Origin of the sequence: Cellulomonas sp. CW35 (assembly GCF_052378485.1) — a bacterium.
Lineage (GTDB): Bacteria > Actinomycetota > Actinomycetes > Actinomycetales > Cellulomonadaceae > Cellulomonas > Cellulomonas uda.
The window spans coordinates 3,485,077-3,600,419 of sequence record NZ_CP199000.1; the positions used below are offsets into that span (position 1 = coordinate 3,485,077).

At 73.1% G+C, this 115,343-nt stretch carries 102 protein-coding genes and 1 pseudogene (2 of these 103 only partly in view); 42 read left to right on the forward strand and 61 right to left on the reverse strand.

What is annotated here, in order from left to right:
• The 5 genes from ACT17Q_RS15915 to ACT17Q_RS15935 form a co-directional block, all read right to left on the reverse strand.
• Positions 1-57: the start of an ATP-binding cassette domain-containing protein gene (locus ACT17Q_RS15915; protein ID WP_444663671.1), read on the reverse strand. It extends 744 nt beyond the left edge of the window; 57 of the gene's 801 nt are visible here — the first part of the coding sequence; it begins with the start codon at positions 55-57; its stop codon lies off the left edge, out of view.
• Between the two features lie 28 nt (positions 58-85).
• Positions 86-1,189, reverse strand: coding sequence for a hypothetical protein (locus tag ACT17Q_RS15920; RefSeq protein ID WP_444663673.1), 1,104 nt, complete (start codon positions 1,187-1,189; stop codon positions 86-88).
• Positions 1,186-1,899 carry a DUF5819 family protein gene (locus tag ACT17Q_RS15925; RefSeq protein WP_268531781.1) on the reverse strand — a complete coding sequence of 238 codons (714 nt, stop codon included), beginning with the start codon at positions 1,897-1,899 and terminating at the stop codon, positions 1,186-1,188. Before ACT17Q_RS15925 ends, ACT17Q_RS15920 begins: the two co-directional genes overlap by 4 nt.
• A gap of 74 nt (positions 1,900-1,973) precedes the next feature.
• Positions 1,974-2,291 carry a hypothetical protein gene (locus ACT17Q_RS15930; RefSeq protein WP_141321358.1) on the reverse strand — a complete coding sequence of 106 codons (318 nt, stop codon included), beginning with the start codon at positions 2,289-2,291 and terminating at the stop codon, positions 1,974-1,976.
• A 59-nt stretch (positions 2,292-2,350) separates the two neighbouring features.
• A complete protein-coding gene (locus tag ACT17Q_RS15935) occupies positions 2,351-2,725 on the reverse strand; it encodes a thiol-disulfide oxidoreductase DCC family protein (protein WP_157732651.1) in 375 nt (124 codons plus the stop codon).
• 223 nt (positions 2,726-2,948) lie between these two features.
• On the opposite strand from ACT17Q_RS15935, the gene ACT17Q_RS15940 reads away from it, so the two are divergent.
• Positions 2,949-4,481, forward strand: a complete 1,533-nt coding sequence (locus ACT17Q_RS15940; protein ID WP_444663676.1) for an alpha-N-arabinofuranosidase — start codon at positions 2,949-2,951, stop codon at positions 4,479-4,481.
• A gap of 111 nt (positions 4,482-4,592) precedes the next feature.
• Here ACT17Q_RS15940 and ACT17Q_RS15945 read toward each other — a convergent pair whose 3' ends face one another.
• Complete coding sequence (locus ACT17Q_RS15945) at positions 4,593-4,934, reverse strand: cupin (RefSeq protein ID WP_268531787.1); 342 nt, start codon at positions 4,932-4,934, stop codon at positions 4,593-4,595.
• 82 nt (positions 4,935-5,016) lie between these two features.
• On the opposite strand from ACT17Q_RS15945, the gene ACT17Q_RS15950 reads away from it, so the two are divergent.
• Together ACT17Q_RS15950 and ACT17Q_RS15955 are read left to right on the forward strand one after the other, a co-directional pair.
• Entirely contained in the window at positions 5,017-6,237 is a 1,221-nt protein-coding gene (locus tag ACT17Q_RS15950) for a cytochrome P450 (protein WP_444663678.1), read from the forward strand.
• A 334-nt stretch (positions 6,238-6,571) separates the two neighbouring features.
• Positions 6,572-7,117 (forward strand): hypothetical protein, encoded by a 546-nt coding sequence (locus tag ACT17Q_RS15955; protein WP_444663680.1) that lies wholly within the window; start codon positions 6,572-6,574, stop codon positions 7,115-7,117.
• Between the two features lie 123 nt (positions 7,118-7,240).
• Here the strand turns inward: ACT17Q_RS15955 and ACT17Q_RS15960 are convergent, their stop codons facing one another.
• Positions 7,241-7,756, reverse strand: coding sequence for a GNAT family N-acetyltransferase (locus tag ACT17Q_RS15960; protein WP_444663682.1), 516 nt, complete (start codon positions 7,754-7,756; stop codon positions 7,241-7,243).
• A gap of 73 nt (positions 7,757-7,829) precedes the next feature.
• The gene (locus ACT17Q_RS15965; protein WP_444663684.1) at positions 7,830-8,585 is read right to left on the reverse strand and encodes a hypothetical protein; all 756 of its coding nucleotides are present in this window, start codon (positions 8,583-8,585) and stop codon (positions 7,830-7,832) included.
• Between the two features lie 202 nt (positions 8,586-8,787).
• Here ACT17Q_RS15965 and ACT17Q_RS15970 point away from each other — a divergent pair, with 202 nt between their 5' ends.
• From ACT17Q_RS15970 to ACT17Q_RS15985, 4 genes are read left to right on the forward strand one after another with little or no spacing between them, the layout of a single operon-like run.
• Positions 8,788-9,471: a hypothetical protein gene (locus ACT17Q_RS15970; RefSeq protein ID WP_444663686.1), complete on the forward strand. Its 684-nt coding sequence runs from the start codon at positions 8,788-8,790 to the stop codon at positions 9,469-9,471.
• Positions 9,468-9,833 (forward strand): hypothetical protein, encoded by a 366-nt coding sequence (locus ACT17Q_RS15975; protein ID WP_444663688.1) that lies wholly within the window; start codon positions 9,468-9,470, stop codon positions 9,831-9,833. Before ACT17Q_RS15970 ends, ACT17Q_RS15975 begins: the two co-directional genes overlap by 4 nt.
• Before the next feature lie 41 nt (positions 9,834-9,874).
• Entirely contained in the window at positions 9,875-10,645 is a 771-nt protein-coding gene (locus ACT17Q_RS15980) for a hypothetical protein (protein WP_141321348.1), read from the forward strand.
• A complete protein-coding gene (locus ACT17Q_RS15985; protein WP_444663690.1) occupies positions 10,632-11,579 on the forward strand; it encodes a leucine-rich repeat domain-containing protein in 948 nt (315 codons plus the stop codon). Before ACT17Q_RS15980 ends, ACT17Q_RS15985 begins: the two co-directional genes overlap by 14 nt.
• Before the next feature lie 4 nt (positions 11,580-11,583).
• On the opposite strand, the gene ACT17Q_RS15990 is transcribed toward ACT17Q_RS15985, so the two are convergent.
• Together ACT17Q_RS15990 and ACT17Q_RS15995 are read right to left on the reverse strand one after the other, a co-directional pair.
• Complete coding sequence (locus ACT17Q_RS15990; protein WP_094181523.1) at positions 11,584-11,772, reverse strand: CstA-like transporter-associated (seleno)protein; 189 nt, start codon at positions 11,770-11,772, stop codon at positions 11,584-11,586.
• On the reverse strand, positions 11,772-14,138 hold the full coding sequence (locus ACT17Q_RS15995; RefSeq protein WP_444663693.1) for a carbon starvation CstA family protein: 2,367 nt from the start codon (positions 14,136-14,138) through the stop codon (positions 11,772-11,774). Before ACT17Q_RS15995 ends, ACT17Q_RS15990 begins: the two co-directional genes overlap by 1 nt.
• Positions 14,139-14,476: 338 nt before the next feature.
• Between ACT17Q_RS15995 and ACT17Q_RS16000 the strand changes: the two genes are divergently transcribed.
• From ACT17Q_RS16000 to ACT17Q_RS16010, 3 genes and pseudogenes are all read left to right on the forward strand, one after another.
• Complete coding sequence (locus ACT17Q_RS16000; RefSeq protein WP_444663694.1) at positions 14,477-14,917, forward strand: hypothetical protein; 441 nt, start codon at positions 14,477-14,479, stop codon at positions 14,915-14,917.
• On the forward strand, positions 14,914-15,606 hold the full coding sequence (locus tag ACT17Q_RS16005; RefSeq protein ID WP_444663695.1) for a nucleoside/nucleotide kinase family protein: 693 nt from the start codon (positions 14,914-14,916) through the stop codon (positions 15,604-15,606). Before ACT17Q_RS16000 ends, ACT17Q_RS16005 begins: the two co-directional genes overlap by 4 nt.
• A gap of 59 nt (positions 15,607-15,665) precedes the next feature.
• Positions 15,666-15,761, forward strand: a pseudogene (locus ACT17Q_RS16010) (RidA family protein); the annotation flags it as partial.
• Between the two features lie 320 nt (positions 15,762-16,081).
• Here the strand turns inward: ACT17Q_RS16010 and ACT17Q_RS16015 are convergent.
• The 4 genes from ACT17Q_RS16015 to ACT17Q_RS16030 all read right to left on the reverse strand — a co-directional run bounded on the left by ACT17Q_RS16015 (position 16,082) and on the right by ACT17Q_RS16030 (position 20,308).
• Positions 16,082-17,518, reverse strand: a complete 1,437-nt coding sequence (locus ACT17Q_RS16015; RefSeq protein WP_141321336.1) for an endo-1,4-beta-xylanase — start codon at positions 17,516-17,518, stop codon at positions 16,082-16,084.
• A gap of 267 nt (positions 17,519-17,785) precedes the next feature.
• Entirely contained in the window at positions 17,786-18,247 is a 462-nt protein-coding gene (locus ACT17Q_RS16020) for a DUF3237 family protein (RefSeq protein ID WP_444663697.1), read from the reverse strand.
• Positions 18,244-19,167: an alpha/beta hydrolase gene (locus ACT17Q_RS16025; RefSeq protein ID WP_268531810.1), complete on the reverse strand. Its 924-nt coding sequence runs from the start codon at positions 19,165-19,167 to the stop codon at positions 18,244-18,246. The genes ACT17Q_RS16020 and ACT17Q_RS16025 overlap by 4 nt, the downstream gene beginning before the upstream one ends.
• Positions 19,168-19,288: 121 nt before the next feature.
• A complete protein-coding gene (locus tag ACT17Q_RS16030; RefSeq protein WP_444665412.1) occupies positions 19,289-20,308 on the reverse strand; it encodes a LacI family DNA-binding transcriptional regulator in 1,020 nt (339 codons plus the stop codon).
• 140 nt (positions 20,309-20,448) lie between these two features.
• Between ACT17Q_RS16030 and ACT17Q_RS16035 the strand changes: the two genes are divergently transcribed.
• Positions 20,449-20,757: a hypothetical protein gene (locus ACT17Q_RS16035; RefSeq protein ID WP_094181516.1), complete on the forward strand. Its 309-nt coding sequence runs from the start codon at positions 20,449-20,451 to the stop codon at positions 20,755-20,757.
• Positions 20,758-20,791: 34 nt separating this feature from the next.
• Here the strand turns inward: ACT17Q_RS16035 and ACT17Q_RS16040 are convergent, their stop codons facing one another.
• The 19 genes from ACT17Q_RS16040 to ACT17Q_RS16130 all read right to left on the reverse strand — a co-directional run bounded on the left by ACT17Q_RS16040 (position 20,792) and on the right by ACT17Q_RS16130 (position 42,190).
• A complete protein-coding gene (locus ACT17Q_RS16040; RefSeq protein WP_268531814.1) occupies positions 20,792-21,133 on the reverse strand; it encodes a hypothetical protein in 342 nt (113 codons plus the stop codon).
• On the reverse strand, positions 21,133-21,849 hold the full coding sequence (locus ACT17Q_RS16045) for a WXG100 family type VII secretion target (RefSeq protein WP_094181514.1): 717 nt from the start codon (positions 21,847-21,849) through the stop codon (positions 21,133-21,135). Before ACT17Q_RS16045 ends, ACT17Q_RS16040 begins: the two co-directional genes overlap by 1 nt.
• Positions 21,846-22,175 carry a hypothetical protein gene (locus tag ACT17Q_RS16050; RefSeq protein WP_094181513.1) on the reverse strand — a complete coding sequence of 110 codons (330 nt, stop codon included), beginning with the start codon at positions 22,173-22,175 and terminating at the stop codon, positions 21,846-21,848. Before ACT17Q_RS16050 ends, ACT17Q_RS16045 begins: the two co-directional genes overlap by 4 nt.
• A gap of 113 nt (positions 22,176-22,288) precedes the next feature.
• A complete protein-coding gene (locus ACT17Q_RS16055; RefSeq protein ID WP_444663701.1) occupies positions 22,289-23,257 on the reverse strand; it encodes a DMT family transporter in 969 nt (322 codons plus the stop codon).
• Positions 23,247-24,512 (reverse strand): diaminobutyrate--2-oxoglutarate transaminase, encoded by a 1,266-nt coding sequence (ectB, locus tag ACT17Q_RS16060; protein WP_444663703.1) that lies wholly within the window; start codon positions 24,510-24,512, stop codon positions 23,247-23,249. Before ectB ends, ACT17Q_RS16055 begins: the two co-directional genes overlap by 11 nt.
• Positions 24,513-24,617: 105 nt before the next feature.
• On the reverse strand, positions 24,618-25,814 hold the full coding sequence (locus ACT17Q_RS16065) for a hypothetical protein (RefSeq protein ID WP_444663705.1): 1,197 nt from the start codon (positions 25,812-25,814) through the stop codon (positions 24,618-24,620).
• Positions 25,814-27,088 carry a SidA/IucD/PvdA family monooxygenase gene (locus tag ACT17Q_RS16070; protein ID WP_268531824.1) on the reverse strand — a complete coding sequence of 425 codons (1,275 nt, stop codon included), beginning with the start codon at positions 27,086-27,088 and terminating at the stop codon, positions 25,814-25,816. The genes ACT17Q_RS16065 and ACT17Q_RS16070 overlap by 1 nt, the downstream gene beginning before the upstream one ends.
• Entirely contained in the window at positions 27,085-28,332 is a 1,248-nt protein-coding gene (locus ACT17Q_RS16075; protein ID WP_444663707.1) for an NAD(P)/FAD-dependent oxidoreductase, read from the reverse strand. The genes ACT17Q_RS16070 and ACT17Q_RS16075 overlap by 4 nt, the downstream gene beginning before the upstream one ends.
• The gene (locus ACT17Q_RS16080) at positions 28,329-30,338 is read right to left on the reverse strand and encodes a class I tRNA ligase family protein (protein ID WP_444663709.1); all 2,010 of its coding nucleotides are present in this window, start codon (positions 30,336-30,338) and stop codon (positions 28,329-28,331) included. The genes ACT17Q_RS16075 and ACT17Q_RS16080 overlap by 4 nt, the downstream gene beginning before the upstream one ends.
• Positions 30,339-30,440: 102 nt before the next feature.
• Positions 30,441-30,995, reverse strand: coding sequence for a DUF3291 domain-containing protein (locus ACT17Q_RS16085; RefSeq protein WP_444663711.1), 555 nt, complete (start codon positions 30,993-30,995; stop codon positions 30,441-30,443).
• A gap of 34 nt (positions 30,996-31,029) precedes the next feature.
• Complete coding sequence (locus ACT17Q_RS16090) at positions 31,030-32,346, reverse strand: NAD(P)/FAD-dependent oxidoreductase (RefSeq protein WP_268531830.1); 1,317 nt, start codon at positions 32,344-32,346, stop codon at positions 31,030-31,032.
• Positions 32,301-33,065 (reverse strand): rhodanese-like domain-containing protein, encoded by a 765-nt coding sequence (locus ACT17Q_RS16095; protein WP_268531832.1) that lies wholly within the window; start codon positions 33,063-33,065, stop codon positions 32,301-32,303. The genes ACT17Q_RS16090 and ACT17Q_RS16095 overlap by 46 nt, the downstream gene beginning before the upstream one ends.
• Complete coding sequence (locus ACT17Q_RS16100; RefSeq protein ID WP_094181505.1) at positions 33,062-34,006, reverse strand: alpha/beta hydrolase fold domain-containing protein; 945 nt, start codon at positions 34,004-34,006, stop codon at positions 33,062-33,064. Before ACT17Q_RS16100 ends, ACT17Q_RS16095 begins: the two co-directional genes overlap by 4 nt.
• Entirely contained in the window at positions 33,999-35,624 is a 1,626-nt protein-coding gene (locus tag ACT17Q_RS16105; RefSeq protein WP_444663714.1) for an amino acid adenylation domain-containing protein, read from the reverse strand. The genes ACT17Q_RS16100 and ACT17Q_RS16105 overlap by 8 nt, the downstream gene beginning before the upstream one ends.
• An 8-nt stretch (positions 35,625-35,632) precedes the next feature.
• On the reverse strand, positions 35,633-36,088 hold the full coding sequence (locus tag ACT17Q_RS16110) for a GNAT family N-acetyltransferase (RefSeq protein ID WP_444663716.1): 456 nt from the start codon (positions 36,086-36,088) through the stop codon (positions 35,633-35,635).
• Positions 36,089-36,105: 17 nt separating this feature from the next.
• Positions 36,106-36,585 carry a hypothetical protein gene (locus ACT17Q_RS16115; protein WP_094181502.1) on the reverse strand — a complete coding sequence of 160 codons (480 nt, stop codon included), beginning with the start codon at positions 36,583-36,585 and terminating at the stop codon, positions 36,106-36,108.
• Positions 36,582-37,958, reverse strand: coding sequence for a condensation domain-containing protein (locus tag ACT17Q_RS16120; RefSeq protein WP_094181501.1), 1,377 nt, complete (start codon positions 37,956-37,958; stop codon positions 36,582-36,584). The genes ACT17Q_RS16115 and ACT17Q_RS16120 overlap by 4 nt, the downstream gene beginning before the upstream one ends.
• Before the next feature lie 594 nt (positions 37,959-38,552).
• Positions 38,553-40,343, reverse strand: coding sequence for an ABC transporter ATP-binding protein (locus ACT17Q_RS16125; protein WP_444663719.1), 1,791 nt, complete (start codon positions 40,341-40,343; stop codon positions 38,553-38,555).
• Complete coding sequence (locus ACT17Q_RS16130) at positions 40,340-42,190, reverse strand: ABC transporter ATP-binding protein (protein ID WP_094181499.1); 1,851 nt, start codon at positions 42,188-42,190, stop codon at positions 40,340-40,342. The genes ACT17Q_RS16125 and ACT17Q_RS16130 overlap by 4 nt, the downstream gene beginning before the upstream one ends.
• Before the next feature lie 226 nt (positions 42,191-42,416).
• On the opposite strand from ACT17Q_RS16130, the gene ACT17Q_RS16135 reads away from it, so the two are divergent.
• The 8 genes from ACT17Q_RS16135 to ACT17Q_RS16170 all read left to right on the forward strand — a co-directional run bounded on the left by ACT17Q_RS16135 (position 42,417) and on the right by ACT17Q_RS16170 (position 51,522).
• Positions 42,417-43,385 (forward strand): pseudouridine synthase, encoded by a 969-nt coding sequence (locus ACT17Q_RS16135; protein WP_444663722.1) that lies wholly within the window; start codon positions 42,417-42,419, stop codon positions 43,383-43,385.
• Positions 43,386-43,496: 111 nt separating this feature from the next.
• A complete protein-coding gene (locus tag ACT17Q_RS16140; RefSeq protein WP_444663724.1) occupies positions 43,497-45,605 on the forward strand; it encodes a family 43 glycosylhydrolase in 2,109 nt (702 codons plus the stop codon).
• A gap of 71 nt (positions 45,606-45,676) precedes the next feature.
• Positions 45,677-47,167, forward strand: a complete 1,491-nt coding sequence (locus ACT17Q_RS16145; RefSeq protein WP_444663726.1) for an endo-1,4-beta-xylanase — start codon at positions 45,677-45,679, stop codon at positions 47,165-47,167.
• 107 nt (positions 47,168-47,274) lie between these two features.
• Positions 47,275-48,141 carry a GNAT family N-acetyltransferase gene (locus tag ACT17Q_RS16150; protein WP_094181495.1) on the forward strand — a complete coding sequence of 289 codons (867 nt, stop codon included), beginning with the start codon at positions 47,275-47,277 and terminating at the stop codon, positions 48,139-48,141.
• A 27-nt stretch (positions 48,142-48,168) separates the two neighbouring features.
• Positions 48,169-48,342 (forward strand): hypothetical protein, encoded by a 174-nt coding sequence (locus ACT17Q_RS16155; protein ID WP_444663729.1) that lies wholly within the window; start codon positions 48,169-48,171, stop codon positions 48,340-48,342.
• Positions 48,336-48,857 carry an HAD-IA family hydrolase gene (locus ACT17Q_RS16160; RefSeq protein ID WP_444663731.1) on the forward strand — a complete coding sequence of 174 codons (522 nt, stop codon included), beginning with the start codon at positions 48,336-48,338 and terminating at the stop codon, positions 48,855-48,857. Before ACT17Q_RS16155 ends, ACT17Q_RS16160 begins: the two co-directional genes overlap by 7 nt.
• A 302-nt stretch (positions 48,858-49,159) precedes the next feature.
• Entirely contained in the window at positions 49,160-50,296 is a 1,137-nt protein-coding gene (locus ACT17Q_RS16165; RefSeq protein WP_444663733.1) for a HesA/MoeB/ThiF family protein, read from the forward strand.
• On the forward strand, positions 50,296-51,522 hold the full coding sequence (locus ACT17Q_RS16170) for a hypothetical protein (protein ID WP_444663735.1): 1,227 nt from the start codon (positions 50,296-50,298) through the stop codon (positions 51,520-51,522). The genes ACT17Q_RS16165 and ACT17Q_RS16170 overlap by 1 nt, the downstream gene beginning before the upstream one ends.
• 24 nt (positions 51,523-51,546) lie before the next feature.
• Here ACT17Q_RS16170 and ACT17Q_RS16175 read toward each other — a convergent pair whose 3' ends face one another.
• Positions 51,547-52,329, reverse strand: a complete 783-nt coding sequence (locus ACT17Q_RS16175; RefSeq protein WP_444663737.1) for a hypothetical protein — start codon at positions 52,327-52,329, stop codon at positions 51,547-51,549.
• 83 nt (positions 52,330-52,412) lie between these two features.
• Complete coding sequence (locus tag ACT17Q_RS16180; protein ID WP_444663739.1) at positions 52,413-53,138, reverse strand: SDR family oxidoreductase; 726 nt, start codon at positions 53,136-53,138, stop codon at positions 52,413-52,415.
• 103 nt (positions 53,139-53,241) lie between these two features.
• On the opposite strand from ACT17Q_RS16180, the gene ACT17Q_RS16185 reads away from it, so the two are divergent.
• Both ACT17Q_RS16185 and ACT17Q_RS16190 read left to right on the forward strand, forming a co-directional pair.
• Entirely contained in the window at positions 53,242-54,090 is an 849-nt protein-coding gene (locus tag ACT17Q_RS16185) for a LysR family transcriptional regulator (RefSeq protein WP_444663741.1), read from the forward strand.
• 174 nt (positions 54,091-54,264) lie between these two features.
• A complete protein-coding gene (locus ACT17Q_RS16190) occupies positions 54,265-55,266 on the forward strand; it encodes an SMP-30/gluconolactonase/LRE family protein (protein WP_444663743.1) in 1,002 nt (333 codons plus the stop codon).
• Between the two features lie 27 nt (positions 55,267-55,293).
• Here the strand turns inward: ACT17Q_RS16190 and ACT17Q_RS16195 are convergent, their stop codons facing one another.
• The 5 genes from ACT17Q_RS16195 to ACT17Q_RS16215 all read right to left on the reverse strand — a co-directional run bounded on the left by ACT17Q_RS16195 (position 55,294) and on the right by ACT17Q_RS16215 (position 64,211).
• A complete protein-coding gene (locus ACT17Q_RS16195; RefSeq protein ID WP_141321306.1) occupies positions 55,294-56,109 on the reverse strand; it encodes a DUF4190 domain-containing protein in 816 nt (271 codons plus the stop codon).
• 363 nt (positions 56,110-56,472) lie between these two features.
• The gene (locus ACT17Q_RS16200) at positions 56,473-57,258 is read right to left on the reverse strand and encodes a hypothetical protein (protein WP_444663745.1); all 786 of its coding nucleotides are present in this window, start codon (positions 57,256-57,258) and stop codon (positions 56,473-56,475) included.
• A gap of 84 nt (positions 57,259-57,342) precedes the next feature.
• Positions 57,343-58,113, reverse strand: a complete 771-nt coding sequence (locus ACT17Q_RS16205; RefSeq protein ID WP_444663747.1) for a PKD domain-containing protein — start codon at positions 58,111-58,113, stop codon at positions 57,343-57,345.
• Positions 58,114-58,172: 59 nt separating this feature from the next.
• Positions 58,173-58,826 (reverse strand): DUF6318 family protein, encoded by a 654-nt coding sequence (locus tag ACT17Q_RS16210; RefSeq protein ID WP_444663749.1) that lies wholly within the window; start codon positions 58,824-58,826, stop codon positions 58,173-58,175.
• 216 nt (positions 58,827-59,042) lie between these two features.
• Positions 59,043-64,211, reverse strand: coding sequence for an RCC1 domain-containing protein (locus ACT17Q_RS16215; RefSeq protein ID WP_444663751.1), 5,169 nt, complete (start codon positions 64,209-64,211; stop codon positions 59,043-59,045).
• Between the two features lie 193 nt (positions 64,212-64,404).
• Here ACT17Q_RS16215 and ACT17Q_RS16220 point away from each other — a divergent pair, with 193 nt between their 5' ends.
• Positions 64,405-64,899, forward strand: coding sequence for a hypothetical protein (locus ACT17Q_RS16220; RefSeq protein WP_444663753.1), 495 nt, complete (start codon positions 64,405-64,407; stop codon positions 64,897-64,899).
• 71 nt (positions 64,900-64,970) lie between these two features.
• On the opposite strand, the gene ACT17Q_RS16225 is transcribed toward ACT17Q_RS16220, so the two are convergent.
• The 4 genes from ACT17Q_RS16225 to ACT17Q_RS16240 form a co-directional block, all read right to left on the reverse strand.
• Positions 64,971-65,300: a type I restriction endonuclease subunit R, EcoR124 family gene (locus ACT17Q_RS16225; protein ID WP_444665413.1), complete on the reverse strand. Its 330-nt coding sequence runs from the start codon at positions 65,298-65,300 to the stop codon at positions 64,971-64,973.
• A gap of 277 nt (positions 65,301-65,577) precedes the next feature.
• Positions 65,578-66,255 carry a PKD domain-containing protein gene (locus ACT17Q_RS16230; protein ID WP_444663754.1) on the reverse strand — a complete coding sequence of 226 codons (678 nt, stop codon included), beginning with the start codon at positions 66,253-66,255 and terminating at the stop codon, positions 65,578-65,580.
• Positions 66,256-66,359: 104 nt separating this feature from the next.
• Positions 66,360-67,064 (reverse strand): DUF6318 family protein, encoded by a 705-nt coding sequence (locus tag ACT17Q_RS16235; protein WP_444663756.1) that lies wholly within the window; start codon positions 67,062-67,064, stop codon positions 66,360-66,362.
• A 135-nt stretch (positions 67,065-67,199) separates the two neighbouring features.
• Positions 67,200-67,463, reverse strand: coding sequence for a type II toxin-antitoxin system prevent-host-death family antitoxin (locus ACT17Q_RS16240; protein ID WP_268531861.1), 264 nt, complete (start codon positions 67,461-67,463; stop codon positions 67,200-67,202).
• A gap of 136 nt (positions 67,464-67,599) precedes the next feature.
• Here ACT17Q_RS16240 and ACT17Q_RS16245 point away from each other — a divergent pair, with 136 nt between their 5' ends.
• Together ACT17Q_RS16245 and ACT17Q_RS16250 are read left to right on the forward strand one after the other, a co-directional pair.
• Entirely contained in the window at positions 67,600-68,466 is an 867-nt protein-coding gene (locus ACT17Q_RS16245; protein WP_444663758.1) for a GNAT family N-acetyltransferase, read from the forward strand.
• 75 nt (positions 68,467-68,541) lie between these two features.
• Positions 68,542-69,543 (forward strand): phosphotransferase family protein, encoded by a 1,002-nt coding sequence (locus ACT17Q_RS16250; RefSeq protein ID WP_444663760.1) that lies wholly within the window; start codon positions 68,542-68,544, stop codon positions 69,541-69,543.
• A 114-nt stretch (positions 69,544-69,657) separates the two neighbouring features.
• On the opposite strand, the gene ACT17Q_RS16255 is transcribed toward ACT17Q_RS16250, so the two are convergent.
• Positions 69,658-70,548: an NAD-dependent epimerase/dehydratase family protein gene (locus tag ACT17Q_RS16255; RefSeq protein ID WP_444663762.1), complete on the reverse strand. Its 891-nt coding sequence runs from the start codon at positions 70,546-70,548 to the stop codon at positions 69,658-69,660.
• A 338-nt stretch (positions 70,549-70,886) separates the two neighbouring features.
• Here ACT17Q_RS16255 and ACT17Q_RS16260 point away from each other — a divergent pair, with 338 nt between their 5' ends.
• Positions 70,887-72,338: a non-reducing end alpha-L-arabinofuranosidase family hydrolase gene (locus ACT17Q_RS16260; protein ID WP_444663764.1), complete on the forward strand. Its 1,452-nt coding sequence runs from the start codon at positions 70,887-70,889 to the stop codon at positions 72,336-72,338.
• Positions 72,339-72,427: 89 nt separating this feature from the next.
• Here ACT17Q_RS16260 and ACT17Q_RS16265 read toward each other — a convergent pair whose 3' ends face one another.
• Both ACT17Q_RS16265 and ACT17Q_RS16270 read right to left on the reverse strand, forming a co-directional pair.
• Complete coding sequence (locus ACT17Q_RS16265) at positions 72,428-73,270, reverse strand: VanW family protein (protein ID WP_444663766.1); 843 nt, start codon at positions 73,268-73,270, stop codon at positions 72,428-72,430.
• A 151-nt stretch (positions 73,271-73,421) separates the two neighbouring features.
• A complete protein-coding gene (locus ACT17Q_RS16270; RefSeq protein WP_444663768.1) occupies positions 73,422-74,147 on the reverse strand; it encodes a glycosyltransferase family 2 protein in 726 nt (241 codons plus the stop codon).
• Positions 74,148-74,213: 66 nt separating this feature from the next.
• Between ACT17Q_RS16270 and ACT17Q_RS16275 the strand changes: the two genes are divergently transcribed.
• On the forward strand, positions 74,214-74,675 hold the full coding sequence (locus tag ACT17Q_RS16275) for a hypothetical protein (RefSeq protein WP_444663770.1): 462 nt from the start codon (positions 74,214-74,216) through the stop codon (positions 74,673-74,675).
• Here the strand turns inward: ACT17Q_RS16275 and ACT17Q_RS16280 are convergent.
• A complete protein-coding gene (locus ACT17Q_RS16280; protein WP_444663772.1) occupies positions 74,660-75,862 on the reverse strand; it encodes a GNAT family N-acetyltransferase in 1,203 nt (400 codons plus the stop codon). The two genes, ACT17Q_RS16275 and ACT17Q_RS16280, sit on opposite strands and share 16 nt — an antisense overlap.
• A gap of 332 nt (positions 75,863-76,194) precedes the next feature.
• Here ACT17Q_RS16280 and ACT17Q_RS16285 point away from each other — a divergent pair, with 332 nt between their 5' ends.
• The 8 genes from ACT17Q_RS16285 to ACT17Q_RS16320 are packed head-to-tail and all read left to right on the forward strand — an operon-like array spanning position 76,195 to position 86,055.
• Positions 76,195-77,448 (forward strand): ATP-grasp domain-containing protein, encoded by a 1,254-nt coding sequence (locus ACT17Q_RS16285; protein WP_444663774.1) that lies wholly within the window; start codon positions 76,195-76,197, stop codon positions 77,446-77,448.
• Complete coding sequence (locus ACT17Q_RS16290; RefSeq protein WP_444663776.1) at positions 77,441-78,514, forward strand: LLM class flavin-dependent oxidoreductase; 1,074 nt, start codon at positions 77,441-77,443, stop codon at positions 78,512-78,514. Before ACT17Q_RS16285 ends, ACT17Q_RS16290 begins: the two co-directional genes overlap by 8 nt.
• Positions 78,495-79,748 (forward strand): ATP-grasp domain-containing protein, encoded by a 1,254-nt coding sequence (locus tag ACT17Q_RS16295; protein WP_444663777.1) that lies wholly within the window; start codon positions 78,495-78,497, stop codon positions 79,746-79,748. Before ACT17Q_RS16290 ends, ACT17Q_RS16295 begins: the two co-directional genes overlap by 20 nt.
• Entirely contained in the window at positions 79,748-80,956 is a 1,209-nt protein-coding gene (locus ACT17Q_RS16300; RefSeq protein WP_444663779.1) for an ATP-grasp domain-containing protein, read from the forward strand. The genes ACT17Q_RS16295 and ACT17Q_RS16300 overlap by 1 nt, the downstream gene beginning before the upstream one ends.
• Positions 80,957-81,007: 51 nt before the next feature.
• Entirely contained in the window at positions 81,008-82,102 is a 1,095-nt protein-coding gene (locus ACT17Q_RS16305) for a glutamate-cysteine ligase family protein (protein ID WP_444663781.1), read from the forward strand.
• A gap of 2 nt (positions 82,103-82,104) precedes the next feature.
• A complete protein-coding gene (gene asnB / locus ACT17Q_RS16310) occupies positions 82,105-83,898 on the forward strand; it encodes an asparagine synthase (glutamine-hydrolyzing) (protein WP_444663783.1) in 1,794 nt (597 codons plus the stop codon).
• Positions 83,895-84,818 carry a hypothetical protein gene (locus ACT17Q_RS16315; RefSeq protein ID WP_444663785.1) on the forward strand — a complete coding sequence of 308 codons (924 nt, stop codon included), beginning with the start codon at positions 83,895-83,897 and terminating at the stop codon, positions 84,816-84,818. The genes asnB and ACT17Q_RS16315 overlap by 4 nt, the downstream gene beginning before the upstream one ends.
• A gap of 1 nt (position 84,819) precedes the next feature.
• Positions 84,820-86,055 (forward strand): MFS transporter, encoded by a 1,236-nt coding sequence (locus ACT17Q_RS16320; protein ID WP_444663787.1) that lies wholly within the window; start codon positions 84,820-84,822, stop codon positions 86,053-86,055.
• A gap of 270 nt (positions 86,056-86,325) precedes the next feature.
• On the opposite strand, the gene ACT17Q_RS16325 is transcribed toward ACT17Q_RS16320, so the two are convergent.
• From ACT17Q_RS16325 to dnaB, 5 genes are all read right to left on the reverse strand, one after another.
• Positions 86,326-86,850 (reverse strand): hypothetical protein, encoded by a 525-nt coding sequence (locus tag ACT17Q_RS16325; RefSeq protein ID WP_444663789.1) that lies wholly within the window; start codon positions 86,848-86,850, stop codon positions 86,326-86,328.
• Between the two features lie 434 nt (positions 86,851-87,284).
• Entirely contained in the window at positions 87,285-89,795 is a 2,511-nt protein-coding gene (locus ACT17Q_RS16330; RefSeq protein WP_444663791.1) for a PQQ-dependent sugar dehydrogenase, read from the reverse strand.
• Positions 89,796-89,990: 195 nt separating this feature from the next.
• Positions 89,991-93,395 carry a leucine-rich repeat protein gene (locus ACT17Q_RS16335; RefSeq protein ID WP_444665414.1) on the reverse strand — a complete coding sequence of 1,135 codons (3,405 nt, stop codon included), beginning with the start codon at positions 93,393-93,395 and terminating at the stop codon, positions 89,991-89,993.
• Between the two features lie 461 nt (positions 93,396-93,856).
• The gene (locus tag ACT17Q_RS16340) at positions 93,857-95,662 is read right to left on the reverse strand and encodes an AAA family ATPase (RefSeq protein ID WP_444663792.1); all 1,806 of its coding nucleotides are present in this window, start codon (positions 95,660-95,662) and stop codon (positions 93,857-93,859) included.
• A 52-nt stretch (positions 95,663-95,714) separates the two neighbouring features.
• Positions 95,715-98,057 carry a replicative DNA helicase gene (dnaB, locus tag ACT17Q_RS16345; protein WP_444663794.1) on the reverse strand — a complete coding sequence of 781 codons (2,343 nt, stop codon included), beginning with the start codon at positions 98,055-98,057 and terminating at the stop codon, positions 95,715-95,717.
• A 306-nt stretch (positions 98,058-98,363) separates the two neighbouring features.
• Here dnaB and ACT17Q_RS16350 point away from each other — a divergent pair, with 306 nt between their 5' ends.
• Positions 98,364-99,725 (forward strand): MATE family efflux transporter, encoded by a 1,362-nt coding sequence (locus ACT17Q_RS16350; protein ID WP_444663795.1) that lies wholly within the window; start codon positions 98,364-98,366, stop codon positions 99,723-99,725.
• 181 nt (positions 99,726-99,906) lie between these two features.
• Here the strand turns inward: ACT17Q_RS16350 and rplI are convergent, their stop codons facing one another.
• From rplI to ACT17Q_RS16375, 5 genes are all read right to left on the reverse strand, one after another.
• Complete coding sequence (gene rplI / locus ACT17Q_RS16355) at positions 99,907-100,356, reverse strand: 50S ribosomal protein L9 (RefSeq protein ID WP_094181456.1); 450 nt, start codon at positions 100,354-100,356, stop codon at positions 99,907-99,909.
• Positions 100,357-100,371: 15 nt separating this feature from the next.
• The gene (gene rpsR / locus ACT17Q_RS16360; protein ID WP_013885186.1) at positions 100,372-100,608 is read right to left on the reverse strand and encodes a 30S ribosomal protein S18; all 237 of its coding nucleotides are present in this window, start codon (positions 100,606-100,608) and stop codon (positions 100,372-100,374) included.
• 116 nt (positions 100,609-100,724) lie between these two features.
• Complete coding sequence (locus tag ACT17Q_RS16365; protein WP_141320114.1) at positions 100,725-101,228, reverse strand: single-stranded DNA-binding protein; 504 nt, start codon at positions 101,226-101,228, stop codon at positions 100,725-100,727.
• A gap of 81 nt (positions 101,229-101,309) precedes the next feature.
• A complete protein-coding gene (rpsF, locus tag ACT17Q_RS16370; protein ID WP_094181454.1) occupies positions 101,310-101,603 on the reverse strand; it encodes a 30S ribosomal protein S6 in 294 nt (97 codons plus the stop codon).
• A 205-nt stretch (positions 101,604-101,808) separates the two neighbouring features.
• Complete coding sequence (locus ACT17Q_RS16375) at positions 101,809-104,220, reverse strand: penicillin-binding protein (RefSeq protein WP_444663799.1); 2,412 nt, start codon at positions 104,218-104,220, stop codon at positions 101,809-101,811.
• A gap of 437 nt (positions 104,221-104,657) precedes the next feature.
• Between ACT17Q_RS16375 and ACT17Q_RS16380 the strand changes: the two genes are divergently transcribed.
• The 3 genes from ACT17Q_RS16380 to ACT17Q_RS16390 all read left to right on the forward strand — a co-directional run bounded on the left by ACT17Q_RS16380 (position 104,658) and on the right by ACT17Q_RS16390 (position 107,644).
• Entirely contained in the window at positions 104,658-105,308 is a 651-nt protein-coding gene (locus ACT17Q_RS16380; protein WP_094181452.1) for a PadR family transcriptional regulator, read from the forward strand.
• On the forward strand, positions 105,305-106,399 hold the full coding sequence (locus tag ACT17Q_RS16385; protein ID WP_444663801.1) for an inositol-3-phosphate synthase: 1,095 nt from the start codon (positions 105,305-105,307) through the stop codon (positions 106,397-106,399). The genes ACT17Q_RS16380 and ACT17Q_RS16385 overlap by 4 nt, the downstream gene beginning before the upstream one ends.
• A 225-nt stretch (positions 106,400-106,624) precedes the next feature.
• A complete protein-coding gene (locus ACT17Q_RS16390; RefSeq protein WP_444663803.1) occupies positions 106,625-107,644 on the forward strand; it encodes a type IV toxin-antitoxin system AbiEi family antitoxin domain-containing protein in 1,020 nt (339 codons plus the stop codon).
• Between the two features lie 81 nt (positions 107,645-107,725).
• Here ACT17Q_RS16390 and ACT17Q_RS16395 read toward each other — a convergent pair whose 3' ends face one another.
• Both ACT17Q_RS16395 and ACT17Q_RS16400 read right to left on the reverse strand, forming a co-directional pair.
• A complete protein-coding gene (locus tag ACT17Q_RS16395) occupies positions 107,726-109,069 on the reverse strand; it encodes a hypothetical protein (protein WP_444663805.1) in 1,344 nt (447 codons plus the stop codon).
• Positions 109,059-109,607 carry a sigma-70 family RNA polymerase sigma factor gene (locus tag ACT17Q_RS16400; RefSeq protein WP_268531966.1) on the reverse strand — a complete coding sequence of 183 codons (549 nt, stop codon included), beginning with the start codon at positions 109,605-109,607 and terminating at the stop codon, positions 109,059-109,061. The genes ACT17Q_RS16395 and ACT17Q_RS16400 overlap by 11 nt, the downstream gene beginning before the upstream one ends.
• Before the next feature lie 182 nt (positions 109,608-109,789).
• Here ACT17Q_RS16400 and ACT17Q_RS16405 point away from each other — a divergent pair, with 182 nt between their 5' ends.
• Positions 109,790-111,100: an MFS transporter gene (locus ACT17Q_RS16405; protein WP_444663806.1), complete on the forward strand. Its 1,311-nt coding sequence runs from the start codon at positions 109,790-109,792 to the stop codon at positions 111,098-111,100.
• A gap of 61 nt (positions 111,101-111,161) precedes the next feature.
• Positions 111,162-111,596 carry a hypothetical protein gene (locus ACT17Q_RS16410; RefSeq protein ID WP_094181449.1) on the forward strand — a complete coding sequence of 145 codons (435 nt, stop codon included), beginning with the start codon at positions 111,162-111,164 and terminating at the stop codon, positions 111,594-111,596.
• Here ACT17Q_RS16410 and ACT17Q_RS16415 read toward each other — a convergent pair.
• Complete coding sequence (locus tag ACT17Q_RS16415; protein WP_444663808.1) at positions 111,593-113,062, reverse strand: CCA tRNA nucleotidyltransferase; 1,470 nt, start codon at positions 113,060-113,062, stop codon at positions 111,593-111,595. The two genes, ACT17Q_RS16410 and ACT17Q_RS16415, sit on opposite strands and share 4 nt — an antisense overlap.
• Positions 113,063-113,143: 81 nt before the next feature.
• Between ACT17Q_RS16415 and ACT17Q_RS16420 the strand changes: the two genes are divergently transcribed.
• Positions 113,144-113,707 carry an NUDIX hydrolase gene (locus tag ACT17Q_RS16420; RefSeq protein ID WP_174773851.1) on the forward strand — a complete coding sequence of 188 codons (564 nt, stop codon included), beginning with the start codon at positions 113,144-113,146 and terminating at the stop codon, positions 113,705-113,707.
• A protein-coding gene (locus ACT17Q_RS16425) for a DUF6049 family protein (protein ID WP_444663810.1) crosses the window boundary here: on the forward strand, positions 113,704-115,343 show its 5' portion. The gene runs 715 nt beyond the window's last position; 1,640 of the gene's 2,355 nt are visible here — the first part of the coding sequence; its start codon is at positions 113,704-113,706; its stop codon lies off the right edge, out of view. Before ACT17Q_RS16420 ends, ACT17Q_RS16425 begins: the two co-directional genes overlap by 4 nt.

Sequence of the window (115,343 nt, forward strand, 5' to 3'; positions counted from 1 at the left end):
GCCCGCGTACGTCTTCGTCAGGCCGTGGCAGCGGATGCCACCGTCGGACCGGCTCATGGTCAACTCCTCTCTCGAGACCCGGCGCTCACGCCGTCTCAGTGGTCAGCGCGCCCACCGGCACGCGCGCCGGCGTCGGCTCCGGCCGCGCCGTCCCCGGGTCGCGAGCGGCGCTGCGGCGCAGGTGCGCGACCTGCACGCGGACCCGCTCCCGAAGCCCCAGCAGCTCGCGGTCGGTGAACACCAGCAGGTCGGACGCGATCATGAAGGCCGAGAACACCGGCAGGCCCATGAGGAACCCGATGCTCAAGTGCATCCCGACGAGCGCGACGAACGCGACATGCCGACCGACCGGGCGCAGCAGGAGGAACGGGAACGCGATCTGCACGACGACCGCGGCATACGTCGCGAGCGTCACGAGCAGCGGGACCGTGTACACCGCCTGGCTCAGCTCGGGCCACGGGCTGTAGTCGGCGACCCGCAGGATGTAGTAGACAGCCGTGCCCTCCTGCCACACCTCGCCCTGGGCCTTGAACAACCCCGACGCGCCGTAGAGGACGCACAGCTGCGCGACGCACGCGACGAGCGCCGCGTTGTGCAGGATCGTCGCGAGTTGGCGGCGAGTGGCACGGTGCGCGGCGAGCGCGTCGTACCGGTCGGTGCGGGCCTCGCGGCGAGCTCGACGCGCGTCGAGCGACACGTACGCGGACACGTGCGCGACGCACATGTACAGCAGCAGGATCCGCATGATGTTGTCGCCGCCGTTCGTGACGAACGGGTTGCGCTCGTGCCACGACCACAGCAGGACGAACAGCACGGGCGTCACGACGCGCGTGCGCCACCCGAGCGCGAACAGCGCGGCCGCGACCGCGAGCGCGAGGTAGATCAGGTCGGTCTGCCACGCGGTCCGGGCGAACAGGTACAGCGAGAGGATCGACCCGTCACCTCCGTCGGCCCGCAGCCGCTCGAGGCTGTACGCCGCGTCGGGACCCCAGATGCGGTGCCGCACGGGCAGGTTCACGACCAGGTCGACGAGGAGGATCACGCCGTAGGCGATCCGGACCAGGGAGAACGCGACGAGCCCGTGCCGCCGGTCCGCGACCAGCGCGACCGCACGGTCGGCCAGGTCGCGCAGCCGCGTGCGCACGTCGACGAGCGTGAGCGGTGCGGGAGCGGTGCTGGTGGGGGTCATCGCCGGTCTCCTGTCGGGTCGGTGACGCCGTGCGCGGCCGCCGACGACGTCGTCGGGGTCGGCAGGTCGCGCCACGGGAGGGTCACGTGGCTGATCTCGCCGAGGCCGTCGTCGTGTCGCTGCGACCAGCGGGGGAACTCGTGCGTGACGAGGCGGACCTGGATCCGCGTCACGTCCCCCCAGGTGCGGCGCGCGGCGTCGGCCGCGGCGTCGTGCAGGTTGCGCAGCGTGTCCTCGTAGGCCTCCCGCGTGTGCGCGGGGACGTCGGCGAGCTCGTCGTCGGGCAGGAGGATCGGCAGATCCGCGGGTGGGTCGGCCGGGTACGCGGCCTCGACCGCGGCGTCGCGTGACATGAGGAACGCGTGCATGACGCCGCTCACGGTGTAGTAGGAGCGGTCGGGCAGCGGGTTGTGGTGCCGCGCCTCGAGGTACGGCGCGTTGATCGTCAGGAAGTCGGTGTCCTCGCCGTCGCGCGTCGTGGCACGGACCAGGACACCCGAGTCGGTCCGGACGGGGTCGGGGGCGAACAGCTGCCAGTTCTGCTCGAAGAACGGCTGGATCCACGCGTTCACGGGGCGCTGCAATGCGTACTTGAGCGGGTTGGGTGGCGCGACGTACAACGCGGTCACCGCGAGGTGCGTCCCGAGCACGGCCGCCACGAGGCCGAGCGCGAGGAGCACCGTCCGGGGCCTGCGGGTGCGGGTGGACATGGGAGCCTCCGGGACGAGGGACGGGTGAGGTGGTGCGGGTGGGTGACGCGCAGCCACCCACCCGCACCGGTGCGTCAGTCGAAGACGGCCTCGGACGGCACGAGCTGGTTGGTGTCCCAGATGCCGATGACCTTCTTCGCGGCCCAGCCGGCGACGACCTTGCCGGCGCCCGCGGCGGCACCCGCGACGAACGCCGTCGCGACGACCGCCGGGACCGCGGCCGGCGACGCGTCGGCCGACTGGACGTCCTGACGCGCCGCGGCGTCGAACGCGGCGACGGCGTTGATCGACGACGTCGGCCCGGCGGCCGGGGTCGCGGCGTGCGCGGCGACCGGGGCTGCGCCGACGGACAGCGCGGCGATCGACGCGATCGCGGCGAGACGGGTCTTCATGGGCATACCTGGTGCTCCTTGTCTGTCGTGACTGCTGTCGGGACGGTTCCTGCGAGTCGTCAGCCGCGGGCCGGCAGGGAGCACGCGGAGCCGCTCAGCCGGTGGCGGTTGCGCGCGACCCACGCGTAGACGAGGGACGCGACCCACGCGCTCGGCTGCTCGAGGACCAGACGGCCCAGGAGCCGGTCGTCACGCGACGGCGCACGCAGGAGCGCGTGCCCGAACGCCTCGTGACCCACCCGCCTGGTCCCGTCCTCCTCGACGAGCACCGCCGCGGCCTCCAGCTGCTCCGGCGTGAGCCCGTACGCGTGCAGGTCCACGCCCTGCCACGCCTGCGCGCGCACCGTGCTGCCCGTCCGCTCGAGCAACCACCTGGTCGCCCGCTCGCACAGACCGCAGTCGCCGTCGTAGAGGAAGGTCGCCGTGGTGCCCATGTCTCTGCCCTCCGTGCTGGTCCTGCTGACATCGACCATGCTGGTCAGCGGGCTACGCGGCGGGCAGTGCCGGGACGTCACAAGCTCGTGGGACACAACGCGGCCCCCCGGCATGACACCTGTCACGGGTCGACGGTGACCCGTGCGCACGACGGCGGGCTGCACCCGGCCGCTCCTCGGTGCCGTGGCCGTCAGGAGCACGCGCATCCACGAGAATGCGTGCATGACACGCGCTGATCATCTGACTGCGATCGTCGACCTCGACCTTCCCGGCCCGCGCATCTCGCGTCACGTGTACGGGCACTTCGCCGAGCACCTGGGCCGGTGCATCTACGGCGGGTTCTGGGTCGGTGAGGACTCGGACGTGCCGAACGTGCGGGGCATCCGCTCCGACGTGGTGGACGCGCTGCGTGCGCTGCAGATCCCGAACCTGCGCTGGCCGGGCGGCTGCTTCGCCGACGACTACCACTGGCGTGACGGGATCGGTCCGCGCGACCAGCGGCCCCGCATGGTCAACTCCCACTGGGGTGACGTCGTCGAGGACAACTCGTTCGGCACGCACGAGTTCATGGACCTGTGCGAGCTGCTGGGCGCCGACCCGTACGTGAGCGGCAACGTCGGCTCCGGCACCGTGCGGGAGATGAGCGAGTGGATCGAGTACCTCACGCGCGCCGACGACTCCCCCATGGCCGCACTGCGCCGCGAGAACGGCCGCGACGAGCCGTGGCGCGTGCCGTTCTGGGGCATCGGCAACGAGGCGTGGGGCTGCGGCGGCAACCTGCGGGCCGAGCAGTTCGCGTCGCTCGCCCGCCAGTACGCGACGTACGTGCGCGACCACGGCGACAACACGGTCTACCGGATCGCCGCCGGCGCGGACTCGGACGACATGCACTGGACCGAGGCGCTCATGCGCTCGTTCGACCAGGCCGGGCTCGGGCAGTCGCCCGCCGCACCGTTCCAGGCGCTGTCGCTGCACTACTACACGATGACCGGCTCGTGGTCCGCGAAGGGCTCCGCGACGCAGTTCACCACCGACGAGTGGTACCTCGCGCTCGCCCGCGCCGCGCACATGGAGACGCTCCTGCAGCGCCACAGCACCGTCATGGACCGCTACGACCCCCAGCGGAACGTCGGGCTCGTCGTCGACGAGTGGGGCACGTGGTGGGACGTCGAGCCCGGCACCAACCCCGGGTTCCTGTACCAGCAGAACACGCTGCGCGACGCGCTCGTCGCCTCGACCCACCTCGACGCGTTCCACCGGCACGCCGACCGCGTGGTCATGGCGAACATCGCCCAGACCGTCAACGTGCTGCAGGCCATGCTCCTGACCGACCCGGACTCCGGGGCGCTGGTCCTCACCCCGACCTACCACGTGTACGAGATGAGCACGGGGCACCACGACGCCGACGCGCTCGCGGTGCACCTCAAGGACGTGCCCGCCGTCGAGACCGCCGGCAAGGAGCTGCCGCTGGTGTCGGCGTCCGCGTCCACGCGCGGCGACACCGCGCTCGTGTCGATCTCGCACCTCGACGCGGCCGAGTCCCGCACTCTCGTCGTCGACCTGCGCGGACGCGAGGTCACGGCGCACACCGCGCGCATCCTGACCGCCGACCGCGTCGACGCGCACAACACCCCCGACGCGCTCGACCGGGTCGCCCCGCGCCCGCACGACGACGCGGTGCGACCCCACCCGCGCGGCCTTGAGGTCACCCTCCCCCCGGCGAGCTTCGTGACGCTCTCCCTCACGCTCGCCTGACCCGCACCCGACCCCGCCGTTGCTCCGGGTATCCGCCACCAGAGACGGAGCAACCGCGGGGTCGCGGGGTGGTCGCGGGGTCGACGGTGTCCGGACCTTCGGTCGGGTCGCTCAGGCGTCGCCGCGCTGGTCCTCGTCGAGGCTCGTGACGGTCGTCAGCAGGAACACGCTGTCCTCCAGCGCGAGCACCGCGTGCCGCTGGTGCGTCAGCACGACGAGCTCGCCGCGCGCGAGGTCGGTCTGCTCGACCCCGGTGACGCGCACCCGCCCCTCGAGCACCTGCAGGCTCGCGGCGGGCGGTGAGTTGTGCTCCGCGAGCTCGACGCCCGCGACGAGCGCGATCACGGTCTGCCGCAGCACGCCGTCGTGCACGACGAGCTGCGCGTCGCGTCCGTGCGCCGAGGCGCGCGCGGCGTCCAGGTGGGTGCGTGCGGCGGTCACGAGGTCCGTCATGTGCTGCCCTCTCTCGTCGGCTGTGCCCAGCCTGCCCTACGAGCCGCGGGCGCGCCCCGGCTCACGGGTCCAGGATGGGCGGGTGACGGAGCACGAGCCTGCCGACGAGCTGAGCCCTGACCCTGACCCGCGCACCGGCCGGCGGCACGGTGCGCACGCCGACTGGAACCCGCGCGGCCCGCGCGTGCGCCGCGACCCGGTCGCCGCGTACGACGCACTGCGCGCGCAGTGCCCGGTCGCGCGCGGGCCGGACGGCGCGTGGACCGTGTTCACGCATGCCGACGTGATGCGCGTGGCGCTCGACCACGAGACCTTCTCCAACGCGGTCTCGCGCCACCTGCAGGTGCCCAACGGGGTCGACGGACCCGCGCACACCGCGTACCGCGCGGCCGTGGAGCGGTTCTTCACGCCCGAGCGGATGCGTGAGCTGGAGCCGGTGGTCGGGCGGGTCGCCCAGGCGCTCGTCGGCGGCCTCGTCGTACCCGGTGCCGTCGACGCCGTGGCGCTCGGCGCGCGGTTCGCGGTGCGGGCCCAGAGCGCCTGGCTCGGGTGGCCCGCCGACCTCGAGGAGGAGCTGCTCGCGTGGGTGCGCGACAACCGCGACGCGACGCGGTCCCGGGACCCGGAGCGCACGGCACGCGTCGCCGCGCGGTTCGACGCGATCATCCGCTCGCTCACCGACGTCCGGCGGGCCGCGGACGCGCCGCAGGACGTGACGACCGAGCTGCTGCGCACCCGCGTCGACGGCCGGGCGCTGAGCGACGACGAGGTCGTCTCGATCCTGCGGAACTGGACGGGCGGCGACCTCGGGTCGATGGCGCTGTGCACCGGCGTCGTGGTCACCTACCTCGCCGACCACCCCGAGCTGCAGGACCACCTGCGCGGCGGTGTGAGCGACCGCGAGCTCGACGCGGTGCTCGACGAGATCCTGCGCATCGACGACCCGTTCGTCAGCAACCGGCGGGTCACCACGCGCCCGGTGGAGCTCGGCGGGCGACGCGTCGGCGCGGGTGAGCGGGTCGTCCTGAGCTGGACGTCCGCGAACCGCGACGAGCGCGTGTTCGGGGACCCGGACGCGTTCGACCCGGTCGGCAACGCGCCGTACAACCTCGTCTACGGGATCGGGAAGCACGTGTGCCCGGGCCGGCCCCTCGCGACGCTGGAGCTGCGCGTGCTGGTCCGCGCGCTGCTGGCGGCCACGGGCGCGGTCCGTCCCGACCCCGACGCGGCCCGGGTCCGTGAGCAGCCGCCGGCCGGTGGCCTCGCGTCCGCGCCGGTGCTCCTGGTCCCGCGTCCCGCCTGACGACACGCGCATCACCCGTCCGGGTGAGCGGACCGCGGGTCCCCGGGCAGATACTGGGCCCGATGACGACCGGTGTGCCGCCGTCCGTGGTCGACGGCGGGGAGGGGGCGGTCGGAGCGCCGACGACGGCGTGGCCCCGTGTGCCCGAGTGCGCGGTCGTGCGCGCACGACTGCTCGACCGCCTCGACCGGATCGACCCGGTGGGCGTGATCCGTGCGGCACCGGGGCTCGGCCGTACGCTCCTGGCCGCGCAGTGGGCCGGGCGCCAGCACGAGCGTGGGCGACTGGTCGTCTGGGTCGCCGGCGCGGGCCGCCGCGGCCGGCCGCCCCTCACGTGGGCCGCGGTGCGCCCCGCGCCCTCGCGGCGCCCGACGACGTCACCGCCGTCACCCGGCTCGTCACGACAGCCCACGGCCTGCGCACCCTCCTCGTCACGGGCACGCGCCACCCGCACAGCCCACCCGCCGCGCGGCACCCCGTCGTCACCGCGCTCGACGACCGGCTCGACGTCACGACGCTCACCACGCGCGACCTCATGCTCACCGCCGACGTGCTCCGCGCGGCCGCCGCGTCGTGGGGGCACCCGGTGGACGACCGCATGCTCGCGTGCGTCGTGGAGCTCGTCGGCGGCTGGCCCGCCCTCGGCGGCACGCCGCAACGCTGGGTCATGCCCGCGGTGCTGCGCGACGAGCTGCGCGCGCACCTCGCCGAGCACGACCGCGCGTTCGTCGTCGAGGCGCACCGCACGCTCGCGCAGGACTGGACCCTCCTCGAGCTCGTGAGCCTCGAGTTCGGGACGTACCTCGCGGTCATCGGCGGTGCGACCGTCGACGACTGCTACGCCCGGGTCCCCGCCCAGGTCGCCGCGACGTCTTGGTGAGCCCGACGACCACACGACCCCGTCGTCCCTCCGGGTAAGCCGGCCCGAAGCCGGAGCAACCACGGGGTCGGCGGGTTCGGGCAGGGGTCGGCGGTGTGCGGGGCGGGGCGGGTGGTGGTTCCGTCAGGTGAGGCGGCGTTGCATGAGGACGACGAGGAAGCCCGGGCGGTCGGTCTGCGCGACCTGCTCGAACCCCCACGAGCGGTAGACGTCGTCGAGGTGCGGGTTCGACGCGCGGTGGTCGAGCCGCAGCCACCGCGCCCCCGCCGCGCGCGCCCGGGAGTCCGCCCACTCCACGAGCGCCCGCCCCAGCCCGGTGCCGGACGCGCGGCGGGCCACCATCAACCCGTGCACGTACAGCGCGGGCGTGTCGTCGTCGCCCCAGTAGTCGACGTCCGGGCTGACGAGCCGCAGGCAGCCGCGCAGCCCCTCGTCGTCGTCCTGCACCCACCACTGCCCCTGCTCGACCTGCGCCGCGACGCGCTCGGCGGGCAGCGACCCGACGGGCCACTGGTCCAGCCCGCGTGCGGCCATCCAGTCCTCGAGCGAGCGCCGCAGCGCGTGGATCGCGGCGACGTCCTCGGGGCGGGCCGGGCGCGGGTCGACGGCGGGCAGGGGCGGGGTCGACGGTCCGGTCACGCCTCCCGACGATAGGCGCGGGCAGGCCGGGGCGCGACGGGGCCCCGACGACCCCCGCGCGGTCAGCACCGCGTCAGGCGGACCCCGGGGCGGCGGCGGCCCGGCGGCGCGCACCCGCGCGGACCACCCACCAGATCACGCCCCCGATCGTCAGGCCCAGCCCCACGACGCCCAGCGCGATCGCGACGAACACACCGCCGACGGTCCCGAAGATGCCCGACACGAACTGCGTGAGGTCCGGCCCCCGCACGAGCACGACCTGCGCGTCCTGCGTCGTCGCCTCGGGGACGGTGAGCGTGTACTCCCCCGGCTCGACGACGCGGAAGCCCGCGACGAGGACCGCCCGGCTGCCACCCGTCGACGCGGTGCCGTCGAGGGGCGACGGCTCGGCCGGGAGCGTCTCGCCGTCAGGACCCGTGAGCTCGACCGTCCCCGGGAGGCCGGCTTCGTGCTCGTCGGACGGGACCACCAGGTACAGGTGGTGGTAGCCGGGCTCGAGCACGGCGGTCGTCGTCCCCGGCGCGGAGGTCGAGGCGACCGCGGCCGAGCCGGGCCCGCCGCTCGCGTCCAGCACGCCGAGCGGCACGATCGACAGGAACGTCCGCACGACGAGCACGGCGACGACCGCCGTCGCGACCAGCAGGAGGGCGCCCACCGAGGTGAGGACCACCGGCCCGACGAGCGAGGTCCGCGGGGCGGGACGCGGCGCGGGCGGGTAGGGGCCGTACGGGCCCGGGCGCTGCGGCTGCCCCGCGTACGGCTGGCCCGGGTACGGCTGACCCGGGTACGGCTGACCCGGGTACGGCGGTGGTTCCTGCGGCGCGGCCATGACCCGCGACCCTACGGCCCCCGCACCGTGCCGCACAGCCCTCGGACGGGATCCGCGCACCCGGGCGACGGGCGACACCCGATCGGTCGAACCTGCGGCGGACGTCCCGGCAAAGCGGACATCCTGCCCTGTAGGTTGTCGGCGCCGGGCAGATGTCGGGCAGACGCCGGGCAGACGACGAGCAGGGACGACAGGGGGCTTCGTGGGACCGACTCCGAGCGGGGCGCGCGACGCGACGGCGTCCGCACCGACCGGCGGCGCGCCGCGCATCGTCGCCGAGCCCGGCGAGGTGGTCCGCGGGCAGGACCCGGACGGGCTGGTCACGGTCGGCCGTGACCTGGCCGGCGCGGTCGTCGAGATCCGCCTCACCGACGGCTGGCGCACCCGGGCGACGGCCGCGACGCTCGGCGCGCACGTCCTGCGGGCGCACGAGGCGTCGGCGCTGGAGTACCTGCGGCGGCGGCTCGCGGCGTCACGGGGTGAGGGCCCGTCGGTCCCCGTCCCCCGCGAGGACGCACCCCCGGTCGAGCCCGCCGAGTTCTCGTCCGAGGAGCTGCTGGAGGCGCTGGCCGCGCAGGAGGCCGAGCAGCCCGGGCTCCGGGCGGCCCGCGCGCAGCGGCCCGCCGAGCGCACGGTGCGTGACGTCGAGGGCTGGGTCACGGCGACCGCGGTCGGCCAGAGCGTGCGGTCGCTCGAGCTCGACGCCGCGCGGCTGCGCGTAATGCCGGACGCGAGCGTCGAGCAGGCGCTGCTGCGCGTGCTCGCGCAGGTCACGGCGAGCGCCGCCGAGGCGCAGCGGGCGTTCGAGCGGGACTTCCCGGCGACCGCGCGGCTCGCCGCGATGAGCGCCGCCATCCGTCAGGCGAGGTCAGGAGGTCGGTCATGACCGACGGCACGGGGTTCCGCGTCGACACCGCGCTGCTGCGCACCGAGGCGGCCAGGTGGGACGAGATCGCCGCGACGTTCTCGGCGGGCGTCCGGACGCTGAGCGACGAGTGCGGGGTCGTCCTGTGGTACCTCGACAGCATCACGGCGGAGACGGCCTGGCAGCACGAGTGGGTGACGACCACCACGCAGATCGTGAACTTCGCCTACCGGGGCCGTGACCGCATCGCGGGCGCCCCGGGCCTGGGCATCCCGGGCGTGGCGGCCGTCCTGCGGGCGATGGCGGACGCGTACGACGCGGCCGACGACGACGCGCGCGTCACGTTCCAGCAGGGCTTCGACGCCGCGCTCGACGCCCGCTGAGCCGACACCCGCTGAGCCGACCAGACGAACGGACGACGACCATGACCGCACCCGCACCCCTGCCGCCCCGGGCCACGTACGACGCGCAGGTCGCCGCGCACGAGAGCGACCTGGTGACGCTGGGCGAGCAGCCGGCCGAGGCCACCGCGGGGGCGAACGCGAGCCTGCAGGAGCTCAGCTGGTGGGACCGGCTGTGGGAGTGGGTCACGGACGTGGTGGACGAGGTCCAGCGCAAGCTCGAGGAGCTCGTCGCGAAGGTGGACGAGTTCTTCGGGACGGTCACGGGTCTCGACCAGGGCGACCCGTACGCGCTGTACGCCGCGGGCGAGGGGTACCTCGCCGCCCAGCGGACGTTCAGCGGGCTCGCCACGTCCTTCTCCCCCTGGAACCTCCCGGCGCTGGACGGGTGGGAGGGTCAGGCGGGCTCCGCGTACGCGGCCGCGGTCCCGGTGCAGGCCGCGGCGGTGGACCGGCTCGCGTCCTGGTGCGGCTCGGCGGGCGGGATCCTCATGGACCACTCGCGCAACGTGGTGAACGAGTACCTCGCGATGCGCGCGACGGTCCGCTCCAAGGTCGTGGCGATCACCCAGGCGGTGGCGTCCCTCGCGTTCGTGGACCCGGTGAAGCTCACGGACACGATCGAGAAGGTCATCGGGCTGACGGCGGAGATCATCCAGGCGGTCGACGACCTGCGGACCGCGTTCCAGCAGTGGGCCAACGAGTCGCTGCGCTCGACCGACGCGCTCAAGGTCGCGATGGCCGACCAGACCGGGACGCAGGGCGGAGGGTGGCCCGAGCTTGTCCGCGCGTAGGTCCGGCACGCGCGCCACGCCGGACCGGCAGCGGCGTCGCCGACGCCCGCTCGTCACCGTGGCGGCGCTCGCGACGCTCGCGGTGCTGGCCACGGGCGTCGGCCTGGCCGTCGCGCACGCACGGCGCGACGACGCACCGGACCTGGTGGCGCTCGACGAGGTGTTCTCCGACGAGGGTCTGCGCGGCTGCGTGGCGCGCGCGCTCGACGCGGACGGCACCGCCCGGGTCCCGCGCGACCGGCTCGAGCGACTGGACCGGGTGAGCTGCGCGAACCCGGAGCCCGACGTCGCCTCGCTCGAGGACCTGCGGCACCTGCCCGGCCTGACGTCCCTCGACCTCGTCGGGACCGGTGTGCGGACGCTCCCCGCGGGTGCGCTCCCCCACCTGACGGACCTGTCCCTCACCGCGACCGGCGTGACGGACCTGAGCGCGCTCGCGGCGCTGCCGTCGCTCACGTCGCTGCACCTGGGCGGCCGGTGCTGGGCCCCGCAGGCCCCTGCGGACCTGGGCGTCCTCGCGCGGGTCCGCGGGCTCACGCGGCTCACGCTGGACTGCGTCGACGCGGACCTCACGCAGGTCGGCCGGCTCACGGGGCTGACGGACCTGTACCTGAGCGTGCCCGCCACCGACCTGGGCCCGCTGCGCCCGCTCGCGTCGTTGCGCGCGCTCGCGGTCGTCGAGATGGACGTCGACCTCACGCCCGTGGCGGACCTGCGGGGGCTGCGGTCCGTGGACCTGGCGCGCAGCCGGGTGCCGGACCTGAGCCCGCTCGCCGCGCTGCCCGAGCTGGCCCGGCTCGACCTGACGGGCGCGACGGTCGGGTCCCTCGCGCCGCTGGCGGACGTGCCCGCGCTCGAGGACCTGGTGCTGCGGGGCACGGTCGCGCCCGACGCCGCCTCGCTCGCGCTGGACGGCGTCGAGATCCGCCGGTAGGGCGTCAGCAGCAGCTCTCGTGCGCGGTGTGCTCGCGCGCGTCGTCGCGGGCGCGCCACCACTGCGCACGGGTGAGCGGCTGGTGGTCCGCACCGGCGTGCGCGGCGACGTACCGGTCGTACGCCGCCTCGCCCGTGAGCTCGCGGACGTACCAGCGCACGCCCGCGAGCGCCCGGCGCACGCGCGCGCCCATCAGTGGTGCCCGCCGCGCAGCAGGACCGGGTCGCCGACCACCGCGTGCTCCGCCTCGACCTTGCGCTCGAGCGGGGTGGGGACCAGGAGCCCGGACGGTGCGTAGAAGTGCGAGGGCTGCGGCGGGTCCTCGCTGCTGCCGACGTCGTACCCGCGGCCGGCACCGGCGCGCACCGCCTGCACCACGGTCACCAGGGCGGCGGCCATGAGCGCGGCGACGAGCACGACGAACGCGATGGACAGCGTCCCCTGGATCGCGGTGTTGCGGACCGTGGCCTGCGCGTCCGCGAGCGCCTGCCCGCTCAGGGTCCCGGAGTCGATCGCGTCCTGCGCCTTGCGGTGCAGCGCCCAGTACCCGAGCGCGACGTCGTCGGAGAAGATCTTCTGGAACGACGCGGTGAACGTGGTGGCGGTGTCGATCGCGAGCGGCACGAGCGGGATCCACGCCCATCTGACGTAGCCCTTCTTGACGACCATGACGGTGACGATGGTCAGCGCGCACGCGGCGATGAGCTGGTTCGCGATGCCGAACAGCGGGAACAGCGTGCGGATGCCGCCGTTGGGGTCGGTGACGCCCATGAGCAGGAGCGACCCCCAGGCGGCGACGACGACGCCCGTGGTCAGCCACGAGCCGACCCGCCAGCCGGGGTCGCGGAACTTCGGCACGAGGTTGCCGATCGCGTCGCCGAGCTGGAACCGCGCGACGCGGGTGACCGCGTCCACGGCGGACAGGATGAACAGCGCCTCGAACATGATCGCGAAGTGGTACCAGAACGCCATCATGGCCTTGCCGCCGACGACGTTGTGCATGATGTTCGCCATCCCGACCGCGAGGGTCGGCGCGCCGCCGGTGCGCGACACGACGGACGGCTCGCCCACGTCGTCGGCCACGGCCTCGAGCGCGGGGGCTCCGGTGAGCGTGACCTCGTCGCCGTCGACGACCGTCTCCCAGATGATCTCGGGCTGGTTGCCCGCGGGGTCGGAGACGCCGAGGTTGGCGATCGCCGCGGCGGCGTTCTCCTCGGGGGTCGCCTGCGCGGAGTACGACGAGCCCGCGGTCGCCTGGATGGACGCCGCCGACATGTTCATCGAGAAGTAGATGCCCTGGTTGAGGGACACGGCCGCGGCGAGCGCCATGATCGCCACGAACGACTCCATGAGCATGCCGCCGTACCCGATCATCCGGGCCTGCGACTCCTTCTGGATCATCTTGGGGGTCGTGCCCGACGAGACCATCGCGTGCATCCCGGACAGCGCGCCGCACGCGATCGTGATGAACAGGAACGGGAACAGCGCTCCCGCGAACACGGGCCCCTCGGTGTTGAACGCGAACTCCGTGAAGTCGGGCATCTGCGCGACGGGCCGCACCACGACGATCCCGATCGCGAGCACGACGATCGTGCCGACCTTCATGAACGTCGACAGGTAGTCGCGCGGCGTGAGCAGCAGCCACACGGGCAGCACGGCGGCGAGGAAGCCGTAGACCACCATGCACACGACGAGCGTGGTGGGTGTCAGGTGGAAGAAGTCGCCCCACGACGACTCGGCGACGTACCGGCCGCCGATGATCGCGGCGAGCAGCAGCAGGAACCCGATGACCGAGACCTCGCTGACCCGTCCGGGCCGCAGGAACCGCAGGTACAGGCCCATGAGCAGCGCGATGGGGATGGTGCAGCCGACCGAGAACACCCCCCACGGGCTGTCCGCGAGCGCGTTGACACACACGAGCGCGAGGACGGCCAGGACGATCATCAGCATGACGAACACGACGACGATCGCGACCGTCCCGCCGAACCGCCCGATCTCGTCGCGCGCCATCTGACCGAGCGACCGCCCGCCGCGGCGCATCGAGTAGAACAGCACGAGCATGTCCTGCACGCCGCCCGCGACGATGACGCCGAAGATGATCCACAGCGTCCCGGGCAGGTAGCCCATCTGCGCCGCGAGGACGGGCCCGACGAGCGGACCCGCGCCGGCGATGGCCGCGAAGTGGTGGCCGTACAGGACGCGCCGGTCCGTCGGGTCGAAGTCGCGGCCGTTGTTGATGCGCTCCGCGGGGGTCGCGCGCGTGTCGTCGGGGCGCATCACCTTGCGCTGCACGTACAGCGCGTAGAACCGGTAGGCGATCGCGTAGGACGCGACGGCGGTCACGACGAACCAGATCGTGTTGACCTCTTCGCCCCGGACCACCGCGAGCATGGTCCAGCCCAGGGCGCCGACGAGCGCCACCGCGACCCACACCGCGATGCGCGCGGGCGTCCACCGCGGCCGCTCGACGATCCCGACCGGGACCCCCGAGCCGTCGCGCAGGACGTGCTCCGCCTCCTCGTCCGTGTACTGCGGCAGCGCGTTCGTCGTGCTCGTCATGGCGGCAGCTCCATCGGTGCGGGGTTCGACGACGAGCCCATCGTGTCCCTGCCCTCCGCGGGCGGCGACTGGACCGGCGTCCGACTCCCGGGCGCGGCGCGGACCTGGTGCCGGGTGCGACGATCCCGGCGGAACGGGCAAACGGTGCCGGGGCTGCGGTGTACGGTGACGGCAGCGCTGGTCCGACGAGCGACGTCGTGGGGGCGGACGTCGGGCAGGCAGACCACGGGCGCGGCACGGCCGGGTCGCGATGAGGCGCACGGCCGTGGGAGGGGCGCGGGCCGCCCCACGCCGGCAGGCACCTGCCGCACCGGATCCCCCTGACGATCGGACGGCACATGCCACCGACCTCCGCGCCCGGGCACCCAGCCCCCCGCCCGCTGCCCCTCGGCCACCCCTCGGCACCGCTCGAGCTCCTGGGCGTGATCTCGGCGACCGTGCCGCTCGAGCACCGGTCCGGGTCCCGGTCGGCGCGCTACACCGTGGCCGCCCGGTTCTCCCGCAGCGCGTCCGCGTGGGAGCGCTCGTTGATCGAGCACCCGCACGTGCACACGATCCTCGCCGAGCAGGGCTACGGGTCGGTGCGCCTCAAGGTGCTCGACCGCCGCCTGCTCATCGAGAACACGAACATGCAGATGCTCGAGCGGGGGCTGGCCGCCGCGATCGCCGCGATCCTGTCCGCCGTGGACCGGGAGGTCACGGCCGGGCGCGCGCGCAGCCTGCGCGAGGCGCAGCAGCGCCGCGCGGCCCAGGCGCCGCGGTCCGTCGTCGGCGAGTGACGCCGACCGAGCCGGTGGCGGACCTCGCGGTGCTCGCCGCACGGGTGCGCGCGCTGCGGGACGCGCGCGGTGGCGAGCGCGTGATCGTCGGGATCACCGGGAGCCCGGGCGCGGGCAAGACGACGCTCGCGTCCCGGCTCGTCGCCGAGCTCGGGCCGGGTGCGGTGCACCTGCCGATGGACGGCTTCCACCTCGCCAACGCGACGCTCGACGCGCTGGGCCGTCACGACCGCAAGGGCGCGCTGGACACGTTCGACGGGTGGGGCTTCCTCGCGCTGCTGCGCCGCGTGCGCGCCGAGCGGGACCACGCGGTGTACGCGCCGTCGTTCCGGCGCGAGGTCGACGAGCCCGTGGCCGGCGAGGTCGCGGTCGAGCCGCACCACACGGTCGTCGTGGTCGAGGGCAACTACCTGCTGGTCGACGCGGGCCCGTGGGCGCACGTGCGCGATGTGCTCGACGAGGCCTGGTTCACCGTGACACCGGCCGACGAGCGGACGCGGCGGCTGGTCGCCCGCCACACGCGCCACGGTCGCACCCCCGAGGCGGCCGCCGCATGGGCGGAGCAGGTCGACGGGCGCAACGCCGCGCTCGTCGAGGCGACCGCGGTGCGCGCGGACCTGCTCGTCGCGGGCGGGTGGCGGACCACGGTGGGAGCCTCGGACGATGGAGATCCAGCGACTGCAACCTGACGGGCTCGTGCGCAGCCCGGCCTTCAGCCACGTCGCCGCCGATGCTCGCCACCGGCGGCGCTCCCCCGCTCGTCACCGCGGCCCGCGTCGCGGGGCTCGGGGTCCCGGGTGCGCTGCTCGAGGTCAGCGCGGTCGCGGCGGTCGTGCGCGACTGACGGCCGCCGCGACTCGCGGTGTGGGTCGCGACCGTGGGCCTCCGGCTCGCCCGCACAGGGCGTCCCTCGGGTCGTGGCGGACGGCTCTCGCTGCCCGGCACGGTCGTGACTGATGCGTGCCTGAACAGTAAGGTCCCCGCTCGCCGCGCGCATCCGGAACGCAAAGCGCAGGGCAGGAGCCGGCGTGCGCGAGGCGCGCTCGGCAACGCGTGGGGCACGTCCACGTCCCGGTCCGGGCATGGAAGCACCCCGGTGGGCGCGGTTTCCGGGCGCGCGCCCACCGGGGTGCGTCTGTGGCTCGACTCAGCCGACGCGGTGCGTCAGGAGGCCGAGCAGCTGATCGACGGCCACGTCCAGTTGCCGCCGTGGTTCACGGTGAAGCCGAAGGTGGTGGACTGACCGTTGGCGAGGCTGCCGCCCTGCACCACCATGGTGCGCTGCGCGGGCCAGCTGGCCTGACCGCCCCAGACCGCGGAGATGAGCTGCGGGTACTGGAGCTGCACCGTCGTCGTCCACGAGCTGATGTTGCCGTTGGCGCGGACGGTGACGTTGCCGTTGAACCGGTCGCTCCACTTCTGGCCCTCGGAGTACGTGACCGAGCAGCTGCCGCCACCCGTGGGGGGCGGGGTCGTCGGGTTCGTCGTCGGGTTCTGGGTGGGGTTCTGGGTGGGGTTCTGCGTCGGGTTCTGGGTCGGGTTGGTCGTGCCGCCACCCTCGACCGGGGTGCCGCCCGCGTTCAGCTGGTTCAGGACGCTCGTGTACGCCTGCTTCTTGTTGCCCGAGCCGTCGAAGAGCAGCGGGGTGCCCGAGGAGCGCCACGAGTCGGAGTCCTTGACGCCCCAGACCGTGATGCCGGTGCAGCGCGCGACCGAGAGGCACGCCTGGACGACGCCCTTGAACTGGTCGGCCTGCGAGGAGCCGGAGCCCTCGATGTCGAGCTCGGTGATCTGCACGTCCACGCCGAGCGCGGCGAAGTTGCCGAGCGTGGTGTGGTAGTTCGACGGCACCGGGTTGCCCGAGTTGAAGTGCGCCTGGAAGCCGACGCAGTCGATCGGGACGCCGCGCGACTTGAAGTCCTTGACCATGTTGTACACGGCCTGCGTCTTCGCGTGCGACCAGTTGTCGGTGTTGTAGTCGTTGTAGCAGAGCTTGGCGCCCGGGTCGGCGGAGCGGGCGGCCCGGAACGCCGCCTCGATCCAGTCGTTGCCGGTGCGCTGCAGGTTGGAGTCGCGGCGCGCGCCGGACGAGCCGTCCGCGAACGCCTCGTTCACGACGTCCCAGGCGTAGATCTTGCCCTTGTAGTGCTGGGCGACCTTGGTGACGTGGTTGAGCATCGAGTTGCGCAGCGTGGTGCCGGACTGGTTCTGCATCCAGCCGGGCTGCTGGGAGTGCCAGGCGAGCGCGTGGCCACGCACGCGCTTGCCGTTCTGGAGCGCCCAGTTCACGATCTGGTCGCCGCTCGAGTAGTTGAAGTTGTTCTGCGACGGCTCCGTCGCGTCCATCTTCATCTCGTTCTCGGCCGTGATCATGTTGAACTCACGGTTGGTGATGTTCAGGGTGCCCGAGTTGTTGAAGTAGTGGCCGGCCATGGCCGTGCCGAAGTACCGGCCGGTCTCGGCGGCAGCGGCCTGGAGCGTGCTGCCGGCGGCCTGCGCCGGGACGGCGAGCGAGACCGCGATGGCGGCGGCTGCGAGGCCGCCGACTGCGGCGACCAGCCGGCGGCTCGCCTGCCGGTTGCGGTGACGTGGGGTCGTCATCGATCCCTCCTGGGGTTCGGGGTAGCGGGGGCTCTACATCGGTGAAGATTGCCCGCCACGCCACTTTTCGCCCGGGACGCCCGACCCGTCAAGGGCTTCGGGCCCGATTGATAGTTTCGGAACCGGGACCGAAGCGATTTGCCACCCTTACGGGCGACTTACGCCCGTGTAGGGTGCACTCGAACGGTAGATTCCGGGTGACGTGGACATTCACCCGGGCGGCGCATCCGGAGGCGCTCCGCAACTATCGGACGACCGGCCTCGACGTCAGGCCGAGACCCCCACGCGGTGGACCTCAATGTGCACCCGCCGCTCCTCGAGCCGCGGCACCAGGAGCCCCACGTGCACGCCCGTCCGCAGCGACTCCGGCCCGCCGTCCGGGACCTCGAACACCGGGGTCGTGAGGATCGGTACCTGCGGCCGCGGCGGGTGCAGCGCGGTGTTCGTCACCGACACCACCACGCCGTCGCTGAGCCGCACCTCGTAGCGCGCCCACAGCTCCACCGAGCCGTCCGGGCGCTCGAGGTTCCAGTCCGCACCGCCCGGCAGCACCACGCCCTCGAGCCCGCCGCTGCCCGGACCGCCGCTCCCCGGACCGCCGGTCACCGTCCCGCCGACCACCGGGATGACCCGGCGGAACCCGGTGGGCACGTGCCCCACCTCGACGACCTCCCCCAGCAGCGCGTCGATCGTCAGCACGTGCACGCTCGTCAGCGCGGCACCGCTCACCTCGGCTCCTGCGTCAGCACCCGCTGCGCGAACCGCGCGATGCGCGCCCAGCCCGCCCGGGCCTGCTCGTCGGGACCGAAGTGCGTGAACGCGTGCCCGCAGCCCGGCTGCACCACGTGCTCGACCGGCACGCCGGCGGCCGCCAGGCGCGCCGCGAGCGCGTCGCCCTCGGCACGCAGCAGGTCGAGCTCCGCCGTGAGCACGAGGGTCGGCGGCAGGCCGCTCAGGTCGTCGGCCAGGAGCGGGGACGCGAGCTCGTCGGACGGGTCCGCACCGCCCAGGTACCAGGCGTTGAACCGCGCCCCGGCCTCCGCGAGGCCGACCGCCCCCGGGTCGGCGTCCGCGGTGAGCTTCGCGGCGGGCGGCGTCGCCAGGTCGAGCGGCGCGTAGTCGACGACGACCCCGCGCAGTGCCGGGCCGCCCGTGCGCCGGGCCAGCAGCGCACCCGCGAGCGCGAGGTTGCCCCCCGCGCTGTGCCCGGCGACCGCCAGCCGGCCGCCGTCGAGCCCGTGCTCGTGCCCGTGCTCGGCGAGCCACCCCAGCAGACCGTGCACCTGGTGCACCGCCGCCGGGAACGGGTGCTCGGGGGCCAGCACGTAGTCGACGTTGACCACCGCGCAGCCCGTCGTGTCGGCGAGCAGCCGGCAGTACGGGTCGTCGTCGCGCCCGTCCCCCAGCACGAACCCGCCCCCGTGCAGGTTCACCAGGACGGGCAGCCCGCGATCGACCGCGCCCTCGACCGCGCTCTCGACCGCCGTCGCGTCGGCCCGCGCGGGCCGGTAGACCATCAGCTCGCGCACCGGTCCGTCCGTGGCGAGCACCTCGTACGTCCCCTCGGGGAGCTCCGGCAGGGCACGCGGGAGGGTGGCGGCGTGCCGTGCGGCCTCCGCCCGGAACGCCGTCACGTCGTCGAGTGTCACGTCGAGCTCCTCATCCCTTCACCGGTCAGCCCGCCGACGATACGCCGCTCGAACAGGCTGAAGAACAGCAACGCGGGCAGCATCGCCAGCGAGGTGAACGCGAGCACCTTGACGCCGCACCCTACGAGGCCCGCGCCGGCGTGCTCTCGCGCTCGACCAGGCGCAGGTCCGCGACGTGCAGCACCGGGGGTCGGCGCGTCGCCCCCGGCACCTCGTCGAGCCGTGAGCGCAGCAGGTCGACCGCCGCGTCGGCGATCTCCCGACGGCCCGGGTCGACGGTCGTGAGCGCCGGCACGGAGTACCGCGCGTCCTCGATGTCGTCGAACCCGACGACCGCCACGTCGCCCGGGATCGACCGCCCCCGCACCTGCAGCTCGAACATCGCACCCAGCGCGAGCGCGTCGTTGAACGCCACCACCCCGTCGACCTCGACGCCCGAGTCGAGGACCGCCGCCATCGCCCGCGCGCCGTTCGCGCGGTGCCAGCCGTCGTCGGCCCAGCCGAGCAGCCGCTCGTCGACCGCGATGCCGCGCGCCCCCAGGGCCTCCCGGTAGCCCAGGTACCGCAGGGCCGCCGAGCCCGCCGTGGTCGCGTGCAGCATCCCGATCGCCGCGATGCTGCGGCGCCCCACGTCGAGCAGCAGGTCCGTGGCGGCCCGCGCGCCCTCGACGTTGTGCATCGTCACGTGGTCCACGTGCCGCGAGAACATCTGCTCGCCCAGCAGCACCAGCGGGTAGTCGAGGTCCTCGAGCAGGTGCGCGTCGGACTGGTCGAGCGCGGCCGGGCTGAACACCAGGCCGTCGACGAGCCGGCGCCGCGGCTCACGCAGCGCGCCGAGCTCCCCCTCGCGTGTGAACCCCGTCGGCTGGATCAGGACGTGCAGGCCGTGCCGGCGCGCGGCCGCGAGGATCTCGTCGGCCAGCTCGCCGAAGTACGGCTGCCCGAGCTCCGGGACCGCGAGGCCGATCAACCCGCTGCGACCCGAGCGCAGGATCCGCGCCGTCACGTTGATCTCGTAGCCCAGGTCGTCCACCGCGGCCAGCACGCGCGCCCGCGTGGACTCGCGGATGTACGGGTAGCCGCTCAGGACGTTGGAGACCGTCTTCGCCGAGACGCCGGCGCGCCGCGCGACGTCCGCCATCGTCGCCACAGCCCACTCCTTCGCGTCGCCGCCGGGGTCCCGCGCGCGGGCGCGCAGGCAGCGGCAATCTACCCGAGCACGCCCGGGCACGGCGGTGCGACCGCCCTGCTCCCGCGGGACCTCATCGGTACAGTTCTCGCGTGCCCGACAAGCTCCTCTCCGCCGGACAGGTCCGACTCGCCCGCACGGCGGCCGCGCTCGTCATGGGGCTGCTGGTGCTGGGCGTGACGGTCGCCCTGCTCACCTACCCCAGCTGGCAGCTCGCGCTGGCCCTCGCGCTCGTCGTGGCCGCGGCGGTCGGGGCCGTGCTGCTGCCGGGACGCATGCTCGCGCCGCTGCAGCAGGGCGTGCCCGCGTCCGCCTACCTGCCCTCGGCAGGGCTCGCGCTGCTCGTCGTCGCGCTCGTCGTCGTCGCCGGCGTGCTGTTCTCGCAGGCGCCGATCTCCTGACCGGCGGACGGGAGGTCAGGTCCGGTCGGTCCGGTCAGGTCCCGTCGCCGTACCGCTCCCGGTAGACCTCCTCGCGCGCGCGGGCGACCTGCTCGCGCCCCTGCGCGACGAGCGTCTCGCGCTCCTGCGGCGTGAGGGCCGCCCACTGCTCGGTCGCGACCCGTGCCGCGGGGGCCACCACCTCGTCGAACTCCGGCGTGCGCGCCACGTCCCGCAACGTCCGGCGGCCCGCGAGCACGTCGTCGAGCATGTCCCCGAGCGGGGTGCCCGCGGCCTGGTCCCGCAGCGCGGCGACCTGCCGGCGCAGCACGCGGTCCGCTCCCGCGTCACCCGCCGTGACGCTCAGGAGAGGCGGCCTCTCGTCCTGCTCGCTCATCACACCCCCGGGTTGTCGTAGGCGCCCGCGGGCAGCGGGTGCGTGCTGAAGCCGTGGATCGATCCCAGGTAGCCCGCGGTCACGCCGACCACCCCGTCGACCGCCGTGATCGCGTACCCGTGCACCTCGATCACCTTGAGCCACGTGCGCACGGCCTGCGTGATCGAGAACGCGGTCGCCCCACCACCGAGGATCCCGCCGACCACGGTCCACGACGACGCCGCGGCCGCCGCCGCGCTGATCGCCGCCGCGATCGCGTAGTCCAGCAGCGCCTGCAGCAGTCCGACGAGCATCGTCTGCGTCGACTTCATGCCCTGCGCGACCACGTCCACCTCGTGCGCGATCGACGTCAGCGGCGTCCCCTGCTCCCGCACGGCCGACTCGAGCTCCGTGAAGTAGCGCGACGCCGCCGCGGCCGCGTTGCCGTCCCAGCCCTCGCGGAACGTCGCGCGCGCCTCCGCCAGCTCGCTCGCGTACTGCTGGTGGAACGTCGCGAGGTGCTCGAGCGCGGACGCGGCGCGGGACATCGCCTCCCAGTCGCCCGAGAAGTGCTCCGTCACCCACTCCAGGGGGTTCGTGCCGCTCACCTGCTCGATCACCCACATCAGCCAGTAGCTGGGGCTGATGAGGTCCGGGAAGTGCAGCGCCAGGTCGACGAAGTCGGGGATGGGCGCCGACGCGACGGGCGTGACGAGGGCGTCCGCGGCGGACGTCATCGCACCCCGCCCGGCGTCTGGGCCTGCAGCGCGTCCATGCGTGCGTCCGTCGCGTCGTCGGTCCGGCGGTAGGACTCGGCCGTGAGCCGCAGCTCCCGCGCGGACGCCTCCGTGAGCTCCTTCAGGCGCGAGATCTCGGCCTCGACGGCGGCGCGCACGTCGTCGAGCACGCCGATCGCGGTCACGAACATCCCGGAGTCCCCGAGCCCGCCGGAGAGCTCGACGTGCGAGCGCACGTACGTGCGCGCGGTGCTCGTGTCCCCGGCGAGGCTCGTCAGCGCCTGCGCCGCTGCGTCGAGCTTCGCCTCGTCGACCCGGAACGTCATCGCCCCACCCTCTCGTCGCTCGTCGTAGGCCCCCCGGCGCCACGTGGACGCACCCTAACAACCCGGACATCGGCGCGCGCACCGGCCGTCCGGCGGGCGGGCACGGCCGTCGGTCAGCCGGCCGGGACGGGGGCCCGGCGCGCCCGGTCGATCACCGTGAGCACGCCGACGACGACGAGCGCGAAACCGGCGAGCTCGAGCGCGGGCGGCACGCGGCCCTCCCACACGAACACGTACGTCAGCCCCGCGCACACCTGGACGACCGCGAGCTGACCGGCCACCGAGATCGGCGTCAGCGCGGACGACCGGCTCCACAGCACCGTCCCGAGCCACGACACGACGACGCCCAGCACGAGGCTCGCCGCGACGACGGGCCCGACCTCACCGGGACCGTCCAGGCGCAGGCCGCCCGTGACCGCCACGACCGGCAGCGCCACGAGCGACAGCACGAACGTGCCCACACCCATGAGCGTCGACCACGTGGTCGAGGCGATCTGCGGGTTCGCGCGCACGAACTGCGCGTTGCGCACCGCGTACGACGTCCACAGCACCAGCGCACCGAGCGACGCCGCGATGCCGAGCGCCCACTCACCGCGCGACCGCCCCGCCACCGCACTCTGCCAGTCCAGCTCCACCGCGTACACGAGCGCGAGCCCGCACACGATGAGCGCGAGCGGCGCGACCAGCCGGGAGAACGGGTACTCGCGGCGCAGCCAGTTGCCCGTGACCGCCACCGACACCGGCAGCAGCCCGATGATCACGGTCGCGATCGGCGCACCCGCCCACCGGATCCCCTGGACCAGCAGCGCGTAGTAGCCCAGGTGCCCGGTGACCGCGAACACCATCGCGGTGCGCCACGCCTGCGGGCCCACGCCCACGAGCGCCCGACGCCACGTCGCCGCGAGCAGGACCGCCGAGAGCGCGCCGAACGCCAGGTACCGGCCGAGCGCGAGCGCGGTCGTCGGCGCGTCGGGCAGCACGACGGGCACCAGGAACGCCAGGCCCCAGACGAGGTTCGCGCCGACGCCGCACGCGACGCCGACCCTGACGCCCGCCGCGCTCGTCGTCGCCCTACCCGGCACGACCCCGGACGGCCGTCGCCACCGACGCGCGCAGGATGTCGAGCCCCTCGGTGAGCTCGTCGTCCGTCGTCGTCAGCGCGGGCAGGAGCTTGACCACCTCGTCGCGCGACCCGGCGGTCTCCACCAGCAGCCCGCGGGCGAACGCCTCGTCGGCGGTGCGGCGCGCGAGGCGCGGGTCGCGGAACGCCAGACCCCACACCAGGCCGCGCCCGCGCGCCTGCGTCACGTGCTCCTCGTGCTCGTGCGCGAGCTCGCCGAGGTGCTCGCGCAGCAGCAGCTCGCGGACCATCGTCTGCTTCTCCAGCGAGTCGTCGGACCAGAACTCGCGCAGCGCGGCCGTCGCGGTCACGAACGCGGGGTTGTTCCCGCGGAACGTGCCGTTGTGCTCGCCCGGGCTCCACACGTCGAGCTCCGAGCGGAACAGCGTGAGGGCCATCGGCAGACCGTAGCCGCTGATCGACTTCGACAGGCAGACGATGTCCGGCACGATCCCCGCGGCCTCGAAGCTGAAGAACGGTCCGGTCCGGCCGCAGCCCATCTGGATGTCGTCGAGGACGAGCAGGATGCCGCGCCGCGCGCACACGTCGGCGAGGTCCGCGAGCCACGTCAGCCGCGCCGGGTTGACGCCGCCCTCGCCCTGCACGGTCTCGACGATCACGGCCGCCGGCAGGTCCATGCCGCTGCTGCTGTCGTCGAGCATCGACTCCAGCAGCGTCAGCCCGCAGACCTTGCCGCCGCCGAACCCGTCGTACGGCAGGCGCCACGTCAGCCCGAGCGGCACACCCGCGCCCGCACGCTTGCTCGCGTTCCCGGTCACCGCGAGCGAGCCGAGCGACATCCCATGGAACGCCCCGGTGAACGCGACCACCGTCTGGCGGCCCGTGACCTTGCGCGCGAGCTTGAGCGCGGCCTCGACGCTGTTGGTGCCGGTCGGTCCCGGGAACTGGACCTTGTAGTCCAGGCCGCGGGGCTGCAGCACGCGCGCGTCGAGCTCGTGGAGGAACGCGGTGCGCGCGCCCGTGAACATGTCGAGGCTGTGGGTCACGCCGTCGCGCTCGACGTAGCGCAGCAGCTCCTGCTTGAGCGCCGGGTGGTTGTGCCCGTAGTTGAGCGCGCTCGCTCCGGCGAAGAAGTCCAGGTAGGCGCGGTCGTCCTCGTCGTACAGCCGGCTGCCGCGTCCGTGCGTGAAGACGACGGGCCAGCTCCGGCTGTAGCTGCGGACCTCGGACTCGATGGTGGTGGTGGGTACGGCCACGACGGTCTCCCTCGTGTGTGGGTCAGCGGTCGGGTCAGGGGCGGTCTCGGGATCGGTGGGTCTCGGGATCGGCGGGTCTCGAGATCGGTGGGTCTCGGGGTCGGGTCAGGGGTGCGGGCGTGGGCGCGCGTGCCGGACGGCCGCGACCGCGGCGAGCGCGTACGTGACGACGACCGCGGCCGCGGGTCCCAGCAGCAGGAGCGGCACCGCGCCGGGATGGTCGACCGCGACGACGAGCGCGCACGCGAGCACCGCGACGGCGACGACGAGCCCGCGCGGGGCGGGCCGGGCATGCGGATCGGCGGGTCCGTCGTACGAGGCGGCGGGTCCGTCGTGCGGGCCGCGCAGCCGGGCGGCGATCCCGGCCGCGGCGCGCAGGTTCGTCACCACGTACGAGGCGAGCACGACGCCCACCGCGACGCCGAGGGCCCGGCGTACGAGCGGCGCGTCCGCTGCGGCAGCGGACGCCGGTGCCCACCGCGTCAGGACCGCGAGGCCGAGGTACACGGCCGCGACCACGGCCGCCGCGCGCAGCACCGCGCTCGTCGCGCGGCGCCCGGCCGCGTCGTCGGGGCGGGCCTCGGTCACGGACTCCCAGCCGACGCCCGCGAACAGCGTCGCGGCGAACGCGAGCCACACCGCCGCGGTCGTCGTGATCCCCGCGGGCACGAACGCCGCCGCGTCGCCCGGCCATCCGCACACGCCGCACGCGACCGCGAGCCCGCCGGCGACGAGGCGCCGCGCCCGCAGGACCGCGTCGGGCACGCGCAGCGCGGAGACCGCGACGGCACCGGCCACGACGAGCACGCCGACCGCGAGCCATCGACCGTCGGGACCGGCGCCAGGGCCGGCAGCGCCCGGCAGGGCCGTCACGACGAACCACGCGATCGCTGCCTGGCCGCCGGCGAATGCCACCGCGAAGCACCCGTCGACCACGAGCCGGGCCCGTCGGCCGAGCGCGGCACCCAGCACGAGCGACACCGGTGCGGGCGCCCACCGGCCGCGGGCGACGAGGCGGGCGAGCAGCAGGCAGGCCGTCGCGCCGAGCACCAGGTGCGCCGCCCAGACGAGCAGGCCGGCACCGGTTGCGAGCGCCAGGACCACGGGTGGCACGACGAGCATGCCCGCCCCGAGCACGCCGCGCACGACCGTCGTCGTGACGTCGTGCCCCGCGCCCGGCGCACGCCCCGCACCCGCGACCCGCCCCGTGTCACCGCCCGGCCCGGGGCGCGGCTCCTGCGCCCGCCGCCCCGGCACGGGGGCGGGCGCGGCGGGCGGGAGGTCGGCGGCGGTCCGGGTCACTACGCGAGCCGCTTCCAGAGGCTCTCGGCGATCACCTTCGCGCGCAGCGACAACAGGCTGAACGAGCCGGCGTCACCGATCCCGTGCGTCGACTCGCACAGCCCGTTGAGGAACAGCGCGGGCGTACGCGCGTCGAGCGGGCGGACCTCGTAGTGCGGCTCGACCTCGAGGTACCCGTGGTCGTCGAAGCGGAAGTCGTCCGCGACGGACCGGATGAGCGCGGGGACGCGCTCCTGGTGCGGCCCGGGGCCCAGGTCGCGGAAGCCCGTGGCGAGGACGACCGCGTCGGTCTCGAGCTCCTCCACCTCGCCCGTGTTGAGCTCCTCGACCGTCAGGCGCACCCCGCGCTCGTCGGCGTCCACGGTCCGCACCTGACGGCTGCCGCGCACGAACACCCGCTGGTCACCGTCGATGCGCTGCTCGTAGACCAGGCGGTACAGCTCGCGCAGCACGTCGCCGTCGGCCGACGAGTAGTTGGTGAGCCGCATGAACGAGTCGATCGCGTCCTTCCGGTCGCGCGGCGCCCGGTAGTAGTACTCCGTGAACTCCGGGAAGTAGCCCTCCTCGCTGAACGGGCTCGTGTCCTTCTGCCGCAGCGTGAGCGAGCGCACGAGCGTGTGCACCTGCGCGCGCGGGTAGCGCCGCGCGAGGTCCAGCGTGAGCTCGACCGCGCTCTGGCTGCCGCCGACGACGGTCACCGAGCGCGGGCCGCCGTCGTCGGCCGCGAGCGCGTCGAGCCGCTCGAGCGCGGGCAGGTAGTCGGTGAGGTGGAAGACGCGCGGCGAGTCGACCGTGTCGAACGGCTCCGGGACGAACGGGCTGCGCCCGGTCCCGACGACGAGCGCGCGGCCCAGGAGGGTCTCGCCGTCCGACGTCGTGACCCGGTAGCAGGGCTCCCCCGCGTCGTCGGTGGTGCGCTCGACACCCACGACCCTGACGCCGTAGTCGACGTGCGCGGGCACGAGGCCCGCGACCCAGCTCACGTACTGCGCGTACTCCTTGCGCAGCGGGAACTCCATCGGCACGTTGAGGTGGTCGAGGAGCCGCCCGTTCTCGAACAGGAAGTTGATGAAGCTGTACCGGCTGCGCGGGTTGCGCAGCGAGACGAGGTCCCGCACCGGGTGGTTCTGGATGTCCGAGCCGTCGAGCATCATCGCGGCCTGCCACGACGGCTCGGGGCGGGACTCGACGAACCGCACGTCGAGGTCGTAGCCCTCCTCCTCGAGCGCGACGGCGAGGGCGATGTTGGCCGGGCCGAATCCGATGCCGATCACGTCATGTCGGTGAGCCACGGGTCTCCCTTTCGGTGGGTGGTGGGGACAGGTGCGGCGGCCGGCGCGCGGTGGCGCTCGGCGACGGCCGCGACGACGGTCTCCGCGATGCGGCGGCCCGCCTCGGGTGCGACCTTCACGCCGCCGCCGTCCCAGCCGCGGACGGTCCGCACGTGCGGCACGGCGGTCGGGGCGAGCAGCGACGCCCCGGCCGGGCCGTCCGCGTCGGGCAGCGCGTACGCGTCCGCCGAGCGGACCGTGCGGCGGACCGACACGTCGGGCAGCCACGGCAGGTGGCCGGCGAGCGCGGCGAGCGTCGCGTGCACGTGCTGCTCGTCGGGCTCGGCGTCGAGGTCGACGTCCCACACGAGGTGCGGCATCCCGACGAGGCTCGCGCCGGTGCCGTACGGGCGCGCGTACACGCCGGTGCGCAGGTCGACCACGGTGGCGTGGTCCGTGCCCGGCGGGCGGCCCTCGACGATGCTGACCTGGATCGAGCGGGTGCGGACCCGCGGCGGCGGGCCGAGCCCGTCGAGCGCGTGCGCACCCCACGGTCCGACGGCCACGACGACCTCGTCGGCGAGCACCGGTCCGGCGTCCGTGAGCACGCGCGCGTGCCCGTCGGCGTCCTCGACCCCCGTGACGCGCACGCCGTAGCGCACCTCGGCGCCCGCCTCGGCGGCGCGGCGCAGCCAGGTGCGGGTCACCGCGACCGGGTCCACGAAGCCCGCCTCGGGCTCGACGAGCGCGACACCGCCCGAGAGCTCGACGCCCACGGCGGTCCGACGCTGCGTCACCACGTGCGCGGACGTGCCGAGCACGTCGTTGATCCGGGCGGCCGCGGCGCGCAGCGCGTCCTCCTGCGCGGGGTCCGCGATGGTCAGTGCACCCACGGCGTGCAGCGGCGCGCCCTGCGGCCACCGTGCGTCGTCGCGGTACGTCGCGAGGCTGCGCAGCGCGAGGTCGGCGACGACCGGGTCGGGGTCGTACGCCCGGACCATGCCGCCCGAGTCGCCCGTGGCGCCCGTCGCGGGCTCGTCGGACCGTTCGAGCACGACGACGTCCAGCCCCCGCCCGGCGAGGGCGTCCGCCACCGCGGCCCCGATGATGCCCGCGCCGACGACCACGACGTCCGCGCGGGACGGCGGCCTCGGCGCTCCGGTCGTGGTCGGCGCTCCGGTCGTGGTCGGCGCTCCGGTCGTGGTCGGCGCTCCGGTGCGGCCCGGCGCTCCGGTCGGGCTGGTCACGCGCGCCCGCTCGCGACGAGCTCGCGCTCCTCGTCGGGTGCGGTCTCGCCGCCGGCGGCGTCCACAGGAGCCTCGTCGGACGCAGCCTCGTCGGACGCGGCCTCGTCGACCCGCGGCGCCGGGCCGTCGCACCGCGTGCCGCCGGGCAGGAACGTCCACCCGGACTCGCGCACCGGCTCGCCCTCGAGGCCGAGCCACCGCCACACCGCCAGCGCGGTGCGCGGCGCGAGCGGCCACACGAGCGCGGCGAACACCTTGGCCGCGAGGAACTCCAGCGCGAGGCTCGTGCGCGCCTCCTCCGCGAGCGAGCCCACGGTACGAGCCACCGTCTCCGTCGCCCGGAACTCCGCGCACCGCTCGACGAACGCGTCGAGCAGCCGCACGTACCCGCGCGCGCTGAACGACTCGGGCAGCAGCAGCCCGTCGAGCTGCTGCGTGACCAGGCCGAGGTAGCGGTAGAACTCGCGGTGGGCGTCCGTCCACGCGCCCGTCCCGGGCACCACGCCGTCCGCGCCGATGCCCGCGAACCCGGCCAGCCACGCGCGCGCGGCGCGGTGCAGCGGGTCCTGCGTGAGGCTGACCGCGCGCTCCTCGTCGAGGTGGGTGACCCGGCCCTCGGGCGCGTCGCGCAGCAGCGCGACGCGCAGGGCGTCGGGACCGGAGGCGCGCAGGGCGTCGTCCGCCCACACGGCGTGCCCGCGGCTCGTCGAGAACTTCTCAGCGCCCAGGTGCAGGAACTGGTTGGTGACGAACGTGGCGGGCAGGTGCTCGGTCAGCCCGGCCGCGATCGCGAGGACGGGGAGCAGCACCGCGTAGTAGTAGCTGTTGTCGTACCCGAGGAACAGCACGGTCCGGGCGGGGCCGTGCTCGTCGGCCTCGGCCTGCACCGCCGCGAGGAACGTGAGCGCGAGGTCCACCCACGCGTCGATCGCCTGACCGTCGTCGAGCGTGATCCCCCAGTCGCTCGTGCGCGTCAGGCGGTACGGCGCGAGGCCCTCGTCGAGCAGACGCTCGACCAGCACCATGAGGTCCGGCGACGCGTGGACCGAGCGCAGGTAGGCCCGCAGCTCCTCGGCGTGCGCGGCGAGGTCGAGCCACAGCGCGCGCTCCGTGCGCAGCTCCGCCGGCCCGTCGCACGCACGGCAGCGCAGGTCGACGAGCTCGCGCGCCTCGTTCGGCCGGCCGCACGCCTCGCAGATCTCCCCGTCGCTCGCCGCGTCGCAGTGCGCGCACGTCCCGCGCGCGAACGCCTGGTGCAGCGACAGGTCGCACGCCGGGCAGTACGGCGTCTCGCGCTCGCGCTCCTCGACGGTCGGCGCCGCCGCGACCCGCGCGAACAGCTCACGGATCCGCTCGGCGTGTCCCGCGTCCCGCAGCGGCCGCGTCACGCGGTCCACCCGGACGTCCGCCGCCGCCAGCGTCGCGACGATCCCGTCGCCCGCCGCGAGCGCGACGTCCGTGCTCGTCGCGCCGGTGACCCGCGCGTGCGCGGCCACGTACGACTGCTGGTCGTCGGTCCCCGTCAGGTGCCGCGCCTCGCGGCCCTGGCTGCGCAGCGCGCGCACCAGCATGTCGGCGCGCACGTACGGCCCCGACAGGTGCCCCATGTGCAGGCCGCCGTTCGGCGTGACGGGCGGGCACGCGACGAGAGTGCGGTCCGCGACCTTGTCCGCGGCCGGCTGCCGGCCCAGCACCTCGACCGCGCTCGGGATGTGCTCCCAGTAGATCGAGACGATGTCGAACGGCTCGTCGCGCTCGTTGCGGATCTCGTGCGCGCTGAACGGCGGGATGAACACCGTCTCGCCCGCGCCGAGCTCGCGCTCCTCGTCGCCGACCACGACGACGGCCCGCCCCGCGAGCACGACGAAGGCCTCGCCGTCCTGGTGCGCGTGGCGCTTGGACACGGTGTGCCCGGGCACGCTGCCGAACACCGAGCCGAACGGCAGGCCCTCGATGTCGGTGGCCGAGAGCATGGGCTGCAGGTGCATCTCGTAGGACCAGCTCATGGCCGATCGGTCGAAGGCGCGGGTGAACATCCGGCTCACTCCTCAGGACGTCGGGACGGGGTCGGGCGGGGTCGAGCGGCGGTGGTGCGGGGTGCGCCGCGCTCAGGCGTCGGCGGGCTGCGCGGCGACGAGACCGCGCACCCGGACGGGCGAGCAGTCGGCGTCGAACGCCTGGCGCAGCGTGAAGGCGTACGGGCTCGGCCCGGTGTCGTGCAGGTGCTCGAGGCGGCGGCACGCGTCCGCCCACGTCGGGATCACGTCGTCGTCGACCCACCACACCGCGTACGTGGGCCACTCCGGCTTGAGGAACCAGTCGTGCCGCTGCGCGAGCGCGGTGCGGTGGATGCCCGAGTAGACGAAGGAGAACACCGACTCCAGGTCCGTCCACAGCGACAGGGTCGACGCGCGGCTGTCCGTCTCGTCGGTCCGGCCGCCCGTGTAGAACCGCGGGACCTCGAACCGTCCCCAGGCGCCCCAGTCGCGGTTGAAGTTCGTGATGTGCGACTGGTCGGGGCTCTCCTTGGCCCGCGCGACGAAGCCCGGGCTGCCCTCGGCCTGCGCGAACGTCGGCGGCGTGAGGTCGTCGAACCCCTGCACCACCGGGTCCCCGTACGGCCTTTTGAGGATCGCGAAGGTCGTGAAGGCGACGCGTGACATCGAGCTCTCTTTCGTCCGGAGGGTGACGGGCGGGCTACGCGGACGCGAGCGAGGCCGCGCGTGAGCGGCCCGCCATGAGATGCGTCAGGAGCGCCCGCTGGAACCGGGCGGGCTGCGCGAGCCGCCCCGTGACGTCGAGGTACAGGCGCGCGAGGTCGTCGTCCGCGCAGACCGCCTCGAACATGCGGCGCTCGGACTCCTGGTTGCGACCGACGAGCGAGTCCGCGCAGATCCCGTCCACGTGCGGTCGGATCTCCGCCGCGTGGCCGGCCGCGTAGTCCGCGAGCGCGGCCGTCACGTCGTCGGGCCCGAGCGAGCGGCCCTCGAACGCGCGGCGCAGCAGGTCCGCCGACAGCAGCGCGAACCCGCAGCCCGTCCCGCTCATCGGGTCGAGCGACAGCGCCGCGTCTCCCACGAACGGCACGCCACCGGCCACGGTGCTGCGCACCTGGTTCGGGTAGTCCGTGAACCCGAGGACCGGCGAGTCCAGGACCGCACCGGACATGTCCGGGACCGCGTCGAGCCGCGCGAAGTACCGCACGAGCTCGCGCGCCCGTTCCTCGCCCCGCCAGTCCTGCACGCGCTCGTGCTCCGCGAACAGGACGAGCGCGGTGCGTCCGTCGACCAGCGGGTACAGGCACGCGAGGTCGCCCTCGGTCCGGACGAACACCGAGCGGTCGCCCGCCGGCGCGTCGATCCCGCGGAAGTAGGCGAACACCGCGGCGCGCTGGTTCGGCCGCACCTCGGCCTCGTTGCCCAGCAGCCCCGCGACGCGCGAGCGCCGGCCGTCCGCCGCGACCACGAGGCGCGCCCGGACCTGCCGGCGGGCGCCGCCCTGGCGCAGCGTCACGTCCCACCCGTCGCCGCCCTGCCGGACCTCGTCGACGCCCGTCTCGTCCAGGAGCTCGGCACCCACCTCACGCGCGCGGGCACGGACCTGCGGGTCCACCACGCGCCGCTCGAGGTTGAGCGCGTACGAGTCCGGGCGATCCGGGTCGTAGCCCGTGCCCGGCGGGTCGATCACGCCGCCCGACGTCACGAACACCGCCTTCGTCGCGACGCCGTGCTCGCGGCCCCGCAGGTGACCCAGGCCGAGCGCGTCGAGCAGCGGGACCGCGTGCGGCTGCACGAAGTGCGAGCAGAGCTGCTTGTAGTGGTCGTCGGTGAGCGACCGCTTGTCCACCACCGTGACCCGGTGCCCGAGGCCCCGCAGGTGGATCGCGGTGGCGCAGCCCGCGAGGCTCGCACCGACGACGAGGACGTCGGTCTCGAGCGCGGGCCGCACCACGCGGTCGTCGTGCGACGTCATCCGGCGCAGCCGCAGGCCGAGTGCGCCCCGTCCACCGCGCACGCCTGCTCCGCGGCACCCTCCACCGGGTGCCCGTCGCGCTTCCACCAGTCGAGCCCGCCGATGAGCTCCTTGACGCGGAACCCCTCGCGGCCGAGCTTCAGGGCCGTCTTCGTCGAGGCGTTGCAGCCGATCCCGTCGCAGTACGCCACGTACAGCGGCTCGCGCGAGAGCTCCGCGACCGACTCCGGCGTGATCGTGCGGTGCGGGATGCTCACCGCGCCGGGGATGTGCCCGGACGCGTACGCGTCCGCGCTGCGCCCGTCGACGACGACGATGTCCTCGCCCTCGGCCAGCGCGACCGACAGGTCCCAGGAGTCGATCTCGTACGCGAGCTTCGCCTCGTAGAAAGCCAGCTGCTCGGTCTGCTCGTCGATCGGTGTCGTCTGGACCACGGTGTCATCTCCTCCTAGGAATCGTGCTGCCATGTCGTGCAGGTCGGCGATGGTGCTGGGGGTCTCGAGCGCGTCGGGGTTGTCGACGAGGTCGACGCCCGCGTCGTCGAGGAGCGCGACGATCACGCTGATGGTCAGGAGCGAGTCCAGACCCAGGTCGCTGAGCGCGGTGTCGTCGGGGACCGAGTCGTCGACCGGTCGGCCGAGCGCGCCCTCGAGGTACTGCGCGACCTTCGCCCGCACGGCCTGGCTCACTGCGGTCCGGCTGACTGCGGTGCTGCTGACTGCGGTGCCGCTGACTGCGGTGCCGCTCGCTGTCGTCGTCATGTCGTCCTTCCGTGGGTGGTCCCGCCCGCTCCCGCGGGTGTGCGCAGCGCTCCGGTGATGTCCCGGGCGAACGTCTCGACGGCGTGCCGCGCGGAGCGCAGGCTCGGCGCGTACAGGCAGAAGTCGTGCGGCAGGTCGTCGAGCACGAGATGGCGGACGTCCGCGCCGCGCGCGCTCACCTGCTCGACCCACGCGAACGCCTCGTCGCGCAGCACGTCGCACCCCGCGGTCACGACGAGCGTCGGTGCGAGCCGCGCCACGTCGGCGTCGGGCAGGTGCATCGGGTCCAGGCCGAGCGCGTCGAACGCCGGCCGCAGCAGCGCCGTGAACTGCCGCATGGCGTCCCGGTCGAGGAACAGCCCGGCGCCGAACTGCTCGTACGAGGGGCGCTCGGTGTGCAGGTCGAGCACCGGGTACAGCAGCACGACCTGCGAGAACATGTCCGGAAGCGTGCGCAGCGCGAGCAGCAGCGAGAGCAGACCGCCGACGCTGTCGCCGACGAGCACCAGGCGACGCCCCTCGACCGCGCGGGCGCGCGCCGTCACCCGCAGCGCGAGGTCCCCGACCGAGCCGAGCACCGGGTTCTCCGGCGCCTTGTCGTAGTCGAACGCCTCGACGGGGGCGCGCAGCTCGTCGGACAGCACCCGCAGGAACGGCGCGAAGACGTCGGTCGAGTAGTAGACCAGCCCGCCGCCGTGCACGTAGAGCACCCACAGCTCGCCCTCGTCGTGCACCGGACGCACGACGAGCGAGCGGCTGCCGGTGCGCTCGGAGGCCGGACGCCCCTCGTCCTGCGCGGCGGACCCCGCGCCGAACCGGGCGACCCAGCGCTCGGCGTCACGGCGGTCGTCGGCGAGCGAGCGGGTCGTGCCCGTGCGCGGCGAGACCAGCGCGCGTGCCGTCGCGAGCCGCGCGAACTCCCGGTCGACGCCCTCAGCCACGCCCCGCCCCGATCGTCGGGGCGGCACCGTCGGGCAGCAGCGCGAAACGCGTGTCCCGCGTGCACTTCGCGGCGTCCGCGAGACGGCGCAGCAGGTCACGCTCGTCGGTCTTGCCCGTCGACGCCACCGCGAGCGACGGCGACCAGCCGACGAGCGTGGGGAGCATGTACCCCGGCAGCAGGGCCGCGAGGCGCGCCTCGACGTCCGCGAGCACCGCCTGGTCGGGCGCGACGACGATCATCGCGATGACCTGCTGCGCGTCGCGCGGCAGCAGCGCGACCGCCGCACGCTCGACGCCCGGGCAGCTCAGCGCGGTCTCGCGGATCTCGCCCAGGTGGATCCGCCGGCCGGCGAGCTTCACCTCGTCGTCGTCCCGGCCCCGGAACACGAGCCGGCCCGCGTCGTCGTAGCTGCACAGGTCGCCCGTGCGGTAGTACCGGACGCCGTCGACGACGACCACGCGCCGCGCGGTCTCCTCCGGCTGGTCGAAGTACCCGCGCATGACCTGGTCCCCGCCGACCCACAGCTCGCCCACCGCACCCGGCGCCGTGACCTCGCCCGTCTCGTCGACGAGCCGCACCCGCACCCCGGTCAGCGGTGTGCCGATCGGGTAGGAGCCGACGCGGTCCCGGTCGACCTCACGGATCTCGTACGCGAGGCACACGATCGTCGCCTCCGTCGGGCCGTACACGTTGAGCACCCGGACGGCCGGCAGCGCGTCCTTCCACGTGTTGATGACCGTCGGGTCGCACACCTCCGCGCCCGTCATGACCATCTCGAGCCGCGGGAACGTCTCGCGGTCCACCTGCCGGCCGTCCTGCGTGATGATCGTCAGCAGCGTCGAGACCGCGATGAGGTGCGTGATCTGCTCCCGCTTGAGCGCACCCCGCATGACCGGGCCCGCGTGGATGCCGCGGAACTGGAACACGTACGCGCCCAGCGACAGCGGCAGCAGCGTGTCCTCGATCGACACGTCGAAGTGGAACGGCGACAGGCTGAACACACGCGAGGCCGGCGTGAACCGCAGCACCTCGTTGTGCGCCGCGAAGTACGCCACGAGGTTCGCGACCGTGATCTCGACGCCCTTCGGCTCACCCGTCGAGCCCGACGTGAAGATGATGTACGCGGTGTCCTGCGGCGCGTGCACCACACTCTCCCACGGCTCGGACGGCCCCGCGAGCACCGCGTCGAGCTCGCCGCGGCCGACCCAGCGCACGTCGTCCACCACGGGTTCGCGGTCGTCGAGCGCGAGCACGACGCGCGCCTGCAGGCGTCCGACGAGCGCGCTCAGCCGAGCCGGCGGCGCCGCGCCGTCCAGCGGCACGTACACCGCACCGCACTTCCACAGCGCGACCGCGAGCAGCGGCACCAACGCGCTCTTCTCGGCCAGCACCGCGACCCGGTCACCCGGCCGCACGCCGAGCCCCGCGAGGTGCGCCGCGAGCGTCTGCGCACCGCGCTCGAGCTCGGCGAACGTCAGCGCGACCTTGCCGTCGCTCACCGCGGGCCGGTCCGGCCAGCGCAGCGCCGGCACGCGCACCAGGTCACCCAGCGCGGGCGCGACCGCGTCGCGGTCGGACTCGTCCACCGACCACGGCGCCAGCGCCGGCTCCGTCACCTCGCTCGTCAGCACTCCGCCTCACGCCCCTCGACCTCGTAGGAGAACCGCGCCTTGACCTTCGACGTGGCACCCATGCGCTCGTAGAACCCGATGCCCAGCTCGTTGTCCACCGGGGTCTGCCACTCCACCCACCCGCACCCCTGGGTGCGGGCGAACTCCTCCAGCCGCTCGAAGAACCGGCGGCCGATGCCCTTGCCGCGGTACGGCTCCCGCAGGAAGAGGCAGTCCATGTACGCGAACCGCCGCGCGCTCCACGTCGCGAAGTCCGTCGTGACCGTCATGAAGCCCGCGGGCTCGTCGCCGTCGGTCGCGAGCCACGCGTGCAACGCCGGCCGCGGGCCGAACAGCGCGTCGCGCCAGCGCTCGACCTGCCCGTCCTCGACGAACACCGCGCGCTCGTACACCGCGTGCTCGCGGCACAGCTCGACGAGCACGTCCAGGTCGTCCGCCGTGATCGGCACGACCCGCACCCCCGCGCTCACACCCACCCCGAGAACGTCGTGCCGACGTACGCCGCCGCGGTCTCGTCGTCCAGCCGTCCCGCGGCCAGGACGTTGGTGACCCACGCGTCACGCTCGAACGCGACGACCTCGAGCTCCCACACGCACGCGACGAGGTCCTGCTCGTCCAGCGGCGCGAGCGTCGTGCGCCCCTCGTCGTCGACGTGCACGCCCCGCACCCGGTGCTTGAGCATGTCCGCGTCGAACCACTGGCTCACGAGCAGGTAGTCGCGCTGCAGGCCCGCGTGCCAGATGAGGAACCCCCACGGGTGGTCGCCCTCCCCCGGCGGGTCCCCGAACGCCGCCGAGGCCTGCTCCCGCAGCCACTGCGCGCTCGGCGTGCGGTCGCGGTCCTGCTCGCGCGCGACCATCGCGTAGGCCTTGAGCGTGCGCCCCTGGGCCTGCACGGGCGGCAGCGCCCGGACGTGGCGCGGCGCGTAGGTGATGGGGTTGCTCATCCGGCCACCGCCTCGACCACGACCGACTCCATCTCGCGCAGCAGCTCCTCCACGCGGTGCCGCGGCACGAGCTCGGTGTCCGCCATGAGGTACAGGCCGCACGTGCCGTCCGCGTCGTCCACGCTCACGAACCACGTCGCGTCCTGGCGGTCCCACGAGCCGACGAACGAGGTGGTCGTCTGCGCCGTGAGCGCGCGGACCGCGTCGAGGGAGCCGTACGCGTCGACGTCGACCGCCCAGTCGCGGCCGATCCGCATGTCGTTGAAGAAGGACCCGAGGCCCGTGCCGCCGCCGTGGCGCTCGCGGGCCTGCGCGACCAGCCGGTCTCGCGCCTGCGGGTCGTACTGCGCGTGGCGGTACGCGCTGAGCCCGGCGGCGAACGTCCGGCGCGCGGCGGTGCGGAAGTCGTCCGCTCCCGCCAGGTCGACGACGAACAGCGCGTTCTCGGCCAGCGGCGCGACCAGTCCCCGGCTGCGCTCGTCGAGCCGGTTGCTCGCGATGAGCTCGAGGGCCACGCGGTCCTGCCCGATGAGGCGCCCGAGGACGACCACGGACGCCGTGAGCAGGACCGTGCCCGTGCTCACGCCGCACCGGCCCGCCACGACGGTCGCCGCGACCGCGAGCGCGCGCGACGAGATCCCGAGCTTCACGAACCGGTCGGGCTTGCCGTCGGCCTCGGCCGGAGGGAACGGCGCGTGCGGGATCGCCTCCAGGGTCCGGGACCAGTACGCGAGCGCGGCGTCGCCCCGGGCCGCACCCGGGCCCGCGAGCTCGTGGCGTGCCTGGTCGACGGGCTGCCACTGCGGCGGCGCCTCGGCCGAGCCGTCGAGGAGCCGCTCGACGTCGCGCTTCAGCAGGTCGGCCGCCCAGCCGTCCGCCGCGAGGTGCGACACCGCGACGACGACGTGCGTGACCTGCGTGCCCGCGTGCTCGTCGTCCCCCTGACCGGACCGCGGCCCGGCGACGACGAGGCCGAACCGGACGGGCAGCTCGTCGTCGTGCCGGAACGTGTGCTGCGCCAGCCGCGCGGCCAGCGCGTGCGCCACCTCGGGCGCGTCGGACGGGTCGGCCGACGTGACGTGGACGGTGGTCGCCCCTTCGGCTCGGACGCGTTGGACCCAGTCGTCGTCGGTCTCGTGGAACGACGAGCGCAGACCCTCGTGCCGGGCGAGGAGTGCCGCGAGCGCGGCGCACGCCTGGTCCTCGCGCGTCCCGGGCGGCGCCTCGACGACGCGCGTCAGGTTGAAGTACCAGGCGTCGTCGCCGAGCCAGCGGATGGACGCGTAGATCGACCTCTGGCCCCACGTCATGGGCGCCGTGCGTGCGGCGCGTCCCGTGAACGTGATCGTCACGGGCTTCGGGTCGAGGTCCATCGATCTCCTGCCGTCGTCCGGGCGGTGGGAATGACACGTCGACCGGTTCGAGGGTGCGCGAGACCCACCCCCGACGACCGGTCCGAGAAATACGCCGCGCAGGGGCGCGACGACATATCCCTCTGGTCACGAAAACTGCGGCGCGAACGCCAGAGCGGACGCAGTCCCTGCCCGGACCGTGCGCCGCTCCTCCCCTGATCACCGCCGTCCCCTCCGCGGCCGAGGAATGACCTCGGGGCGGGAGGGCCGGCGGTGCACTGTCGTACGAAAAATCGTTGTGTCCTGCATCTTCGCGATGCGTCGGCATGAAACGTATCGGTTCCGCAGGCCACGACGCGGACCATTCTGGACCATAAATCGATTAGGACGCAGCGTGATCGCTAATGTTCGCCCGCCACATTCTCGAACACGCGGAGGGGCGCATTTACCATCGCCCGCGCCGGGCCGTCAACGACCTTCCGGAGAATCTCATTCGGCATATCCTCGCGGAAACGTCCGAGAAACATTCACGCCCTGCTTGGACCGGATGATGAGATGGCTGGACCGGCGTCTCCCGGGGACACCGGACGGCGCCCGGGCCGGCCCAGGGCCGGGTCAGCGCGCGTACGCGCGCGCCTGCAGCTCCCAGAGCTGCGCGTACCGGCCACCCGAGGCGAGCAGCTCCGCGTGCGACCCGTGCTCGACCACCCGACCCTCGTCGAGGACCACGATGCGGTCGGCGAGCTGGACCGTCGACAGGCGGTGGGTGACGAACACCGTGACACCGCCGACCGTGGCCGCGACCTCCTTCGCCGTCGCCTGGTAGGCGTCCACCAGGCGCTGCTCGGCGAGCGCGTCGAGCGCCGAGCCCGGCTCGTCGAGCACCAGCAGGAGCGGGTCGGGCCGCATGAGCGTGCGCGCGAGACCGATCGTCTGCCACTGGCCGCCGGACAGGTCCCGCCCGTCGGCGTACCCGTTCCCGAGGACGCCGTCGAGCCCGATCTGCGACGCCAGGCCACCGGCACGCGCGCGCTCCAGCGCCGAGCCGACGGCACCGTCGTCGAAGCCCGTCGGCAGGTGACCGAGCCCGACGCTCTCCCGCAGCGCGAGCTCGACCCGCGCGAAGTCCTGGTAGAGCGCCGCGGTCCGCTCGCGCCACGCGGTCGGCGCGACCGTCGCGAGGTCCGTGCCACCGACGACGACCCGGCCGTGAGTCGGGGCATAGAGGCCGGTCAGCACCTTGAGCAGCGTGCTCTTGCCGGCGCCGTTCTCCCCGACGACCGCGACGGACGTGCCGCCCGGCAGGTCGAGGTCGATCCCGTGCAGCGTGTCGGCCGCGGCGCCCGGGTAGCGGAACGTCAGTCCCTCGAGGCGCAGGCCGCCGCCCGCCGAGCCGGCCGAGCCCGCCGACGACAGGCCACCCACCGGGACGAGGTCCGCGAGCTGCTCGGCCGCGAACGCCGAGAACCGTCGCAGGCCCGCCGCGGCGCGGTGCACGGTGCCGAGCAGCTCGACGCCCGTGGCCATCTGCGTCGCGAGCTGGGTGGCGAGCACGACCGTGAGGACCACGTCACCCGCGCTCGCCCGGCCCTGCCGCACGAGCTCGAACGCCCAGAGGACGGCGCCGACGTACGCGAGGCCGAACGTGAACTGACCGACGCCGCGCTGGAGCGCGTACCTGCGGTCCGCGCGCGCCATCGCCGACTGGTAGACCCCGAGCAGGTCCTGCTGACGCCCGAGCAGGTAGTCGCCGCCGCCCGAGAGCCGGATCTCCTTCTGCGACGCGGGGCTCGTCGCGAGCCGCCGCAGGTGGCGGACCGCGCGCGTGGTCGTCGACTGCGCCTCGCGCGTCACCTGGAACGTCGCCTCGGCTCGCTTGCCCGCGACCACGGGCACCACCGCCGCGACGATGAGGAGCAGGAACCAGGGCGAGAGCGTGACGAGCACGGCCGCGGTGAGGACCACGCCCACGGCCGTCGCCCCGAGCTGGAGGCCGGACTGGATGGTCTCGCGCATCTGCAGCACGTCCTGCCGCAGCAGGTCGACGCGGTCGGCGTGCGCCGGGTCGTCGCTGCGGTCCAGGTACGTCGAGCCGTTCACGAGCCGCACGAGGTCGCGGTTGAGCTGCTCCTCGGTGAGCTCCGCGAGCTCGAAGTAGTAGAGGTGCGCGAAGTGCGCGAGCATCAGCTCGCCCGCGAGCGCGACCGCGAGCGCCACGCCCCACACGGCCGCCGTGCTCGGGTCGCCGTCGTTGACGCCGTCCACCACGCGCCCCGCGCCGAGACCCACGACCGGGGTCGCGATCGCGCCGAGGAGCAGGAGCGTCGCGCCGATGACGAACCGGCGTCGGTCGATCGTCCACGCGATCGCGAACAGGCGGCGCAGGCAGAACAGGACGTCCCTCACAGTGCAGCCCCCTTGAGCTCCGCGGCCGGCGCCTGCGCGTCCGCGGCGTCCTTGTGGTCGAAGCGGCGCGCCTGGACGTCGAACATCTGCGCGTACACGCCACCGGCGGCGACGAGCTCGTCGTGCGTGCCGACCTCGGTGATCCGCCCACCGTCGAGCACCACGATGCGGTCGGCGTTGCGGACCGTGGAGAACCGGTGCGAGATCACCAGGCTCGTCACGCCGCGCGTGAGCTCCAGGAACGTGTCGTAGAACTCCGCCTCGCCCCGCGCGTCGAGCTGCGAGGTCGGCTCGTCGAGCACCAGGACCGACGCCCCGTGCCGGACCGCGAACAGCGCCCGGGCCAGCGCGATGCGCTGCCACTGCCCGCCCGAGAGCTCGCGACCACCCTCGACCGACCGCGTCAGCGGCGACTCCAGTCCCAGCGGCAGGCCGGCGAGCAGGTCGCCGAGGCCGACGCGCGTGAGCGCCGAGACGATGCCGTCGTCGTCGTCGCGGTGCGCGATCGCCCCCATGGCGACGTTGTCGCGCAGCGTGAGCTCGTAGCGCAGGAAGTCCTGGAACGTCACCGCGAAGTTCCGCTGCCACGCCGTCTGGTCGTAGGTGCGCAGGTCGACGCCGTCGACCGTCACGACGCCCGAGTCCGGCGGGTAGATGCCCGCGAGCACCTTGACCAGCGTCGACTTGCCCGCGCCGTTCACGCCGATCAGGGCGGTCGAGGTCCCGACGGGCAGCTCGAGGTCGAGCCCGTCGAGGACCGGCAGGTCCGGGCGGTACCCGAAGCCCACGCCGGAGAACGTGATGGTGCGCGTGGGGGCCGGGGCGTCCGTGCGGGCGGCGACCGGGCCGGCCTGCTCCCGGATCGAGGCCTCGAGCTGCTGCATCGCGGTGTACGCGGCGCGCCCGTAGACGAGCTTGATGTCCGACTCGGGGAACATGACGCCGAACCGGGCGCACAGCACGACCGCCTGGACCGCCACGCTGACCGCGACGAGCCGCGCACCGTCGTCGCCCGCGACGTCGGACACGAGCAGGAGCGCGACCGCCGAGCCGACGAGGGCCGCGACCGCGTGCCCCACGAACGGGCGCCCGTAGACCCGGCGCCGCCAGGTCCACAGCGGCCCGAGCCAGCCTCGGGTCTCGGCCGAGAAGCGGTCCTCCAGCCAGCCGAGCAGGCCGAGCGTGCGGATCTCCTTGGCGGCCCGCGTGCTCGTCGCGAGCTCGCGCACGTACTGCACCCGGCGGCGGGCCGGCTGGAACGAGCCCCACAGCTCGCCCCACCGGTGGAACGCCTCGGCCTGACCCTGCCGTGCGACGACCGCCGCGACCGCCCCCGCGAGCGCGGCCCACGGGCCGGCCGCCCACCCGAGCAGCACGACCGCGCCGGTGAGCTGCACGTAGCGCGCCGTCAGCGCGAGCCCGCCCTCGAGCGCCGAGCCGGGCGTCCACACCCACTGCTCGAACGCCTCGTCGACCTGCGTGAGCCGGTCCGCGACGTCGGGCCGCTCGAGCCCGGCGAGCGTCGCCTCGTCGAGCGTGAAGCGCGTGAGCCGGGCGATGCACGCCGCGTCGACGCGGCGCGCGATCTCCCGGGACAGGACCAGCTGGACGGGGGCGAGCAGCTGCTGCAGCAGGAACGCCCCGATGGCGACCCACAGCGCGGGCGGCAGGCCGCCCGAGACGACGTCGGGCAGCGCGAGGGCCGTCGACACCAGGAAGACGACCGGCGCGACGCCCGCGAGGACGTGGACGCCGATCGTGAGCGCGAGGAGCGGCGCTCCGGCGTACGGCGCGAGCTCGCGCATCTGCCGCGCGGCCGCCTGCCGCCGGTGGACGCGCTCCCACACCGGATGCGCCGATTGCACCTCTTTGCCCCCCGTCATGCCGCGCATCCTGGCACCCGGGACCTTGGTCCCGTCAAGCGCGACCGGCGCGTCGTCTCGCCTGACGGGCACGGGCGTGTGCGTCCACGCAGGCCAGACCGCCACAGCGGACCGCCCAGCGGCTCGCGCAGCGGCTTGTCCAGGGGCTCGCGCAGCGGACCGGACGGCGACCCGCTCGTAGACTCGCCGCGTGCCACCCCGCTCCCCGCTCCCGGCACGCCACGGCCTCGACGCCGCCCGCCTGCGCACGCCCGACCGGGTCGGCACCACGCCCGCGCCGTGGCCGACCATGGGCGCGTGGCTGCGTCACCGGCTGCCCGAGCACGTGGACGTCGCGGGGATGCTGACCGAGGGCCGGTTCGTCGACGAGACCGGCCGCGCGCTGCACGACGACGACGCCTTCGTCCCCGCGCGGTACGTGTGGTTCCACCGCGACCTGCGCGACGAGCCGCCCGTGCCGGGCGTGGTGCACGTCGTGCACCGGGACGACCGGCTCGTCGTCGTCGACAAGCCGCCGTTCCTGTCCACGATCCCGCGCGGCCGGCACGTGACGCAGAGCGTCGTCGTGCGGATGCGCGCGGCCCTGGGCCTGCCCGAGCTGTCCCCGCTGCACCGGCTCGACCGCGTGACCTCGGGCCTGCTCCTGCTGGCGACCGAGCAGCGCTGGCGCGGGCCGTACCAGAGCGCGTTCGAGCGCCGCCGGGTGGACAAGACGTACCTCGCGCTCGCGCCGCTGCGCCCGGACCTCGAGCTCCCGCTCGTCGTGCGCGACCACATCCGCAAGGACCGCGGCACCGCGCAGGCCCAGGTCGTCCCGGGGGCGCCCGTCAACGCCGAGACCCTCGTCGAGCTGGACCACGAGGTCGACGGGCCGGACGGCACCCGGCTGGGCGTGTACCGCCTCACGCCGCGCACGGGCCGCACCCACCAGCTGCGGCTGCACCTGTCCGGTCTGGGCATCCCGATCGTCGGCGACCCGCTCTACCCGGTCGAGCGCGACGTCGCGGTCGACGACTTCCGCACGCCCCTGCAGCTGCTGGCCGCCGCGGTCGCGTTCACCGACCCCGTCGACGGCGCCCCCCGGCGGTTCCGCAGCGTCCGCGCCCTGCCACTCGTCGCACAGACGCCCGAGGGGGGTGGGACGGGCTTGCAGGGCTAATCGTTTCTCCCGGATCCGCACCTTGGGAAGCGCGTGCCACAGTCGCGCCAAGGCGTCGTGTGAGCGATAACACGGCGCGCGGCTCGAGCTTCGCTTCCGGGAGCGTGCACCATGAGCGACACCGTCGTCGTGTCCACCCACCATGCCCAGCCGGCCCACCGTCGCCCACGGCGACGACGCTGGACCACCGTCCTCGCGCTGGCGGGCCTCGCGCTCCCCGCGCTCGTCGCGGTCGTCGCGGCACCCGCCGCCACCGCCGCGACCATCGACACCACCGCGTCGTACGTGCTGCTCAACCGCCAGTCCGGCAAGGCGCTCGACGTGTACAACCTCGCGACCAACGACGGCGCGCGGATCACCCAGTGGTCCCGCAACGACGGCGCGCAGCAGCAGTGGCAGTTCGTCGACTCGGGCGGCGGCTACTACAAGCTCAAGTCGCGCCTGTCGGGCAAGGTCCTCGACATCTCGGGCCGGTCCACCGCCGACGGCGCCGCCGTGATCCAGTGGTCCGACACGGGCGGCACCAACCAGCAGTTCAGCGTCCAGGACGTCGACGGCTACATCCAGCTGATCGCCCGGCACAGCGGCAAGGCCGTCGAGGTGCAGAACGCGTCCACCGCCGACGGCGCGAACGTGGTGCAGTACGCGGACTGGAACGGCGCGAACCAGCAGTGGCAGCTCGTGCGGCTGGGGGGCGGCAGCACCACGCCACCGCCGCAGACCGGCACGTTCACCAACCCCGTGGTCTGGCAGGACTTCGCGGACGGCGACATCATCCGCGTCGGTGACGCCTACTACTACTCGGCGTCGACCATGCACTACTCCCCCGGCGCACCGATCCTGCGCTCGTACGACCTGGTGAACTGGGAGTACGCCGGGCACTCGGTGCCGCGTCTCGACTTCGACGACAGCGGGTACGACCTGTCCGGGGGGCGCAAGTACGTCAAGGGCATCTGGGCGTCGACGCTCGGCTACCGCAAGAGCAACAGCACCTACTACTGGCTGGGCTGCACCGAGTTCAACCGCACCTACGTGTACACGGCCTCGGCGGTCGACGGCACGTGGTCGAAGAAGGCCCGGATCAACAACTGCTACTACGACGCGGGCCTGCTGGTCGACGACGACGACACGATGTACGTGGCGTACGGCAACGGCACGATCAGCGTCGCGCAGCTCAACGCCGACGGCACCGGGCAGGTGCGCGCGCAGCAGGTGTTCCAGACGCCGTCGAACGTCGGCACCCTGGAGGGCGCGCGCTTCTACAAGCGCAACGGGTACTACTACATCTGGCTGACGCGCCCCGCGAACGGCCAGTACGTGCTGCGCTCGCGCTCGCCGTTCGGCCCGTACGAGATGCGTCAGGTGCTGCTCGACCTGCCGGGCCCGATCTCCGGTGGCGGGGTCCCGCACCAGGGTGGCCTGGTCCAGACGCAGGCCGGCGACTGGTGGTACATGGCCTTCACCGACGCGTACCCGGGCGGCCGCATGCCCACCCTCGCGCCGATCACGTGGACCGCCGACGGCTGGCCCACCCTGCAGACCGTCAACGGCCGCTGGGGCACCACGTACAACCGCCCGAACATCACGACGAGCAAGACGGTCGCCCCGATGACCGGCCGCGACACCTTCGTCGGACCGACCCTGGGCCACCGGTGGGAGTGGAACCACAACCCCGACACCAGCCGGTTCAGCGTCGGCAACGGGCTGCGCCTGCAGACGGCCACCGTCACGGGCGACCTGTACAGCGCGCGCAACACCCTCACCCACCGCATCCAAGGGCCGACGTCGACCGCGACGATCGAGCTCGACTACTCCGCGATGGCGAACGGCGACCGCGCGGGGCTGGCGATGCTGCGGCAGTCGTCGGCGTGGATCGGGGTGGTCCGCGCGAACGGCGGCACCCGCGTGGTGATGACCGACGGCCTCACCATGAACAGCTCGTGGCAGACCACCGGGACCGGGGTCGAGCGCGCGTCGGCGAACGTCTCGGGCGGGCGGATCTGGCTGCGCGCCACCGCCGACATCCGCCCGGGCTCCGGCCGGACCGCCACGTTCTCCTACAGCACCGACGGCACCACGTTCGTGCCGCTCGGACCCGCGTTCGTCCTGAACAACCAGTGGGAGTTCTTCATGGGCTACCGGTTCGGGATCTTCAACTACGCCACGCAGGCGCTCGGCGGCGCCGTGACGGTCCGCAGCTTCGACCTCACCACGCCCTGAACCTCCCGCACGTCGTCGGCAACCGTCGACCGTGCGACCAGCGCACGGTCCCGACAGAGAGTGAGTCACGCATGCGCACGACAAGCCCACGGCAGCACGGCTGGCGGCGACGAGCGGTCGCGCTCGCCGCCACCACCGGACTGGCCCTCACGACGATGGTCGCGCTCGCCAACCCCGCCCAGGCGGCCTCGACGCTCGGCGCGTCCGCCGCGGAGAAGGGCCGGTACTTCGGCACGGCCATCGCCGCGGGCCGGCTGAGCGACTCGACGTACTCGTCGATCGCCAACCGCGAGTTCAACATGATCACCGCCGAGAACGAGATGAAGTGGGACGCGACGGAGCCGTCGCAGAACAACTTCAACTTCAGCCGCGGCGACCAGATCGCCAACTGGGCACGCTCCAACGGCAAGCAGGTGCGCGGTCACGCGCTGCTGTGGCACGCGCAGATGCCCGGCTGGGCGCAGAACCTGTCCGGCAGCGCGCTGCGCAGCGCCGCGATCAACCACGTCACGCGCGTCGCGTCGTACTACCGCGGCAAGATCCACTCGTGGGACGTCGTCAACGAGGCGTTCGCCGACGACGGGCGCGGCAGCCGCCGTGACTCGAGCCTGCAGCGCACCGGCAACGACTGGATCGAGGCCGCGTTCCGCGCCGCCCGCGCCGCGGACCCGGGCGCCAAGCTCTGCTACAACGACTACAACACCGACGGCATCAACGCGAAGTCCACGGGCGTCTACAACATGGTCCGTGACTTCAAGGCCCGCGGCGTGCCGATCGACTGCGTCGGGTTCCAGTCGCACCTCGGGACGAGCCTGCCGGGTGACTACCAGGCCAACCTGCAGCGGTTCGCCGACCTGGGCGTCGACGTGCAGATCACCGAGCTCGACATCCAGCAGGGCGGCAACCAGGCGAACATGTACGCCCAGGTGACGAACGCGTGCCTCGCGATCGCGCGCTGCAACGGCATCACCGTGTGGGGTGTGCGGGACTCCGACTCGTGGCGCACGGGCGCCAACCCGCTGCTGTTCGACGCGTCGGGCAACAAGAAGGCCGCGTACACCTCGGTCCTCAACGCGCTCAACGCGGGCGGCGGCAACCCCGGCAACCCCGGTAACCCGGGCGACTCGTCCATCGACACGAACGCCTGGTACGTGCTGCTGAACCGCAACAGCGGCAAGGCGCTCGACGTGTACAACCTCGCCACCAACGACGGTGCGCGCATCACGCAGTGGTCGCGCAACAACGGCAACCAGCAGCAGTGGCAGTTCGTCGCCACCGGTGACGGCTACTACGAGATCCGCTCGCGCCTGTCGGGCAAGAACCTCGACGTGTACGCGAAGTCCACGGCCGACGGCGCGGCGATCGTCCAGTGGACCGACAACAACGGCGCCAACCAGCAGTGGCGGGCGACCGTCTCCAACGGTTACGCGACGCTGATCAGCCGCAACAGCGGCAAGGCGCTCGAGGTGCAGGGCGCCTCGACGGCCGACGGCGCGAACATCGTCCAGTACTCCAGCTGGGGCGGCGCCAACCAGCAGTGGCAGCTGGTCCGCGTCGGCTGACCGACGCACTCCCCCGGGGTCGGTCCGGTCCGCGTGACCGGGCCGACCCCGGCCCGTCCGACGCAATTGCCGTGCGCCCCGCGGCCGGCGGGGTGTGGGATCGAGGCATGCCGATCACCTCGTCGACGCCCGCACCGGACCGGCTCGCGCACGTCGTCGCGACCCTGCGCGCGTGGCAGGACGAGGCCGTGCCCCTGCAGCTGCACCCCGGTGACCTGGGCTGGTTCTGGCGGTTCGGCACGGACGCCGTGGCCGCAGCCGTCCGGACGTGGAGCCGGGACGACGAGCTCGTCGCGATCGGCTTCCTCGACGGCCCCGACGCGCTGCGCCTGACGCTCACGCCCGGGGCGTGGCGTTCCGACGAGGTCGCGCGCCAGGTCGTCGCGGACGTCGTCGACCCTCGTCGCGGTGTCCTGCCCGAGGGTGCGGTCGTCGTCGAGTCGCCGAACGCGAGCCGCGTGCACGAGCTGCTCGGTGAGCGCGGCTGGCCCGCGGGCGAGTCCTGGACACCGCTGCGCCGCGACCTGCGCGCACCGGTGCCGGAGCCGGACCTGCACGTCGAGGAGGTCTCCGCCGAGACGTGCGCCGACTTCACCGCCGTCCACCGCTCGGCGTGGGGGAACGAGCGGTTCACCGACGAGGTGTGGCGGACCATGGCGGCCGGGGTGCCGTCCGCCGAGGCGCGCTGCCTGCTCGGCCGTGACGCCTCGGGCGTGCCCGTCGCGGGCGTCACCGTGTGGTCGGCCGGCCCGGGCCGGCCGGGTCTGCTGGAGCCGATGGGCGTGCACGCCGAGCACCGCGGGCGCGGGTACGGCCGGGCGATCTGCCTCGCGGCCGCGTCGACGCTCCGCGCCCTCGGCGCGTCGTCGGCGCAGGTGTGCACCCCCACCTCGCTCACCTCCGCGGTCGCCACGTACCGCTCCGCCGGGTACGAGCCCGGACCCGTCCGGCTGGACCGCACCCGCCCCACGTGACGGGCTCCGCCGGATAGCGTCCGACGAGTGACGACCCACCCGCTCGACGCCGCCGATGCACGAACGCCCCCCGCGGACGAGGTGACCGTCGCGGCCGTCCTGCTCGACATGGACGGCACGCTCGTGGACTCCACCGCGGTCGTCGAGCCGTCTGGGGCGAGTTCGCCGCCGCGCACGGCGTCGACCTCGACGCGGTGCTGAGCGTCTCCCACGGGCGCCGCACGATCGACACGGTCGCCGACTTCCTGCCGGACCCGCACCAGGCACGCGTCGTCGCAGCGGAGATCGAGGCCGCCGAGCTCGTCCGCCTCGACGGGCTCACCGCGATCCCCGGTGCGCGGGACCTGCTCGCCTCGCTGCCCGACGCGCGCGTCGCCGTGGTGACGTCGGCCGAGCGGGAGCTCGCGGTGCGCCGGCTGACGGCGGTCGGCCTGCCGTGCCCCACCGTTCTCGTCGCCGCGGAGGACGTCGCAGCCGGCAAGCCCGCTCCTGACGGGTTCCTGCGTGCGGCATCCGCGCTCGGGGTGCCCGCCGACGACTGCGCGGTCTTCGAGGACGCGGAGGCGGGCCTGCGGGCCGCGAGGGCCGCCGGGGCGTTCACCGTGGTCGTCGGCGGCCACGAGTCGCCCACCACCAGGGGACTGCGGCGAGTCGACGACTTCCGCCAGGTCAGAGCCCGCGTCGAGGGTGACCGCGTGGTGCTCGCACTCCCCTGAGCTCCGGGTGACGTCCGCGCGCGGGCCGGGTGAAGCTCGTCGTCCCCGCGTATCAGCCGCGGCGTCGACGTGTCCTCGTCCGACGTTGCCGCCGCGACGAGTGGCGACAGTCCGACGAGGGATGCAAGGGGGTGCAAGGAGATGACGATCGACATCATGGAGGTCGAGGAGATCACCGCGACGCGGATCCACCTCGACCCGGAGGCCGGCGGCGCCTGATCCCGCCCGCGAGCCGGCCCGGTCACGACGACCGGGCCGGCTCGTCTCGTCCGCCCGCCCATCCGCCTCCCGAGGGACCGACCATGCTGCCCCGTCTCAAGTCGCTCAACTGCCTCGCCGGCGACGGCGAGCTGATCGTCAGCCTCGACCCGAGGGTCCGCACGCGAGTCGCGGACCCCGACGGGCAGGTGCTCGCGCTGCTCACGCTGCTGCGTGACGGCACCCGGGACGTGCCCGCGCTGGCCGCCGCGCTGCGCGAGCGCCACCCCGCCGTCACGCCGGCCGACGTCGCGGCGGCCGTCGCCCAGCTCGACCGGCTCGGCTGGCTCGAGGACGCGGCCGCGCCGCAGACGTCCGACGCGCACGACCGCGAGCGCTACTTCAGCAACCTCGCGTTCTTCGACGCGTTCACCACCCTGTCCGTGCCGCGCGAGCGGCCGCAGTCGCTGCTGCGGGACGCGCACGTGCTGGTGCTCGGCGCGGGCGGGCTGGGCTCGTCGGTGCTGATGAACCTCGCGGGGCTCGGTGTCGGCGCGGTGACCGTGGTCGACCAGGACCGCGTGGAGCTGCGGAACTTCGCGCGGCAGTTCACGTACACCGAGGCGGAGGTCGGGCAGCCGAAGGCCGAGCGGGTCGCCGCGTGGCTGCGGGCGTTCGACCCGACGCTGCGCGTGGAGGCGTTCCGACGACGCGTCGAGTCGCCCGACGACGTCACGGCGCTGCTGCGCGGCTCGGCCCTGTCCGACCTGCCGTCGCTCGTGGTCTCCGCGATCGACGAGCCCGACGAGGTGGACCGCTGGGTCAACGAGGCGTGCGTGGCTGCCGGCGTGCCGTTCATCCGCGGCGGCCTGGCGTACACGCAGGGGCTGTACTGGTCGGTCGACCCGGGCCGCTCGGCGTGCCGCGAGTGCCTGGAGCGGCACCGCGCGCGACTCGCCGAGGGCGTCGACCGGGAGGTCGTCGAGCGGCCGCGCGTGCTCGAGCAGGACCGCGCGAACCGGGCGATCGGGCCGGTGACGAGCGTGCTCGGCGGGCTGGTGTCGTTCGAGGCGATGCGGTTCCTCACCGGGCTGACCGCGCCCGTGTCGCTCGGCCGCTACCAGCTCGTCGACTTCGCGGGCGACGGCCGCACGACGAGCGATGCGTGGCCCGCCGACCCCGACTGCCCGGTCTGCGCGACGGCCCCCGCCCGGGCGGCCGCGCGCGCCGCCGTCGCCTGATGACCGCGGTCTCGCCCGCACCGGTCACGGACCCGCAGCTCGGGCCGACGTCCGTGCTGCGGCTGCACCCGCTGACCCGCACCGCCCAGGGCGACCGTGTGGTCGTCGGGCGTGCCGACACGGGGCGGTTCGTCGCGATCCCCGCCGTCGGCGCCCGCGCCCTGGACCTGCTGGCGGCGGGGCGCACCGTCGCCGACGTCTCGCGCGCCGTCACGCCGCCGGACGCCGACGAGCCCGTGGACGTCCTCGCGTTCGCGGCCGGCCTCGTGCGGCTCGGGTTCGTCGCGGCCGTGGACGACGAGCGCGCGGTCGCGGCCGACGACGACGCACCGGCCGGGCGCGGGCTCGTCGTCGCCCCGCGCGCCCGGGCCCGGTGGCTGTTCTCCCGGTGGGGCGCGGCGCTCGCGGGGCTCGGTGCGGTCGTCGTCGTCGGCCTGCTCGTCGTCGTCCCGGACGTGCGTCCTGATGCGCTCGACGTGTTCTTCCTCGGCACGCCCGCGCGCAGCCTCGCCGCGCTCACGCTCATCACCTACGTGCTCGCCGGGCTGCACGAGCTCGCGCACGTCATGGCCGCCGCCGCGCTCGGCGTCCCCGCGCGGCTGCGCATCACGCGCCGCCTGTACTTCCTGACGTTCGAGACGAACCTCACCGGGCTGTGGGCGCTGCCGCCGCGGCGACGCGTCGGGCCGCTGCTCGCGGGCATGGCGTTCGACACCGTCGTCCTGGCCGTGGTGCTCACGCTGCGCGCCGCCGGCCTCGGCCCGGACGCCCTGCTCGCCGCGCTCGCGCTCGTCGAGGTGTCCGCGATCGTCGTGCAGTTCTTCGTGTTCCTGCGCAGCGACGTGTACGCGGTGATGACAGCGCTGCTCGGCTGCACCCACCTGCAGCGCACCACGCGTCTGCTCCTGCGGCGCACCGCCCGGCGCCTGACGCCCGACGAGCGCGCGACGCTCGCCGCCACCTCCCCGCAGGACCTCGCGGTCGCGCGCTGGTACCGGTTCGTGCACCTGGGCGGGATGCTCCTCGCGGCATGGTTCCTCGTCGTGCTGTTCCTGCCGTCGACGTGGCACCTGCTGGTGTGGATGCGCGACTCGCTCGTCACCGCGGGCCCCACCACGTGGGCGTTCTACGAGGCGCTCGTCCTCGGGATCCTGCTGCTGTCCCCCCGCCTGCTGACGGCGGTCGTGGCGCTGCGGGACCTGGCCGAGCGCCGACGGCGCGCCTGACGCGCGGATCGGCGGCCCACCGCGTCAGTGGGGCGGTCGCAGGTCCGCGAACGCCGTGCCCGCGACGCAGCCCAGCTCGCCCGGCTGCAGGTAGACCCCCGGCACGTGCACGTCCCGCACCACGCCGTCCGGGCCGCGCGCCACGAGCACGCACTCGTCCCCGTCGCCCGTCGCGACCGCGACCGACCCGTCCTGGACCGCCGCCGTGACCTCGGCCAGCGGCGTCACGCCGTTGGCGTGCGGCTCGAGCCGGGCGGTGACGTCCGCGACCACGCGGTCCGGTGCGGGGGGCTCGGCCGGCATCTCCTCGAGCACCGACCACACGGCGTCGTGCGCGTTGACGGCGACGCGCGGCAGCCGCGCGGGCGGGACGGGCACCGCGACGAGCCCGCCGTCGGGGCAGTCCACCCCGCGGGTGTCGAGCACACCGCGGCGGTGGAACGTCACCTCGAAGCAGTACGGCCCGGGGTCCTGCTCGTGCCGGGTCTGCTGCCAGTCCTGCTCCACGACGACCTCGGGGACCGTGATCCCGAGCGTGACCGACCCGATCGGCGAGCCGTACCCGCCCGCCGACTCCTCGTGCTCGACCCCCACCATCACGACGCCGGTCCCGCGCGCCGCCTCCACGACGTCCGCGGCGATCTCCGCGATCTCGTCGCCCTCGGTCCCGGACCGGTCGAGCAGCGTCTCGAGCGTGGACCGCGCGGCGTCGCGCCCCCGGGACTCGTCGTCGGCGCACCCGCCCGCCGCGGCCGCCACGAGCGCGACGGCGAGCACGACGACGGTGCGGCAGACGGTCGGGGGCACGCGTCAGGGTAGCGCCGGCGCGGGGCGATCCGTGGCGGTTCCTGCCGGTCCGCACCCGCGCCCGTGCGATCGCGGGCCCCTCCTCACCAGGGGATCGGGCCCGAGTCGCTGAAGAACCCGCCCGTCGGGCCGTCGTCGGGCAGGGTCGCGAGCTGGATCGCGACCTGCGCGCCCTGCTGCGGCGTGCGTGTCCCGCGGAACCCGTTGAGGTCGGTCGCCACGAAGCCCGGGCAGGCCGCGTTCATGAGGATGTTCGTGCCCGCGAGCTCCTTGGCGTACTGGACGACGACCGCGTTGAGGAACGTCTTCGACACGGAGTAGGCGGCGGAGATCGGGCCGGTGTCGGCGCCCGGGGTCGTCTGCAACGTCAGCGACCCCACGCTGCTCGACATCTGCACGACGCGCGGCGAGGGCGAGCGGCGCAGCAGCGGCAGCATCGCGTTGGTGACCCGGACGACGCCGATGACGTTGGTCTCGACCGCCGTCCGGATCGTCTCCGGCGCGACCATGGTCGGCGTCTGCGGCACCCCACCGACGATCCCGGCGTTGTTGACCAGCACGTCGAGGCGGCCCTCCTGGTCCTCGAGCAGCGCGGCGGCGGCCGCGACGCTCTCGTCGTCGGTGACGTCGAGCGGGACGCCGAACGCGTCGACCCCCGCCGCGCGGAGCCGCGCGACGGCCTCGTCGCGGCGCTGCGCGTCGCGCGCACCGACCCCGACCCGCCACCCGAGCGCGCCGAGGCCCGCCGCGATCTCGTACCCGATGCCCTTGTTCGCGCCCGTGACCAGCGCCGTCGTCTTCTGTGTCATGCCCTCGATCCTGCGGGCCCGCCGGGCGGGGGGTCCAATACCGACTCGGTGCGACCGATACCCGGCAGGTATCGATCGGGCGCGGCGTGGTTAGGCTCGGAGGATGGAGACGCGGGAGCTGCGGTACTTCGTCGCCGTCGCCGAGGAGCTGCACTTCGGCCGAGCGGCCACGCGGCTCGGCATCGCCCAACCCCCGCTGTCCCGCGCGATCAGCCGGCTCGAGCGACGCCTCGGAGTCGAGCTGTTCGAGCGGACCAGCCGCGCGGTCGCGATCACGCAGGCCGGCGAGACGCTCCTGCGCGAGGCACGTGCCGTGCTCGACGCGGTCGAGGCGGCCGAGCGGCGCACCCGGCGCGCCGCCCGCGCGACTCCCGGACAGGCCGCCGTGGTGCTCGCCACCAAGGCCGGCGCGTCCACCGAGCTGCTCGCCAAGCTGCTCGACGCGTACGCCGCGGAGCCCGACTCCGTCCCCGTCGAGGTGCTGCTCAGCGGCATCGGCGAGCAGTCCCGCGTGCTGCGAGACGGCCGCGCCGACGTCGCGCTCCTGCACCTGCCGTTCGACGACGTCGCCGGCTTCGACACCGAGGAGCTGCACACCGAGGGGCAGGTCGCGCTGCTGCCCGCCGGGCACCCGCTCGCCGCACGGCCGCACGTCGTCGTCGCCGACGTCACCGACCTGCCCGGCCTCCCCCTGCCACGCTGGCCCGAGCCCGACGGCACCTACCTCGCCGGTCCCGGGCCGCAGGCGCACGACCAGGCCCAGCTGCTCCAGCTCATCGGCCTCGGGCGCGCGTGCGCGATCGTGCCCGAGTCCGGCCGGGTCATCGTGACCGAGGGCGTCGTCGCCGTCCCCGTCCTCGACGCCCCCCGGGTCACGACGGTCATCGCGTGGCCCCCGCACAGCCGGTCCCAGGCAGTCGCCGGGCTCGTCCGGACGGCGACGAGCCTCTAGCCCGGCCGACGACTCGGGCTGGTCGCTGGACGCCGGACGGGTCTGGACCGGGCCGCGACCCGTCCCTACAGTGAACGTCGCGCCGGTTCGTCCGAATCGACCGCGCACTCCCGGGGGCGACGGCGGGGGGCCCACGCCCGGTGAGACGCCCGACCCCGCCGCAGGGGTGCACCGATGCGATCCAGCCTGACGACCTCCCTCGCCACCGCCGTCGTGCTCACGATGCTCGCCGCCGCCCCGGCGTCCGCGCACGGGCCCGGGCCGCACGGACCGGGCCACCCCGGTGGCGTGCACCGCCCGACGACGTACCTGCTGGACCCCGCCGGACCCGCGGCCGACGACGTGTACCCCGAGGGCATCGCCACGCACGGCGACGACTTCTACGTCAGCAGCACCACCGACGGCACGATCTACCGCGGCGACCTCGACGGGCCGACCGCCACACCTTTCCTGCCCGGCGGCGAGGACGGCCGGACCATGGCCGTCGGCCTCAAGGTCGACCGCACCACCCTGCTCGTCGCCGGCGGGTTCACCGGCCGTGTGTGGGCGTACGACCTGCGGACCGGTGACCTGACCGGGTCCTGGGAGGTCGAGCAGGACGGGTCGCCCACGTTCGTCAACGACCTCGCCGTCGGCCCGCACGGCGACGTCTACGTCACGGACTCGATGCGGCCCGTGCTCTACCGGATCGACGGGCGCGAGCGCCGCACCACCGGCACCGAGCCGCTGACGCCCGTCGTCTCGTTCGAGGGCACCGCTTTCACCTACGACCAGGAGATCAACGCCAACGGCATCGTCGTCTCACGCGACGGCCGGTACGCGATCGTCGCCAAGACGCCCACGTCCGAGCTGTTCCGGGTCGGGCTGACCGACGGGAGCGTCGAGAGCGTCGACCTCGGCGACGACGCCGTCGCCGGCGACGGCCTGCTGCTCGACGGACGCCGGCTGTACGCCGTCGAGTGGACCACCGGCGCACCCGGCATCGCGACCGTGCGCCTCGACCGGGACCTCGGCTCCGGCACCGTCGTGTCCCGCACCCTCGACGCGTCGTTCGACGACCCGACGACCGCCGCGCGCGCCGGGCACAGCCTGCTCGTCGTGAACAGCCAGTTCGCGACCCGCTCCGCGGGCGGGACCCCCGAGCCGTTCACCGTCACCCGGATCCCCGCGCCCTGAGCCCGGGCCCGCTCGGCCCCGCGGCGACTACCGGCCGGCGTTCTGCAGCGTCCCCGTGACGTCGACCCCGTCCAGCACCACGCACGCCACGTCGCGGTCGCCCGCGTACCAGCCACCCTTCTGCGGGTAGACGTAGAAGACCTGCAGCTGCGAGTCGTCGTACCCCACCCCCACGAACCGCTCGAACCGCTGGAGGCAGAACGACTCCGCATCCTGCTCGACCTCGTCCACGCCCGGGTAGGACCCCGCCGGGATCTGCTTCGTCGCGTACACCTCACCGTTGTGCGGCACCGTGCACTCCACACGCGGCAGGGTCGGCGCGTCGCTGCCGTCGAGGTTCGCCGCCGCGCCGGAGCTCACCTGCACGCAGTCGCCCACCATGTACGCCGACGTCGGTTCCTTCGCGTTCTGCATCGACACCACGACGAGCGCGCCGAGCACCCACGCCAGCGAGATCGCCAGCGACGCGATCGCCAGGCCGCGGCCCTTGGTCCGGCCGTCGCGCGTGCGCGTCAGCGCCGCGATCCCGAGGATCAGGGCGAGCAGCGTCCCGCCGATGATGCTGAGCACGAAGGCCGCGATCGCGAGCCGGTCGTACTTGCGCGGACCCTGCTCCATCGCTGCTCCGTACCCGGGCGGCAGCGGGCCCTGCGGGTAGCCCGCGGGCGCAGCCGGGTAGCCGGGAGCTGGCGGGTAGCCCGGGGCGGCAGGCGGGTAGCCCGGTGCCGGCGGGTAGCCGGCCGCCGCAGGCGGGTACCCCGGAGCCGCAGGCGGGTACCCCGCGGGGACGGACGGATAGCCCGGACCGGCCGGTGTCGTCGGGGTCGGCTGGTCGGTGGACACGGGTGCTCCTCGGGCGCGTGGGCCAGACCCCGCGCTCGCGGGGTCATGCTTACGGTCGGCAGCGGGCATCGTCGGGTGAAGCGTTGCCGCGGCACGTCACTCTCTCGCGCGTCACGTCGACCGCGGACCTCGCCCCGGTGCCGCGTGGCGGCGCGGGTCACCCCACCAGGTGGCTGCGGAGCTCGGTCACCCCGCCGCAGCGGCCGTGGGTGGCCGACGAGCTGGCCGCGGTGCTCGCGGCTCTCACGCGCACCGCGCACGCGCTGACCCCCGCGCCCGAGGCGCTGCTCCGTCGTCGACCTCGTCCGCGACGCCGAGCGGTTGGCGCGCATCCGTCCGCGCCCGGTGTGCGGACCTCGTCGGTCAGTGCGGCGGTCGCAGGTCAGCGAACGCGGTTTCCGCGTAGCAGCCCAGCTCGCCCCGCTTCAGGTAGACCGGCGGCACGTACACGTCCCGGACCACGCCGTCCGGGCCCCGCTTGACGAGCACGCAGTCGTCACCGTCACCCGTCGCCACCGCGACGACGCCGTCGTCGATCGCCACCGTCACCTCCGCGAGCGGCGTGACACCGTTGGCGTGCGGTTCGAGCCGCGCGGTCACGTCCGCGACCACCTGGTCCTGCGACGGCACCCGGTCCGGCATCGACTCGAGCACGGACCACACCGCCTCGTGCGCGTTGGGCGCGATGCGCGGCAGGCGCGACGGCGGGGCGGGAACCGCCACCAGCCCACCGTCGGGGCAACCGACGCCCTTGGTCTTGAGCACCCCGCGGCGGTGGAACGTCACCTCGAAGCAGTACGGGCCCGGGTCCCGCGTCTCGTCGTCGCCCCACCAGCTCGGGTCCTCCACGACCTCCGCGACGGTGAGCCCCAGCGTGATCGAGCCGATCGGCGAGCCGTACCCGCCGTCCGACTCCCGGTGCTCGACGCCGATCATCACGATGCCGGCTGCGCGTGCCCTCTCCTCGACGCTCTCGGCGATGTCGGCGATCTCGTCACCCTCCGTCCGCGACCCGGCGAGGAGCGTCTCGACCGCCGACCGCGCGGCGTCGCGGCCCCGGGACCTGTCGCTCGAGCAGCCGCTCAGCCCCGCGCCGGCCGCGAGCGCGAGGACGAGCACGAGGACGGCACGACGAGGGGCGGCAGACACGCGCGTCAGGGTAGCCCGGTGCGCGGTCGATCCGTGCCGGTTCGTCCCGTCCCGCTCATCTCCCAGGTCGACGCTGAGAACGGCTCAGCCGACGAGGTGGCCCCGCAGCTCGGTGACCTCGAACGGCGCCGGCGTCGTCGTCGTGAGCGCCGTGCCGTCGATGGCGCGCCACTCGTGGTCCTCGTCCTCGTCGACCCGGTACTTGCCCTTCCACACCGTGGTAAGAGTGACCGCGAACGTGCCCGTCTGCTCGTAGACGTGCTCGACGTCCTTGTTCGGGTACGGGCCGCCCGGGGACGTCGTCGTCAGCGACTGCCCGTCACCGAAGTCCCACGTGTACTCGACCGGCCAGGTCACCACGTCGATCCCGTAGTCGAACAGGCTCGTGCGGAACGTGCGCTCGTCGGGCTCGACCCACCCGATGATCCCCTTGTTCACCAGCACCGTCCCCCCGACCCCGGGCTGACGGTGCGTCGCGGTCGGCTCGATCTTCAGCCGACGCAGCTCTGCCTGCTCGAACGGTGGCAGCAGGTCGTCCGGGCACGCCCACCCGATCCGCATCTCCCAGGTCGACCATGGCGAGCTGATCGTCTCCCGCGTTCGCCGCCACAACGGCATCACCGGCTCGTCCTCGTCGCACCCCGGGATGACGACCGTGCCGTTCGGCGGCGAGCACTCCCCGTCGATGTCCGACTCCAGGTACTGCGAGTCGACGTTGCACAACCGCGCGTACGCATAATCCACCAACGGGTTCTTGTGGGACTTCCACGAGCGGTACTGCCGGTACCGCTTGAAGATGTCCCCGACGACGGCCTCGTCGTCGCCGACGCTCCCCCAGACCGCAGCCGCGGGCACACTCGTCGCAACGAGTAGCGCAACGCAGGCGAACCCGGCAGCCACTGCCCTTCGAGACGTCATGGCGCGAGGTCGATCTCGTCGACCTGCACACCCTCCACGACCCAGCCGGCGGCGCCTTGGGCAAGCACCATCGTGGCCCGGTAGGTCGCCGTCTCCGGGACGTCTTCAAGAACCGCCCCGTCGGCGGAGACGACCTGAGACGGGTACTCCGTCAGCTCGACGCTCGCGACGAACGTTCCATCACCGTTGTCGAAAGCCGAACCGAACCCGATGTCGACCGCTCCTCCGATGCTGCGGCCGCCCGCTTCGTGTATCGCGGCCGCCTTCTCTCGGACGCTGGCGCAGAACTTGCACTCATCGCCGCTCAACGCGTCCCACTCGCCGAACTCGCCGGTGCTGGTCACGTAGGTCACGAGTGCTGCGAAATACTTCGCGACAGCGATCGCGCTGTCCTCGCTGGCGGCACCGTCGAGGGCCGCGGGGCGCGTCGGAGGCTTCGTGACGTCCTGGTCGGGTCCCGACGTCGGCGCTCCGCTCGGCGTCGGAGCGGGCGTGGGTGTCGGCGACGGGCTGGACGTGGCCGACGGTGCGGGCGTCGACGACCCCGACGACGTGGTCGCGGTCTTGGCCGCCCCTTCGGCGGTGCAGCCCGCGAGCGCGAGAGCCCCGACCAGCACGAGGCCGCATGCCCAGCTCCCTGTCGATCGCATGGGGCCGAAAGTACACAGATCGACCACGGTTCGACGTGGTTTGTCCACACGGTCGTGGGCGCCCGTCCGATACCCCGGTGCGAGCGCAGCGGTTCCCCGGCGAGGAGGCATGGTCTCGAGGTGTCATCGCGTGGCCTCCGCACGGTCGGTCCCGCGCAGTCGCCGCGCTCGTGCGGGCGGCGACGAGCCGGTAGCCCGCCGCCGCCCGTATCGAGCTCAGCCCAGCGGCGCCGCCGACGTGATCCCGGAGACCCGCACCGACGCGACCCGGGAGGTCCAGGAGCCGTCGCCCACCTGGCCGGAGTCGTTCGCACCCCACGAGCGCAGCGACCCGTCGACCTGCGTCACCGCGTGGGCGCCGCCCGCGCTCACCGCGCCCGCGCCGGTCACGCCGGCGACCCGGACGGGGCGCTTGCGGTCCGTCGTCGTGGCGTCGCCGAGCTGGCCGCGGCTGTTGGCGCCGAACGACCAGACCGTCCCGTCGCGCAGGACGACCGTCGAGAAGTCCGAACCGCCGTCGGCGGACAGGACCCCACCGAGCCCGGTCACCTTCACGGGGGCGAACCGCTGGGTGGTCGAGCCGTCCCCGAGCTGGCCCGCGTAGTTGTCGCCCCAGGTGAGCAGGTCGCCGGACGCGGTGACCGCCAGGGTGTGCACGCCGCCCGCGCCGACGGACACGACGCCCGCCAGACCCGGTACGACCTGCGCGGCAGTGCGGTGGTCGACGGCCTTCCCGTCGCCGAGCTGACCCGCGTAGCCCGCGCCCCAGGTCACCACGGAGCCGTCGGCCCGCAGCGCGACCGAGTGGTACATCCCGCCCGCCACGGCGGTGACGGTCCCGGTCCCCGCGACGCGCGTCGGGGTGGTGACGCGTGCGGACACGGTCCGCCCGACCTGGCCGAACGTGTTGCCGCCCCATGCCCACACCGAGCCGTCGATCCCGACCGCGAGGCCGTGGTAGCGCCCGGCGCCGATCGCGGCGACCGGCGGCAGGCCGGTCACGCGCACCGGCTTCGTCCGCCGGGTCGTCGTCCCGTCGCCGAGCTGGCCCTCGCCGTTCTCGCCCCACGCCCACACGGTGCCGTCGCCCCGCAGCGCGAGGGTGAAGTGCCCGCCGGCAGCGACGGCCCGCACGTCCGTCAGGCCGGGGACGGCGACCGGGGCCGACGACGCCGTGGTGCCCCCGGTGCCGAGCTGGCCGTTGCCGCCCGCGCCCCACGCGCGGACCGTGCCGTCCGCGAGCAGCGCGACCGAGTGCGAGTCGCCCGACGCGAGGGTCGCGGTCACCGGAAGCTCCAGGGTCACCAGCTGGGCACAGGTCGCGGCGTTGCCGGACGCGTCGGTCGCCGTCCACGTCACGGTCGTCGTGCCGAGGGCGAAGGCGTCCGGTGCGTCCGACGTGACCACCACGTCGGCGTCCACGACGTCGACCGCCGTGGGCGTGCCGAGCGCCGGTACCGCGACGTACCGAGCGTCGACGTCGGCGGCGCAGGTCAGGACAGGCGCCGTCGTGTCGACGACCGTCACGTGCTGGACCGCGGTCGCCGTGTTGCCCGCCGTGTCCGTCGCCGTCCACGTGACCGTCGTCGTGCCCAGGGGCAGCACCGCGGGCGCGTCCGAGACGAGGGTCATCGCGGCCGGCTCGTCCGTGTCGTCGGCGACGCTCACGCCCGGCAGGTCACCGGACCAGCCGCCGCGCGCGTTGCCCTCGAGCTCCTGGTCCTCGACCGTGACCACCGGAGGCGTCACGTCCACGGTGCCGCAGTGCAGCACCAGGTCGAGGTCGGTGACCGGCGGCGGGATCTCCAGCACGTCGCTCGTCGCGACGAGCTCGCCGTCGGGTGCGGTGCACCCGTCCTTGTGCACCGTGAGCCGGTAGTACCCGGCTACGACGTCCCACCCGTAGTACCCGTCCGCCCCCGTCGTCATCGGGTTGACGCGGTTCGCGGGCGACATCAGGTCGCTGCCGTCCGGCACGACGACGAATGGGCCCTCGGGCTCGTCGCTGCGCTCGAGCGTGACGGTCGCACCCTCGACCGGCCGCCCCGCCTGGTCGACCACGTGGCCCGACGGGTCGATGTAGACGTCGAACACGATCTCGCGGCTCGCGCCGGACGGGCACTGCACGTCGATCCGGACCTGCGCGGCGCCGACGTGCGGGTACAGCGGCGGGATCGTCACGGCGAACCACCCGGTGCCGACACCCACGGCCGAGCCCGAGGCCAGGCGCGCACCGTCGTCGGACACGACCGCGAACGTCGCCGTGCCGTCCGGGCACCCGGGGAAGCGCACGGTCGTCTCGGAGTGCCAGTTGAGCATCGGGATGTCACCGCTGCCCACGGTCGGCGAGACCGTCACCCCCACCGGGAGGCCGTTGATCGCCGCGAGGTCGATGCTCACGTCGACCTGCGCGTTCGCGGTGACGGTGACCTCGACCGAGCGGGAACGGCCGCTCACGCCCGACGGCGAGAACGCCGTCACCGTGTACCGCCCCGCCGGGATGCCGACGGCCGCGAACGACCCGTCGCTGCCCGTCCGGGTCTGGAAGACGCAGCGGCCGCCGCCCTGCGGGCACACCTGCACCGGGGCGCCGGCCACGGTCCGGCCGAGGCTCGTCACCTCGCCGACGACACCGGTCGACGAGTTGCCCGCGGTGCCGTTGGTGACCGGGTACACGTACCGCCCCGGCGTCGCCAGGCCCACGTTGGAGTGCGACGAGAGCGCGTGCGGACCGCCGTCGACGAGGGCGCCGCTCTCGAGCGAGCCCGGCAGCTGGAAGAACGCGTTGGCGTCACCCGTGCCGGCCGAGTAGCCGGCCGCGGCGGGCGTGCCGCCGAACCCGTTCGTCCCGCCCGACGCGTCACCGGTCTCCCACTGGACCGAGCCGTAGTTGAAGACGATGTCGAAGTCGCCGGCGGCGCGGTCCGCGCGGTCGACCAGCAGGAGCTGCGCGGAGACCAGCTTGTCGAAGTGCGAGTAGTAGTAGCCGACGTTGATCCAGTTCACGCAGAACGCCTGGCGCCCGTTGAACGTCGTCGTCCCGTAGCTGTACGTCACCGGCGCGGAGCCCGAGCCGCGCGTGTCGATGTCCGCGAAGAACGGCGCGATGATCGGTGGCGTGCTCGCCGTGATGTGGAACGGCGTGAACGTGCCCATCGAGTTCTCGAACGTGACGTTCCCGTTGTTGTTGACGTACAGGTACGTGTAGGTCGTCCCGAAGAAGTTCACCGGGAACGGCAGGTCCACCGCGCCGGTCGAGCCGTCGTCGTTCGGCGGGAGCACGGTCGCCGCACAGCTGCCCGACGTGACGAGCGCGCTCGAGTCGAACGTGACCGGCGTGGCGCAGCCCCAGAACGGGCCCGTGGTCGGGCTGTCGGTCTGCGTGCCGACCACCCGGACGTACACGACGCTGCCGTGACCGACGACGATGCCCGTCCACTGCCTGCCGGTCGGCGTCCACGACGTCCCGGTCACCGTGCCCGAGACGAAGAACGGCTCGACGGACGGCCCTTCGGAGACCTCGACCGTGAACCGGTCGTTCTCGAAGTTGCCCTTGTTCCCGCGCGACCAGGAGATCGTCGGCGGTGTCGACACGTCCGCGGCGGGGACCGTCACCTCGTACGACCTCGCCTGCAGCCTGCCGGCGCCCGGTGCGACGTCCGCCGACGCCAGCAGGCAGCCGAGGTCGTTGACCTGGCTCGACGTCAGGCGCGGGCTCCCCGTGGCGGGGTTCACGTGGCGCAGGAAGTCGCTCAGCCGGTCGGCGTCCGCCGCCTCCAGCAGGCGCGTCATGCGCAGCGCGCCGATCGCCGTGCCGTCCTGGTAGGAGAAGCCCGACCGCCCCGACTGCGTGAGGTTGAACAGGATCGCGGCGACCGCGACCTCGTTGTCCTCGCCGCCCGACCGGTGACCGCCGTCCATCTCGACGCTGAAGCTGGGGTCGTTGCCGTTCGCGTCGCGGGGGATGCCGCCGGTGGACGTCCGCACGAGGTCGTCGTACCGGCCGTCACCCACGCCCGGGATGGTGGGGTGCGGCGCAAGCTGTCCGGACGCGATCGAGAAGTAGTCGCCGTATCCCTCGGACCACGCGAGCTTGCCGCCCTCGTCCTTGCCGCGTCCCGGGTCGGGCCCGCAGACGTCGGTGGCGAGGTTGTCGGTGAAGCAGTGCGTCCCGCCGGGTCGGTCCGTCAGCCCGTGGTGCGCGTCGAACCAGTGCCCGTACTCGTGCGCGATGACGTCCCAGGCGCTCCACTCCCACTCGCCGATGTGCAGGCCCGAGCTGTTCTGGTACGCACCGTTGTCGTCCCCGTACGGGTACCTGACCGTGACGCGGGGCACGTCCCCGCCGGACATCTCGCCGAACAGGTACGCGCTCCACAGCGCGTCGTGGACGGCGAACGCCGTCTCGTCGGCCCCGTTGCGTCCGACGGTGATACTCACCGTCTTCGTCGTCCCGGCGGGCACGCCGCCGGGCACGAGCACGGACTGCTGGTGCGGCATCGTCACGAACGGCAGCGGCTGGGAGATGACGCCGCCCGCCTCGCTCGACGCGACGAACGTCACCTGCAGCACGTCGCTCATGCCGACGCTGCGGCTGTACTCGTAGTAGCCCTGGTCGTCGGTCGTGACCGTGTCGAGCAGCCAACCGTTCTCGAGGATCTGGACCTCGATGTGCCGCGCGGGGTGCGTCGCGCCGTTCCAGTCGGTCCAGCGCGCGTAGCCGCGCACGACCGCCGAGCCGGCCGCCGCTGCCGACTGCGAGACGGACTGCGTGACCGAGTCGGCCGGCGCTACGAACACCTGCTCCAGCGCCGTCTCACGCGCCTGCGGAGTGTCGTTGTCGGCGGCGATCGCGTTGCCCAGTGCCGCCATCGAGTTCTCACCGGTGACGACCGAGCCGTCCTCGGTCGGCTGGAGCCACAGCGACGACGAGCGCGACGCGAGCGCGCCGTCGACCTCGCGCATCGTCGTCAGCGAGACCGCGCCCGCCTTCTCGTCCCCGACGACGAGCGGCACGGTCACCTCCGCGACGCCGCTCGCGTCCGTGACGACCGTCGTCCCCGCGAGCGCCGGGTCCACGTCGCCCTGGCCCAGGAACGACACGTCGAAGCTCGTGTCCGCCGGGCCGGTGAGGGTGAACACCGCGTCGCCGTCGCGGTAGTCCGCGGAGATGTCGACGGCCTCGTCGTCGTCCCGGGCCGGCGCCGCGTCCTGCGCGGGCTCCTGCCCGGTGCCCGAGAGGCTCTCGACCGCGGCGGAGGGGTCGGCCTTCGCGCCGTCGGTGACGCTCGCTCCGCGCACGTCGGGCTCGACAGCGGTGGCGGCCTGGTTTCCCGTCGCGACCAGCGCGAGGGCGATCGTCGCGACGACGAACGTTCGGGACATACGGCGGGACAGGTGCATGGGGGGTGGTCCTCCGAGCTCCGGCACTGGGCGGAACGCAACGTAGGACGCGGAACGGGACGCCATGGCCGGTCTCTCCAGGTATCACTCGAATGCCGTGGATCTGGACTCTCCCGGCACCGCCAGACGGATGACCTGCATCGACGCCGCGGCGATGCTCTGCGAGGGTGACCCCATGTCACGTCCGGGCCGCCCGCTCGTCGTCGTGGCGTGCGCTCTCGTCGCGCTCGTCGGCTGCCAGGAGCCCGACGGCCCGGGCACCGCGACACCGGGTGCCTCGACGCCGGACGCGACGACGGCGGCTGCGACCTCCGCGGACGACTGCAACCACTCGCCCGACACGGGCGGTGGCGACGGTGGTCTGGGTGCGGGGTTCGACTACACCGACGAGCACCACGACTTCGGCGACTCCGCGACGGTGACGCTGTGCATGACCGTGCCCGGGGGTGCCGTGCGAGCCGCGGGGTCGGCCGCGCACGTCGTCGTGAGCCCGCAGTCCCTGCCCGGCCCGGGCTCGCGGTTCACGTTCACGGTGACGGTGTCGCCCGGGCCGCCGGGCGGAATCGACCTCGAGGTCGTCGACGACGACGGGGATCCGGGCATCACGTTCCACGGGCCGGCGGTCCAGACCGACGACTCCGGCTGGTACCTGGGCGCCGCACGCGGGTGACGCGTCGCCGAGCGCCTGCGGAAGCCCAGCAGGTACGTCCCGGCGGCGACCGGTCCGCAGCCGGGTCACGCTCACGCGAGGTCGAAGAAGCGATCGAAGAAGGCGGTGAGCCTGTCGATCACGGCCTGCTTCTTCGCGCCGTGGTTCGCGCCCTTCGCGAAGCGGGAGACCGGCGGGAGGATCCTCGTGACCGCCGTGCCGGTGGTGCGCACCTGCCCGTCGCGGAACGCGCTGTCGACGAACGCGCGGGTCTCGTCGGGCCGGAGGTTCTCGTCGGTGATGATCCGCTGGAGCTCCTCCTCCCTCTTGGCGGCGACGTAGGCGCGCCACTCCTCGGCGACGTCCTCGTCGATCGACAGGCGGTCGACGAACTCCTCGATGAGGTCCTTCTTGTTACGCAGGGAAGGGCTCTAGTCGACGGCGCGCTCGATGGTCGCCCTGATCTCCTTGTCCGTGGACACGGGTGCTCCTCGGGCGCGTGGGCCAGACCCCGCGCTCGGGGGGTCATGCTCACGGTCGGCAGCGGGCGTCGTCGGGTGAAGCGCTGCCGCAGCACGTCTCTCTCTCGCGCGTCCCGACGACCGCGGACCTCGCCCCGGGTGCCGCGTAGCGGCGCGGGTCACCCCACCAGGTGGCTGCGGAGCTCGGTCACCTCGAACGGGTCCAGGGTCGTCGTCGTCAGGGCCGTGCCGTCGATGGTCCGCCACTCGTGGTCCGGATCCTCGTCGACCCGGTACCTGCGTACCTGCCCTCCCACACCGTGGTCAACGTGACCGTGAAGGTCCCCACGTCCTCGTACACATGCTCCACGTCCCGGTTCGGGTACGGGCCGCCGGGCGACGTCGTCGTCAGGGTCTGCCCGTCACCGAAGTCCCACGTGTACTCCACCGGCCACGTCACCACGTCGATGCCGAAGCCGAACAGACTCGTACGGAACGTGCGCTCCTCAGGGTCGGCCCACGCGATGATCCCCTTGTTCACCAGCACCGTCCCACCCTCGCCGGGCTGCCGGTGCGTCACCGTGGGCTCGATCGCCAGCTGGCGGAAGTCGCTCTGCGTGACCTGCGGCAACAGGTCGTCCGGGCACACCCACCCGATCCGCATCTCCCACTGCGACCAGGGTGCGCCCACCGCCACTCGCGTGCGGCGCCACAACGGCATCACCGGGTCGTCGTCCCCGCACCCGGGGATGACCACCGTGCCGTTCGGCGGCGCGCACTCGCCGTCGATGTCCGACTCCAGGTGCTGAGAGTCCACGTTGCACAACCGCGCGTACGCGTAGTCCACCAAGGGGTCCTTGTGAGCCTTCCACGACCGATAGTGCAGGTACCGCTTGAAGGCGCTGGAGAGGTTCACACGGTCCTCATCGAGATCGCCTCGGACCCCGGCATCAGCTGGTGCCGCGAGGAGAAGAACGGCCATCGACGACAGAAGAAGAACCGCGAGCCGCAGCCTGAGCCTCATTCCTCTGACCCGAAGTCGTCGATCTGGACGCCTTCCACGATCCAGCCACGGCCGTCGTGCGAGATGGCCATCGTCGCCGTCTGCTGGAGGGTGTCGGGGTAGTCCTCGACCACCGCCCCTTGGGCATCGACGACCTGCGACGGGTACTCGGTGAACTGGACGTCGACGACGAACCTGCCGTCCCCATCCGGTGCGGCTGATCCGAACCCGAGATCGACAGCACCCCCGGTGCCGTGGTTGCCGGCGGCGAAGATCTCCTCGACCTTCTCGCGGCCGCTCGCGCAGAAACGGCAGTCGGGACCGCTCAGCGCATCCCACTCGGTGAAGTCACCCGTCGAGACAACGTACGTGAACAACGCCGTGAAGTACTTCGCGACCGCAATCGCGTTGTCCTCGGTGGCCGGACCGTCCAGGGCGTCGGGGCGCGCGGGGGGCTTGGTGACGTCCTGGTCGGGACCTGACGTCGGTGCGACGCTCGGCGCCGAGGACGGGGTCGGCGTCGGTGACGGGTCAGGCGTCGGGGTGACTGTCGCGTGCGACGACGTCGTCGGTCTCGGCGTCGTCGCAGCCGCTGTGCCCTCTGCGGTGCAGCCCGCCGACGCGAGCACCCCGACCAGCACGAGTCCGACCGCCCGGCTCCCCCTCGATCGCACGGGGATGAACGTACACAGAACGGTCAGCCCCTGTCGGCGTCCGTCCACAGACCTCGGCGTCGTCGACCGGCCGAGCGGCGAGCGCGACCTCGGAGCTGGACAGCATCCGCAACCTCGCGGCCTCGTCGTCGCCACCCGTCGGTACCAGACCGTCGGTGAGGACGCTCGTGTCGAGGAACAGCCTCACCGGTCGGCGCCGTGCTCGGACGGGTCGGCAGCGGCACCGTCGACCAGCTTCATGTCCTCGTCCCACGCCTGGTCGGGGACTCCTGGGAACAGTGCCGCCAGCTCGGTGACGGGACGCCACGCGGGACGGGTCTCGAGGTACGGCACCAGCTCGGCGACCGGACGCCTGTGAACCGTCACGACGAGGTGCTCGCCGTTCTCGACGCGACGCAGCAGCCTGGACGCATCCCGCTGCAGCTCGCGCACCCCGACGGTCGTCATGGCCTCAAGGTTGCACCACGTGCTACCTCGTGATGCGGGGGCGCCACGCCTCGTCAGCCGCTGAGCGCGCGGCGGCTTCCAGGCGTCCACTCCCAAATGCGGTGCGGATCCGGCGGGCGCGGTGTGGGATCGGCGCATGCCCGTCGCCCTGTGCACGCCCACGCCGGATGAGCTCCCGTTCGTCGTCGAGACGCTCCGGACCTGGCAGGACGAGAGCGCACCGCTGCAGCTCCACCCCGGCGACCTCGGGTGGTCCTGGCGGGACGGGACCAGCGCGGTCGCCGCAGCGGTGCGGACGTGGACCCGGGACGGGATGCTCGTCGCCGTCGGGTTCCTCGACGGGCCTGACGCGTTGCGGATGACCGTGGCGCCGGGGCTGTGGCGGGACGACGACGTCGCGCGGCACGTCGTCGAGGACGTGTCCGACCCCCGGCGGGGCGTGCTGCCGGACGGTGCGGTGGCGTTCGAGGCACCGAACGCCACCCGCGTGTTCGAGGTCCTGGGCGAGGCCGGCTGGCGCGCGGGCGAGCCGTGGACGCCGCTGCGGCGGGACCTGACCGAGCCGGTGGACGCGGCCGGGCTGCGCGTCGAGGTGGTCGAGGCCGGCCGCAGCGCGCAGTTCACGGCGGTCCACCGTGCCGTGTGGGGGAACGACCGGTTCACCGACGAGCGGTGGCGTGCCATGGCGGACGGGCCGGCGTTCGCCCGCGCGAGGTGCCTGCTCGGCCGGGACTCGTCGGGGGTCGCGGTGGCGGGGGTGACCGTGTGGTCGGCCGGGCGCGGGCGGCCGGGACTGATCGAGCCGATGGGCGTGCACCCCGAGCACCGCGGTCGGGGCCACGGCCGGGCCATCTGCCTGGCCGCGGCGGCGGCGCTGCGCGAGGCGGGCTCGTCGTCGGCCCTCGTCTGCACCCCCGCCGCCAACGAACCGGCCGTCGCCGCCTACCGGTCGGCCGGGTTCGTGCCGGAGCCCGTGCGCCTGGACCGCTCCCGCCCGGCCTGACGCGAGCCGACGACCGCACCGGGCCCGTGCGGTAATCGGGCGACCCGCCGGCCTCCCGCCCGCTACCGTCCCGGGATGCGCGACCACTCCTCCCTCCCCCACCGCGCCACCGCGCGGCGCCCGACATGGCAGGACCTGCCCGACGGCGTGCGCGCGGCCGTCGAGTCCCGGGCCGGGGCGCGTGTGCTGCGCGCGCACACGCAGGACGCGGGGTTCACCGAGGGCTTCGCGAGCCGGCTCGAGCTGGCGGACGGGACGCGGGTGTTCGTCAAGGCGGCGTCGGCGTCCCGCGGTGAGCACGCGCACGCGGCCTACCGGCACGAGGCGCACGTCGCGCGCCTGCTGCCGCCCACCGTGCCGGCGCCCCGGTTCCTGTGGACGTGCGACGTCGACGACTGGGTCGTCCTCGCGTTCGAGGACGTGGAGAGCGTCACGCCGCAACGGCCGTGGGTGGCCGACGAGCTCGCCGCGGTGCTCGCGGCTCTCACGCGCACCGCGCAGGCGCTGACCCCCGCGCCCGAGGCGCTGCTCCCCTTGGACACCACTGCCGACCTCGACCCCGAGCTCAGCTTCTGGCGGCGCTGCGCCGCGGGCGAGGCCGACCGCGCCCTGGTGCCAGCACCCTGGCGGCACCGGGTCGAGGAGCTCGCCGCGATCGAGAGCGGGTGGGCGCAGGCTGCCGCCGGCGACACCGCCGTGCACTTCGACCTGCGCGACGACAACGTGCTGCTCGCCGCGGACGGGCGGGTGCTGGTGTGCGACTGGAACTGGCTCCAGCTCGCCGCGCCCTGGGTGGACCTCGTCGGCCTGCTCGTCAGTGTGCACGGCGACGGGCTGGACGCGGAGCAGGTCCTGGCGACGCACCCGCTGAGCCGGGACGTCGCACGCGCGTCGGTCGACGCCTTCCTCGTCGCGCTCGCCGGGTACTTCGTCGACGCCGCCGGACGGCCGCCCGTCGAGACCTCGCCGTGGCTGCGCGTGCACCAGGCGTGGTACCGCGAGGCGGCGCTGGGCTGGCTGGCCACCCGGCTGTCCGCTGACGTCGAGACCGGCAGGTCGGCTCCGTCCCCCGGGTGAGCGTGCCCTTGTGGGCACCGACCGGAAGGATCACCGCCATGACCACGTACCTGCTGATCGTCGACTTCCAGCCCGGCGACGGCGTCCAGGCTCGGTGAGGGCGTGCGGCGAGCCTCAGACCTCGTCGCGCCAGGTGTGCTGCGGGTCGTAGCCCAGCAGGCGGCGTGCCTTGTCGATGGACAGGAGCGTCTCGCGACCCTCGATCGGGCGCTGCACCGGGACGTCCGGGAAGTACTCGGCGACGAGCTCCGCCGACGGGCGGTCCAGCACGATGTCGGGCGAGGCGATGATGAACGCCTCGAACCCGCGCAGGTCGCTCTCGAGCGCGAGCCGGACCGCGAGCGCCCCGTCGCGTGCGTCGATGTACCCCCACAGGTTCCACATCCGGCTGCGCGGGTCGTCCGCGAAGCCGGGGAACGCGGCGTAGTCCGCGACCTCCATGACGTTCGAGAACCGCAGACCGATGAGCTTGAGCTCCGGGTCCCAGCGCGTGAAGTGCCGGGCCATCTCCTCCTCCACCACCTTGCCGAGCGAGTACGTGCTCTCGGGGCGGACGGCGTACTCCTCGTCGACCGGGACGTACGGCGGCGGCGTCTCGAACGGCAGGCCGAGGACCGTCTCGCTGGACGCCCAGACGACGTTCGTGATGCCGGCGCGGCGCGCGGCGCTGAACACGTGGTGGGTGGCGACGACGTTGTTCGCGAACGTCGCACCGCTCGGGCGCAGCCCCGGCGCGGGGACGGCCGCGAGGTGCACCACCGCGTCGACGCCGTCGTACCGGTCGTCGATCCCCGTGAACGCCTCGGTCACCTGGCCCAGGTCGGTGAGGTCGACCCGGGTGAAGAGCGCCTTCTGGCCCGGCGGCGGGGGCGCGGTGTCCACGTTGACGACGTCGTACCCGTGCGTCGCCAGGTGCTCGACGACCGCGCGGCCGAGCTTGCCGCTGCCACCGGTCACGACGACGCGGCTCGTGCGCCGGCCCGGGACGTCACTCGCCACACTCATGCGCTCATCACACCACGGGCCGGGGGTGACCACGGGTTGAAGCGATTCGGGCGGGATCGGGACGCATCGACCTGTGCCAGGTTGGGCCCGAGATCGTGTGAGCGATCACACGACTGATGCCATGGACACGTGGAAGACAGTCATGGACGACATGGACGTCGTGCAGCCACGCCTCCCACCCGGACGGCACCCACCGGCGGTGGGAGCACGTCCGCACGCGATGACTGACGGCTCTGAGGGGAGTGGGTTCGTCGACGCGGCGCGCTCGCTCCCGGTCGGACAAGGGAGATGAACAGGTGAGAAGAAGCGCAGGAAGCCTGCGGCGCCGGTGGTCCGCGATGCTCCTCGCACTGGGCGTCGCGGCGGCCGGCGCGGTCGCGGTCGCGGCAGCGCCCACCGCGACGGCGGCGAGCATCGACACCTCGGCGTCGTACGTGCTGGTCAACCGCAACAGCGGCAAGGCCCTCGACGTGTACGCCCGGGCCACCACCGACGGTGCCCGCATCACGCAGTGGTCCCGCAACGACGGCACCAACCAGCAGTGGCAGTTCGTCGACTCCGGCGGCGGCTACTACCGGCTCAAGTCCCGCCTGTCCGGCAAGGTCCTCGACGTGACCGGCCGCTCCACCGCCGACGGCGCCGCGATCATCCAGTGGACCGACAACAACTCGTCCAACCAGCAGTTCAGCATCCAGGACGTCGACGGCTACATCCAGCTGATCGCCCGGCACAGCGGCAAGGCCGTCGAGGTGCAGGGCGCGTCCACCGCCGACGGCGGCAACGTCGTCCAGTACGCCGACTGGAACGGCAGCAACCAGCAGTGGCAGATGGTCCGGGTCGGCGGCGACACCAGCACGCCGACGCCCACGCCCACGTCGCCGGGCGGCTGCTCGCTGCCGTCGACCTACCGGTGGGACTCCACCGGGCCCCTCGCCCAGCCGCGGTCGGGCTGGACGTCGCTCAAGGACTTCACCAACGTCGTCCACAACGGCAAGCACATCGTCTACGCGTCGAAGGTGGAGAACGGGAGCTACGGCTCGATGGCCTTCAGCCCGTTCACCAACTGGTCGGACATGGCCACCGCGAGCCAGAACGCCCTGCCCTCGGGCACGGTCGCCCCGACGCTGTTCTACTTCGCACCGAAGAACATCTGGGTCCTGGCCTACCAGTGGGGTCAGTGGCCGTTCATCTACCGGACCTCGAGCGACCCGACGAACGTCAACTCGTGGTCGTCGCCGCAGCCGCTGTTCACGGGCAGCATCGCCAACTCCGGGACCGGTCCGATCGACCAGACGCTCATCGGTGACGGGCAGAACATGTACCTGTTCTTCGCGGGCGACAACGGCAAGATCTACCGCGCGAGCATGCCGATCGGGAACTTCCCGGGCAGCTTCGGCTCGGGCTACACGACGGTCATGAGCGACACCACGGCCAACCTGTTCGAAGGCGTGGAGGTCTACAAGGTCGCGGGTCAGAACCAGTACCTGATGATCGTCGAGGCCATGGGCTCGCAGGGCCGCTACTTCCGGTCGTTCACGTCCTCGAGCCTGTCGGGCTCGTGGACGCCGCAGGCCGCGTCGGAGAGCAACCCGTTCGCGGGCAAGGCCAACAGTGGCGCCACGTGGACCAACGACATCAGCCACGGCGACCTGGTCCGGTCCAACCCCGACCAGACCAAGACGATCGACCCCTGCAACCTGCAGCTGCTCTACCAGGGCCGTGACCCGAACGTGAACGCCGACTACAACAACCTGCCGTACCGCCCGGGGCTGCTCACGCTCCGTCGGTGACGACGACGAGGGGTGGGCTCGACGCGATCGAGCCCACCCCTCCTGCTCGTCGGGCCCGGCGTCAGCGTCCCCGCGCGCCGACGAGACGCCTAACCGGCGCCGCCGCCCTCCAGGAACGGCTGGTACATGAGCCGGCCCTGGTTGACCGCGAGGAGCTCGTCGGCCACCTCGGTCCCCTCCGCGTCGAGCACGCGTCGCCGCAGCACGTTGTGGCGCGTGAAGACGCCCGGCAGGTCGTTGCGCATCTCGTGCGCGGCCTCGTACACCTCGTAGGTGTGCAGCGGCACCCGGTCGCTGGTCCACGCCCCGACCAGGTGCGTCCGCTCGACCGTCAGCGAGAGCCGGAACGTCGCGGCCGTGCGGTTCTCGATCTGCAGGTCCAGCACCGGCCACGAGCACGTGGCGCCGCTGCCGAACGGCTGCGTGCGCCCGTTGTCCGGGAAGACGTCGTACGTGTGCCGCCAGCGCTCGACCACGGTCAGCGGTGTGTGCACCGTCATCCAGTACAGGAGGTTGGTCATCTGGCACATGCCGCCGCCGACCCCCTCCTCGACCAGGCCCTGCCGCAGGACCATGCCGTCCCGGAACCCCCGCCGGTGGCTCGGCCTGCCGACGAGCCGCCAGAACGACATCCGCTGACCAGGCCGCAGCGCGCTGCCGTCCAGCCGCCCGGCAGCGATCGTGAGGTTGACCGCCTTGCCCTCCTGCAGCCGACGGTCCACCCCGGCCAGCTCGCGGAAGATCGGGGTGCGGTGCGCCGCCACCTCGTGCGCGAAGCCGTCGGCGGAGACGCGGTCCAGCCGGGGCCGGACGCCGTCCTGCCGCCACTGCCACTCCCGGCGCAGCCGCCGGACGGCCGGCCCCAGCGACTCCCGGGCGCGCTCGCGCACGGAACCGGTGACCCGCGCCGTGCCGCTCGGCCTCGTGCCCACCGCAGCTCCCCCTGCCTGGCGGGGCTCGGGCCCCGCGCCCCCCGGGCGCGCCGACGCGCTCGTCGGACGTGATCGTCCCGTTCCGGCGGGGCGGCGGCAAGGGCCGTCCGACCCAACGGTGATGCGCGCCCGGTGCGCGGCCCTGTGGCGGTCAGCGTGCCAGGCGCAGCCGCCAGCGCCGCCACGGCGGGAGCCGGAGCCAGTTGCGCCGGAGCGTGCGCAGCGCGCGGCCGAACCGCCGTCGCAGCTGCGCCGCCCCGCGCAGCGAGCGCGCCGAGACACCCACCCGCAGGTGCCGGTCGAACACGATCCGCCGCAGCGGTCCGAGCGCGAACGCCAGGTCGAGGTCGTCGTGGATCTCCGAGTCGTCCCTGGCCACCGCGCGCCGCACCTCCTGCCACGCGCTGCGGCGTACGGCCATCGACGAGCCCCACAGCGGCGGGTGCCCCAACGCCAGGTGCCCGAGCGCGTAGTACGCGCCCAGGTAGACGGCGGTCGCGACGACGCCCGGGACGGGGTGCAGGTCGGCGAACCGGCCCGTGCCGCTCAGGGCGTCGAGCCCCGGATCGCCGGCCATCCGTGCCGTGATCCGCTCGACCCACCGCGGCCCGGGCAGCGAGTCGGCGTCGAGGCGGGCGATGACGTCCCCGAGTGCGGCGTCGTACCCCGCGGCGGCCGCGGCCGGGATGCCGGGCCGCGGCTCGACGACCACGCGCGCCCCGTGCCGGGCGGCGACCCGGGCCGACCCGTCCGTCGACCCGTTGTCCACGACGACGACCTCCAGCGGACGCACGGTCTGCCGGGCGAGGTGGCGGAGGCACACGTCGAGCGCCTCGGCATCGTCGCGCACCGGGATCACCACCGAGACGCTGGTCATCCCGCCATCCTCAGGTGAGCGCGCGCATCCCGCGCGGTGACGCCCGGTCCGGGTGACGATGGCGCGATGACGTCACCGCAGAACGGGCCCGACGACGCCCACACCGTCCCCGCGGGTGTCTCCGACGAGCTGGTCGAGGCGGTCGGAGGCGTCACCGCGGCCTTCGAGGTCATCGAGCACGCGCGCGGGATGCTCTACGCGTTCCACCGGCTCGTCGGCCGCGCGGACAAGGAGCTCGCCGAGGCCCTCGACCAGCTCGAGGCCGCGGGCCGTCCCGACCTGGCCGAGGCGCTGCGGACCGAGGTCGTCGGACGCAACGTAATCGACGGACGCTGGACGTTCCAGCTGGTCGAGGAGTTCGACTCCGGGTACTACCAGGCGTTCGCCGACGCCGAGCGGGCCGTCCGCGACGCCACGATGGGAGGGCGCCGGCACGTCTTCGAGGCCCAGCTCAAGGAGCGGGAACGGACCCCGGGGCTGCCCGGCCACGAGGCTCAGCCGGCGGCGACGGGTCACCAGGGGAGGTAGTAGGTCAGCAGGTCGGCGGTGAGCGGGGGGAACAGGGCGCCGAAGAACTCGGCGTCCGGCGCGTAGACGTCGGGGTGGAGCTGCTCCAGCCCCTGGATACCGAGCTGTCCGAACAGCAGCGCGGGAAGGCGGTCGGGGGCCACACCCGCGCCCTGCGCGACACCGGGCGCCTGCATCGGCCCGCCGACCTCGACGGGTCCGAGCCCGGCGTCCGCAGTCCACGGCAGCCGGTAGTGCCGGCCGAACGTCGAGACCACGACGTCCCGGCCGAGCCCCGCGGCGCGCAGGCGCGCCGTGAGGACCGGCCGCAGCGCGTCAAGCACCAGCTCCGGGCGTTCCAGGCGCACGTAGTACTGCGTCGCGTCGGTCCCGGCGGGCTCGAGAAGCTCCTCCCAGGTGCGCCCCGGCACCGTGAGCGGCCGGTGCACGACCGTCAGCGGCTCGCCGAGCCCGCGCAGGGCGTCGAGCAGGTCATGTGCCGCGGCAGCGTCCTGCGCGGCCGCCTCCGCGACCAGCAGCCCCTCGTCGAGAGGTCCCGTCCGGGCCGACGCGACGACGACACCGTCGCGCTCGAGGACGCGCGTCGTGCTGCCGTCGTGCGCGAGCAGCCAGCGCCAGCGCTCCCGCGGGTGCGGCATCGCCACGTCGTACGGGGCCTGGGCCGCGTCCTGCAGCGCGGCGAGGGCCGGGAGGTCGGCCGTCGTCGCGTCACGGAGCCTCGAGCGGCCAGGCACGTCGCGGGAGGGCGGTGGCGACTCCCGCAGCGCCCGCGCGCGCGGGATGTCGATCGCGTACTCGTAGCCGAACAGCCGGTAGAAGTACGGGATCCCGATCATGACCTGAAGCAGGTGCCCGCGCTCACGCGAACGGTCGTGCGCCCAGCCCATCAGCGCACGGACCAGGCCCCGGCCCTCGTACTGCGTGTCGGTCGCCACCAGCTCGACCTGACCCGCGGGCAGCACGACGTCACCGACCCGCACCGCCTCGTCGAGCAGGGTCGCGGTCGAGACGACGCGATCTCCGTCCACGACGACCGCGCACGCGTCCCACCCGAGCTCGCTCTCCACGACGAGCCGGTGGTCCAGCGCGTCCGGCTCCTCGCCGCGTCCGACGAGCAGCGCACCGATCTGCTCGAGGTCGGACGGTCGGGCCGTGCGGAGCTCGAGGCCACCGGGCAGAGTCGTCATGGTCACCAGCGTCGCCCGCTCCACCGTGCCGGGTCCAGCCGGTTCGCGGACGTGGCCTCCACCCTCGAGGACGACCGGCGCTCGGTGGCGGACTCCTCGGCGCACGTCGACGCCGCGATCCGTGCACCTGGCCCCACTTCGGGCTCTTCGACCAGAATGTGGAACTCCGCCACCCGATCGAGTGACGCCTGGTTGAGTACACGTCGCCCCGACGGCCGTCGCCAACGGTGTCAGGTGCGCACCCCCGACCCTGCCCTCGTCACGGAGGTAACGACGGTGAGACGCCCTTCGACGCGGTTCGGCACGTGCCCGCGGGCCGCGGGGACGTGGTGATGACGCAGACGCCGGGCCACGTCCTGCTCGTCGGGACGGGCGCCTACTACGACAACGTCCGCCGTGCGCTGCAACGGCTCGGCGTCGCCTCGAGCGTCATCTGCGTCCCGTCGTCGCTCGCCCGCCTGCGGCCGCAGCGCGACCACCAGTTCGTCGTCTGCACGCCGGACAAGGAGGCGTGGATCGACGCGGCCGCCGAGATCGACCGCTCGCTGCCGGTCACGGGCCTCGTGTGCCTCGTCGACAGCCTCATGGTGCACACCGCCCGGATCGCCGAGCGGCTAGGCCTTCCCTGGCACCCGCTCGAGGTCGCCGCGACGGTGCATGACAAGTACCGGATGCGGGCCCGCCTCCAGGACGCGGGCGTCCGGTCCGTCCCCGCCACGCAGGTCGAGTCGGAGGACGACGTCCGCGCGTTCGCCGAGCGAGTCGGCTGGCCGATCGTCGTCAAGCCCGTCCGCGCGACCGGGAGCCTCGGCGTCGCTCGTCTCGACGGACCGGACGACGTGGCCGGAGTCCTCGACCGGGGCGCGCAGCACCTGCACGTGGCGGCCGCGGAGCCCGTCTTCATGGCCGAACGGTTCATGACGGGTCCGCAGTTCAGCGTCGAGACGATGTCGGAGGACGGCGCGCACCACGTCGTGGCCCTGACGAAGAAGTACAGCGACCCCGGCACGCTCGTCGAGGTCGGGCACTCCCTGCCCGTGGTGCTCCCCGACGTCGAGCGCGTCTCCCTCGAGGCGTACCTCACCGAGCTCCTCGACGCGCTCGGGGTCCGGTTCGGGCCGACGTGCACCGAGCTCGTCTGGACCGACGACGGCCCCACCGTCATCGAGTCACAGCTGCGGGTCTCGGGGGACGAGATCCAGTCGCTCGTCGAGCGCGCGCTCGGTGTCGACCTCATCGACGTCGTCGTCCGCCAGGCCGCAGGGCAGCGCGTCCTGCCCGCGCTGCGCGACGCCCCCGCCGCCAGGACCGCCGCCGCGATCTGGTACGCCCGCTTCCCGGCGGGCGGCGACGTGCTCGACGTGCTCGGCACGGACGAGGCACGCGCCGTCGACGGCGTCGTGGACGTCCGGTGGACCGTCGAGCCCGGGTCCACGCTGCGCGCCTTCGAGCACTACGGCGACCGGAGCGCGCACGCGGTCGCGGTCGCCCCCGACCACGAGGACGCCGCCCGCAGCGCTCGCACCGCGGTCGACCGGCTCGGAGTGGCGATCTCCGTCCGTCCGCAGACCGCGACGTATGTCTGACCTCGTCACGGCGGCGGACGGTCGCTCCGTGCGGCTCGGCCTCAACCTCACGGTCCAGTACGGCGCGGCGCAGGACCCGGCGCGCGCCGTGCGGGACTGCGCCGCGCTCGTCGCGGCGGCCCGGGACGCTGGATGGGCCTCGGTGTTCGTCTCCCAGCACTACCTCGGCGGGGACACGGCACACCTGCACCCCGTGCCGTTGCTCGCGTCCCTCATCGGGACGACCGGCGCGATGGAGCTGGGCGTGGGCGTGTCGCTGCTCGCGCTGGGCAACCCCGTCGACCTGGCCGAGGCGTACGGCACGATCGACGTGCTGTCCGGTGGCCGGCTCGTGCTCGGGGTCGGCCTCGGCTATCGGGACGTCGAACTGGAGGCGTTCGGGGTCACGCGCGCGGCGAGGTCCGCACGGCTGACCACCAACCTGGACTGCCTCACGCGGCTCTGGACCGGCGAGTCCGTGAGCCTCACGACGGACTGGTGCACGCTGCGCGACGAGCGGCTCGCCCTGCTGCCGCTCCAGCGACCGCGCCCGCCGGTCTGGGTGGCCGGCAACGCCGACGCCGCCGTGGCCCGCGCCGCTCGGCTCGGGGACGCCTGGTTGATCAACCCGCACTCCCGCATCTCGACGATCCAGCAGCAGCAGGTGCTGTACCGGCGCGAGCGACAGCGCGCCGGGCTGCCACCTGCAGCGCGCACCCCGCTGATGCGGGAGGTCGTCTGCGCACCGACCACGTCCGTCGCGGTGTCCCGCGCGTCGCGGCACCTGGCGCGCAAGTACGCGACCTACACGGCCTGGGGCCAGGACGCCGTGCAGCCGCCGGGCGACGGCTTCTCGTCCCCGTTCGACGAGCTCGCCCACGACCGGTTCGTCGTCGGCGACCCGGACCACTGCCGGGCCGTCCTGCAGGACTGGGTCGACCGCACGGCGGCGACCGACCTGATCCTGCGCGTCCACTGGGCCGGACAGCCCGTCGATGAGGCCCTCGAGTCTCTCGAGCTGATCAGCACCACCGTGGCCCCCTTCCTCACACCCACCAGGGAGAGCGATGAGCACGTCGGCCCTTGACGCCACCGTCCTGCTCCTTCGTCCCGCCAAGGAGCGCGAGGCTTCCCTCGTCACGCTGCTGCGCTCAGGCGCGACGGTCGTCGCCGCGGACCATCCCGGCAACGACTACGTCGGGTTCGCGGACCGGTTCGTCCCACTGCCCGTGCTGCCCACGGCAGTGCGCGGCGGGAGCACGGCCGAGATCGAGTCGCTCCTCGACGACGTGCACCGCGTCCACCCGTTCACGGCGATCATCACGCACTACGACTACCTGCTCCCGCTCGTCGGGCGGCTCAACGAGCGGTGGGGACTGCGCGGCCACACCGAGGCGTCGGGCGTCGCGTGCTCGGACAAGCACGCCCAGCGGGTCGCGCTCGACGCCGCGGGCGTGCCGCAGCCGCGCTGGGTGGTGTGCATCTCGCCCCAGGAGGCGCACGCCGCGGCGCTCGCCGTGGGCCTGCCGGCCGTCGTGAAGCCCGCCGACCGGGCGGCGAGCTGCGCCGTGACCGTGGCGCGCGACGAGGCGGGGCTCGCGGCGGCCGTCGACGCCGCCGTGGCGGAGTCGTGGCGCGGCGCGGCGATCGTCGAGGCGTACCTCGACGGTCCGGAGTTCAGCGTCGAGGCGATGGTGGTGCGGGGCGACGTCCGCACGGTCGCGGTGACCGACAAGGGCATCGGCGGACGCACCGGCGTGCTCGAGACCGAGGCGCAGATGCCGGCCGACCTCGACGCCGCGGCACGCGACGCGATCACCGCGACCGCGGCCGCTGCCGTGCTCGCCACGGGCCTCATCGACGGACCGTCGCACACGGAGGTGCGGCTCACGAGCAGCGGTCCGCAGATCGTCGAGGTCAACGGGCGCGTCGGCGGGCTGTTCCTCGCGGACCTGGTGCGCGCGTCCACCGGCATCGACCTGTACGCGGCGTGGCTGCGCGTGCTGCACGGCGACGCCCCCGACCTGCGGCCCACGCGCGACGCCGTCGCGTGCTTCCGCACGTACACCGACGAGGTCGGAACGGTGCGGTCCGTCGACGTCGGACGGGTCCCGCCCGAGCTCCAGGACAGGCTCGTCGCCTTCCGGGCGTTCGTCGCTCCGGGTGACGACCTGCGCCCGATGTCGAACGGTAACGAGAACCGCGCCCTCGTCGCCGCGTGGGGACCGACCGCCGCGGAGGCACACCGGACCTTGGACGACCTGCAGGACGCCCTGCGGATCCGGCTCGAGCACGACGAGGTCGCGGCGGGAGCCTCGTGATGAGGCGCGTCCTGGTCCTCAACCGTTACCGGCTCGCCTCGGCGGCCTTCCACCGCTGGATCGGTGACGCAGCCGAGCTGTACCTCGTGAACGACAGCGCCAGGACGTACCGCCGTGCGCCCGACCGGGACGCGATCGAAGCGGGGTACGCGCAGATCGTCGAGGTGGACGACTACCTCGACGACGCGACCGTGCTCCCCGCGGCGCGCGACCTCATCGCGCGGCACGGGATCGACACCGTCATCGCGTTCTCGGAGTACGACGTGCTGCGGGCCGCCCGGCTGCGCACCGAGTTCGGCCTCGCCGGGCAGGACGTGGCCTCCGCGGAGCTCTTCCGCGACAAGCTCGCGATGAAGCGTCGGGCGCAGACGGCCGGCATCCCCGTCGTACCGTTCGCCCCGCTGGGCTCGTCGGACGACGAGGTCGCACGGCTCGGGTACCCGCTGATCGTCAAGCCGAGGCACGGCGCCGACTCGCAGGGCGTCGTCGTCGTGCGGGACGCGTCCGAGCTCGCGCGCGTCACCACCGCGCTCGACGACCCCACGGCGTACCTCGCGGAGCAGTACGTCGAGCACGAGCTCCTGCACACCGACGGCGTGGTCGTCGACGGGGAGCTGCGGTTCTTCGAGGCATGGCAGTGGTCGCAGACGCTCCTGGCGTCGCACCAGGACGCGAGCGCACCGACCGTCGCGCTCACGCTGGACGCCCGCGACCCGCGCCGTGCGGACCTTCGCGACCTCACCCGGCAGGCGCTGCTCGCACTCGGCGCACCGCCGGTCACGGCGTTCCACGTCGAGTTCTTCGCGACCGACCACGGTCTGCTGCTCAACGAGGCCGCGTCGCGGATCGGCGGCGCGCGGATCCAGCCGGCGCTGCGGCGCATCCACGGCGTCGACCTGGCCGAGCTCACGGCCCGGTGCACCGTCGAGCCGCGGGCCGCCGTGGCGCTGCCGCCTCCGCTCGCACCCGCAGGCGGCTTCCTGCTCGTGTACGGCACCCCGGACGGGCGGACGGCCGCGCCCGCGACGTGCCCGCTACCGGGGGTCGCCGACTACGAGACGACGGTCCCGCTGGCCGGCGGCGACACCATGAACGTCGCGCACCCCGAGCTCGTGGTGTCCGCCACGGCCGTCGGACGGTCCCGCGACGAGGTGCGGAGCCGACTGGACGACTTCAACGACTGGTTCGTCCGTTCGACCACGGCCTGACACGCCGCGCACGTCCGAGCACGTAGGTAACCACACACAGGGGGCACAGCCGTGTACGACTCCGAGCAGTTCCGGTTCGGCATCGAGCTCGAGTTCCAGCTCGCCAGGTCCGCCGACGCGCGGCCGCTGCACCACCACGACCTGGACTTCGAGACGCTCAAGGCGGTCATCGCCGAGACCGGGGCAGCCGTCAACGACTACATGGCTGTGAAGTACCCGGGTTCGTCCCAGCGCAGCACCTACCTCGAGGGGTACGACCTCGTCGACGACGACGGCACGTTCACCGGGCTCGACGTCAAGGGCATCGAGATCTCCACCCCGATCGCCACGGACGTCACCGCACAGCAGTCGTGGCTCGTGGACCAGTACGAGGACGTGCAGAAGCACCTGAGCAACATCGGCCTGTTCGGCGCGGTGTACGGCGCGCACGCCACCGAGCAGGAGTACCGGGGCACCCGTGGCGGCCGCACGCTCGAGGGGTGGGCCGCCGCCGAGACCGCGATGACCACGTGGGGCATCCACGTCAACGTCAGCTTCCCCGACGAGGTCGAGGCCCGGCTCGACCGGGACGCGGTCCTCGCGAGCTTCGAGCGGTTCGGGCCCGCGCTCGTCCTGCTCAGCGCCAACACACCCGTGCGCGGCGACGGTCCGTGGGTGCACGACGGGGTTCGCGGCGTCTCGGAGCGCTCGTACCGCCGCAGCTTCACCCGCCGGCCGCTGTACTTCCGCGACGACCAGCACCACCGCAAGGAGGTGACGTGCTTCGACGTCACGCCGCGCCTCGACCTCATCCGCGCCTACTCGTCGGTCAGCGCGGGTCTCATGCTGAACCCCGCGCCGCTCGAGCCCCAGCTCGAGTCCGTGACCGACCACAACATGCGCGCGGCCGCCCTGCACGGGTACGGCGCGACGTTCGTCGACCGGCACTTCGACGCGGTGCCCGCGGGCGCGCTCGTCGACGAGCTGCTCGACCGCGCGGAGGCCGGGCTCGCCGGGCTCGCGATCGATGCGTCCGACATCGCGCTCCTGCGCGCGATGGCTCGCGACCGCCGGGTCCCCGCCGACTCGACGCTCGTGACGTGGCAGAGCACCGGCTCCTGGCCGGAGTTCCTGGACGCCCACCGGTCGTTGCGCGAGGGCGAGTAGCGATGTGCCGCATCTTCGGACTGGTCGGGACCGCACGTCGCCGGGACGAGCTCGTGTCGATCGGGTCGCAGCTGTGCGCCGCGCTCACGCACGGCGGGCCCGACGGCGACGCGGTGCTCGCCCGCGACGGCGTCCTCCTCGGGTCGACGCGGCTCGCCATCAGCGACCCTGACGGCGGCTGGCAGCCGTTCTCCGCCCATGGCTGGACCGTCGTCTTCAACGGTGAGATCTACAACGTCGACGCGCTGCGGGCACGCCTCGCCGACCAGGGCCGGAGCCTGCGCACCGGGTGCGACGGCGAGCTTCTCCCGCATCTGCTCGCGCAGCACGGCCCCGCCGCCACCGGGATGCTCGACGGGATGTTCGCGTTCGCCGCCCTGCACGAGCCCAGCGGGCGGCTCGTCCTGGCGCGCGACCCGATGGGCATCAAGCCGCTGTTCCTCTTCGCCGACGGGCCACAGCTCGGCTTCGCGTCGGAGATCGGACCGCTGCTGCGGCTGCGCGACCAGCCGGTGCGGATCGACCTGGACTCGCTCGAGCGGTACTTCCGCATGAAGGCCGTGTTCGGCGCGCAGCGCGACGACGGGGCGCTGGGTGACCCGACGATCGCGGCGGGCGTGCTGAGCCTGCCGCCCGGCGGCACGCTCGTGTGGGAGGCCGACCGAGGTGCACGACTGGTCTGCGAGGTCGGCCCGACCGACACGTGGGACCACGCCGTCGACGCCACGGACCTGCCGACGCTGTTCGACGACGTGGTCGCGTCGATGGTCCCGCTGGACGTCGACTTCGGGGTCATGGTCTCGGGCGGGCTCGACTCCGGGATCGTCGCGAGGCTGGCGGCCGCGCACCGGCGCCGGCCGTCGCCCTTGCAGGCCTTCACGGTGGCGCCAGCCGAGCACAGCGCGTTCGACGAGCTGCCGCACGCTCGTGAGGTCGCGCGGTACGTCGATGCGCACACCCACGTGGTGCGCGTCGGGTCGCCCGACATCGTCAAGCGGCTCCCGGATGTGGTCGCCGCCCTGGGGCAACCCAACTCCGACCCCATCTCCCTCAGCACCTACCTGCTGTTCGAGTCGGTGCGCGAGCAGGGGCTGCCCGTGATCCTCACCGGCGACGGGAGCGACGAGTTCTTCGGCGGCTACGACCGGCTGCGCGCCCTGGGCGCGACGGGCGATCTGGCTGCGTACGTCGACGCGCTGGCCGGGGTGCCGGGCGGTTGGCTGGACGGCATGTGGCGCGACGACGTGCGCGACGAGGTGCGTCACGCCCGACGACCGGACGCCCTCACGCCCGACGCCGAGGGGGCGCCCTCACGCTCGCGCGCGGGCCGCCTGCGACGCGCGCTCGAGTTCGAGCAGCGCCACCGCATGCCCGCGTACCACCTGATGCGGGTCGACCACCTCAGCGCGGCGCACGGCGTCGAGGCGCGGGTGCCGTTCTGCCGCCCCGCGGTCGCGGCGCTCTGCGCGTCCCTCGAGCCCGCGCAGATGTTCGCGGGTGACCGCAGCAAGGTGGCCCTCACCGTCACGGCTCTGCGCGAGCGATGGGTGCCGGCGTCGATCGCCGCACGGCCCAAGCAGCCGTTCACGTTCCGCCTGTCGGAGCAGCTCAGCGACGACGCGACATTGTCGTGGGTCCGCGAGGTGCTCACCGACCCGTCGTCCGGGCCGTGGTTCGCACCCGAGCGGGTCGAGGCGACGGTCGCGGACTTCGAGACGAAGCGGACGGAGCCGCTCGCGCACGCCGTGTGGGCGCTGCTCGTGCTGGTGCTGTGGCAGACGGGGGTGGCGGCATGACCAGGACCCTCGACGGTGAGGTGTGCGAGGTCGGTCTGCAGGTGTCCCGCTGGACGATCGAGGGCGCGGCGGCACCGACCACGGTCGTGCTCGCGCAGTCGCGTGTCCCGGACCCGGTGGCCGTGCTGGAGGCCGTCGCCGCGTCCAGCCCGGCGTCCGTGCGCAAGCTCGCGCTCGTCGAGCCCGCCGACGACGGCGACGCCTTCGACGCCCACTACACGTTCGTCGAGCTCGTCCGCGCCGACGGGCACGCGTGGCTGGACCTCACCGCCGAGTGCGGCCACTCGATGCTGGCCGCGTCGGCCCAGCTGCTGCGTGCGCAGCGCCGCCCGGGGCCGGTGACCGTGCGCCTGTCGACGGGCCGCTCGGGACGTCGACGTGTCGTCACGTGCACCCTGCGGGAGCTCGGAGTCGACGGCTACACCGCGTCGGTCCGCTTCCCCGTCGACCCCGCCGCGGCGCATCCGCTCGGGCGGCACCCCGTCCGCGCCGGCGACCTGTCGGCTGTCGTGGTCGACTGCGGCAACCCGTACGCGTTCGTCGACGCCGCCCAGCTCGGCATCTCCACACCCGAGGCGCTGTTCGCCGCCGGCAACGAGGTCCGGCTCCCGCTCCTCGAGGTGCGCCGGTGGCTCGCACCGGCGCTCGGCGTGTCCCGGTCGTTCGTGCTGCCCAAGCCCGCCGTGGCGCTGCGCATCTCCCCCACCGAGCTGTTCGTCCGCGCCGTCTCCGTCGACGACTGGCACCCCGCGCTCGCGCTCACAGGACTCGTCGCGTCCGCTGCGTTCATGGACCGCTGGGGCGCAGGCGACCCTGCGGTGCGCATCGCCAGCCCGCGCGGCACCACCACCGTCCGCTGCGAGACCGTCGGCGACGACCACGTCGTCGTCGTCAGCGACCGCACCGTCCGAGGAGCCTGACGTGCCGGGTATCAGCGCGCTGCTGCCGCAGGACCACAACCGCCGCTGGCTGGCGCTCGGCAACCTCGTCAACATGATGGGCACGGGGGCGAGCCTCGCCACGCTCGTGGTGTTCCTGGCGGACGTCAAAGGGCTGTCGCTGGCGCTCGCCGCCTCCGTCCTGGCCGCCGCCGGGCTCATGGGGATCCTCGGTGCCGCACCCGTGGGCGTGCTCATCGACAGGTCAGGGCCGAAGAGCGTCGCGGTCGTCACCGAGCTCGTCTGCGCGCTCGCCGTGCTCGTCCTGCTGGCCGCGCCGGGGACCGTCTGGATCATCGTCGCCCTGACGGTCCGGCAACTGTCCGTCACCGCGAACACCGTCGCCCGTGCCACGGTCATGGGCCGCATGGGAGACGCGGAGGACCGCGTCGCCCTGCGTGCCTACCAGCGGGCGGTGACGAACGTCGGGTTCGGCGCGGGCACCGTGCTGTCCGCGGCGGCCGTGGCGATCGGCTCGACCGAGGCTCTCGTGGCCGTGATGTGCCTGGACGCCGCGACCTTCGGGTTCGGCGCACTGGCGACGGCGCGGCTGCGCGGCACCTTCCGCCCGGGACCGCGCCGCGCGGACGACAGCCCGGGCAACCGCTCCGCCGTCCTGCGTGACTGGCGGTTCGTGCTGCTGGCGCTGCTCAACGCCGCGTGCTCCCTCAACGGAGTCGCGGCCAGCCTCGGCATCTCCTTCTGGGTGGTGTTCGCGTCCGACTTGCCGAACTGGGCGGTGTCCGCGTCCTACGCGATCAACACCGTGCTCGTCGTCCTGCTGCAGGTGCGGTTCAGCAGGGCGTCGTCCACCGTGCACGGGTCGGCGACGAGCCTGCGCTCGGCGGGGCTGCTCGCGGGCGCCTTCTGCCTCCTGCTGGCCTTCTCCGGAGCGTTGACGGGCTGGGTGGTGTGGCTGCCATTCGTCGTAGCCACGGTCGTGATCACGGTCTCCGAGATGTGGCAGTCGGCCGCGGGGTGGACCCTCTCGTACGAGTTCGCGGACGACCGGCTGCTCGGCAAGTACCAGGCCGCCTGGCACCTCACCAACGACGCCGTCGTGAAGGCCCTCGGCCCGCTGGTCGTCGGGCTCGCCGTCGCACGTGGAGCAACGGGGTTCGTGGTCCTCGCCGCCGCCTTCTGCCTGCTCGCCCTCGTGACGCCTGCGGTGGTGTCGACACTGGAACGCTCGCGGCGGGTCGCTCTCGTCCAGTCGTAGGCGTCCTCTCCGGCCACGCGCCTCCACGCAGGCGTCACCAACGTCATGGCCCAGAAGACCTGGACCGACGCCTCGTCGGCCTTGGCCAGGGCTCGCGGGACGCTGCGCGCGCAGCCGCCCCGGAACCGATCGATCTCGGTGAGCGTCGGGCTGTGTCGGCGAATGTGCGGCTCGTCGACACACGTGCATGTCCGGGCACCTGCTCCGTGCGGTCGCTGCGACGACGTCCTGCGCGCGGCTCGGCGGCGCCGGTGCCGTTCGGGCAGCCCACTACCTGCTCTGGGCCGCAGCGGGCGCGTGCGCGTCGAACCACTCGATGAACTGCTTGACCGTGCCGATCTGAGCGATGCGCTTGTGCAGGGCGCGCTGGTCGTGCCCGGGCACCCAGTCGCCGCGGGTGACCTCCTCGCCACAGCCGCAGGCGCACTGCTTGCGGTCGAACCTCGGGTCGTCGACGTAGGTGACGGGGTTGCGCACCCCGTGCACCGGCGCCGGCCCGCCGACGTAGATGTCGTACACCCGGTGGCCGGGTTGGAGCACCTCACCGACGATCGCGCGGCGGTTGCTTGACGTCTCCTCTATGCGGTCGATGGCGACGGCCATCTGCACGATGCCCTTGTGGCTGAACAGGACGTACCGCTCGCTGTCGGCACGCTCGCCAAGGACCCAGCAGCCCCGGTTCGCGGTGTACATCTCGCCCTCAGACATTCCGGGTGCATAGCCGACGTGGTCACGTCCGAGCTCGTCGGCATCCGGGTCGACGTCGCGTCGGTCGCCGAGAGTGATGTGCAGCATGGTGATCCTCCGATAGTTGAGATGCTTGTTCTATACCCGTCCGGTCTGGGTGACGCATCTATCTTGCTGCATCCGGCGATACCCGTCAAGGCTTGCCGCCCAAGGTATTGTCTGGACCGCCCTCCGAACCGGGCCGACTGCGCGCGCCACCTCCAAGTAGTGGTCGACCCGGACCCGGTCCCACGCGTGGATGACCTGCCCGTCACCGACGCCGAGGCCGAGGCCGACGTGACCCCAGTCCTGCTGTCGGCCGAACGGGTCGCCGGTGCTCTCGTAGAAGGCGAACGCCTCCGCCGGCACAGCGCCGGGTCCGGTGCACGCGTCCGCCGACCAGCCGACCGTCGTGGGCGCACGACCGGTGCGCGCAGAGGATGTCCCTGGGCCGTGCGACCGCGGCGGGCGCGAGCGGTCGACGGTCGTCGGGACGTCGGTCGCTACGGGCGCAGGCGGGTGGTCGGGACGATCTGCGACGTCTGTGACGCGCTCGACCAGCGGAGCTCCGCGACCGCGTGCCGCGTACCGTCGAAGTACTCCACGACGATCGGCACCGCCTGTCCCGCGGTGAGCGTGACGGTCCCGGTGTCGACCCGCCGGGCGTGCTTCGTCCACGCGTCGATCACCAGCCGGCCGTCGACCCACAGCCGCACACCGTCGTCGGACGTCGTCGCGAACGTGTACGTCTGCGAGTACCGCGGCACGACCGACCCGCTCCAGCGCACGGAGAAGGTGTCCGCCCCGATGCCGCTCACCGGCGCCGCGAGTCCCCAGTCGAACGCGATGCCCGGGTCGATGCGCGAGACCGTGGTGCCCGTGAGGTCGCTGTTGTCGTAGTAGACCGCGCGCAGCCCGCGCAGCCCGAGCGTCGCCGTCAGCGTCGTCGCCGCGGTCGGGGTGCGCCAGGTCCGGCTCGCCGCCGTCGAGCCGTCCGACCACCGGTCGAGCTCGTACGTGCGACCCTGCGCGTCACGCTGCGACGGCACCGCGAGCTGCAGGTCGAAGCCCGCCCACGAGGTCACGGTCGTCGGACCCGTGACCGTCTGGCCGTTGACCGTGAGGGTGCGACCGGTGGGCGAGGTCGCGAGCGTCACGTCGACCTTCCGCGGCAGGAAGTCGCGCGTCACGGTCGTCGTCGCGCCCTGCGAGTCCGTCGCGGTCAATGTGATGCGCAGATGGCTGTTCGCGGCGGCGGCCAGGTCCTCCGGTCCCGGCGCCTCGAACGCCACCGACGTCCCCGTCACCGGCCCGAGGAACGGATGCGTGTGCTGGTCGTGCACGCGCACGACCGTCCACGACAGGCGCGAGCCGGACAGCGTGCCGTCCTGCGCGTCGGTCGCCGACCCGGCCAGCGTGTACGCCTGCCCGACGACGAACGTCGCCCCCGCGGCCGGGGACGTGATCTGCGCGCTCGGCGCGGTGTTGCCCGAGCTGATCCGGGTCGTCACCGCGGCCGACGTCGCCCCCTGCGGGTCCCGCACCCGCAGCGTCGCGGTCCACGTGCCCGCCGCGTACGTGTGCTGGACCGTCGGGCTCGTCGTCGTCGCGTCGGCCGTCCCGTCGCCGAACTCCCACAGGTACGTCAGGGTGCCGCCGTCCGGGTCGCTGCTGCCGCGCCCGTCGAGAGTCGTGGTCAGGGGCGCCGCGCCGCTCGTCGGGGACGCCGTCAGCGCCGCCGTCGGCGCGCGGTTGGCCGTGCCCGTGTAGGCGAGCCGACGGACCTCGCCGCCGTTCGCGTACGTCGTGTAGTACAGCGCCTGGCTGCCGGACCACGGCCCGAACTCCAGGTGCACCGCCGCACCGAGACCCGTCGAGACGTCCGTGCGCGTCCCGCCCCTGAGCATCATGAGCTTGCCGCAGTTGTAGTCCGAGAACAGGTACCCGTCCTCGTACGCCGCCGGCCAGATACCGTCGGGGACGAACGCGCTGCCCGTGATCGACCCGCAGCCCGTGCTGCGGCCGTAGTCGTGGATCGGGTTCGTCATCCCGGCCGGCAGCGCGCCACCACAGCTCGTCGCCGAACCCGTCTGCGCGCAGTGCCCCTCACGCACCGGCCAGCCGTAGTCCGCACCCGCCGTGCCCTGGTCGATCTCCTCCCACACGTTCTGCCCCACGTCGTTGATGCGGGACACCGTGCCGCTCGCGTTGGGGTCGAACGCGAACCGGAACGGGTTGCGCAGACCCCACGCGAACGTCTCGCGGCAGACCGTCCCCGAAGCCGCCGGAGCGAGGCGACAGCTCGCCGTCCCCGAGCCGAGGAACGGGTTGCCCGGAGCGGGTGCGCCCGTGGTCCGGTCGACACGCAGGATCTTGCCGTTCAGCACGTTGCGGTCACGCGACGCGTCGTTGTTGCCGCCGCAGCCGCTGTCGCCCTTGTAGTCGCAGCCCCCGTCACCCGTCGAGACGTATAGGTACCCGTCCTTGCCGACGTGCACGTCGCCCGCGTTGTGGTTACCCGCCGGCGACGCGATCCCGTCGAGCAGCACGGTCTCGCTCGCGGGGTCGACCACGTTGTCGTCGCCGAGCACGAACCGCGACACCCGGTTCACCGGCGCACCCGCAGGCGTCCCACCCTGGCTCGTCGGGCACGAGGTGCCCGTGCGCACCGTGTAGAACAGGTAGATCGCGCGCGTCGCCAGGTCCGGGTCGGTCGCCACGCCCAGCAGACCGCGCTCCGAGTTCGTGCAGATGCGGCTCGACAGGTCCAGCGCAGGCGTCGACAGCAAGGTGCCCGCCGCCGTGCGGACCCGCAGACGCCCCGACTGCTGCGTCACGAGCATCCGACCGTCGGCCGTGAACGCGATCGCGGACGGGTTCGGCACGCTCGCGACGAGCGAGTCGGTGAACCCCGCCGGGACCGCGGCGGTCGCGGGTGGCGACCCGGCCACGGTCAGACCGGCGGCCACCACGGCCCCCGCCGCCACCGCTGCGAGCGTGCGCACGATGCTCATCGAGGGCCCCCGTCCTCGTCGACACGTCAGGCCGCCACCCTCCACCCGTGGCACCCGGAGCGCAACGCCGCCCGGTACGCCGGCTCCAAGGCGGCGGTGGTCAACCCGTCGATGGCGTCGACGTCTCAGGACGTTCCTCTCGGATCAGCACTCGTTGCCTCCCGAGCGGGGGGCGCGCGGCGACCGCAGCTGGCACTACGGCGAGACTGGTGCGGTCTGCGCCGACTTCGCCGACACCGTGGCAAAGCCCGTCTTCTTACCCGTGACCATGACGGTGATCCGTTTGCCGACCTGTGCGGGCTTGAGCTTCCACGTCGGCCGCGTTGCTCCAGAGATCGCACGACCGTTCGCGTACCACTGGAAGGAGAAGACTGTGCCACTGGTCCAGGTGCCGGTCCTCGCCGTCAGCTCCCTGCCGACCTTCGCGGTGCCGGAGATCCAAGGGGTCCCGACGGTCGCGACCTTCGCGGTCGGCTTCGAGGTGAGCGCCACCGTGGGATAGCCAGACCTGCGCCCCGTCACCTTGACCGTAATCGACTTCGCCTTCTGCGCAGACCCCAGGACGAATGTCGAACGCGTCGCTCCGGCGATCGGAGTTCCGCTCGCGTACCACTGGTACGCCAGAATCATCCCGCTTGTCCAAGCACCCGGCTTGGCGGAGAGCTTGGAGCCAACCGCCGCGGACCCGCTGATCGACGGGGTCGTGGCCGTCGCCACCCGGCCCGTCGCCTGCGACGTCTCCGAGGTTGTCGTGTAGCCGGCCTTCGACCCGGTGACCACTACCGTGATCTCCTTGTCCCGCTGAACCGACGTCAGCGCAATGGTCGCTGCCGTCGCGCCAGCGATGGCCGACCCGTCCGCGAACCACTGATACTTCAGGGCCGAACCGCTCGTCCACGTCCCGGGCTTCGCCGTCAGCTGCCGGCCCACAACGGCAACTCCGGCGACGACCGGAACGGTGGACTCCATCGGCAGCAAGGTGCTCGTCGGACGAGCCTCGTAGCCGTTCCACGTCGGAGTGGCGTAGCCGGTCGCACTCGCCGGATACGTGATGACGAGTCCGGCGCCGTCGCCGAACGAACTGCGGTACGGCAGCGCATCTGCGCCGCCGTCCGACCAGCCCGACTCGCCGGCCGCGACGACGGACGGAGCATCCCCCAGCATCACGACGCTCGTCAGCGGATTCGCGAAGAATGCGCTGCCCCCGACGCTCCTCACGCTCGCCGGGATCACTACCCGCGCCAGAGAGTTGCTCTCGAACGCGCTGATGCCGATGCTCGTGACGCCAGCCGTGATGGTCACACTCTCCAACTCGTTCGAGTGAAAGGCGCCGTAGCCTACTGCCTTGACGCTGCCAGGAATCACGACGCTCGTCAGTCTGTTGTTGGAGAACGCCAGACGTTCGATCGTCGTGATTCCCTCCGGGATCCTGACGCTCGTCAACATGTTGCTTGAAAATGCCCCGTCGCCGACGGTTACTACGCCGTCCGGGATGACCATATTCGTCAAACGGTTGCTCGAGAAGGCTCCCGCACCGATCGTCTCGAGGGTGCTCGGGAGCGCCACGTGGGCCAACTGGTTCGCTGCGAAGGCACCGCCTTCGATCGTGGTGACGCCGGCAGGGATGGTCACGTCCGTCAGCGCGTTCCCGTAGAACGCGGTGTCGCCAATTGTCGCAAGTCCATCCGGTAGCGCTACGTTCGTGAGCGAGTTCCCGTAGAACGCGCTCGGCCCCAGGTTCGTCACGCTGTCCGGGAGCACAACGCTCGTCAGTGCGTTGATCGCGAACGCACCCGCCCCGATCGTCGCAAGGCCGGGCCGGAGGGTGACGCTCGTCAAACCGTTCTGACCGAATGCCCACGAACCGATTGTCATCACACTGCCTGGTACAACCACGTCCACGAGCGAATTGCCGTGGAAGGCACGTGCGCCGATCGCGGTGACACCATCGCCGATCACGGCCTTCGTCAAGGCGTTGTCTTCGAACGCACTCTCGCCGATCTCCCCCACGCTTCCCGGGACGAAGACGTCTACCAACGCATTGTTCGAGAACGCCATGTCGCCGAGCGTTGTGACAGTGGTGGGGATAACGACATCCCTCAGCGCGTTGCTCGCGAACGCGCCGTCTCCGACAGATCGCACACCTGCTGGGATGACCACGTGGGTCAAGGCATTTCTGGCGAACGCGCCGTAGTACCCGTTGCCTTCGATAGTCTCCACGCTGCTCGGGATCGTCACGCTCGTCAAGTCGTTCCCATAGAAGGCCGCGCCACCGATCGTCGTGACGCCGTCAGCGATGTCCACACTCGTCAGCGAGTTGTTGCCGAACGCCCACTCCCCGATGGCCTTCACACCACTGGGTATCCTCACGCTGGTGAGCGCATTTCCGTAGAACGCGCTGCCCCCGATCGTGATCACACCGCGGGGGATCACGACGCCGGTCAGTCCATGGTTGGCGAGCGCGCTGTCCCCGATCGCGACGACGGGATATCCGCCCACGGTCTGAGGGATCTGCAAGTCAGTGGAGACCAAAGATGTCCCGGTGATGGTGGCTTGCCCTTCGGCGTTTACGGTGTACTGCCACCGACTGCTCGGGATGCGCCGAGCAGCGATGACTCCGAGATTGCTGACGTCGGACGCCCGGAACCCGTCGACCGCCTGGTCCGTGCCGTAGTGGGTGTGCGTGCCGATCGCAGCCCAGTACCAATCACCGCCGAACCCGAGCTGGGTGTCGCACACCAGGTCGGTTGCAGCGCACATCTCGATCGTCTTCGCCGCGACGCTCGAGCTGAGCGCCATGTGAGGGTTGGACGCCGCGGCCGAGGTGTCCCACAGGTCATACCCTCTCGCGGCCGGGCGCGTCGCGAAGTACGCCGTCGTCCCAGCCAGGAGCGGCCCCAGTACGGCCGCGAACACGGCGATGACCCCGCCGAGCGGCTGGAGCCACACACCCAGGCTGTCACCGGCGTTACCGAAGAAGGTGCCGCTGGCGGGGTTGCCATGAATCGTGTCCCGAGCGGGATCGGCGAGGAGCACGACGGCCGCGAGCTTTGCGCCGAGAGTCGTCTCCGACAGGACGCGGTGTATCACCAGCGCCCCTTGTGAATACCCCGCCAGCACGATCCGCTCGTCTGGGCAGTTGCGGTTCGACTGTGCGTATGCATCGAGAAGCGCGAACGTGCCCTGCTGGATGCTATCGGCGTAGTGGCGAGTCGGGGACGGCGGAATACCGATCCCGTAACTGGCCAGGTCATCGACCAGCGAACCGTCAAATCCGTCCGAGGGCGCAATCGGCAGGGCAGGGTAGTCGATGGCGATCGACCTATAGGTCAAGGATGCATCGAGCCCGGCGACGAACCCGGCTCGCACGAGCGCCATCTTTGGTCCGTAGCCACCGTCCTCAGTGCGACTCTCGCCCGATCCACGCACGCCGACGAAAAGGACATCAGCGCAGCGAGAATCGTCGACCTCGGTCGGTCCGGTCGATGCCTCCACCGCCGCTGCAGGCGAAGCCGGCGACGGCACCAGTACCAGGACGCTGGCAACGAGCGCCACGGCCGTCAGCCCGGCAACAGTCCGCAGCGCCCGAATCATGAGCATCACGCCGCACCTCCGCGATTCGTTGCACATGCGACAGCTCCTCTAGAAAGGGATGTTCGCGGCGGTCGGCAGGCTCTTCCTGCGCCGTCTGCGCCGAACCTACCGCTGGTCGCGCAGGGCGCGACAGCACCTTCGGCGTCGCATCCGCGGCACCCGTTCCTCCGTCAGCGCGCTGGTCGGCCTCCATGGGGTCGGTGGTGGTGATCAGGTTGAGGCGTGCAAGGAGAGGAGGGAGCAGCCCCTGCCGACTAGCGGGTTGCGCCGGTGCATGAAGGTCGCGACTTCCACTCGCCCACCCGTCGCCGGACGCCGCGACGGCGGCGCCCCTCAGAACCTGGACTCGGCGACTTGGCGCGAAACCCATATTTCTCGGATCAGTCGTGCGTGAGAATCCGACCTGGGTGGACGCGAGTGAATCGCCCCGGATTCGGTAGAGGCTCTCAACCCGCGGACCGTGGGCTTCACGCCGTGCGTGGGTTTAGGGTCGGAACGGACTCTCCGTTTGCCGCCCTAACGAACACTGCGAGTCGGTTGGCCCCGTCGAGTAGATCGCCCCGCAGTGCATGGTGATCGTCCCACGCGGCCGTGACATGCCTCGCAATCCGGACCTTGTCGACGCTCTGAAGACCCGTGTGGGCGGTGTCTAGGGGGTTCTCCCATTCAGACGCGACGCTCGTGACGCTCGCGCGGCGGTGAACTGCTTCGACCGCAGCGCGCAGGAGCTCATTCGGGACAAGGTTCTCGATCGTGTAGCCCTTGGTGATCCAGGCAACGCCATGCCGCGACAGCTCGTCGAAGACACGCTTCTTCGTCGCTGAGATTCTGGCTCGGGCCGACGTCTTGTCGGAGTCGATGACGATGGCAACGTGCCGGTTCAGCCGACGTAGCGAAATGAAGTCGTCGATGTCCGGGTCGTCGGCAGACAGGTGGTTCAGGAGCCGTCCGCCGTAGAACATGATCGAGAAGTGCAACCCCTCCTTCAGGTCGGGCGCCAGCATCGAGAGCCAATGCCGCACGTAGATGCGATCCGAGGGACCCTCCACCCAGATGATCGCGTTGGCCTGGACGAGATCCGACGCGCGATATCCGAGGTCCGCGCAGATCTCGGCACGGTCGCTGGGCGTCATCGCGCGCCGCACCTCCGTCCCCTCTGTGGTCCAGGTGGCGTGGAAGATCGAGGCGAGATCGCTGTCGAGCAGGTGCGCCGAGTGCGTCGCGATTAGGTACTGATTGGCGGTGCTCTCGGCGAGGTACCGCAACAACTTGCGCTGCAGGACTGGGTGGAGATGCACCTCGGGTTCCTCTATGCAGACAAGTCGGTCGGTGAGGACGGTCGCAGCGGCGGCGAGGATTACGACCTGGTGGATCCCGGTTCCAAGGTTCTCAAGCGGAAGGCTCACGCTTCCTCGCCGGACGTTCACGGTGTTCTGTCGCACGGGAATCTCGATGCGTACGGACGGATCGTCGAGCACCACGCGCACGAACTCCTGGATCCGAGCGAAGCGTTCCTCGGACTCTGTGTCGCCCGCCTCGGGCCGATCGAGGCCGGCCAACGTCGCGATGAGCCCGCCGCCGTCGTAGTCAGGTCCAGCGTCGCGAGCTTCGGCAATCTGCCTGAAGGCGTTGACCGTCACGACCGGTGGCACGGCATCGAGCACCTTGAAGGATTCGAAGACCCGACGGGCATCGTCGTACCGGTTGCCACCGCCCGTGCTCGCGACGCGCATCGATGCCTCACGCAGTGCGTGCCCGGCAAGATCGCTTGACCGCAGAACTTCCTCCAGCCAAGCCTCACGGATCGAGAACCGCCGCGAAGCCTGACCGGACCCGCTCGACTCGTAGCTGACGTCGTACTCGACCCACAGGAGGTCGTCATCTGTCCGCCTGACGCTCGGCGTGCGAAGCACCCGAACCGCGTCCTGGTCGAACTTGGAGGCGAGATCCATATCTGAGAGTGGCACTGCGATCGCAACTCGGACCGGCTCCCCGACGGGCCAGTCGACGTGCGTCTCTTGTGCCGGTCGCCGCTCGACGACGGGCGAGGCCGGACTCACGAGGGACGCAACGCGCAGAACGTTGGACTTGCCGACGTTGTTCTGGCCCGCGACGAGGTTCACCTTGCCCAGCGGTGCCACGAACTCCAGGCCGACTCGACCGAACGACCTGTACCCCGCTACCCCGAATCCGCGCAGGGCGAAGGTGGGCAAGTCGTCGTCCACATCGCCCACTCGTCTTACCTCCACAGCCTTCGCCGTCGCCCAGCTCACGCCGCCGCCACGTCCGATGTGCAATCTGCGGTCCCTGTCGACACACACACTGTCAGACCTGCATGTCGACGAATCGGCTGAAGTGGCCCTGGAACGCGACGGTGATGGTGTCCGTCGGGCCGTTGCGGTGCTTGGCGACGATCAGGTCGGCCTCGCCCGCGCGCGGCGACTCCTTCTCGTAGGCGTCCTCACGGTGCAGCAGGATCACCATGTCCGCGTCCTGCTCGATCGACCCAGATTCACGCAGGTCGCTCATCTGCGGCTTCTTGTCCGTGCGCTGCTCCGGACCACGGTTCAGCTGTGAGATCGCGATGACGGGGACCTCAAGCTCCTTGGCGAGGAGCTTGAGCGCGCGGGAGAACTCGGAGACCTCCTGCTGGCGGGACTCGACGCGCTTGCCGGACGTCATGAGCTGCAGGTAGTCGATCACGACGAGCTTGAGATCGTGACGCTGCTTGAGGCGCCGGCACTTGGCGCGGATCTCCATGAGCGACATGTTCGGCGAGTCGTCGATGAACAGCGGCGCGCCGGAGATCTTCCCCATGGTCTGCGCGATCTTCGCCCAGTCGTCCTCGCCCATCTGACCGGTGCGCAGCTTCTGCAGGTGCACGCGCGCCTCGGCGGAGAGCAGTCGCATGACGATCTCGTTGCGACTCATCTCGAGCGAGAACACCACCGCGGCCTGGTTGTGCTTGATCGCAGCCGACCGGACGACGTCGATGCCGAGCGTCGAGTTGTGCGTCGGAACCATCGCCTCGCTCGCGAGGTACAAGTGCGAGGGGTGGGCGATCTCGACGCATCGGACCGGCACGGACTCGACCGGCTCGACCGACACGATGAACCGCTGCCACAGGCGCGGGGTCGAGGGACGGCGACGCTCCTTGTGCACGAGCTTCTTGCGCTCGAGTCCGAACACCTCGTCGTCCGTGGTGAACGTGATGGTGAAGGCGGTCGAGGTCGCGGCCGAGCGCCCGGCCACCGCGCGCGTCGACCAGCCGGTGCGGTACCCGAGCGAGTGGACGAGCTCGCGGACGTCGCGCGCGAGGCGCTCGTCGGTCAGCGTGATCTGCGGGCTACCCGTGGGGTTCACGGTCCCGTCGGTGTCGAGCAGCCCGGCGAGCAGATCACGCCGCTGCCGCTCGCTCGCCCTCAGGTACGCGACCGGGATGTGCTTGCCACCGAGCACACCGAGCGTCCGCAGACCGGCGTCGAGCAGGTCGGGCTCGTAGCCGCGGCCCTCGATGTGCATGGCGATCTCGGGGTCGGCGCTCGTGAACCGCGCGGAGGCAGCGTGGCCGTCACCCAGCCAGACCCCCAGGAGGTACGGGTCCACGAGGAGGTCGGCGTCCGGGAGGCGCAGCGGGCGCGCGGCCTCGACCGAGTGGTTCGCGCGCCGGTGGGCCGTCGCGCACCGCACCGTGCCGTGGATCTCCTCGGTGGTCCAGATGCTCGGCATCCCGCCGTCCCGCTGGCGTCGGTCGGCCCGCGTGCGGGTCGCCCACTGGTGCTGGGCGTCCGCGACGATCGTCGTCCCGTCGTCGAACGAGACCCGGTAGCAGGGGCGGTCGACCATGACGTCCGTAGCTGCGACGACTGTCGTCGGGGTGCCGTCAGCGGCAAGGAGCTGGTCGCCGACCCGGACCTCCCCCATCGTCGTCCAGCCCGTGGGGGTGGGCAGCGGGGTGTCGAGCGCCAGGGCCTTGCCGATCGCCGGACGGGCGGCGACGACGATCATCTGGCCCGGGTGCAGGCCGTTGGTCAGGCGGTCGAGGTCGGAGAAGCCCGTGGGGACGCCGATCATCCCCTCCCCACGGTGACCGGCGGCCTCGATCTCGTCGACCGTCCCGCCGATGATCTCCGCGAGCGGCAGGTAGTCCTCCGACGAGCGCCGCTCGGTGACGGCGTACACCTCGGCCTGGGCGGTGTTCACCAGCTCGTCGACGTCGCCGCCGTCGGTCCCGTAGCCGAGCTGCACGATGCGGGTGCCGGCCTCGACGAGCTTGCGCAGGATGGCGCGCTCGCGCACGATCCGCGCGTAGTACCCGGCGTTGGCCGCGGTGGGCACGGACGCGATGAGCGTGTGCAGGTAGGGGGCGCCGCCGATGCGCGCGAGCTCGCCGCGCTTGGTGAGCTCGTCGGCGACCGTGATCGCGTCCGCGGGCTCGCCACGGCCGTAGAGGTCGATGATCGCGTCGTAGACGGTCTCGTGCGCGGGGCGGTAGAAGTCGGTGCCGCGGATCTGCTCGATGACGTCGGCGATCGCGTCCTTCGAGATCATCATGCCGCCGAGCACGGACCGCTCGGCCTCGAGGTCCTGCGGCGGGGTGCGGTCGAACTCGCGCCGTCCGGAGTCGGGCTCCGGCGGCATGCCGTACTCGAGCTCGTCGATCGTCACCAGCGCACCTTGTTCTCTGCCTTCGCCTTCTCCGCGTCACGGAGCTCGTCGAACATCCGTTCTACACGCGCCCGCCCACACGTGGCTCGGCCTGCGGGGCGGGGAGGAGTTCTCGCGCGAGACTAGGTGCGGCGCAGCGGGTCGCGCGAATCAGGCGACGAGCCTGTGGAAACGCGACCACCAACCTGTGGACGGGCCTGGGGAAGGCTGTGCGTGACGATGTGCACAGGCGGTGGACAGCCCTGTGGACAGTGAGGGCCGACACGACGACACACCGCTGTGACGAGCACAGATGAAGTTCAACCGGTGTGGACACCGCAGGGAGCGACCGCCATCTCAGCCAACGGACAGCAACCATCCAGCATCGACCGGCAGATCCTCGCGCTCGCCGTCCCGGCGCTCGGCGCGCTCGTCGCCGAGCCCCTGTTCATCCTCGTGGACTCAGCCGTCGTCGGGCACCTCGGCACCGACGCGCTTGCCGGGCTCGCGCTCGCGTCCAGCATCCTGCTCACCGTCGTCGGCCTGTGCGTGTTCCTCGCCTACGCCACGACCGCGTCGGTCTCCCGCCGCCTCGGCGCCGGTGACCACGCGGGTGCGCTGCAGGTCGGCGTCGACGGCACGTGGCTCGCGCTGGGCCTGGGTGTCGTCCTCGCGGCCGGGCTGTGGCTCGCCGCGCCGTGGGTGGTGGAGTTCATGGGCGCCGACGACGAGACCGCGCGGCAGGCCGTCACCTACCTGCGCTGGTCCGCGCCCGGCCTCATCGGCATGCTCGTCGTCCTGGCCGCCACGGGCACGCTGCGCGGGCTGCAGGACACCCGCACCCCGCTCGGCGTCGCGGTCGTCGGCGCGGTCGTCAACACGGCCCTCAACGTCACGCTCGTGTGGGGCCTGCACCTCGGGATCGCCGGCTCCGGCGCGGGCACGGCCCTGACCCAGCTCGGCATGGGCGTGGTGCTCGGCCTCGTCGTCGTGCGCGGCGCCCGTGCCGCGGGTTCGTCCCTGCGCCCGGCCGCGGGCGGCATCTGGACCAGCGCACGGCACGGGCTGCCCCTGCTCGCGCGCACCGCGACCCTGCGCGGCGCGATCCTGCTCACCACCTGGGTCGCCACCGGACTCGGCGCCGTGACGCTCGCCGGGCACCAGGTCGTCAGCTCCGTGTGGGGGCTCGCCGCGTTCGCGCTCGACGCCCTCGCGATCGCCGCCCAGGCGCTCGTCGGGCACGCGCTCGGCGCAGGTGACGTGCCGCGCACGCGCGGCGTCCTGCGCCGGACCCTGCAGTGGGGCGTCGGGGCCGGCGTCGTCCTGGGTGTGGTCCTCGGCGGTGCGGCCGCGCTGTACGCACCGCTGTTCACGCCGGACGACGAGGTGCGCCACGCGATCGTCGTCGGGATGCTCGTCGCGGGCGTGTGCATGCCGATCGCCGGCTGGGTGTTCGTGCTCGACGGCGTGCTGATCGGCGCGGGCGACGGGCGGTTCCTCGCGTGGGCCGGCCTCGCGACGCTCGTCGTCTACGTGCCGTTCGCCCTCGCGGTCCGCGCCTACGCCCCACCCGGTGCGCAGGGTCTGCTCTGGCTGACCGCGGCGTTCAGCGGCGTCTTCATGCTCGCCCGCGCCGTGACCACCGGCTACCGCGCGCGCGGCACGGCCTGGATGGTCACCGGCACCTGACCCCGCCGCCCCTCCCCTCGCCGACTGCCCACGTTCGTGCGCGACCGCGCACGCACAGCGTCAGCACTCGACCCGCAACGTGCGCACTCGGCGCCAAGGGGGTGGCGCGGGCATGCGGTGCGGGGGCATGCGGAAGGCCCCCGTCCCGGGAGGGGCGGGGGCCTTCCGTGTGAGCGTCAGCTCAGGCAGCCACGACCTTGACGGTCACCGTGGCGGCGACCTCCGGGTGGAGGCGGACCGAGACGGTGTACTCGCCCAGGGCCTTGATCGGCTGCGCGATCTCGACCTTGCGCTTGTCGATCGCCGGGGCGCCCGACGCCTTGACCGCGTCCGCGATCTCGGCGGTCGTCACGGCACCGAACAGACGACCGGCGTCGCCGGCCTTCGCCGACACGACGACCGGCTTCGACTGCAGCGAGTCGCGGATGGCCTTCGCGTCGTCGAGCGAGGCGATCTCGCGCGCCTTGCGAGCCTTGCGGATCGCCGTGATGTCCTTCTCCGCACCCTTGGTCCAGGGGGCGGCAAGGTTGCGCGGGATCAGGTAGTTACGGGCGTACCCGTCCTTGACCTCGACCACGTCGCCGGGGGCGCCGAGGCCGGTGACCTCGTGCGTGAGGATGATCTTCGCCATCGTCAGGCCTCCTTCTCAGCGCGCCGACGACGAGTACGGCAGGAGAGCCATCTCGCGGGCGTTCTTGACGGCGCGAGCGATCGCGCGCTGCTCCTGCACGGACACACCGGTCACCCGACGCGCGCGGATCTTGCCGCGGTCGGAGATGAACTTGCGCAGCAGCGCGGTGTCCTTGTAGTCGACAACCTCGATCTTGGCTGCCTTGAGCGGGTTCTGCTTCTTCTTGGGCTTACGAACAACGGCCTTGGCCATCGCGGTGCTCCTGTCTCTGGAGCCCCGGGCGTTGCCATGCCCGGGGATGTGGTGTCTGGGGGTTCGAGGGACCTCGTGCGGGACCGTGCGTCAGACGCGCGGGACCGCGGGGCCGGTCAGAACGGGGGCTCATCCGAGTAGCCGCCGCCCGCGGGCGTGGCCCACGGGTCGTCGCCGGCCGAGCCGGACGACTGGCCGCCACCGGAGTAGCCGCCGCCGCCACCGCCGCCGAAGCCACCGCCGCCGCCACCCGAACGCTGGGTCCGGGTGACCTTGGCCGTGGCGTAGCGCAGCGACGGGCCGACCTCGTCGACCTGCAGCTCGACGACCGTGCGCTTCTCGCCCTCACGCGTCTCGTACGAGCGCTGGACGAGGCGACCGGTCACGATGACGCGGGTGCCCTTGGTGAGCGACTCCGCCACCGACTCCGCCGCCTCCCGCCAGATCGAGCAGCGCAGGAACAGCGTCTCGCCGTCCTTCCACTCGTTGCTCTGACGGTCGAACGTGCGCGGCGTCGACGCGACGGTGAAGTTGGCCACGGCCGCACCCGACGGGGTGAAGCGCAGCTCCGGGTCCCCGGTCAGGTTCCCGATCACCGTGATGACGGTCTCACCAGCCATGCCAGCTCCTCGCTCGATTCCGAACTGCTTCGACGTAGGTCCTTCGAGGTGGTGAGCACGCTAGGCGCGCCCACCCACAGGTCACGCCTCGCGGCGGAGGACCTTGGTGCGCAGGACGACCTCGTTGAGGCCGAGCTGACGGTCGAGCTCCTTGGCCGTCGCCGGCTCCGCGGTGAAGTCGACCACCGCGTAGATGCCCTCGGACTTCTTCTTGATGTCGTACGCCAGGCGGCGGCGACCCCAGACGTCCACCTTGTCGACCGAGCCACCGTCGGTCTTGACGACCGTCAGGTACTTGTCGAGCGACGGGGCGACGGTGCGCTCCTCGATCTCGGGGTCGAGGATGATCATGATCTCGTACTGACGCAGGCTCATACCCACCTCCTCTGGTCTCAGCGGTCACGGTCGTTCCGTGACAGGAGGGTTCTCGTGCGTCGCTGCGGCGGCCCGGTCCTCGTCGGACCCGGTCGCCGTCCCGCGTCCCCGCCGATGGCGGCAGGGGTGAGCGGGCACAGCAATGTTCTAGCCTACCGGCCCGGCTCCGCGGCGGCGAAATCGTCGGGCTGTGGACGACGAGGCGTCACGCACCCCCACCGTCTCCCCCGCCCTCCTCCTCCTGCGCCGGCGGTGCCTCCGTCGGGGCAGGCGTCTGCGTCGGCTTCGGGTCCGGCTCCGGGTCCGGCTTCGGGTCCGGCTTCTTCGTCGGCTGGGGCTTCGGGCCCGACGAGACGACGAGCGTCACCTGCGACCCGACCGGCAGCCGCGTGCCCGCCGCCGGGTCGACCGAGATGACCCGGCCCGCCGCGACGTCGTCGGACGGCTTGGTCACGATCACCGGCTCCAGGCCCACCGCGAGCAGCGCGGCCGTCGCGTCGCCCTGCGTCTTGCCCTGCAGTCGGTACGGCACCTTCGCGGTCGCGTCCTGCGTCGGCTCGGTCGTCGGCGCGGTCGTCGGCGTCGGGGTGGGCGAGGGCGTCGTCGTCGGACGCTGCGTGGGCTTGTCGCCCACGTCCGCGCGCGGCGGGAAGTCCCGCTTCTTCGCGAACTGCTCCATCTGCAGCACCGGGCCCATGTAGTCGGCCCACAGCTTCGCGGGGATCGAGCCGCCCGTGACCTGGGTGAGCGTCCCGCCGTACGGGCTGGGCCCGAACGGCGTGATGGTGTTCGGGGACTTGCCGTCCTCGCCCACCTGGCTCAACGCGACCGACGTCGCGATCGTCGGGGTGTAGCCGACGAACCAGGCCGAGAGGTTCTCGTTCGACGTGCCGGTCTTGCCGGCGACGGGCACGCCCAGCGGCTTGATGTACGGCTCGCCGGAGCCGCGCTCGACCACCTGCGTCATGGCGTACGTCGCGTCCGCCATGACGTCCTGCTCGAACCGGCGCTCGGGGTTCCCGTCGGTCTCGTAGTTCACCGAGCCGTTGGGGTTCACCACCTGCGCGACGACGTGCGCGTCGTGGTGCACGCCCTGCGCGGCGAACGTCGCGTACGCGCTCGCCATGTCGAGCGGGTGGACCGGCGTGGTGCCGAGCACGTTCGCGGGGTTCGACTCGACGGGCGTGGTGATCCCCGCGGCGTTCGCCACGGCGGCCGTCTTGTCCGCCCCGATCTCGAGGTTGAGCTGCGCGTACACCGTGTTGACGGAGTCGGCGGTCGCGTCGACGAGGTCCATCGTGCCGTAGGAGGACCCGTTGAAGTTCGTCACCGTCTTGTCGCCGTCGCCCCAGCCGTCGAGCTCCATGGGCGAGCGGCCCGAGTAGCGCTTCTCGAGCGAGATGCCCTCCTGCAGCGCCGCGATCAGCGCGAACGGCTTGAACGTCGAGCCGGCCTGCATGCCGTAGCCGTAGGTGGCCCAGTTGATCTGGTCGGCGAGGAAGTCCGGCCCGCCGTACAGCGCGACGATGCCGCCCGTGGCCGGGTCGACCGACGACGCCGCGATCTTCAGCCGGGGGTTCGGCGGCGTCACGCCGTCGGTGAGCTCACCGTTCAGCAGGCGGTTGACGGACGTGACGAGCTGGTCCTGCACCGGCTTCTGGATGGTCGTGACGACCTTGTACCCGCCGCGGTCCAGCTTCTCCTTGCTGATGTTGATGGCCTCGCCGGCCATCTCGTCCTCGACCATCTTCAGCAGGTGGCCGTTGGGGCCCTGGTACTTCGAGGAGCGCACGTACTCGACGGTCTCGGGGAACACCGCCTCGTCGTGCTGCTTCTTGGTGATGTGCCCGTCCTCGAGCATGCGGCCGATGACGATCTTCCAGCGCGCCTCGGCCTGCTGCGGGCGCACGGCCGGGTCCCAGTTGTTGGGCGAGGGGATGATCGCGGCGAGCATCGCGGCCTGCGAGATCGTCAGGTCCTTCGCGTCGACGTCGAAGTACGAGCGCGCGGCCGCCTGGATGCCGTAGGAGTCGCGGCCGAAGTAGATGGTGTTGAGGTACCGCTCGAGGATCTCGGGCTTCGACTCCTTGTTCGTGATCTTGACGGCGAGGAGGACCTCCTTGAACTTGCCCACGTAGTCCGTCGTCGTCTTGTCCACGTAGTACCGCTCGACGTACTGCTGCGTGAGCGTCGAGCCACCCTGCGTCTCGCCGCCGCGCACGTTGTTGAAGAACGCGCGCGCCATGCCGGTCAGCGAGATGCCGCGGTTGTCCTCGAAGGTGCGGTCCTCGGCCGCGATCACCGAGTCGCCGACCCACGCCGGCAGCGTCTCGAGCTCGACGATCTTGCGCTTCTGCACCGCGAACGTGCCGAGCACGGTGCTGCCGTCCGCGTAGTACACGGTCGTGGTCTGCGCGTCGACGTCGGCGCCGGGGTCCGGGATCTCGATGGTCGCGTACGCCGCGACGATGGCCCCCGCGATCAGGAACACGCCGCTGAGGAAGGAGCCGAGCATGAACCGCCAGGACGGCAGCCAACGGTGCAGGCCGGTGTACCCGGAGCGCGGGTAGTCGAAGAACTTGCGCTTGCGGGTACCTGCGGAGCCGGCGCTGGTCAAGCGGGCGCGGGAGCCACGCGGCGTGCTGCGGCGCGACCGGGAGGACGCGCGGGAGGAGCCGGCCAACGTGATGCCTTCCTGACGACGACGAGGGGCGTGCGCTGCGGCGACGCGCGTCGGCCGGGGGGCTCGACGGGGTGCGCAGCGGACGCGCCGCCCAGTATGCGCGAGAAGGCCTGGCGTGGGACGCCTCGTCGGGAGTCGTCCCAGGACCTTTCACAGGATCGGCACGCCGGCCGCGCGGCAGCGGGCCCGGGGTGCGGCCGGGGTGTGGGGCGGGTCACGCGGGGCGCCGGGCGCGGGCGACTTGTGTCCGACGAGCGGCGCGGCATAGTCTGCGCGATGTATCGAGTTGATACATCGCTTCAGTAGATCGCCCCGGATACATCGGACGGACGTCCGTGAGCGGGAGCCCCAGCCTAGAGGAGGTGCCAGGAGTGCGCGGTCGTTCCGACGTGCTCGAGCCGGCGATCCTCGGGCTGCTGCACGAGTCGCCCATGCACGGGTACGAGCTGCGCAAGCGGCTCAACCTCGTCCTCGGCTCGTTCCGGGCGTTGTCGTACGGGTCGCTGTACCCGTGCCTGAAGTCGCTCGCCGAACGCGGCTGGATCGTGGGGACCGAGTCCCCGGCGGACCCGCACGCGGTCGGGAGCAAGCGCGCCCGGATCGTCTACCAGATCACCGCGGACGGCAAGGAGCACCTGCAGTCGGTGCTCGCCACGTCCGGCCCCGCGGCGTGGGAGGACGAGAACTTCGACGTGCGGTTCGCGTTCTTCGCGCAGACCGACGCCGAGACCCGGCTGCGGATCCTCGAAGGTCGGCGCACCCGCCTGACCGAACGCCTCGAGACGATCCGCCAGTCCGTCGCCCGCACCCGCGAGCGCATGGACGAGTACACGCTCGAGCTGCAGCGCCACGGCCTGGAGCAGGCCGAGCGCGAGGTCCGTTGGCTCGACGGGCTCATCGACAACGAGCGTGGCGTCCGCCGCGCGCGTCCCGCCGGCACCGGTCACCGCGCCGGCGCCACGTCCACCGCCGACGGCGAGCACGCCGCTCCGGCCAGATCCACCGAGAAGGAGCGAGGATGACCTCCATCCGCGTCGCCATCGTCGGCGTCGGCAACTGCGCCGCGTCGCTCGTCCAGGGCGTTCACTACTACGCCGACACGCCGGCCGACGGCAAGGTCCCCGGGCTCATGCACGTGCAGTTCGGCGACTACCACGTCAAGGACATCGAGTTCGTCGCTGCCTTCGACGTCGACGCGAAGAAGGTCGGCTTCGACCTGTCCGAGGCGATCGTCGCGTCGGAGAACAACACCATCAAGATCACGGACGTCCCGCCGCTCGGCGTGACCGTCCAGCGCGGCCACACGCTCGACGGCCTCGGCAAGTACTACTCCGAGACCATCGAGGAGTCGGACGCCGAGCCGGTCGACGTCGTCCAGACGCTCAAGGACAACAAGGTCGACGTCCTGATCTGCTACCTGCCCGTCGGGTCCGAGGCCGCCGCGAAGTTCTACGCGCAGTGCGCCATCGACGCGAACGTGGCGTTCGTCAACGCGCTGCCCGTGTTCATCGCGTCCGACCCGGAGTGGGCCGCGAAGTTCGAGGCCGCCGGTGTCCCGATCGTCGGCGACGACATCAAGTCGCAGGTCGGCGCGACCATCACGCACCGCGTGCTCGCCCGCCTGTTCGAGGACCGCGGCGTCATCCTGGACCGCACGTACCAGCTGAACGTCGGCGGCAACATGGACTTCAAGAACATGCTCGAGCGCGAGCGCCTGGAGTCCAAGAAGATCTCCAAGACGCAGGCCGTGACGTCGAACCTCGAGGACGGCCCGCTGGCCGGCAAGAAGGAGGACCGCAACGTCCACATCGGCCCGTCGGACTACGTCGCGTGGCTCGACGACCGCAAGTGGGCGTACGTCCGCCTCGAGGGCCGCGCGTTCGGCGAGGTGCCCCTGAACCTCGAGTACAAGCTCGAGGTGTGGGACTCCCCGAACTCGGCCGGCATCATCATCGACGCGCTGCGCGCGGCGAAGATCGCCAAGGACCGCGGCATCGGCGGCCCCATCCTGTCCGCCGCGACGTACTTCATGAAGTCGCCGCCGGTGCAGATGGAGGACGGCAAGGGCCGTGCCCAGCTCGAGGCGTTCATCCGCGGCGAGATCGAGCGCTGACCTGCGCCTGACCTCCGCCTGACGGACCTGCGGGAGGGCCCCGACGCGGTGCGTCGGGGCCCTCCCGCTGTCTGCCTCCGGTCCTCCGTGCCAGGCCGCGACGACGTCCGGGCCCTCAATGGGTGGAGAAGCGCTCGCCAGGTGAGCGCTTCTCCACCCGTTGGCGTCCCCGGGGGCTGTGGATGGGGCCGACGCGCGTGGGGTGTCGTCGGGCAGGGTCGGGGCGTGGAGCGCGGGGGGCGGGTCGCCGGGCTGCCTGCCGTGCGGGGCATGGCGCCCGAGGTGCGCCGCACCGTCGTGCGGCAGGACGCCGTGGTCACCACCGCACAGCTCGTCGGCTGGGGGTACGCGTCCGCGACCGTGCGGCGGCGGGTCGCCTCCGGGGACTGGCAGCGACCGTTCCGCGGCGTCGTCGTGCTGCAGTCGGGTCCGACGAGCTGGCGGCAACGGGCGCGCGCGGCGCTGCTGTACGCAGGGCCGGGTGCCGCCCTGACGCACCGGTCCGCCGCGTACCACCACGGTGTGGTGCGCGACCCGGGTCCCGTCGTGCACGTCGTCGTGCCGCACGCGCGCGCCGTGACCGCCCAGCGCGGGCTCGTCGTCCACCGCACGCGACGCACCCGCTGGTCCGGAGGTGTCCTGCCCGCCGTCGAGCCCGCCGAGGCCGTCCTCGACATGCTCGCCGACGCGGCCACCCCACCCGGGGCCGGGACGACAGCCGTGCGGCGGGACGTGACGGACGCGGTCGTCGGGCTGATCTGCGACGCGGTGCGCGGCGGCGTGCGGCCCGAGGCGCTGCTGTCGCACGCGCGGCGGCGCGGACGGCTGCCGGGACGGGCGCTGCTGCTCGCGATGCTCGACGAGGTGCGCGCGGGGGTCGAGTCACCGCTCGAGCACCGGTTCACGCGGGACGTGGAGCGCGCCCACGGGCTGCCGCGGGGCGTGGCGCAGCGGTGGGAACGCGTCGACGGGCGCTGGATCCGCGCGGACCGCGTGTACGTCGGGCTCGGGGTGCGGGCCGAGCTCGACGGGAGCCTGGCGCACCCCTTCGGCGCGACCGACGACGACGTATGGCGCGACAACGCCGTGCTGCTGACCAGCGGTGACACCACGCTGCGCTACCGCTGGCGCCACGTGGCCGTGACCCCCTGCGCCACGGCCGCCCAGCTCGCCGCGGCGCTGCGCGCCCGAGCCTGGCGAGGCCACCCCCACCCCTGCTCCCCCACCTGCCCCCTGACGGCCTGAGCCCGACCTGACGTCGCAACGGGTGGAGAAACGCTCGTGTGGTGAGCGTTTCTCCACCCGTCGACGGCATGCGGGGGTGGGTCAGCGGGCGACGATCCAGCTGAGCATGCCCGGGCGGTCGCCGCGGTTGTCGACCGGGAAGCCGAGCAGCGCCCGCGCGTCGCCCGTGGCCGGGTCGTGCACGGTCAGCGTCGAGGGGGCCTGCTCGCCGTTGCAGCCCTGCTCGCCCTTGACGTACACGAGCCCGCCCGCGACCTGCGGCGTCGTCGCGAGGAACAGCCCGCTGCGGGTCTCCTCGACCGGGGTGAGGGACCCGTCCCGCTCGCGCAGGTACGTCCCCGCGCTGCCGCATGCCTCGACGTCGCCCGGCTGGAACGTGTCGCCGACGAGCACGCCGTCGGACAGCCACTGCGGCGAGTTCAGGTACGGGTCGCGGGGGCCGACGACGGCGGCCGCGGTCCGCTGCGGCTCGTCGCCGGACAGGTCGATCTCGACCTCGTCGAACCCGGCGTCCCAGGCGGTGCCCTCGGCGCAGCGCGCCAGCAGCGTCGACGCGTCGAGCCACGCCGCGACGTCGCAGTTCTCGTCCCCGTGGACCAGCGGGTACGGGCCCCGCACATCGCCCGTGTCCAGGTCCACGACGTCGTACGAGTGACGCTCGGAGGACATCAGGTCGTCGCGGCTGCCGATCATGCGGTGACCGGTCGGGTCGACGAGCCGCAGGCTGTCGCGCGGCGCGTCGTACACGTCCCGGCTGCCGCCGTCGTCCTCGAGCACGACGAAGCCGTCGTCGAACCAGAGCTCGCCGTCCGCGACGCGGCCCACGAAGTCGGAGTCCGGCGCCAGACCCCGGGCGTCGGCGGTGACCGTGCCGTCCGCGAGGTCGAGCAGCGCACGCTGCGCGGACCCGTCGACGACCTGCCGCACCACCGCGGTCGCGTCGGGGGCGTCCCAGTCCAGCACCTCGAGCTGCGACCCGGCCCGGACACCCGGGACCCGGTAGGAGTCGCCCTCGGGCGAGGTCAGGAGCACCACGTCGCCGCCCGGGTCGCGCACGCCCTCGGGGTCGGACGTCTCGGCGAGGTGCACGCTCAGCACCCAGCCCTCGTCGGCGTCGAACAGCACGCCCGGGGTGAGCTCGCGGTACGGCGGGATGCCGGGGGTCTCGACGAGCGGGCCCTGGGTCACGCCGTGCGTGGCCGGGTCGACCGGGCCGCCGCGGTGCGCACCCGCGAGCAGCGCACCACCCGCGAACGCGGCGACCGCGGCGACGCACAGCGCGGCGGTCTGCGTGTGCCGCACGGCGCGGCGGCGCCGGACCCCGCGCCGGGCGCGCTCGAGCGGCCCGTCGGCGGTCAGACCGTCGAGCGCACGCTCGTCGGCGTCCGCCACGGCCTGCAGGAACTCGTTCAGGTCACGCACCACGGCGCGCCTCCTTCGGCTGGACGTTCGGCTGGACGTTCGGCTGGACGACGATCGACTCGGCGTCCGCGGACGTGGTCCCGAGCGCCGCGTTGAGCAGCGAGACCCCGTCGGACGTGTAGCGCTTCACGGCGCCCTCGGAGATGCCGAGGGACTGCGCGGTCTCGCGGATGGTCATGTCGTCGAGGTAGCGCAGCACCACGCACGCCCGGACCCGCGGGGCGAGCACGGACAGCGCGTCGACGAGCTCACGCGTCAGACCCGGCAGGTCGATCTCGACGACCGTGGCGCGCTCCCCCGCGAGCCGGCGGTGCACGTCACGCTCCCGGCCGAGCCGCCGTGCACGGTCGACGTACTTGGTCGCGATCGCGCGGCGCACGTAGTGCTCGGCCTCCGCGACCGACTCGAAGCGCGCGCGGCCGCCGAACGTGGCGACCAGCGCGTCCTGCACCAGGTCCTCCGCGTCGTGGCGTGTGCCGCACAGCAGCGTCGCCCGCGACAGCAGGCGCGGGTATCGCTCCCGCACCAGCTGGTCGAGCATCGGTTCCCACCGACGGATCATGGGTCCCCCCGGTCGTCTTGGTCCGTCCCTCGGACAGTGTGAAGAACGCCGGGTGCGCCGTGCGGGTTGGGGTCGAGGGTCGGCCGGTCACGTGACGTGGCCCACGGCGGCACGACGACGAGCGCGCGGGCGTCGCGACCGGCGGTCCCGCGGGTGCGAGGATGACGCGCGTGCAGGTGATCGCGGACCTCAAGGCGCTGTGGCCGCTGCGGGGGTTCCGCAGGCTCCTGTCGGTGCGGCTCGTCAGCCAGTGCGCCGACGGCATGTTCCAGGTGGGCCTCGCGACGCTGTTCTTCTTCTCCCCCGAGAACGCGACGACCGCCGGGGGCGTCGCGGCCGCGTTCGCGGTGCTGCTGGCGCCGTTCACGATCGTCGGACCGTGGGCGGGGGTGCTGCTCGACCGGTGGCCACGCCGCCAGGTGCTGCTCGTCGGGAACGTGGTGCGGCTCGTGCTGACGCTCGCGACCGCCGCCGTGATGGTGACCGCCGGCGTCGGGCCCGCGGTCTACGTGCTCGCGCTCGTCGTGCTGTCCGTCAACCGGTTCCTGCTGTCCGCGCTGTCCGCGTCGCTGCCGCACGTCGTCGAGGGGCGGCTGCTGCTCACCGCGAACTCCGTGACGCCGACGCTCGGCACCGCCGCGAACGGCGTCGGCAGCGCCGTCGGGCTGGTGCTCGGCTGGGTGCTCCCGGCGGGCTCGACGCGAGACGGTGCGGCGCTCGTCCTCGCCGCGCTCACCATGGGCGCGGCCGCCGTCGTCGCCGCCGGCTTCGCGCGGGACCGGCTCGGTCCCGACGAGGAGTCCGACGCCGCCCGGATGACGGCCGCGCTGCTCGTCCTGCTGCACGGTCTCGTCGAGGGCGCCCGCTACCTCGTCGCGCGCCGCACCCCCGGGCTGGCGCTCGGTGTCATGGCGTACCACCGGTTCCTGTACGGCGTCGTGTTCATCGCGAGCATCCTCATCTCCCGCAACCTGCTCGCCGACCCGGCCGACGCCGCGCAGGGGCTCGCCACGTTCGCGACCGTGCTCGGCGCGACAGCCGTCGGGTTCGCGCTCGCGATCGTCCTGACGCCCACGCTCTCCCCGCGCACCGGCCTGCACGTGTGGATCACCGGCTGCCTGCTGCTCGCGGCGGTCAGCCAGGGGGTGCTCGCGTTCACCTACGCCCGTGGTCCCGTGCTCGCCGCCGCCGCCCTGCTCGGCCTCGCCGCGCAGGGCACCAAGATCGCCGTCGACACCGTCGTCCAGCGCGACACCGGCGACGCGTACCGCGGGCGGGCGTTCGCGCTGTACGACGTGCTCTACAACGCGGCCTTCGTCGGGGCCGCCGCGCTCGCCGCCGCGACCCTGCCCGACACCGGGTGGTCCGCCGGGCTGTTCGTCGTCCTGGCGCTCGGCTACGTCGTCGGCGCGCTGGGGTACGGCCTCGCGACCCGCCGCCACCCCGTCCCCGTACCCGTCCCTGCCGCGTAGTCGCACGTCAGAACGTTTCAGACGCCCCCACGGACGTCCGGTATCGCTACGGTTGCGGTCCGTGCCCCGCAGACACCGGATCATCCCCCTCGTCCCGGTCCTCGCGACGCTCCTGGCCGCCGGCTGCGGCACCGCCGCCGCCCCCGGCTCCGCGGACATCGCCCTCACCTACGCCGACGAGAGCGGCCGGCAGCAGGAGCTCAGCATCCAGGCCGACGCGACCGTGTGCACCGACGACATCACCCCCGACCGTCGGCGCCTCGCCACCGCCGACGGCACGGTCGCCGCGCTCGTCGACCCGCTCGGCGAGGCGCAGGTCCGGGTGCGGATCGACGACGAGCTGACGTTCCAGTCGACGACCGCCGGCCGCGGCGACCGCGACGGGCTCCGGCTCGAGGACGTGGAGGGCATCGTGGTGCGCATCCCCGTGTCCGGGATCCAGAAGAAGATCAGCGAGGGCGCCCGCATCACCGGAACCCTCGACTGCCCCGCCTAGGAGCGGGCGGACCACCAGGCGCGCAGCTCGGATTCGGCGCGCTCGGGGCCGAGCGGGCCGCGCTCCATGCGCTGCGCGAGGAGGAACTTGTACGCCTCGCCGACCTCGCGCCCGGGCTTCAGGCCCAGGATCGCCATGATCTGCGTGCCGTCGAGGTCGGGGCGGATGGAGTCGAGCTCCTCCTGGTCCTTCAGGCGGGCGATGCGCTCCTCGAGGTCGTCGTACGCGGCGGACAGGCGCTGCGCCTTGCGGACGTTGCGCGTGGTGCAGTCCGACCGCGTGAGCCGGTGCAGCCGCTCGAGCAGCGGGCCGGCGTCGGTGACGTAGCGGCGCACCGCGGAGTCGGTCCACCCGCCCTCGCCGTACCCGTGGAACCGCAGGTGCAGCTCGGTGAGCCGCGCGACGGCCTGCACGGTCGCCTTGTCGTAGCGCAGGGCCTTGAGCCGCTTCGCGACGAGCTTGGCGCCGACCATCTCGTGGTGGTGGAACGAGACACCGCCGCCCGGCTCGAACTTGCGGGTGCGGGGCTTGCCGATGTCGTGCAGCAGCGCGGCGAGCCGCAGCACCAGGTCCGGGCCGGGGACGGCGCCGTCGGGACCGGTCTCCAGCGCGATGGCCTTGTCGAGCACGGTCAGCGAGTGCTCGTACACGTCCTTGTGGCGGTGGTGCTCGTCGATCTCCAGGCGCAGCGCCGGCAGCTCGGGCAGCACGTGGTCGGCCAGGCCCGTCTCGACGAGCACCTGCAGGCCGAGGCGCGGCTGCGCGGACAGCAGCAACTTGGACAGCTCGTCACGCACACGCTCGGCGGAGACGATCGCGATGCGCTCGGCCTGCTCGACGACCGCCGCGAGCGCCGCGTCGTCGACCGTGAAGCCGAGCTGGGCGGCGAACCGTGCGGCGCGCATCATGCGCAGCGGGTCGTCGTCGAACGACTGCCGCGGGTCCACCGGTGTGCGCAGCGTGCGGCGCGCGAGGTCCTCGAGCCCGCCGAACGGGTCGACGAACGTCAGCTCGGGCAGCCGCACGGCCATCGAGTTGACCGTGAAGTCGCGGCGCGACAGGTCGCCCTCGAGCGAGTCGCCGAACACGACCTCGGGCTTGCGCGACGTCGGGTCGTACGCGTCGGTGCGGTAGGTGGTGACCTCGACGACGACGTCCTCACCCCCGCGCCGCCTGCCGAACCGCCGCGCGCCGATCGTGCCGAACTCCCGGCCGATGTCCCAGTGCGCGTCACCCCAGCGCGCGAGCAGCGCCTGCGTCTCGTCGGGCGTCGCCGACGTCGTGAAGTCCAGGTCCGACGACGCGCGCCCCAGGAACGCGTCCCGCACGGGCCCCCCGACGAGCGCGAGCTCGTGACCCGCGTCCCGGAACAGCTCGCCGAGCTCGAGGGCGTCGGCCGGCAGCGTGGCGAGCACGCCGAGGGCGCGCTTCTGCAGCGCGAGGAGGGAGGGCGTGTCGTCGGGCACCCGCCCGATTCTAGGTGGCGCGGGCGCCCACCCCGCCGGTGGGTTCGGGTCCGACCGGAGCAAGTCGTTACAGTGGCACGCATGTCCGGCGCCGCGCACCCGTCCCCTCAGCGGGGCGTCCCGGCGCCGCCCGGAGGGCACCGGCTGCACGCCCCGCGGCCCGTCACGCCCCCGCGGCCGTCCGGCCCCGCCGCGGCACCGCTGCCCGTGGTGGACGAGACGTCGGCGGGCGGGCTCGTCGTGCAGCTGCGCGACGGCGTCTACCACGCGGCCGTGATCGCCCGCCGCAACCGCGGCGGACGGCTCGAGTGGTGCCTGCCGAAGGGCCACCTCGAGGGCGAGGAGACGCCCGAGGAGGCCGCGGTCCGCGAGATCGCCGAGGAGACCGGCATCCGTGGGCAGGTGCTGCGCCGGCTCGGCGTGATCGACTACTGGTTCTCCGGCGACGACCGCCGCGTCCACAAGGTGGTGCACCACTTCCTGCTCGGCGCGGTCGGCGGCACGCTGACCGTCGAGGGGGACCCGGACGGCGAGGCCGAGGACGCGGCGTGGGTGCCCGTCTCGATGCTGCCGGACCGGCTGGCGTACCCGAACGAGCGCCGGCTCGCCGAGGCCGCGCTCGTGGTGCTCGTCGGCGAGGCATGACCGGCGTCGAACCCCGGCCGGCACGCACGCGGGCGCCGTCGCCGGGCCGGGTCCGCGCGGCCCTGGCCGCGGTGCTGGCGCTCGCCGCCGCGCTCGTCGTCGCCCCCGCCGTGGCGCGCACCTCGAGCGCGCGCGCGGCCGACGAGGCGGTCGTCGACGTGCGCATCGTCTCGATCGCCCCGCAGGTGCTCGAGCCCGGTGAGGACCTGCGGGTGACGGTCGAGGTCACCAACACGACGAGCGCCCCCGTCGAGGACGCCCGCGCCGTGCTGTGGCTCAACCGGTTCCGCATGGGCTCGCGCGACGAGGTCGCCGCGTGGGCGGACCGCGGGCTCGACGAACCCGCGGGGCAGTCCGAGATCTCGGTGGACCTCACCGAGCCGCTCCTGCCCGACGCGGCGCGCACCGTGACGCTGACGCTGCCCGCGGACCAGGTCCACCTGACGAACCTGCCCGGCCTGTGGGGTGCGCGCGGCATGGCCGTCGAGGTCGCCGCGCGCGGCGAGCGGCTGGGGCTCGAGCGGACGTACATCCTGTGGAACCCGACCGACGACCAGCCGCCGCGCGTGCCCGTGTCGGTCGTCCTGCCGTTCGTCGGCCCCGCGAACGCCCCCGTCGCGGCGCCCGCGCCCGACGACCTGCCCGGCAAGGACCCCTCCGACGCGCCCACCGCGACCGAGGGCGCCGCCGAGCCGACGTCCGCCGCCGCAGCCGCGGCCCGCGCGGCCGACGACGACCTCGACGCGCTCACCGCACCGGGCGGACGCCTGCGCGCGATGCTCGAGGCCGCGACCGTCGACGAGGACGTCACGGTCGTCGTCGACCCGTCGCTCCTGCCGCTCGCGGAGTCCGGCAGCGCGTCCTCGCAGCGGTTCGCGCAGCGCCTGCGCGCCGCGATCGCGAGCCACGACTCCTACGGCCTGCCCTGGGCGGACCCGGACGTCGCCGCGGTGCAGCACGCGGGCCAGGGCGCGTTGCTGCAGGTCGCCGCGGACCGCACGCAGGCCGAGCTCGAGAGCAGCGAGCACCTGCTGCTGTGGGCGGCGGACGCGGGCACGCCCGACGACGTGACGCTGGCCGCGGTCTCCGGCGCGGGCGCCGCGGCGATCCTGGCGCCGCCGGCCCCGACCGCGGGCGCGTCCGGCTCGTCGTCCGAGGTCGCGCCCGACCGCTCGTCCGCCGCGTCCGGGGTGTCGTCCGACGACGCCTCCGACTCCGTGCGGACGTTCGAGGCGGGCGTCGGGCCCGTGACGACCGTCGTGCCGGACGCGGTGCTCTCGCGGCTCGTCGTGGGCGGCACCGCCACGGGCGACGGCACGTCCGGGAGCACGCCCGCGAGCATCGCGCAGCGCGTGCTCGCCGAGCTCGCGGTCGTCTCGCACGAGGAACCCTCACCCGCGGGCGTCGTCGTCGCCACCGACCGCCTGACCGCGCCCGACAGCGCGGTCCTGGGCGCCGTGACGAGCGCGCTGCGCGCCGCGCCCTGGACCCGCACCGCCACCCTGTCCGAGGTGCTCGCGGAGCCGCGCGACGCGCGCGCCGACCGCGCCCCGGCCAGCACCACCGACCGCGACGAGCTCGACCCCGCCGCCGTGACGGCCCTCGCCGACGCGCGCGAGGCCGCGCGCTCGTTCAG

Bases quoted from the DNA above. Each gene is read 5' to 3' on its own strand.
- ACT17Q_RS15920 (WP_444663673.1), bottom strand. From the start codon at position 1,189: ATGACCCCCACCAGCACCGCTCCCGCACCGCTCACGCTCGTCGACGTG.
- ACT17Q_RS15925 (WP_268531781.1), bottom strand. From the start codon at position 1,899: ATGTCCACCCGCACCCGCAGGCCCCGGACGGTGCTCCTCGCGCTCGGC.
- ACT17Q_RS15930 (WP_141321358.1), bottom strand. From the start codon at position 2,291: ATGAAGACCCGTCTCGCCGCGATCGCGTCGATCGCCGCGCTGTCCGTC.
- ACT17Q_RS15935 (WP_157732651.1), bottom strand. From the start codon at position 2,725: ATGGGCACCACGGCGACCTTCCTCTACGACGGCGACTGCGGTCTGTGC.
- ACT17Q_RS15940 (WP_444663676.1), top strand. From the start codon at position 2,949: ATGACACGCGCTGATCATCTGACTGCGATCGTCGACCTCGACCTTCCC.
- ACT17Q_RS15945 (WP_268531787.1), bottom strand. From the start codon at position 4,934: ATGACGGACCTCGTGACCGCCGCACGCACCCACCTGGACGCCGCGCGC.
- ACT17Q_RS15965 (WP_444663684.1), bottom strand. From the start codon at position 8,585: ATGGCCGCGCCGCAGGAACCACCGCCGTACCCGGGTCAGCCGTACCCG.
- ACT17Q_RS15975 (WP_444663688.1), top strand. From the start codon at position 9,468: ATGACCGACGGCACGGGGTTCCGCGTCGACACCGCGCTGCTGCGCACC.
- ACT17Q_RS15980 (WP_141321348.1), top strand. From the start codon at position 9,875: ATGACCGCACCCGCACCCCTGCCGCCCCGGGCCACGTACGACGCGCAG.
- ACT17Q_RS15990 (WP_094181523.1), bottom strand. From the start codon at position 11,772: ATGGGCGCGCGCGTGCGCCGGGCGCTCGCGGGCGTGCGCTGGTACGTC.
- ACT17Q_RS15995 (WP_444663693.1), bottom strand. From the start codon at position 14,138: ATGACGAGCACGACGAACGCGCTGCCGCAGTACACGGACGAGGAGGCG.
- ACT17Q_RS16000 (WP_444663694.1), top strand. From the start codon at position 14,477: ATGCCACCGACCTCCGCGCCCGGGCACCCAGCCCCCCGCCCGCTGCCC.
- ACT17Q_RS16015 (WP_141321336.1), bottom strand. From the start codon at position 17,518: ATGACGACCCCACGTCACCGCAACCGGCAGGCGAGCCGCCGGCTGGTC.
- ACT17Q_RS16030 (WP_444665412.1), bottom strand. From the start codon at position 20,308: ATGGCGGACGTCGCGCGGCGCGCCGGCGTCTCGGCGAAGACGGTCTCC.
- ACT17Q_RS16040 (WP_268531814.1), bottom strand. From the start codon at position 21,133: ATGAGCGAGCAGGACGAGAGGCCGCCTCTCCTGAGCGTCACGGCGGGT.
- ACT17Q_RS16045 (WP_094181514.1), bottom strand. From the start codon at position 21,849: ATGACGTCCGCCGCGGACGCCCTCGTCACGCCCGTCGCGTCGGCGCCC.
- ACT17Q_RS16050 (WP_094181513.1), bottom strand. From the start codon at position 22,175: ATGACGTTCCGGGTCGACGAGGCGAAGCTCGACGCAGCGGCGCAGGCG.
- ACT17Q_RS16080 (WP_444663709.1), bottom strand. From the start codon at position 30,338: ATGAGCTGGTCCTACGAGATGCACCTGCAGCCCATGCTCTCGGCCACC.
- ACT17Q_RS16085 (WP_444663711.1), bottom strand. From the start codon at position 30,995: ATGTCACGCGTCGCCTTCACGACCTTCGCGATCCTCAAAAGGCCGTAC.
- ACT17Q_RS16095 (WP_268531832.1), bottom strand. From the start codon at position 33,065: ATGACGACGACAGCGAGCGGCACCGCAGTCAGCGGCACCGCAGTCAGC.
- ACT17Q_RS16115 (WP_094181502.1), bottom strand. From the start codon at position 36,585: ATGAGCAACCCCATCACCTACGCGCCGCGCCACGTCCGGGCGCTGCCG.
- ACT17Q_RS16120 (WP_094181501.1), bottom strand. From the start codon at position 37,958: ATGGACCTCGACCCGAAGCCCGTGACGATCACGTTCACGGGACGCGCC.
- ACT17Q_RS16140 (WP_444663724.1), top strand. From the start codon at position 43,497: ATGAGCGACACCGTCGTCGTGTCCACCCACCATGCCCAGCCGGCCCAC.
- ACT17Q_RS16145 (WP_444663726.1), top strand. From the start codon at position 45,677: ATGCGCACGACAAGCCCACGGCAGCACGGCTGGCGGCGACGAGCGGTC.
- ACT17Q_RS16150 (WP_094181495.1), top strand. From the start codon at position 47,275: ATGCCGATCACCTCGTCGACGCCCGCACCGGACCGGCTCGCGCACGTC.
- ACT17Q_RS16165 (WP_444663733.1), top strand. From the start codon at position 49,160: ATGCTGCCCCGTCTCAAGTCGCTCAACTGCCTCGCCGGCGACGGCGAG.
- ACT17Q_RS16170 (WP_444663735.1), top strand. From the start codon at position 50,296: ATGACCGCGGTCTCGCCCGCACCGGTCACGGACCCGCAGCTCGGGCCG.
- ACT17Q_RS16180 (WP_444663739.1), bottom strand. From the start codon at position 53,138: ATGACACAGAAGACGACGGCGCTGGTCACGGGCGCGAACAAGGGCATC.
- ACT17Q_RS16185 (WP_444663741.1), top strand. From the start codon at position 53,242: ATGGAGACGCGGGAGCTGCGGTACTTCGTCGCCGTCGCCGAGGAGCTG.
- ACT17Q_RS16190 (WP_444663743.1), top strand. From the start codon at position 54,265: ATGCGATCCAGCCTGACGACCTCCCTCGCCACCGCCGTCGTGCTCACG.
- ACT17Q_RS16210 (WP_444663749.1), bottom strand. From the start codon at position 58,826: ATGCGATCGACAGGGAGCTGGGCATGCGGCCTCGTGCTGGTCGGGGCT.
- ACT17Q_RS16215 (WP_444663751.1), bottom strand. From the start codon at position 64,211: ATGTCCCGAACGTTCGTCGTCGCGACGATCGCCCTCGCGCTGGTCGCG.
- ACT17Q_RS16220 (WP_444663753.1), top strand. From the start codon at position 64,405: ATGTCACGTCCGGGCCGCCCGCTCGTCGTCGTGGCGTGCGCTCTCGTC.
- ACT17Q_RS16240 (WP_268531861.1), bottom strand. From the start codon at position 67,463: ATGACGACCGTCGGGGTGCGCGAGCTGCAGCGGGATGCGTCCAGGCTG.
- ACT17Q_RS16245 (WP_444663758.1), top strand. From the start codon at position 67,600: ATGCCCGTCGCCCTGTGCACGCCCACGCCGGATGAGCTCCCGTTCGTC.
- ACT17Q_RS16250 (WP_444663760.1), top strand. From the start codon at position 68,542: ATGCGCGACCACTCCTCCCTCCCCCACCGCGCCACCGCGCGGCGCCCG.
- ACT17Q_RS16255 (WP_444663762.1), bottom strand. From the start codon at position 70,548: ATGAGTGTGGCGAGTGACGTCCCGGGCCGGCGCACGAGCCGCGTCGTC.
- ACT17Q_RS16260 (WP_444663764.1), top strand. From the start codon at position 70,887: ATGCTCCTCGCACTGGGCGTCGCGGCGGCCGGCGCGGTCGCGGTCGCG.
- ACT17Q_RS16270 (WP_444663768.1), bottom strand. From the start codon at position 74,147: ATGACCAGCGTCTCGGTGGTGATCCCGGTGCGCGACGATGCCGAGGCG.
- ACT17Q_RS16275 (WP_444663770.1), top strand. From the start codon at position 74,214: ATGACGTCACCGCAGAACGGGCCCGACGACGCCCACACCGTCCCCGCG.
- ACT17Q_RS16280 (WP_444663772.1), bottom strand. From the start codon at position 75,862: ATGACGACTCTGCCCGGTGGCCTCGAGCTCCGCACGGCCCGACCGTCC.
- ACT17Q_RS16285 (WP_444663774.1), top strand. From the start codon at position 76,195: ATGACGCAGACGCCGGGCCACGTCCTGCTCGTCGGGACGGGCGCCTAC.
- ACT17Q_RS16290 (WP_444663776.1), top strand. From the start codon at position 77,441: ATGTCTGACCTCGTCACGGCGGCGGACGGTCGCTCCGTGCGGCTCGGC.
- ACT17Q_RS16295 (WP_444663777.1), top strand. From the start codon at position 78,495: ATGAGCACGTCGGCCCTTGACGCCACCGTCCTGCTCCTTCGTCCCGCC.
- ACT17Q_RS16300 (WP_444663779.1), top strand. From the start codon at position 79,748: ATGAGGCGCGTCCTGGTCCTCAACCGTTACCGGCTCGCCTCGGCGGCC.
- asnB (WP_444663783.1), top strand. From the start codon at position 82,105: ATGTGCCGCATCTTCGGACTGGTCGGGACCGCACGTCGCCGGGACGAG.
- ACT17Q_RS16315 (WP_444663785.1), top strand. From the start codon at position 83,895: ATGACCAGGACCCTCGACGGTGAGGTGTGCGAGGTCGGTCTGCAGGTG.
- ACT17Q_RS16325 (WP_444663789.1), bottom strand. From the start codon at position 86,850: ATGCTGCACATCACTCTCGGCGACCGACGCGACGTCGACCCGGATGCC.
- ACT17Q_RS16330 (WP_444663791.1), bottom strand. From the start codon at position 89,795: ATGAGCATCGTGCGCACGCTCGCAGCGGTGGCGGCGGGGGCCGTGGTG.
- ACT17Q_RS16335 (WP_444665414.1), bottom strand. From the start codon at position 93,395: ATGCTCATGATTCGGGCGCTGCGGACTGTTGCCGGGCTGACGGCCGTG.
- rplI (WP_094181456.1), bottom strand. From the start codon at position 100,356: ATGGCGAAGATCATCCTCACGCACGAGGTCACCGGCCTCGGCGCCCCC.
- rpsR (WP_013885186.1), bottom strand. From the start codon at position 100,608: ATGGCCAAGGCCGTTGTTCGTAAGCCCAAGAAGAAGCAGAACCCGCTC.
- ACT17Q_RS16365 (WP_141320114.1), bottom strand. From the start codon at position 101,228: ATGGCTGGTGAGACCGTCATCACGGTGATCGGGAACCTGACCGGGGAC.
- rpsF (WP_094181454.1), bottom strand. From the start codon at position 101,603: ATGAGCCTGCGTCAGTACGAGATCATGATCATCCTCGACCCCGAGATC.
- ACT17Q_RS16385 (WP_444663801.1), top strand. From the start codon at position 105,305: ATGACCTCCATCCGCGTCGCCATCGTCGGCGTCGGCAACTGCGCCGCG.
- ACT17Q_RS16400 (WP_268531966.1), bottom strand. From the start codon at position 109,607: ATGCTCGACCAGCTGGTGCGGGAGCGATACCCGCGCCTGCTGTCGCGG.
- ACT17Q_RS16405 (WP_444663806.1), top strand. From the start codon at position 109,790: ATGACGCGCGTGCAGGTGATCGCGGACCTCAAGGCGCTGTGGCCGCTG.
- ACT17Q_RS16420 (WP_174773851.1), top strand. From the start codon at position 113,144: ATGTCCGGCGCCGCGCACCCGTCCCCTCAGCGGGGCGTCCCGGCGCCG.